This is a genomic window from [Pseudomonas] carboxydohydrogena, assembly GCF_029030725.1.
In the GTDB taxonomy this organism is placed as follows: domain Bacteria; phylum Pseudomonadota; class Alphaproteobacteria; order Rhizobiales; family Xanthobacteraceae; genus Afipia; species Afipia carboxydohydrogena.
The window spans coordinates 1081195-1194026 of the sequence record NZ_CP113162.1 but is presented as its reverse complement, the minus strand read 5'-3'; the positions used below and the strand labels follow the sequence as shown (position 1 = coordinate 1194026).

Sequence of the window (112832 nt, the reverse complement as noted above, 5' to 3'; positions counted from 1 at the left end):
GCGCCGCGTCGCCGCCGAATCCCGGGCCCGCGAGCTTGCCCATCAGGACACGCTCACCGGCCTGCCCAACCGCCGCCAGTTCCAGAAAGAGCTGAAAGAGGCCATCGCCGCTCCGCCCGGCGCGGACGGCACGCACGCCTTGCTGCTGCTCGATCTCAACGACTTCAAGCGCATCAACGACATCTACGGCCACGCCACCGGCGACGAGGTGCTCATCAACGTCGCCGCACGATTGCAGAGCGCGGTCCGGCGCGGAGACCTCGTCGTGCGCTTCGGCGGTGACGAATTCGCCGTGCTCGCCCGGCAACTCAGCGGGCCGGAGGAAGCCACCAACATATCGCTGCGGATCATCAGGGAAATCGAAAAGCCGATTCCACTCGATGCGGTCCAGCACCGGATCGGCGTCGGCATCGGCATCGCGCTGTTTCCGCACGATACCCGTGACGCAACCGAAATTACCCGGCGCGCCGACGTCGCGCTGTACCGCGCCAAGGCCGAACACAAATCCGCGCAGCGTTTCCATGATTCCGAAATGGACGCCCGCCTGCTGGAACGCGACATGATCGAGCGCGAATTGCGCGCCGCCGTCGCCAACGGCGACATTCAGCCGTTCTATCAGCCATTGATCGACCTGCGCACCCAGCGCGTCGCCGGATTCGAGGCGCTGGCGCGCTGGATACATCCCACGCTCGGCGATGTCGCGCCGGAGCGGTTCATTCCGGTTGCCGAAAACTGCGGCCTGATCGAGGACCTGTCCTATCATCTGCTGCGACAGGCCACCCGCGCGGCGACATCCTGGCCCGATGACGTCGTTCTCGCCTTCAACATCTCGCTGTTGCAGTTGAGCGACAAAACGCTCGGCCTGCGTATTCTGCATATTCTCGGCGAATCCGGCCTTCCGACCCAACGCCTCGAAGTCGAACTGACCGAGAGCGCACTGGTGCGCGATCCGGAAGCCGCCCAGATCACCCTCGGCGCATTGCGGGACGCCGGAGTGCGCATCGCGCTCGACGATTTCGGCACCGGCTATTCGAGCATCTATCATTTGCGCAATTTCAAGATCGACAAGATCAAGATCGACCGCAGCTTCCTGCGCCGCGTCGGCGAGGACAGCGATGCATCGACCTTTCTGGGAGCGCTGCTGGGTCTCGGCCACGGTCTGGGGCTGACGGTCACGGCCGAGGGCGTCGAGGACGCCGCGCAGGCCGCCGCCCTCGCTGAACAGGGATGCGAACAGGCGCAGGGCTTTCTCTACAGCGATCCGATGCCTGTGGACGCGACGCTGGCCTTCATTGCCCGGCAGAGCGGAGCGGAGAAGGCGCGCAAGGCTTCAAAGCTCTGACGGGAAAAGCGCCGCGTAAGGTCCGCCAGCAGCCCCTACTCCCGCCGCGCTTTCTCGATGGCGGCGACGTCGATCTTCCTCATCGTCATCAGACGCCAATGGTGTTCTTCGCGATCGTCTCCGCTCAGTGCCAGCGCCCTTATTGATATTTCTCGTCCCGCTCCAGGATCTCGATCGAGATGCCGTCCGGTCCTTCCAGAAACGCGATGCGGATGCCGGGACGCGGGGTATGCGGCTCCGCGGAAAAGCGAACGCCCTTCGCCTTCAGGCGGTCCGCGACCTCGTCGATATCCTTCACGCTCAATCCGAAATGATCGAGCCCGCGATGCGGATGCGCTGGCGACGGCTTGTCGGTGCCGGGCGCTTGCAGCAGGAAGATTTTCTGGCCGCCGAGAACGACATCGACACGGCCGGGCGCGCGCAGGATGTCTCCGCCCAGCATGGTCTCGAACCACGCGGCGACGGCCTCCGGATCGCCGACACGGAGGTGGACGTGATCCCAGACCGCGGCGAACGGCGTTTTCTGATCGTGCATAACAGCCTCACTACCCGACAAAGAACAAGGCCGGGCTCATCACCCGGCCTTGTCGCAAATTATCCGTTTCCGCTCAGGATGCCACGCAGCTTCGCACGAACAGGCGGCGCTGGCTCGGATGCACGTGCCGGTCGATCGCCTGTTTCAGGCATTCGACGCGCGCTTCCGCCACGCACAGTTGCATCTTGTCGCGAGCCTCGCGGTGCTTGAGATGCCTGGCTGCGATTTTCTGGCGGCAGGCGTCGCGCTTGCTGACGCGAACCGCGGGCTTGGCGGACTTCTGCGCGCCGTCGGTCGGCGCGGCGTAAGCGAGCTTGGTGGGGGCCTGCACCTCCGGAGCCGGAGGCGTGTACTGGATCGGTGAAGTCTGGGCCAGCGCGGCGTAGATCGAGACCGCGAGCAGTCCGGCATAGACCACAGGGGTGATGATGCGCATGGTGTCTCCGTCCTGAGAGCCGCGTGCTCGGCACACGCATTGCGGTTATCGGGCGAATCCGTTCATCCCACATTCACAATGAGTCATCATTGGGGCGCTTGGCAAGGGTTCCATGGGGCCACCCCGGTTCACGATCGGTTTATGCGGTGCGCCCCGCATATTCCTCGTCGGTGACCTTTTCGAGCCATTCGGCGGCGGACCCGTCTTGCAGTTCCTGCATCGCCAGATGAACCATGCCGTTCGCGGGCGAAGCGCCATGCCAGTGCTTCTCGCCGGGCGGAATCCAGATCACGTCGCCCGGCCTGATGGTCTGGATGCTCTCGCCATCGCGCTGGATCAGCCCGCAGCCGGACAACACATACAGCGTCTGCCCGAGCGGATGGGTGTGCCACGCCGTGCGCGCGCCGGGCTCGAAACTCACCTTCGCCACCTGCAACCGCGCCGGAGCGGGAGCCTGAATCATCGGGTCCATCCAGACCGTGCCGGTGAAATACTCCTCCGGCGGCCGCTTCGTGGGCACGTCTCCGGGATGCGTGATCTTCATGCGATTCTCCTGCTGCTCAAGTCAGCCTAGCACCCCGATCGAGCGGTTCGCGACCGGTTATCGGTCGAGGGCGGGATAGTGACGGAAAATACCGTCGGTGTTGAAGGGAATGCGCCGGTTGCTTTTCAGGTAGGCGGCGATGTTGGGCCGCGCGCCGACACGGTCATGCAACGCAGCAAGGCGCGGAATTCTGCGCTCGAAGCGCTTCATCCGCTTCGGAAACGCATAGCGCAGCCCGTCCACGATCTGGAACAGGGACAAATCGACATAACTCACCCGGCGTCCGTCAAGATACGGGCCGCCACCATGCGCGGCGATATCCTCGAAATAGCCGAGAAATTTCGGCGCCCGCGATTTCCAGAATTCGTCCGTACGCTTCGCCGCCTCCCGCCGCTGGTCTTCGTAATAAAGCGTCGGCCCGAGCGGATGATGGGTGTCGTGAATCTCGACCACGAAATCGGTGAGCGTGAGCTGCAACTGATGCAGGCGCAGCCGCCCGGCCTCGGATTTCGGCGCAAGGCCATGGCGGCCGCCGAGATAAAGCAGGATGTTGGCGACCTGCGCGATGACGAGTTTGTTCGCTTTCAGAAACGGCGGCGCGAACGGCGGCGGATCACACCGCCGGCTGTTCATCATCGCCATCATCCGCTGTTCGCCGCCCGCACGGCGGGCGGCATCGACATAATCCGCGCCAGCCTCCTCCAGCGCGAGCCGGACGAATTCGCCGCGTCCCTGAATGCCCGACCAGTAAAACAGTTCGTACCGCATGCGCGTGGCTCCGTTCCGCTGCCAGTCAACGATACGGAACCGGGATGGTTTCGCCAAAATTGAACTTATCCGCCAACCCGCATGACGAGGAGAAGCAGAATCATCAGCTAGTCAACGTGTTCAAATCATTTCACGAAAGATCGGCCTGAAGCTGTCGCATGGCCGCCCTCAGTTCACCCGCGACTTTGGCCAAGTCGTTGAGATTTTTCTTTGCCTTATCAAAACGGGGTTCAGTAAAATCGCCGACCTTCACGGTAACTCCAGATATTCTTTCTCTGAGAAGACCAACATTGTATAAAGAAGCACGCAGATAATTCCATTTTCGGGCAGTGGCCGCATCAAAGATATCTAAATTCGACCAAGCCTCATCTAAATCCGTCTGCGTCGTGAATACGAGACGGCTTGGAGCAAAAGTCCTTTTCCCAACGTTCTCATCTGGTTCATCTATCAACTCGATCAACTGATTTGCCTCGTGCGCAAGAACCTTCGTAGCGTGGTCAAGTCGCAAGCAAATCCCCAAATTTTTTCGGTTTTTTGCTTCTGTAGCTAAATTCAGATCGGCATCAAGTTTTGCCATCGCAGCTTTGTAAGCAAGCTTTGCCCCTTGATAGGCAATCACAGCAACGACGATTGCTAAGAATGCAGCCATCAGCGTTTGCCACTTCTGCGCATAGTTCAGAAGACGAACACCGGTCACCTCTCCTTTAATTCCCCATTTAACAGGCCCTGAAATACCAAGCCAAACCGTCAATATTGCCGTGAACATGAACAGGCTTATTGCCAACGTCTCGTATTTTCGCATTATTTCGGTCCCCAGCACATCCCCAGAACGAGAATAGCAGTGAACCCGCTTGGCGAAAGTCCTCGGTATGGCCTTACAAAACCCGCATCAAAAAATGCGACCGATCCTTTGTGAGCGACAAGCCAATAAAAAAGACGCCGCGCGAACGCGGCGTCTTTCGGTTTCTTCGGGCTGCGATCCTTAGCTGGTCTGCTGGATCGCCGACAATTCCCACTCGGTGCCGGGGCGGCGAACGAAGGTCCAGATCTCGGTGACCTCCTCCGGCGTGTCGCCGCCCTCCACGACGCGGCCGCTGGCCCGCTCGATGGCCTTGTCGACCAGCGAGAAGCGCATCGCCACCGTGGCGTAGTCGGACGGGCCTTCGCGCCAGGCTTCCGCGAGGTCGCCCTGCAACAGCTTGACGTCCGAGACCTTGTTGACGACGCCGCGCGAGGCGTTCTCCGCGAGGTCCTGCGAGAAGTACGACACCATCTCGGGCGTCGCGAGCCTGTGCAGGCGGTTGGTGTCCTCGTTCGACCACGCTTCCTGAATTTCGCTCAGGCGGCGCTCGAACGCCTCGTAGTCCGCGGGCGTGATCTCGAGCGGCGCGCTGCTGCCGCCGCCGAGACCGAAGCCGGTGCGGGCATAGGTCTGCTGCTGGTCCGCGTTCGCCTGCGGCGGCGCGGTGTTGGCATAGGCCGGCGCGTTGCGGCGCGCCCACCACGACATCGCGAGCCGCGCCAGGAAGAAGATCAGCACGAGCTGAACGACGAAGCCGAGGATCGAGGCGAGACCGCCAAGACCGCCGAACAGGCCGTTGCCGAACAGCATGCCGAGCAGGCCCGCGCCGAGGAAGCCCGCGGCGAGGCCGCCAAGCAGGCCCGGACGGTTGAACAGGCCACCCTTGTTGGCGGCGTTAACCGGCGCGGTGGTCTGCGGCGTGATGGTCCGCTGCATCGGCTGGGCCGCGTTCGGCGCGGTCCGCGTGACCGGCGGTGGCGCAAACGTACGGCTGCCGCGCGAGCCCGAACTGAAGCCGCGACCGCCGCGAGCGTCGGCGCTCGATACAGAAGCCATCAACGGCATACCCACCGCCAAGGCGATTGCGAGAACCTTGAACAGAGCGCGGATGCGCTGCGAAACGATCATGAACACTCCTCCATCCCCGCCATGGGGACGTGACACCAAAATGGTGAATTCGGGACAAAAGGGAAGATGGGAACGGATACATTCCCTGCGTCGGTCGGTCGCGGCAGGCACTCTTGCAGCGTCAAATTCGTCAGGCGTCCATCGTCTCTTTCACCGCGCCGACAAGCTGGCTGAGCGTGAAAGGCTTGGGCAGGAAGGCGAATTGCTCGCCGTCCGGCAGGCTTTTCTCGAAAGCATCCTCGGCATAGCCGGACACGAAGATGATCTTCACCGCCGGGTTCTTCCGGCGCATCTCCGCCAGCATGGTCGGGCCGTCCATTTCCGGCATCACCACGTCGGAGACGACGAGATCGACCACGCCGCCTTCCGCCTCAAGGGCTTCCAGCGCATCAAGGCCGTTCTCGGCCTCGATCACGGTGTAGCCGCGCGAGCGCAGGCCGCGCGCATTCAGCGAGCGCAGACCGTCCTCGTCCTCGACCAGAAGGATGGTGCCCTGCCCGGTCAAGTCGGCGGGCTTGGCCTTCGCGGCCGTCTCAACGACAGGCGCGGGCGCTTCCGCGTCCTTCTCGACGATGTGGCGCGGCAGATAGATCGAGAACATCGTGCCCTGGCCGGGCGTCGAGTCGACATAGATGAAGCCGCCGGTCTGCTTGACGATGCCGTAGACGGTGGAAAGCCCGAGGCCAGTGCCCTTGCCGACTTCCTTGGTCGAGAAGAACGGCTCGAAGATCTTGTCCACGATCTCCGCCGTCATGCCGGTGCCGGTGTCGCCGACCTCGATGCGGACGTAGTCCGCCGCGGGCATGCCCTTCACGTTCAGCCGCGCGACATCCTGCGCGGACACGTTGCTGGTCTTGACCGTGAGCTTGCCGCCCTCCGGCATCGCGTCGCGCGCATTCACCGCGAGGTTGACGACGACCTGCTCGAATTGCGAGACGTCCACCTTCACCGGCCACAGATCGCGGCCGTGGACGACATCGAGCTTCACCTTCTCGCCGATCAGGCGCTTGAGCAGCATGGTGAGGTCGGACAAGGCGTCGCCGAGGTCGAGCACCTGCGGACGCAGCGTCTGGCGGCGCGAGAATGCCAGCAACTGCCGCACCAGCGTCGCGGCGCGCGTGGCGTTCTGCTTGATCTGCATGATGTCCTGGAACGACGGGTCGGTCGGCTTGTGCGCGTTCAGCAGGAAATCGTTCGCCATCATGATGGCGGACAGCACGTTGTTGAAGTCGTGGGCGATGCCGCCGGCGAGCTGCCCCACCGCCTGCATCTTCTGCGACTGCGCGAACTGGTTTTCCAGTTGCCGCTTCTCGGTAGTCTCCAGCAGGTAGACGATGGCGACTTCCGCGTCGCGCTCGTCGTGCTCGACCGAGGTAACGAAAAACTGGCCCCAGCGGTCCTTGTCGCCGTCGAGCATCGCCTCGACGGGGGAAATGTCGCCCTGCCCTTCGGCGGCGCGGCCGAGAATGGCCGTCACTTCGCCCCGGTCGCGTTCGTGCACCACCGCGAAGATCGACTTGTTGGCGCTCGCCTGCGCCGACAGGCCCTGCGTGAGTTTGGCGAACCGCGCATTGGCGCGGACGATCTGGCCGTCGCGATCCACCGTGGCGATCGCCATCGGCGTATGGTCGAAGAAGCGCATGAAGCGCACTTCGGCGGCGCGCTGCGGATCGGCATTCTCGTCGCGGGCGCGGTTGATGACCAGCGTGCGCGAGGCGCCCGGCACGCCATCCGCGCCGAAGGCGAGCTTGTGATAGAGCCGCGCGGGCATGGTCTTGCCGCTGCGCATCCGCAGATCGACGTCGAACACTTCCGTTTTGACTTCGCCGGGCTCGGGCGTGATCGAGGTCAGGAGTGCCGCGCCGTCGCCGGACAAAATGTCGGTGAGCTTCAGGCCGCCGGAGCCGATTTCCGCCAGATCGTAATCGAGCCAGTTCGACAGCGTTGCGTTGACATAAGCAAGGTCGCCGTTCGGCGTCACCGAGAAGAACCCGCACGGAGCATGGTCGAGATATTCGATGGCGTGCTGGAGTTCCTGGAATACGTCCTCCTGCCGCTCGCGGTCGCGGGTGATGTCGGCGACCGACCACACCGCGTAACGCGATTCACGGCGGCTGTGGCCGAGCGGCTGCACCCGCATCCGCAGCCAGCGCGCGCCGCGCTCGGCATCGGTGACGCGAACCTCCTCTTGCTGGCGCTTGCCTTCCTTTGCCGCCTTCAAAAGCCGGAACACCGCCTCCGAGACATCGGGATTGCCGATGAACACCCGCTCGACCGGGCGCACGTCCTGCGCGCTCGCTGCCCCCGTCAGGGCCAGATAGGCATTGTTGTAATAGACGATCTGGCCGCGCGCGTCGGTCACCGCGAGGCCGTCGAAGGCGTTGTCCGCCATCGGCTTCATCAGCGGGTTTTCCGCGACCTGGTCGGCGAACCGCACGATCCCGGCGGCGAAGGCGAACAGCGTGAACAGGCCGACCATCGCCAGCAGGGAAATCAGCCCGAGGATGAACGGCTGCGCCTGGCTGCGCCCGAGCACCATGAAGGCCACCGCCGCCGCGATCACCGCGACCGCGATGATGAGGACGAGCACGATGCTGCCGCCCCGCCTTGCGGGCTCGGCGGCGCGCGCGAAATGATCCGGCCTGCCGGGGGTCAGGTCTGTCTTCATCGGGTGCCGCCAAAGCGGGTTGAAGCGGGTTGCGACACGATATGCCCTGGTCTTCGATCCAAAGTCAGTGCCTGAATCGGGGTCTGCAATGCAAGCGCCACGTCGGTCCGGTCCTCAGTTTCGCCGCAGGCTGCGCTTCAGCTTCATGACATAGCCGATGACTTCGGCGACCGCATGGTAATGTTCCACCGGGATTTCGTCGTCGATCTCGACGGACGCGTGCAGCGCGCGCGCCAGCGGCACGTTCTCCACCACCGGAATATCGTGGGCCGCCGCGACCTCGCGGATCTTGAACGCGATCAGGTCGACGCCCTTGGCGACGCAGACCGGCGCGGGCATGCCGCGCTCGTATTTCAGCGCCACCGCATAGTGGGTCGGGTTGGTGATGACGACGGACGCGGTCGGCACCGCCGCCATCATGCGCTTGCGCATCCGCGCCACGCGCAGCGCGCGGATGCGGCCCTTGATGTGGGGGTCGCCTTCGGACTGCTTGTATTCGTCCTTCACTTCCTGAAGCGACATCTTCTGCCGCTCGAACCAGCTCCGGTACTGGAACAGATAATCCAGCGTGGCGACGATCGCGAGCAGCGCCACCACCGTGCCCATCAGTTTCAGCGCCATCGAACGCGTCAGGTCGAGCATCAGGCTGGGGTCGATCCGCACCATCACATCGGCGCGCTCGTGTTCGGGCCACATCACCATCGCCATCACGACGCCGAGGACGATGACCTTGAACAGCCCCTTGGCGAAATTCGCCGCCGCCTGCTTGCCGAACAGCCGCTTCGCGCCCGCCATCGGCGACAGCTTGCTGAATTTCGGAGTGATCGGATCGGCCGACCAGACCGGTCGGTGCTGGATGAGATGACTGCTGACCGCCGCGACCATCAGCAGCGCGAACGGGATGCCGAGCGCCGCCAGCATCATGAATTCGAGCCGCCCCACCAGAAGCAGCAGGCTCGCGCCGTCGGTCTTCATCTGACCCGCATGTTCCAGCAGGTTTTTCAGCGGCACCGTGAGGTTGTTGGCGATCGAGCCGGAGAACGACGACATGATGAAGGTCGCGCCAGCGATCATGAACCAGGTGTTGACCTCGATGCTCTTGGCGACGTCGCCGCGTTTGTGAGCTTCTTCCAGCCGTTTGGCCGTGGGGTCCTGTGTTTTGTCCTCGTCGCCTTCCTCCGCCACGGCCTACCCTCCGCCGCTCACCGGCGCGAGCTGGTGCATCACGCCGCTGAAATAAGTGAGGAAGGTGCCCATCACGGCGACGAGAACGACGCCGAGCAGCATGAAGCCCGCGAGGATCGAGAGCGGGACGCCGACGAAATAGACCTGCATCTGCGGCATCATCCGCGCCAGCATGCCAAGGCCGAGGTTGAAGACGAGGCCGAAGATGATGAACGGCGCCGACAGCTGCACGCCGATCTTGAACGCCACGGTGAACGCCTTGGTCGCCAGTGCCGCGACATCGCCGCTCGGCATCAGTTCGCCGGGCGAGAACAGCGTGTAGCTGTCGCTCAGCGCCGCCAGAACGAGATAGTGCGTATCGGTGGCGAAGATCAGCGCGATGCCGAGGATGGTGAGAAAATTCGCCACGATCACCGATTGCTGGTCCTGCGTCGGATCGACCGCCGTGACGAATCCGAGCCCCACCTGCTGGGCGATGATGGAGCCCGCGACCGAGAGTGCGGCGAGCGTGAAGCGCGCGGTCGCGCCCAGCACCACGCCGACGATGATCTCATGCACCATCAGCACCATCACGGCGGTCATGGACGACAGATCGACGTGATAGGCCGCGCGGTGCAGCGGCAGCATGATCAGCGTGAGCATCAGCGCGATGCCGAGACGCAGGCGCACCGGGACGTTGGCTTCGCCAAATCCCGGCAACAGCATCATCATCGCGCCGACGCGGGCGAAGACCAGCATGAAGGTCGCCGCCAGGGCCGGCAGGAATGAGATGTCGATGCGCATGGCTGCCGCATAATCTGTCTTATCCGCCGATGATTCGCGACGAAATCCGCATCATGTGGCTGTGCATCGCATCCGCCATGAAGGGCAGCGCGATCAGGAGCGTGATGAACACCGCCAGAATCTTCGGCACGAACACCAGCGTCTGTTCCTGGATCTGCGTCAGCGCCTGCACCAGCGAGATCGCGACGCCGACCACGAGGCCGACCAGCAGGACCGGCGCGGAGACCAGCACGATGGTCCAGATCGAATCGCGCGCCACTTCGAGAACTTCAGGGCCGGTCATGTCTGTCTTCCTTAGGCAAGAGCGAAACGACCGATCAGATCGGCATCTTCATGATGTCTTCGTAGGACTGGATGACCTTGTCGCGCACCGAGACCAGCGTGGACACCGCGACATCGGTTTCGGCGACCGCCGTGACCACATCCATCACGTTGGCCTTGCCGGACGCCATCGCCACCGTCTGCGCGTCGGATTTGCGCCCGGCGTCGAGCACGCCGTTCATCGCTTCCTTCACCAGCGAACTGAATGAGGGACCACCGCTGGTACCGGCGATCTTCCCTGCCCCGCCGGAGCCCGTGGCGGAGTCCATGATGCGTGACAGGCTTGCATAGGCGTTGGCTGCGACTGAAGGCGTTGCCATGATTGAATCCCTTCCGATCAGGCCTTGAGGATATCGAGCGTGCGCTGGATCATCCGGCGCGTCGCACTGATGATGTTGAGGTTGGCCTCGTAGGACCGCTGCGCCTCGCGCATGTCGGTCATTTCGACCAGCGAATTGACGTTCGGATATTTGACGTTGCCGTTGGCGTCCGCCGCCGGATTGCCCGGCTCGTGCTTGATGCGGAAGCTCGACGTGGTGTCGGTCTTGATCCGGCCGAGCGACACCACCTGCGCGTCGAGCGTGCGGTCGAGCGTCGAGGAGAAGGTCGGCACCTTGCGCCGGTACGGATCGCCTCCGGCGGTGCTCGCGGTCGAATCGGCGTTGGCGATGTTTTCGGAGATCACCCGCATCCGCCCCGCCTGCGCGCGCAGGCCGGAGGTGGCGATGCTCATCGATTTGAGGAAGTCCATGCTTTCAGCCATGACGCCGCTCCTTAACGCTTGCCGATGGCGGTTTTGATGAGGTCGAGGCTCTTGGTGTAGAGCGAGGCGGCGGCGGCATAGTCCATCTGGTTGGACGCCACCTTCAGCATCTCGTCCTCGATATTGACGGCGTTGCCCGCGGGGCGCGTCTCGTAGCCGCCGGTGTTGGAGCCGAAGGTCTCGCTGACGCCCGCCGCCTGGATGTGATTGGCGCTGGTGCGCACCATCGAGATTTCATGCATGCCGTTGACGCCGGTCTTGTCGAAGGTCGGATCGACCAGATCGCGCGGACGGAAATTCGGGGTGTCGGAATTGGAGACGTTTTCGGCCAGCACGCGCTGGCGTTCCTGATGCCATTGCATCTTGGTCCGCAGCATCGACAACATCGGAAGATCGGTGATCGCCATGACGGCCTCCGCCGGATGCGCTTCGGCCTCACGCCGCAGCTAGGCAGAATTTGCCGCCTGTATGGTTAACGGAGAGTTAAAATGGCCCCCGCCGTTAACCTGTGGTGGCGCGGCGGCTGTGGCCCAGCCCGTTCATTTTCAACAGGATTGCGTGATAAGGCCCGCTAAGTGCCTGATATCGCGGCCTTGAGGGTTGGGTTTGGCCGATTCCTGGTTTATGAAGAGAGCCAGTCTCCGGTGGTTGCCGGCAGGAACAGATTAACGGATGGCGCGAAACTCCTCCCCGATCGGGTGGTTGTTTTGATGCCGGTCCCAAAACCCGAAGCCATCGGATTCCAACGAGGACACACCGGATGTCGCAGATAGTATGGATTTTCTTCGCCATCCTGATCGTGCTGGCGCTGATCGGCGCGCTCGCCTACCTCATTCGCCGCTTCGCCGGACGCGGATTGGGATCGAGCAACAGCCGGGGCCGGATGCCCCGTCTCGCCGTGATCGACGCCGCCGCCGTCGATGGCCGCCGCCGCCTCGTGCTGGTACGCCGGGACAATGTCGAGCACCTGCTGATGATCGGCGGCCCGAGCGATATCGTCGTCGAGCCGAACATCGTGCGCAGTTCGGCGGGGCGCGATGCCGCCTCCCCGCGCACCCCCGCAGGCACCGAACTGCCGCCGCGCGTTCCTCTGCCCGATACCAACTGGCCGGAGCATGCAAGCGGCCACGCCGAATCCTTCGATTTTCCCGAGCCGACCATGGCGCCGCCCGCACCTCGCCCGGCGCGGCCGTCGCTGAGCGACGATCTGCGCCGCGCGCCTTCGCTCGCACCCGAGCGCACCCGCGACGATCCGCTCGCCGGAGCCATACCGGAGCCGGTCGTCCGTCCCGAACCGGCGCTGCGCCCCGAACGCCCGGCGCCACGTCCGTTGCCGCGCAGCGAACGGCTTGAGCCTTCCTTGTCGCGCACGCCGCGCCTCGACACCGCGGCACCCGCGCGGCCCGCGCCGCGCGCGCCCGAGCCGGTTTCGGCCGCCGACCAGAACCTCGCCGAAATGGCGCAGCGGCTGGAAGCTGCCCTGCGCCGTCCCGGCACGCGCGTCGAAGCGACCGAAACCCGCACCGTCAGCGTGAATTCATCGGAACGGATCGGCGCGCCCCCGGTCGCGCCGGAAGCACCCGCGCCCCGCGCGGCTTCGCTCGACGCCGCCGATGAAGCCGGACCGGCCCGCCCCGCCTTCGAAAACCTCGAAGACGAGATGGCAAGCCTGCTCGGCCGCCCAAAGAACCCGACGTGAGGTCGGCGAAACTTCCGCGTAGAGTTCTTTTCCTTTCCGTCCTGATCGCCGCAACGCTGGCCACGCCCGCGTTCGCGCAGGATATCAGCATCAATTTCGGACAGGGCGCGGGCGGCGGCGTCACCGAGCGCGCGATCCAGTTGATCGCGCTTTTGACGGTGTTGTCGATCGCGCCGTCGATCCTGGTGATGATGACCTCTTTCACCCGGATCGTGGTGGTGCTGTCCTTACTGCGCACCGCGATGGGCACCGCGACCGCGCCGCCGAATTCGGTGATGATCGCGCTGGCGCTGTTCCTCACCGGCTTCGTGATGGGGCCGGTGCTGCAAAAATCCTACGATGACGGCGTCAAGCCGGTGATCGCCAATCAGCTCACGGTCGAACAGGGCCTCCCGCTCGCGATCGCGCCGTTGCGCGGCTTCATGCAGAAGAACGTCCGCGAAAAGGACCTCAAGCTGTTCATGGATCTGTCGCGCGAACCGCCGCCCGCAACCCCCGACGAGATGTCGCTGCGGATTCTCGTTCCCGCCTTCATGATCTCCGAACTCAAGCGCGCCTTCGAGATCGGCTTCCTCTTGTTCCTGCCGTTCCTCATCATCGACCTCGTGGTGTCGTCGGTGCTGATGTCGATGGGCATGATGATGCTGCCGCCGGTGGTGGTGTCGCTGCCGTTCAAGCTGATCTTCTTCGTGCTGGTGGACGGCTGGGCGCTGGTCGCGGGCAGCCTGGTGCAAAGCTACGGCGGCGGCTGACGCACAGCTTCACTTCGCGGACGAGACTTTTCCGACGATCTGCGGCAACGCGCCCGTGGTTTCCGCATCGGTCGGTATCTGCGGAATCTTCGCGCGCGCCACGGCATCGGGGAAGCGCTTGCGCATCTCGCGCAGGAATCCGTCCAGCGTATCGACCGTCGCCGCCATTTTCGCGACGCGTTCCAGCGCCGCCGGATCGGCCGAGCCCGGCTTCGAGGCGATGTCGAAGGCATGACGGTCGGCATCGCTCGTCATCTTCGGCCCGTACTTCTCACGCCAGCGCGACAGGCCGAGCGTGTCGTTGGCGAGCGCATAGCCGATCGCGGCGCGAATGACATCGCTCTTTTCGGTATCGGTCAGCGGCTGGAAATCCCGCCAGCGCTGGCCGTACAGCACCTCGATCTGCTCGGCGGATTCGCGCCACCGCCGCGCGGCCCAATAGATATCCGAACGCAACCGGATCGCCTCGCGGCCCTGCACGTTCGCGATCAGCTCCAGAGCGAGATCGTAACGCCCGACATCGCTCTGCGCGCGGCTTTCGAGCAACAGGCGCTGCTGGCGCACTTCGCCCGAAAGATCGCCGATGCGCGTGGAGCGCAACGCGGCGATGGCGCGGGCCGGCTTGCGGTTCATCAGATAGATCATCGAAAGGCGTGCCGCGACCTGCGCGCGCGCCGCACCCTCGAGACGATGATCGATCTGGTATTGCAGAAGCTCGCCCGCCTGATCGAGAAGATCGACCGCCACGAGGCGGTCCGCGAGCCTGCGGATCATTTCATCGCCACGGCGGCCGATCGGCGTGAGGTCGCGATACTGATAGAACAGGCCAAGCGCCTTGATCGGCGGCAGGCTGTCGCCCTTGTCGGTCAGGAACAATTGCGCGAACAGCGCCGATGCCTCGTCCTGCATCTGGCGCGAGGCTTCCGAATTGGGCCGCAGCCGTGTCGCGGTCATCGCAGCCGCGAGCGCATCGGCATAGCGATCCTTTTCGGCATAGAGATGCACGAGCATCTGTAGATTCTTCACCTCGGTCTCATCGCCCCGCCACAGCACGGACTGCGTTTCGAGATCGTCCAGCGCCGCATCCGGCGTGATCTTGTTGTTTCGCTGCAAGAGCGCGATTTCGTCCAGCGTCGCCGCCGCCGCCGAAGGCCGGTCGGAGGACGCGCGAACCGCGCGATAATCGGCCAGCGCCTCGCGGTCGCGCCCCAGCGCCTCGGCGAGACGGCCGCGCAACAGCCGCAGGCGCATCGCCTGTTCCGGCATCGGGCCGATCGTCTGGAGATCGTTGCCGCGCGCGGCGGCGCCATCATAGTCGCGCACCTCCAGCGAAGCCTGCATCGCCTCGATCAGGATCATGCGTTGCAGATCCAGCGGCAGCGAGATGATCGCTGACCCGACGTTCTTGAACTTCTCCCGCGCGCCGGCCCATTTCTCCTGACGCGCCGCCGCCAGCCCCTTCCACAATTCCGAATCGAAGGAGCCCGCGATCATCGGATTGTTGAGGTCCTTCATGGCGGGCTCGATGCGGCCCACCAGAATCTCCGCCACCGCGCGCGCCATCAGCGCGGGCTGCATGCTGTCCTGCGCCTGCGGCTTCAGCAGCGCGAGATCGAACGCGCCCTTGGCTTCCTGATAGAAGCCGCGCGCCAGATAGAATTTTCCAAGAGCGAGGTTGGCCGCAAGGCGCTTGTCGTCCGGCGCATTGGCGGCCGCGTCGATCAGCTCGTCGAGGCGCGGCAGGAAGCTCGCCTTCTGGTTCTTGCTCCACTCGGCCGGATCGAACACCGCGCCGCCCGGCGCGCCCGTGCGGTCGGGAGATGCGCTCGCCGCGGACAGCGTCAGCCCGCCGGGCTTGCTGATGACGATCTTGTCCGGCCGGGCTTCGACGCTGACATCGTCCGTATTCGTCGAGACGGCGACGCCCTGCACCGATTCCAGCAACGAGAATTCCACGAAATTCTGCGGACGCAGGAAGCCGCGCACCGGCAGCGGCATGGTCACCACCGACAGCGTGTCGCCGACTTCCGGATCGTGGAAACGAAGCAACGGGCCGGGCTGCGCAATCGCGATGCTGATATTGGCGCGGGTCGGGTCGCCGACATTGCGCTCCGCGACCAGCGGCTGCGAAGCCGCGACGTCCTGATCAGCGAGCGTGAGCACGAGTCCCTGCTGGTCGCCCGAAAGCGACGCCAGTTGCGGCCGGTTGAGCTTGATGCGGACCGCCTGCCCGCCCTGCACCGGCACGCTCTCCGCCGCCGCGATCAACGCACCGCCTTCGGTCTTGATCGGCTGCACATCGAGCGGGCCGTTATCCGCCACGATCATCCAGATCGAGTCCGCGCGCTTGAACAAGGCCGTCGGCACGCTGCTTCCAAACGGAAACGTCACCTTGAAATTGGCGCTGGTCCGCTTGGCGGTAATGCCCTGCGGGGAACGGTCCGCCGCTGCATCTCTGGGCGCGGGGGCCTGCGGCGCAGGTGCCTGCGGCGCGGCCTTGGCCGCCGCCGCGTCGGAGATCTTGGGAAGGTCCGCAGGCTTCGCCGCCTCGGTCTCCCTGGCCTTGCGCGGCAGATCGGAGTGATCGGCGGCGGCCTTCGGCACGGCGGCGGGTGCCGGTGGCGGCGGTTCCGTCGCCACGGCGGCAGCTGCGGGCGCAGGCGCGGGGGCTGCGGATGCCGCCGGTGCCGTTGCGGCAGGTTTCGCGGGCGGCGCGGCGGCTTCCTGCTTCGCCGCCGGTTGCGTTGCCGCCGGGCGCGACAGCGCCGGATTCAGGGCCATGCCCGCCTTGCCGGTGTCGAAGCCGATATCGACAATGTAATTGCGCTCCTCGCGGAAGCCGTGAACATCGACCTCGCCGATCAGCGCGATCTCGACGGCGGAATTATCACCCGAGATCGACTGCTTGATGCTCTTGATGTTGGAGGGCGCCGCGACCTGGGCGTCGGCGAGATCGAACGTAAGCGGCGCCGAGAACGACAGCGTGTATTTGTCGGCGTTGAGCGACGACGAGACGCTGACGCCTTCCGGCAGTTCAAACACGAAACGCACGAAGGTCGGCTGCACCGCCGTGCGCACCCGCACCGGCGGACGCTTTTCGGCGGCCTCGACCTTCTTCTGCATCCGCAGAATGCGCTCGGCGGCGAGCGCGCGCTCGGACAATTCCTTCACCACCTCGGCGGGCAGCGGCGGCGGCAGGCCGACCCATTTCTCCGGCAGCAGATCGAGATAGACGCGCTCGCCCGCCATCATCTGGTTGACGCGGACCTTCTGGTTGAGCGCGAGACGGATCGCGGCGCCATCGGGATCGCGCCGCGCGGTGCCGACATAGGCAGGCACCGCATCGTTGAGCGCATCGACCGGCATATCGACCGGCTTGGCGAAGCGGATGACCATGATCGCGCCCGCCATCGTGACCTCGGTCGGCACTTCCTCCGTGAAGCGCAGCAGCAGGCGCGCGTAGCCGTTCTCCTGGGTGAGCGTCGCCTCGCCCTTCACCGGATCGGCGTACGCCCGGCCCGGCCACGCCAGCGCGGCAGCCAGCAGGACAACCGAGACAGCCGCGCGCAAGACAGCGCGCGCCCGGACCAACCGTCCGAACGCCCCCCGCTTGCCTGTGGATTCCAACGCCGCCTGCCCGGCCATGTGGTCCGTCTCTTTGGCTCTCCCGAACGCCGGGGTCCGGATAACCGGACCACCCTAGAATCGCGCGTTTAACGCCTCATTAATCATGGCGCTTCCGATTGCCTTTAATTGACCGGACGCCCCTCGATCTTCGGCAGGTCGGACAGCGACGCCGACCTCTCCCCGCCCGCCCGGCGCGCGATCTCGACCGTCAGCCGCTCGGCGTTTTCCGGCTGCATCTGGCCGACGATATCGGACAGCTTGCGCGGCGCGATCTGCGAGGCGATCTGGTAGAGGACGGCGATGTCGAGGCGGTCGAACACCTTGGCGGCATCCTTCGGCTTCATGTTCTCGTACATCGTCACGAGGTCTTTCAGCTTCGCCGCCTCGGCCTTGGCTTTCTGCCCCTCGGCCGCCGTGATGCGGGCTTCCGTCGCCTTCAATTCCTGCAACTTGCCCTCGAGCTTCTGCTCGGCGGTCTTGACGAGATTTTCGCGGATGTCGATCTCGCGGGCGCGCGTCTCGATCTCCTGCCGCCGCGCCTGCAACCGCTCCAGCACCGCGCGTTCCGAAGGCGACACCGCCGTCGCCGGATCGGGCTGCGCCGCGACGTCTTCCGGCCGCGTCGTCGAAACGGGGCTTGGTTCGGCGGGCTTCGACTCCGGAGCCTTATCGACCGAGCCGGTGATGTCGGACGTATCGAGCGTGTGGGTACGGCCGGTCGGGAAATTCAGGGCGCTCTCCGCCCAGGATTTCGGCCGCGGCGGGTCATCCCGGAAAATATATCCGCCATCCAGAAGCAGGCCCGAGATCTTGAGCACGGCCAGACAACTGGCCGCGATCAGGAGCAGCGGGACGACCCGGAATTCGCGGAGCAGACTCCTCATGCAGCAAGACCACGCCGACGCTCGGAGAACGCCTGCGCCGCGGCGACCACCGACTTCGCATCGGTCCGCGCGGGTGCGCCGCCCTCGGCCGGAGCACGGGCCGCCACCGCGATGTCGCAGAGCCGCTTGAGAATTTCGCTGCCGACCGCAATCTGCTTGCCGAGCGAGCCGGACAGATCGGAGGCCTCGGACAATTGCGAGCCGAGATTTTCGTCACATTCGCGCACGGTGACCTTGAGGCCGCCGATCGCGCGCTCGGCGATTTCGGTCGCGGTGATCAGTTCGGAGATCGTCGCCTTCAACGACTGTTCGTCCGCCTTCAAGATTTTGAGGCGCTTGTTGAGGATCCGGCAATAGGCGATCGTCCAGACCAGCAGGAGAGCGACGAGGCTCTCAATGGCCATTCCCATCATGTGGTTCATTGTGCCTCCATCAGTTTTGTTTGTTCGTCCTGCTTTTCGAACATCGCGTAGGTGGTGTGCGGCTTGTGCAGCGGCTTCGACACCCGGATGGCGACGCGGTCGCCGACCCGGCCCATCCTGCCCTCGCTCAATGTCACGTCGCCGCAACGCACCGACACCATCGCATCGGGGCGGATATCGAGCGGCAGCGTGTCGCCTACTTTCAGCGACATCAGTTGCTTCAGCGGCATGTCAGCTTCATAGAGCACCGCATCGACGTACATTTCCGCCTTCGCGATCTCGGTGGCGAGATGGCCTTCCCAGATCGGGTCGCGGCCGAATTTTTCACCCATGAACATCTGCAACAGCACGTTGCGGATCGGTTCGATGGTGGCGTAAGGCAGCAACAGTTCGACGTTGCCGCCGCGATCTTCCATGTCGACGCGCAGCCGCACCAGAATGGCGGCGTTGGCGGGACGGCTGATGGCGGCGAAGCGCGGATTGGTCTCAAGACGGTCGATGGTGAAGGTCACCGGCGACAGCGGCCGGAATGCCTGCTCGGCATCCGCCAGCACGACCTCGACGAGGCGCTTGACGAGATTGGTCTCGATGGTGGTGTAGGGACGGCCCTCGATGCGCAGCGAGGTCTGGCCGCGCCGGCCGCCCAGCAGCACGTCGATCATCGAATAGATCAGGCTGGAATCGACGGTGAACAGCCCGAAGTTTTCCCACTCCTCCGCCTTGAACACGGTGAGCACGCAAGGCAGCGGGATCGAGTTGAGATAGTCGGCGAAGCGCACCGAGGTGATGCGGTCGAGCGAAACCTCGACGTTGTCGGAGGTGAAATTGCGCAGGCTCGTCGTCATCAACCGCACGAGGCGGTCGAACACGATTTCGAGCATCGGCAGACGCTCGTAGGACACCATCGCCGAGTCGATGATGGCGCGAATGCCGGAATGATCCTCGAGGTGGACCTCGCCGTCGCTGAAGCCGAGGAGATTGTCGATCTCCTCCTGCGACAGCACCCGCTCGCCGCTGGACTTGCCGCCGCTGATGCCGCGGCTGCCGCCATCGACCATGGCGGCCCATTGTTCCGCCATCGACTCCGTGAGTTCATTGGCGGCGGCTTCGGCGGCCGCCTCCTCCGGATCCTCCGAGTCGAGCGCGCCCTCCCATTGGGCGGCTAGCGCGTCCTGATCGACGTCACCCGGCGTCATTGAATTACCACTTCCTTGAACAGCACGGCGTTGACATGCTCCGGCGCGATCGCGGCGTTGACGCGCTTGGTCAGTTCTTCCTTCATCCGGAACAGACCGACCGAGCCATTGAGATCGTTGGCGCGCAGTTCGCGCAGATAGGTCTGGAACAGGTCGGTGACGCGCGGCATCGCCGGCTTGACCTTCTCGACCAGCGGCGCCTCCTTCAGCTCCAGCACGGCCTTGACCTTGAGATACTGGATGCGCTCGCCCGGATTGCTGGCGAGGTTCACCAGCACATCGGGAACGTCGAGGAAGACCGGAGGCGCCGCGACCTTGGCTTCCTCCTTGCCATGCTGCCCGTCATGGCCGCCGCGCAGGAACACGTACCAACCCAGCGCGCTCACCACGAGGGTCAGCACCACCGCGCCCGCGATCATGAAGATCTTGCGCTTGCCGCTCGGCGCAGCCTCGGCCGCGACCTCCTCGGCGCCTTCCACGACCTGATCCTCGTCTGCCATCGCCCGTCCCGTCAGGATGAGCCCGATGTGCCGAACTGGCTTGAATACGCGAAACAAAGGCCGCCGGCGCATGAGCGCCTTGATCGCTCGACGCTATTTGCCAATGGTTAACGGTTTCTTTCTTTTGGTCCCGAACTGGGAAAATTTTGCCGGGCAAACATGGTCAACAAGACCTTATTGCCGCCCGCGCCGCGCCCGTCCTTTCATTTATCCATTTGAAATCACGGGATTTTCAAAACTGGCACGGCCCTCGCATTGTCAATCGCGAACCGCCCGCTTGGGAGAGCGCACGGTTTAACGAACCGCCATCGGCTTTGGGAGAGGCCAATCGCGGTTTTGCAAGGGGAGACTTGCGATGGAGAACACGACTCTCATCGCGCTATCGCGCCAGATGACGCTTGAGCGGCAGCTCGACGTGGTCGCCAACAACGTGGCGAACGTCGGCACCAATGGCTACAAGTCCGATTCCTCGCTGTTCGAGGAATATCTGCGCTCGGGCGCCCATGAGGACAATTTCACAGGCGGCGACCGGCGCGTCAGCTTCGTGCAGGACCGCGCCACGGTCCGCGACTTTTCGCAAGGCCCGCTCGAGAACACCAAGGCTCCGCTCGATGTCGCCATCAGCGGCAAGGGCTTCTTCACGGTGCAGACGCCGAACGGCGAGCGCTACACCCGCGACGGCCGCTTCCAGATCAATTCGCAGGGCCAGCTCGTCAACTCCAGCGGCTATCCGGTCCTCGGCACCAACGGCGTCATCACCTTCCAGCAGACCGACCATGACATCAAGATCACGGACGACGGCACCATCACGGTTCTGGAAGGCACCATCACCCAGACCGACTCCCTGCGCGGCAAGCTGAAGCTCACCTCCTTCGCCAACACGCAGCAATTGCAGAAGGAAGGCTCGAACCTGTTCGCGGCGCCCGCGAATGTCGCCGGTCAGGCCGACACGAAATCCACCGTCAAGGAAGGCTTCATCGAGCGCTCGAACGTCAACGCGATCGCCGAGATGAGCCGGATGCTGGAAATCACCCGTACCTACCAGAACATCTCGAATTTGCTGCAACAGCAGGCGGATCTGCGGAAGAACGCGATCCAGTCGCTCGCCGAAGTCCCGGCCTGAGGAGATTGAACGATGCGCGCACTCTACACCGCCGCGACGGGAATGGCCGCTCAGGAACTGAGCGTCCAGGTCATCTCCAACAACATCGCGAACCTTCGCACCACCGGCTACAAGAAGCAGATGGCGAGCTTTCAGGACCTGCTCTACGAGCACGTCCAGCGCGTCGGCGCGCAAGCCTCCGATCAGGGCACGGTGCTGCCGGTCGGCATCGACATCGGCGGCGGCGTCAAGACCGTCGGCACGCCGCGCCTGATGACGCAAGGCACGCTGTCTCCGGTCGGCGGCGATCTCAACATCGCGATCCGCGGCGAAGGCTATTTCAAGATCCAGTTGCCGGACAGCACCTACGCCTACACCCGTGACGGCTCGTTCACGACCGACGGCCAGGGCCGCATCGTCAACGCACAGGGCAATCTGTTGCAGCCGACCATCGCCATTCCGCAGAACGCCTCGCAGCTCACCATCAACGCGCAGGGTCAGGTCTCGGTGATGCTGCCGGGATCGACCACGCCTTCGGTGCTCGGCCAGATCAACCTCACCCGCTTCATCAACAAGGCCGGCCTGCAATCGGTCGGCGACAACCTCTTCACCGACACGCCGGCCTCCGGCCCGCCGCAGGACGGCCTCGCCAACGCCGACGGCTTCGGCGACATCCAGCAAGGCAACCTCGAACAGGCCAACGTCGAGGTGGTGTCCGAAATCTCCGACCTGATCGCGGCCCAGCGCGCCTACGAAATGAACGCCAAGGTCGTCAGCGCCGCCGACCAGATGATGCAATCCACCACCGGCATGCTGCGCTGAGCCATGAGCACGATCATGACAAACACCATCATGAAGACCGGCCTCGCCTTCGCCGCACTCCTGCTTGCCGCTTCGCCCGCGCTCGCGGACCCCACGCAGGACGTGATCCACGGTCCCTCGCTGCGCGCCAGCGTCGTGATCTCGAGCGACGTGGTTCGGATCGGCGATCTCGTCGACAACGCAGGCACCGCCGCGCAGATCGCGATCTATCGCGCGCCCGACCTCGGCACCACCGGCATGGTGCGCACCGCGCAATTGATCGAGACGCTGCGCGCCAATCAGGTGGTCGGCGTCGATACCCATAGCCTCAAGGAAGTCGCGATCACCCGCGCCTCGCGTCCGCTGCCCGCCAGGGATGTCGAGCAGCAGGTGGCGAAGGCGCTCGCGCATCGCGGCGGCCTCGGCGAGGCGGAGAACCTGTCGCTGACCTTCGACCGCGAACTGCGCGACGTGCAGCTCGATCCCGCGCTGACCGGCGAGATGATCCCGGTCGCGACCTATTACGATCCGCGCAGCGGCCGCTTCGACGTGCTGTTCGACATCGCCAGCGACACCTCGACCACGCCCGCGAAGCTGCGCTTCACCGGAACCGCGATCGAGACCGTGCAGGCCGCCGTGCTGATGCGTCCGATGGAACGCAACGACATCATCAAGGCGTCCGACGTCAGCATCGAGCGCCGTCCCAAGGCCGAAGTCGGCTCCGACGGAATTTCGCTCGACCGCGCGATCGGCATGCAGATGCGCCGCGCGATGCGCGCCGGACAGGCGCTGCGGACCCTCGATCTCGCCAAGGCCGATCTGGTGACGCGCGATCAGGGGATCACGCTGATCTACGAGGCGCCCGGCATCTACCTCACCGGCCGGGGCAAGGCGCTCGAGGCCGGCACCAAGGGCGACACCGTCAGCGTCATCAATCAGCAATCGAAACGCACCGTGCAGGGCATCGTGGTCGGGCCGGGCCAGGTCGCCATCATCGCCGCCCAGCCGCGCGTCATGCGGCCCGCCACCCTCGCCGCCAACTCCGCCGCAACCGGAAAGATCGAGTAAATGTACAGGCATCGAAAGCGTCATCTTCTCTGCACCGTTGCAGCACTCACGATGATCGGATTTCTCGCCGGCGGCTGCTCCTCGCTCGAGCGCCTCGCCAATATCGGCGAGCAGCCCAAGCTCTCGACGATCGACAATCCGACGACAAAGGCGGGCTACAAGCCGGTCTCGATGCCGATGCCGACGCCGCAGCCCGCGTCCTACAATCCGAACTCGCTGTGGCGGAACGGTTCGCGCGCCTTCTTCAAGGATCAGCGCGCCCATCAGGTCGGCGACATTCTCACCATCACCGTCAACATCACCGACAAGGCCAACATCGCCAACGAAAGCCAGCGCAGCCGCACGAACACCGAGAATTCCGGCATCAGCAATTTCTTCGGCCTGAAGAAGGTGCCCGGCACCGACAGTTCGGGCAACATGCTGACGACCGGCTCGACCGCATCGAGCGACGGCAAGGGCTCGGTGGTGCGTCAGGAGGCGGTGCAGACCAACGTCGCCGCCGTGGTCACGCAATTGCTGCCGAACGGCAATCTCGTCGTCGAGGGCAAGCAGGAGATCCGCGTCAATTACGAAATGCGCGAACTGGTAGTCGCGGGCATCGTGCGGCCCGAGGACATCCAGAGCGACAACACCATCGACTCCAGCAAGATCGCGCAGGCCCGCATCGCCTATGGCGGGCGCGGCCAGATCTCCGATGTCCAGCAGCCACGTTACGGACAACAGGTGATGGACATCCTGCTCCCGTTCTGATCGCGAACTCTCCCCTCGCGATCTTCCAGGCTCCCACGCCGATCCGTGAACCTAGGCATGGAAAGGCGTCTACGACGCGGCCTTCGTCAGCTCCCCTGGCGAAGGCCGCGACCGTTTCGTGCCGGAGGCGTGAACATAACCGGCCACGGCGAATGGAACGTAATCATCGCTACCGCCTTGGTGAGCATGAACCGAAGAAGTGCGTGCGATGTCTGGCTATAATCAGGAAGACCAGGGCAAACGGCCCCTCAAGGATCATGAGCGCGGCTCTCAGGGCGCCGGGCAGAATCCTCCGCCAAAACCGGGGCAACAGGAAGAATTGCCGGACAAGGATATCCTGGACGGCAAGACGCAAGAGCAACTGCGGAAAGATAATGTGGCGAATGAGGAGAAAGGTCTCATCCGCCAGCTTCCCGGCGGCGAAAGCGGTTAGGCCTCAGCGCGGCATGAAACTGTCGGCAGCATCATCCGCCATTACGGAATCCGGATGCGTGCTCGCGCGGCATGACCAGCACCAAGGCCGCGACCGTTTAATCGCCGCTTTCGCCGAATTGTGAAAACCATTCGGCATAGGGCGTGTTGACCGCCATGTAACGATTGAAGTCGGGAGCGCCATCGCCCCACCAGACCGGGCCGCGCTCCCCGAGAGCCACCTTGGCCTCATGCACCGCGTGGCGATATGCGCGCTCCTGCGCGAGATCGCCGGAGCGGCGGGCGGTGGCAATCCCGCGCCGCGCCGCCATGAGCTCGGCCACCAATGATTGCCGTTTGTCTTCGGAAAGATCGGGGCGCGTCTTGCGCCACAGGCGGCCCGACACGACAAAGTAACGTCCGTCGGGCGTCTGGGGATAATGGCGCGGTCTATTCGTCGCGATAGACCTTCTCGCGCTTCTCATGCCGTTCCTGCGCCTCGACCGACAGCGTGGCGATCGGCCGCGCCTCGAGGCGCTTGAGCGAGATCGGCTCGCCGGTCTCCTCGCAATAGCCGTAGGTGTTGTCCTCGATGCGCTGGATCGCGGCGTCGATCTTGGAGATCAGCTTGCGCTGGCGATCGCGGGCGCGCAGTTCGATGGCACGGTCGGTTTCCGACGATGCACGATCGGCAAGATCGGGGTGATTGACGTTTTCTTCCTGCAACTGCTGAAGCGTGGTCTTCGCCTCGCGCAGGATCTCTTCTTTCCAGGCGAGAAGTTTGGCGCGGAAGTATTCGCGCTGCCGTTCGTTCATGAACGGCTCCTTCTCCGACGGTTTATAGGCCTTCACTTTTTCCAACACCGATTCTCATCCCCAGCCAGGGCGATCCGGGTCGCCGGGCGGTGCTTATATAGCGGCGATCCATGACAGACAATACAGGGAAGTGCGGCCTCCGGGGCTATGCCCCGTTAAGCGCGGAACCGGGAATAGAATCGGTAAAAATGCCCGCAGAACCGGTCTTTTTGCCCAAAAGAAGGAACTTCGCCGGGAAGCGCGGCGGCGCTCGAACCGGCCTTTTGCATTCCCTTCGGGCCGGTTTACCGCGCGGCTTTGGCGATCTCGACCTCGACCCGCAGTTCGATCTCGGAGAGCACCTGATCGAGTCCGGCGTCGCCCGAACTCATTTTCAGGTCGGTCGCCGCTCCGCGCAGCCGGTTGACCATGGACTGGTCCAGCGTTCCCGACAGCATCCCGATCTTGAGATCGTCGAGAAGATCGAGCGCGCTTCTGCCGCGCGCGACGGATTTCCTGCGGCGCTGGGTCGGGTCTTCCTCGATGCCCTGAAGCGCCAGCAGCGCATCGATGCCGGCGGCGGCGCGCGGCGCGGTCGCGGCGCGGGTCTCGGTCGCCGTCGTCATCTCGTCGAGCGTGAAGCCGCCCGCGCCTGTGCGCCGCGCGCTCGATGCGGGTGCGCCGAAAGTGGTGCCGTTGGGTCCGTTGATTCGCATGGTCGTCTCGCTCGGCCGGTGGCCTAGTTGCTGTGCAACTTCTCAGCCCGACGAAGGGACACACGAGCTATGGCGCCAGCCTTGCGCCCTCATGGTTAAGAATTCCTAAACGCCCCGGCAGAATTTGCCGGGCGGGCAAGTTCGGATCGGCCGCGCCCGGCCCGAGGCTTCTGTCCGACCCGAAAAGCCGAGCAATTTCAAAGCAACAGCTTCGCCGCAAACTGGCACGGCTCTCGCAAGACACTTCCCGGTTCTCCTGTGGGAGCGGGCGGGCCAGTGAGACAGAACCTCAGCGGGGAGCGAGGATGGTTCGGCTATTTCAGGCGCTGTGCGGAGCGGCCATCGCGGCATTGATCGCGATCGCGCCGGCTTGCGCGACATCGCGCATCAAGGATCTCGCCAATATCGAAGGCGTGCGCCAGAACCAGTTGATCGGTTACGGCCTCGTTGTCGGCCTCAACGGCACCGGCGACACCCTCAACAACATCCCCTTCACCAAGCAGTCGCTGCAAGCGATGCTGGAACGCATGGGCGTCAACATCCGCGGCGCCACGATCCGCACCGGCAACGTCGCCGCCGTGATGGTGACCGGCAACCTGCCCGCCTTCGCCACCCAGGGCACGCGGATGGACGTCACCGTCTCGGCGATGGGCGACGCCAAGAGCCTGCAAGGCGGCACCCTGCTCGTCACCCCCCTGCTCGGCGCCGACGGCAACGTCTACGCGGTCGCGCAAGGCTCGCTTGCGATCGGCGGTTTCCAGGCGGAAGGCCAGGCGGCCAGCGTCACCAAGGGCGTGCCGACCAACGGGCGCATCGCCAATGGCGCGCTGGTCGAACGCGAGATCGAATTCCAGCTCAACCGGCTGCCGAATGTGCGGCTCGCGCTGCGCAACGGCGACTTCACCACGGCCAAGCGCATCGCCGCCGCCGTCAACGACTATCTCGGCACCAAGGTCGCCGAGCCTGTCGATCCCTCGACCGTGCAGCTCAGCATTCCGGCGGAGTTCAAGGGCAACGTCGTCGCGCTGCTGACCGAGATCGAGCAGTTGCAGGTCGAGCCCGACATGGGCGCCAAGATCGTGATCGACGAACGCTCGGGCATCATCGTCATGGGCCGCGACGTGCGGGTCAACACCGTCGCCGTGGCGCAGGGCAACCTCACCGTGACGATTTCGGAAAGTCCGCAGGTCAGCCAGCCCAATGCATTCGCGAACGGGCGGACCGTGATCACGCCCAACACCAGTGTCGGCGTCCGGGAAGACGGCAAGAAGCTCGCGCTGGTGAAGGACGGCGTTTCGTTGCAGCAACTCGTCGACGGACTCAACGGATTGGGCATCGGCCCGCGCGACATGATCAGCATCCTGCAAGCGATCAAGGCCGCGGGCGCGATCCAGGCCGACATCGAGGTGATGTGATGAACGCATCGTCCTCCGTCACGCTCGTCAACGGCCGCCCCGATCCGGTGTTCGCCAAGGCGCTGGAGAAAGTCTCGCCGGAAAATCAGGCCAAGGCCAAAACCAAGGCGGAGGATTTCGAGGCGGTGTTCCTCAACTCGATGTTCTCGCAGATGATGTCCGGCGTGAAAGGCGACGGCCCGTTCGGCGACACCAAAAGCACCGGGGTCTGGCGCTCGATGATGGTCGATCAGTACGCCCGCTCTTTCGCCAAGGCCGGGGGCATCGGCATCGGCAATGAAGTCTACCGCATGTTGATCACGCAACAGGCCAACAAGGCGGCCTAACGCCGGGAGTTTCAAATGAACGCCGCTCCTTCCCAGAACCCCGCTCCCGCACCGATCGTCCCGGCATCGACGCCGGCCGACGCGCGGCGGCTCGCGGACGGGCTGATGAACATCATGGCGAGCCTGCTCGACATCGTTGAGCGGGAAACGGAGCTGGTGCGCGCGGGCAAGGTTCGCGAGGCGATGATGCTTGAGGCCAAGAAGGGCGAAGCCTCGCGCGACTACATGCGCGCCGTGTCCGAGATCAAGCACAGCGCCGCCTATCTCAAGCGTTCGACGCCGGACCTGCTGGCGGCGCTACATCGCCACCACGATACGTTCCGCGCCATGTTGCAGGTCAACCTCACCGTGCTCGCCACCGCGCACGCGGTTTCGGAAGGCATCATTCGCGGCGTCAACGGCGAAATCCAGCGCCGCCGCAACCCGCAAGGCTACACCGCCGCCGGCCAGCGCGCCGCGCCGAACCATCGCTACGCCGCGCCGCTCACGGTCAGCCGCTCGTTGTAAGATCTTCTCCGTCATTCCCGCGAAAGCGGGAATCCATTCTTGAAGGACTGGATCCCCACCTTCGCGGGGACGACCGGATAGAACGTCATCCCCACACGATACAATTCGATTTAAATTGCGATACCCGTCCTAGTGCAGCTTTCAGACTTCCCGGTCCAAAGTGCCCCGCAAAGGGAAGCATTTTGACTCACAGGAGGCCAGGAGGCTGCCATGAGCACGGATTTCAGCATCAGGCCGGTGGGGGCATCGGTCGTGACGCCTGCTGTCGTTCAGCAGGTGCCTGACGCTGCGAAGTCGGCTGTTCCGACACAACTCAATTCGGACAAGGCCGTGATCGCGTCGGCGAACGTCCAGACCGGCAGTTCGGACCCGCGCGCCAACGCCAATCTCGGCCATCAGATCATGATCGATCGGGCGGCCGCCGAAGTCGTTTATCAGGTGGTGGACAACCGCACCAACGTCGTCGTCAACCAGTATCCCGACGAGACGCGGCTGCGGGCGCGGGCTTATCTGCGCGCGCAGGACGAAGCCAGGGAAGAGAAAAAGACGCAACGCCACGCCGACCGCCAGGCGTAGCCATTCCAGGACGCAAGCGCAGCGGGCGAACCCGGAATCTCGCTCGTAACGCCGGGATTACGGATCAGTCCGCCTACGGCGTCCTGTCCGGAATGACGATAACCCTCTTCTCGCAGGAAAATCGGCGCAAAAATCCCGCCGCTCTTAGCTCATCGTGGCGTAGGCCGTCTCGAGCGTCTGCGCGCCGGTCGCGGCATTGGTCATCACGGTCTTGACCTGAGCCTTGCCCGTATCCGTCAGGGTGAACTTCGAATCCCCGAACTTGAACGAGTTGTTCTTGATCAGAACGTCCTGATATTTGAGCGTCGAGCCGCTCTGATAGCGAACCTTGGCGCGGAAGCCGCTCACATTGGAAATCTGGATCGTGAACTTGGTGTTGTCCGCGTAGGCTCCGGTCCATGAGCCCTGATACAGGCTCGCATCGACCGGAACGTAAGGCGTATTCGCATTCGCCAAAGAAGCGATATTGCTGCCGACCGTAACGTAGTTCGACGAGATGATGCTGTAGATGTCGGCCACGGGCGTCTCCGCTCGCTGCGATCAGGCGCGGCCGGACAGACCGGCGGCAAGGTTGCAGTTGATCTCGATCAGCGGCTTGAGCAATTCCGGCTTCGGCGCGATCTGCATTTCCGCCGTCTGCGACAGCACGAACGTGCCGATGTTGGCGATGTTCTGGCGAATCTCGATGCTCTGCGGGCTCTCGTCGCTGGTGACGGCACTGAGCAGGATCGACCAGAGCTTGCGGTTGAACAGCAACGCGCCGGAAACGTCCGTGCCCGCCTTGCCCCAGTTGCTCATTACGTCCTGAAGCTGGCGCGCCGCCTTGAGCAATGCCTGAGCCTCGATTTCGCGCGGAGAAGATGTGGTTTGAGCAACACGGGCGTAAGCGTTGGCGGCGTTCGACATCGAGGATCCCAGCCTTGGTTATCTCTGTTAAAATCTGTAAACTTAATGGCTTAAAATAAGATTACTGATGTCCTGACACTACGTTACAAAGCGCGGTCAGCGCCGCAACTTCTGCAAGGCCATGCGAACGTCATCGATTACGGCCGACCAGTCCCGTGCCGCGTCCTGCCGGAATAGCCGCGCGCTCGGATACCAGGGAGAGTCCTGCCGATCGAGCAGCCAGCGCCAGTCGGGCGTATAAGGCAACAACACCCATACCGGACGGCCGAGTGCACCGGCGAGATGCACGGCACTGGTATCGACACTGATCAGCACATCGAGACACGACAGCACCGCTGCCGTATCCGTGAAATTTTCGACTTCACTGCCGAGATCGAGCACCTGCGGATGCTTGGCCATCGCGAGGCGGTCTGCCGGGCGGATATCCTTTTGCAGGCTGACGAAAGTCATCGGCAGGCTGAACAGTGGCGCAAGCTGCGCGAATGCGATCGAACGGCGATGGTCGTTGATGTGGTTCGGATTACCCGACCAGACCAGCCCCACGCGCGGCGCGCGCAAGCCGGCGAGCCGCTCCTGCCAACGCTCATGATCGATCGCCGGATGAAGATAAGGCGCCTTTGCGGGAATGCTGTCCGCTGTCGTCCCGAACGCGAGCGGCAAACTCATGAGCGAGCATTGCAGATCGAACGGTGGCGGCTGAACGCCCTTTTCGACGCACATGGCGACGCCATCGACATTCCTGAGAAGATCGATCAGCAGCGGCTCGACTTGCAGGATCACCCGCGCCCCGCGCGCGGCGACCAGCGGCGCATAGCGCGCAAAAAAGATCGCATCGCCCATTCCCTGATCGCTGTAGAGGAGAATGGTCTTGCCTTCGATCGGCTCGCCCATCCACTGCGGCGCAGCGGCGTGGGGATTCCGCATCATCAGGCTCGGACTCTTCCAGCGCCACTCGGCCTTGGGCCACCCGCCCGCAAAGTCGCCCAGCAACAGGCGATGCAGGCAATCGTTCCAGTGGATATCCGCATAGGATGGATTGTTGCGCAAGGCAGCCGCGATATCGCGCGCGCCATCCTGAAAACGGTGCATCTCGTCGAGCGTCGCCGCGCGGTTCAGCAGCACTTCGGTACGCTCCGGCGCGAGCGACAACGCCCGGTCGAAATTGACCAGCGCTTCATCGAAACGGTCGATGCGATGCAGCGTGCTGCCGCAGACATTGAAGGCTTCGGCGTAAGACGGATCGATCCGTTTCGCCTGCTCGGCACTGGCGAGCGCTTCATCGAATCGCTTCATCGCAAGCAGAACGAGACCGCGGCGGCACAGCGCCTCCGCATTATCCGGCTTGATCGCGAGCGCCTCGTTGAACGCCGCGAGCGCCTCTTCGTGACGCCCCAGTCTCTGCAAGACTTTCGCACGCTGGTGATGCGCGTTGGTATAAAACGGATCGATCCCGATTGCGCGCGTGAAACAGACAAGCGCCTCTTCCAGCTTCCCCTGTTTCAACAGGACGTTGCCGTAGTCGTGAAAGGCGGTCGCAAAATCCGGTTTCAGTTCAAGCGCACGGCAAAACGCATCCGCGGCGCCATCGAGATCGCCAAGCCGGTTCAGGCCCGCACCGAAATTGGAGAAATATTCGGCATTGGTGTCGTTCAGCAGGATGGCGCGGCGGATCAATTCGACGCCCTGAGGCAGCCGGCCGGTCTGCATGAAGACCACGCCGATCAGATGCAGGGCATCGGGCTGCTGGCGCTCTCCGCCCAGTGCTTCGCGATAATAGGCTTCGGCTTCGGCCAGACGGCCGATCTGATGGCTCGCGATGCCGAGCTGCAATGCGGCCGCGGGTTGAAGGCCACCGGGTGCATGGGATTTGGCGGCGGCTCGGCGCTGCTGGCGGTTCATCGGCGCGGTTTCGCTCGCGATCCTCAAGGGCTGTCGGAAACCGAAACTGCGGCCTTTATGGTTAATGACGGGTTAAAAAAAGAAGGCGGGGTTTCCCCCGCCTTCGATTCTATCTGCCTGTTCGCTTCGCTTAGCGGAGCAGCTGCAACACGCTCTGCTGCGACTGGTTGGCGAGGGCGAGCGCGGAGACCGCGATCGACTGGCGGGTCGACAGCGCCTGGCTGTTCGCCGCTTCCTCGTTGGTGTCGGCCAGAGTGAGGTTCGACGAGCCGGTCTGCAAGACGTTGATCAGGTTCTTCGAGAAGTCCTGACGGATCTGCACGATCGAGAGGTTCGAACCCAAAGCCGAAGCTTCGGTGCGCAGCGTGGAGCTGGCCTTGTCGAGGCTCGAGATCACGGAGTTCGCCGACGAGTTGTCGAGGAAGTCCGTGCCCGCGGTCAGCGACGAGAGGCCGAGGCCGGCGGCATTGAAGGTCACGCCCTGGATCTTCAGGGTGGACTTGCCGGTCTCGTTGAAGGTCAGCTTGAGCTGATCGCCATTGAGCAGGTTGACGCCGTTGAACGACGAGTCCTGGGAGGTCGAGGTGATCTGGTCCAGGATGTTGTTGTACTGCGACACCAGGTTCGCACGAACCGCGAGGGCCGAAGCGTCCTGGATCGGAGCGCCACCCGTAGCAGCGGAAGCCCCGGTCGAAGCGTTCTCGAACGCCTTGCCAGCGCCGGCCGCGGTGCCGGTCACGGTGCCGATGGCGGAGGAAGCCGCATCGTTCGTGGTGGTGATCGTCAGCGTGCCGCTGGAGTCGATCGTGGCGAGCAGGTTGTCCGCCGACAGCTTGGCGTTCAGGTCGTTGAGCGACTTGACCGTGCCGCCGGTGCCATCACCGAAGTTGATGGTGGTCGCCGTGCCGGAGCCGACGGCGCCGAACGACAGCGACAGACCGGAGATACCACCGCTCGTACCGCGCGTTGCCGTGTTAGCGGCGGCGGCGGTCAGGCCCAGCTTGGCAAGCACGCCGGCGCTTCCCGTAACGGCCAGATCGGCATCGGTGCCGGTGTGGAGGGTGAACTGGCCGGAGGCGAAGGTCGAGGCAGCGCTACCGCCCTGCAACGTGTTGATCGCACCCAGCAAGTCGCCGACGGTCGTGCCGATACCCAGCGTGTAGGCATTGCCCGAGCCCGCGAGCGCGGCGGTACCGGTCTGGAAGGTGATGGTCTTGCCGTTGATGGTGAGCGTGTCACCGTTGGCGATACCGGTGCCCGTGGTGCCGCCGGTCGAGTCCGTCATCGACGACAGGACGGTCGCGGTGGTTGCCACTGCGGCGGACGCCGAATAGATAGCGGCGCCAGCGGTTGCCGTCGCGTCGGTGCGGGTGGAGGTGCCGCGCAGATCGTCGGCGGTCGCGCCGGCGATCGTCGCCGAAATGCTCGACTTGGTCGAGTAGCCGACGGTCGCTTGCAGCGCCTGGTTGGCGACGGACTTCGCGGAGTCGACCAGCTTTTGCAGCGAGGTGATGCCGGTGTTGGCGGCCTGAAGAACCTGCACGCCGTTGCCGATGCCATCGAGGAGGTTGCTGATGTCGCTCGCGCGGTTGTCGAGAGAAGCAGCGGTGAAATAGTTGGTCGGGTTGTCGAGAGCAGTGTTGACCTTCTTGCCGGTGGCGAGACGGTTCTGCGTGGTGGACAACAGGTCTGCGGTCGACTGGAGCGACAGCAGGTTCTGGCGGACTGACGCCGAGAGAACGATATCTGACATTGTACTAACCTTTCTGGTAAGAGCACGTCGTGTGTGAGCGTGACGTCACCCCTTCTAAGGGCGGCGTTCCCGACAGACTGAAACCAACAATCTAAAAAAACGTGAATGAAGCGCGGCCAATTGCGCGAAAAGATGTTGGTAAATGCCCGTTAAACATCGGGGTTTCCGTTGTTTTCGCCAGCAGAAAGCAGCCTCGCCACCTCCGCGAGGCCCGCACGACATGCGGTATCGTTTACGTCCCGTTAACCATGATCGGCAAAGGATTGGCGCGAGCGCGGCAGCCGCGGCATTCATCCCGTTACAGGGCTTCCCATCGCAAGCAGATCGAGTAGCCGGAGGATAGCATGGCTCTAAAGGTCGAATTGAAGCCGCACGAAAAGATCATCATCGGCTCCTGCGTCATCACCAACACCGACCAGCGCGCCAAGCTGCTGATCGAAGGCGAACGGGTTCCGATCTTGCGTGAAAAAGACATCCTGACTCCGGAAACCGCCGACACTCCGGCGAAGCTGCTCTATCTGGCCGTGCAATTGATGTATGTGGCGCGCGATCCGCAGGATCATCATCCGGTCTATTTCGACCTGATGCGCGATCTCCTCAGCGCGATGCCAAGCTCCGTCGAGATCATCCAGGAGATCAATAACCACATTTTAAGCGGCGACTATTACAAGGCGCTCAAGGAATCGCGAAAGCTGATCGCGCACGAGGCGGTGCTTCTCGCCAAGGCTCGCCGCAACGCCTCGGCTTCATCACTTCAAGGCGCCGCCTGACGACCTGCACACGGTCATGAAAAAAGGGCTTCCAGAAGGAAGCCCTTTTTCATTTGGAGAATTTTTCTCCGTCATTGCGAGCGCAGCGAAGCAATCCAGAAATTGCGCGCCGCCCGCATTAGCACCGCTGCTAGGCTCCTTTTAAATCTTCTAGAAGTCTGGATTGCTTCGTCGCTTACGCTCCTCGCAATGACGAAAGCGCATGACGAAAATTGCCGTCAGCCGACAGGCAGGTATTTCACCAGGCTGAGCTGATAGAGCGAAGCGGTGGTCTGGTACGAAGCCTGAAGGCTGGTCTGCAACGCCAGTATCTTCGCCGCCACCTCGTCGTCGTTGACGCCCTGGATCTGATCCAGCATCGTCTGCGCCATCGATGTCGTCTGCGTCTGCCGCGTGCTGGCCGATTTCGTCGCCGACTGCGCGCCCGCGAACTGCGCCTCGATGTCCTCGACCGAGGTCGTGCCGGGCTGCACCGCGAGGTTGGCGTTGACGCGCTCGTTCAGCGCCGAGATCTGCGCGTTGGCGAGGTTCTGGCCGTTCGGATCGTTTGGATCGACCGTTGTCGTCACCGCCGCATACACGGCCATGTTCTGCAACAGGTTGCGGAAGGCGCTCTCGTTCGCCGTCGCGCCGTATTTTACGGAGACAGAACCATCCACCTGCGCGACCGCGGTGCCGCGCGCATCGGTATCGGGATTGGTCAACTGCTCGCCGGTGTACCACTGCACGGTCGTGGCCGAACCATCGACCAGCGTGGTGGCGTTCGGCGAAACCGGCGAACCGCCGCCGACGCGCTGCGGCGGGTTGTCGAAGAAGTTCTGTCCGGCGGCCATCGCGGAGGCCGCCACCATCGGTCCCTTCACCAGCGTCTGGATCGAGGAATCGAGCGCGCTTTTCATGTTCGTCGCCGTGACCGTCGGGTCGGCGTCGATGGTGAAGCTACCGTCCGGCGCGGGCGATGCCGTGGTCGCGGTGAGCTGCACCGTTTCCGTGGTCTGGTCCGGCAACGTGAACGTGAAGGTGACGGTGTCGCCTTCCTTCGGTGTCGCGGCATTCAGATCGACCGTCTCGGATGACGTTGCCGGAGCCACAGCGGTCGACGGCTGCGTCACCACAGCGCCATTGATCGACGTCGAGATGCGGCTGAGCTTCAGTCCGAAAGGTGAGGGATTGGCGTCCTCGCCAACCGTCACCACGCCGGGCGTGGTGGTGGCATCGGTCGTGAGGCGGCCCATGTTGCCTGTGCCTTGATCCGCGATCAGCCGATCGGCGATCACCGTCTTCAGACCATCCTTGCCGTTGGCGCCATCGAGAATGTCATCGGCCGCCGCCGTGGAGGGCGTGTCGGTCGCGCGGCCGGAGAACAGATAACGGTCGCCGGACTGCGTGTTAAGAAGCGAGATCGCCTGCGTGAAGGACGCATAACCGATCTGCTGGCCCGACGTCTGGCCGTTGGCGTTGAGAACCTGGGAGGCGCCGGTGGCCGCCGACTGCACCTGCGTGCGCATATCGACGAGGCCCTGTAGCGACAGGTTGGCGACATTGATGCGCGTCGTCACGTTGGTCTGCGTGTTCTGGTAACCGGACAGCATCGAGATCTGCGAGCGCAGGCCGGTTGCGAACGCGCTGTCCAGACCGAGGCCGGAATAGGTCGTGGATTTCTTGCCGCTCGCCAATTGCTGCGTCAGCGTATCGAGCTGCGTCTTGATGTTGAGCAGCGAACTGCCGAGATAGGATGTCCGTCCGCTTACGCCGTCAATAGTCATGGCAGCCTCACACCGATTGCAACAGTGAATCGAACATGGATTTCACCGTGGACATCACACGGGCATTCGCCGAATAGGCATTCTGCAACGCGAGCAGATGCGCCATTTCATCGTCGATATTCACGCCCGAAGATGCGTTCAGCTTGTTCTGCAACGTCGAGAGCACGACGTTCTGGCCGTCGGCCATTTGCTGGGCGGAGGAAGCCGCCTGCCCCTGCATCGTGGTGAACTGTTGCAGGAAGCTCAGCATCGTGCCTTTGAAGGGCGTCGCATTCGAACCGATCCCGGTCTGCGGCGATACGTAATAGGAGCTGTTCGTCAACTGCGAGAGAATGAAATCGGATCGCGTGGTATCGCCCGACTGCGTCCCAGAGCCGTACACGATCATCCGCGACGGATCGGCGAGCAGAAGATTGTTGACGCTGATCCGCCCCGCAAGGCCGGTCTGCTGCGAGCCGGTCGCGGTGATCGCGCCGGTGTATGGCACGCCGTTGTCGACGAACAGCGGCAATTGCGGATTGCCGCTCGTCAGATTCGTCATGGTGATCGTCGAGGACGCGGAATTGACCACCGCCGTGCCGCCCGCATCGCCGCTGATTTGCAGCGTCTGCCCGCCCGAACTGGAGAATTGCAAGCCCCTGCCCCCGAGCAGCGCGGAGAGCTGCGTGAGCGCCGGTCCCATGCCTTGAGAGAAATCGACGCCGAAAACCTCGTCGTTGGGATTGTTGGTGGCGCTGTTCTTCAGCGGCAGCACCGAAGGATCATTGACCTGCACCAGCGTGATGGTGTGGCTCTTGTTCGCCGTATCCGTGTAGGTGAACTGGACGTTGTTGCCGTTCTGCAAACCGGTCAGATCGAGCGAGAACGTGTTGGGCGAGCCGCCATTGCCGGTTGAATCCGTCGTCACCTTATCGGACAGCGCGCTCGCCATCGAGGCTGCCAATTGGTCGACCTGCGCCTGCGCCTGCACCAGTGTCTGGTCGCGCAATTGAAGGTTCGCCGCGATCGAACCGGAGCGGATCGAATTGGTCGCGATCAGATCGATGTCGCCGCCGTGCGGAAAGGTCAGCGTCAGCGTGCCGAGCGTGCTTTTCGACGGATCGGAACTCCACGTCGTATTGGGCGTGACCGTGCCCTGCGCGTCGAAGGTGATCTTCGCCGCTTCGCTGCCGACAAGCTGCACGCCGGAATTGGTGAACACCGTGACCTGATTGCGGTCGTTTGTGAGAACGCGGATGTCCATCAACTGCGACAGTTGCGTGATGTACTGATCGCGCTGGTCGAGCAGCGAGGCGGCGGCCGCGTCGTCGCCGGTGGTCCCGAGCAACTGGTTGTTGATGGTCGCGATCTGCTGCATCGCATTGTTGGCGGCATCGACCGAACTCTTGATCGACGACTCGGCGTCGGCGCGCAGCGACTGAATGCCCGCCGAGGTCGAATTCAGCATCTGCGCGAGCGACTGCGCGGCGTTCACCGCCGTCGAGCGCGCCGCCGGGGAATCCGAACTGGTGGACAGCGCCTGCAACGCCGCCGTCAACTGATTGAACGCCGCCTCCAGCGTCGTGTCCGAACTGGGATCGCCGTAAATCCCCTGCAACCGCTGCAAGGCATTCGACAGCGTGGTGGCGTAGGATGCGCCCGAGGTTTCGGTGAGAACCTGCTTCTGGACATAGACGTCCAGCTCGCGGTTGACGCCGGTGACGGACACACCGGCGCTTCCCGTTCCCGTCGTGGTCTGGACCTGATTGACGGTCTTGCGGACATAGCCCGGCGTCTCGACGTTGGCGACATTCGAGGACACGAGCGAGAGCGCGGCCTGGTTCGCACGCAGACCGGACATCGCGGTAGCAAGAGCTTGTGTCAGACCCATAACTAACTGCCCATCTCAGCTACGAACGCGCGGAATATGCGCTAGCGCAGGACGTTCAGGAGATCCTGAACCATCTGGTTCGACGTGGTGATGACCTTGGTGTTCGCCGAGTAGGCCTGCTGCGTGACGATCAGCTTGGTGAACTCGTCGGCGATGTCGGTGTTGGAGCCTTCCAGCGAGGAGCCGACGATGGTGCCGCCCTTGCCGTACAACGCCTGACCGGATTCATCGGTGACCTCGAACGCGCCGCCATCGACGCGCTTGAGGAAGTTCGGGCCGTTGAAGGTCGCGAGCGTGATCGCGGCGAGGTCGATGTTGCGGCCGTTGGAGTAGTTGCCGACCACGCGGCCGTTGTTGGAGATCGACACCGTCTGCAACTGGCCCGCCGGGAAGCCGTCGTTCTGGATCTGGTTGACCTGCACGTTGCCGTTGGCGTCGGCGAATTGCGTAAGACCTGTCGCGCCGAAATTCATCGTCACGTCGCCGAGCGCAATGCCGCCGATGGTGGCATTGGTCAGCGTCACCGAGGGCACCGCCGGGTTCATCTGGCCGTTCGGGCCGAAGGTGAAGTTCACGCCGACGTTCTGCCACGCGACATCCGTGCCGGTCGCATTCGGATTGGTCTGATAGAACAGGTTCCAGACATCGCTATGTCCCGAGCCGAGGCTCGCGCTGTCGGTCTTCGCCCAGCGCAACTGGAGGCTGACCGGCGCGCCGGACACGTCGTAGGCGGTGGTGGCACCACCCGAAACCGACTCGTCGATGAAGTTCTGCGCGTCCGATCCGATCACCGTGCCGGTGCCCGCGGTGCCGCCGCCGGTGCGCGAGGCCGTCACTGTCGATGTCGAGAAGCCCAGCGAAGCGAACGCCGCCGCGTTGCTGCTCACAACCGTGAGATTGCTGGCAAGGCCGCTGTTCAGGGTGACGATGCCGCCGCTGACCGCTGACGGGTTGCTCACGTTTCCGTTGGCCGCATCGATCTTCGCAAGCAGATCGGCAATCGTCGCATCGACCGGGATATGCGTGGCGTCGTTGGCGCCACCCGAAGCCGTGAACGTGATCGTGGTGGTGCCGTTGATGGTGATGGTGTCGCCGGCGACGAAATCAGTCCCGATGGAATCGGTGTTGGTCGCGCCGGAAAGCGCCGTACCCGGCCCGATATGCGTGGTCGTGGTCAGCTTGCTGTTCTGCACCGAGCCCGTCTTGGCGCCGTTGACGTAAGGCTGCGCGGGCGTGCCGACGATCAACGGGTTGGCCGTGAAGTCGCCGACGTTGAGAAGCTCGGAGCCCGGCACCGAAGTGTCGTGCTTGGTGGTGAGCGGATAGCTCGCGAGGTTGGCGCGATAGGTCACCGTCGTGGTCGGCTGCGCGGGCAGGAAGTCGTTGCCGAATTTCAGCACCTGCGGCACGCTGCCGGTGACGTTGCCGGTGGTCGGGTCGATCGGAATGCCTTCGAGGTAGTAGCCCGCGCCGTTGACGAGGTAGCCGCTCTTGTCGAGCGTGAAGTCGCCGCGGCGGGTGTAGCGATCGACGCCGTCGAACACCGGATTATTGTCGGTGAAGCTGCCGGGTTTCTGCACGGCGAAGAAGCCGTCGCCATTGATCGCCATGTAGGTCGCGACCGAGGCGGCCTGCACGTCGCCCTGCACCGTGTTGGTTTCGCGCGAGCTTGCCGCAACGCTGCCCGAAAGCTGGGCGTTCGCGCCAGTATCGGGGATCAGGTCGAGGAAGCTCGTGTCGATACGCTTGAAGGCGGTGGTCTGCGAGTTCGCGATGTTGCCGGAGATGTTCTCCAGAGCGTACGACTGCGTGCGCAAGCCTGCGACGGAAGTGGTGAGAGCGCCGAAAATACCCATTACTATCGTCTCCAGCTTCGAAATCCGGGCGGCCAGCCAGGGTGCCGAAAAGGCCGCATTCGAAGAAGGAGTCGCAAGCCTCGTGCCAAAGAGAAAAACGAGGTGTCACAAAGAGTTACGAAAATGCCCCGGCCGAAAGACCGGGGCGCTCTTGCCTATCCCCGGCAAGAATTGCCGTAACAATCCCGCGCGGATTTGTCAGCGCGTCTCCCGCGACAATTCCATTCCGGCATCGTACCAGGACCGCGATGCCTTCACGATCCTGACCACCGACAACATCACCGGCACTTCAACCAACACGCCGACCACCGTTGCAAGGGCTGCCCCAGAACCTAGACCGAACAGGCTGATCGCGGCGGCGACCGCCAGTTCAAAAAAATTGCTCGCGCCGATAAGCGCGCTTGGCGCGGCCACGCACCATGCAACGCCCAGCTTCCGGCTCAGCAGATAAGCGATCCCGGCGTTGAGATAGACCTGGATCAGGATCGGCACGGCCAGCAGCGCGATGACAAGCGGCTGGGACAGGATCTGCCGGCCCTGAAACGCGAACAGCAGAACCAGGGTCGCGAGCAAGGCGATCAGCGAGACAGGCTGAAGCGTCCGCAGCGTTCGCTCCAGACGGCCCGCATGTCCGATGACGGACTGCCGCCAGACCTGAGCGATCACCACCGGGATGACGATGTAAAGGCCGACCGACAACAGGAGCGTGCTCCATGGCACGGTAATGGACGCAACGCCCAGCAGCAGGCCGACCAGCGGAGCGAACAGGAAGATCATGATCACATCGTTCAGCGCAACCTGGCTCAACGTGTAATGCGGCTCGCCATTGCAAAGATTCGACCAGACGAAGACCATCGCCGTGCAGGGCGCGGCCGCAAGCAGGATGAGCCCGGCGATATAGGAGGAGATTTGCGAGGCCGGCAGCAGCGGCGCGAACCAGTGGCCGATAAAGAGTGAAGCCAGCAGCGCCATCGAAAACGGCTTGACCGCCCAGTTCACGAGCAGCGTGACGCCTATGCCGCGCCAGTGCTGCCGCACCTCTCCCAAAGCCGCGAAATCTATGCGCAGCAGCATGGGAATGATCATCAGCCAGACCAGCACCGCGACGGGCAGATTGACATTGGCCATTTCCGCGCCGGCGATAATTTCAAACAGCCCGGGGAGGAAATGCCCCAAACCAACGCCAAGCACGATGCAGAGAGCAACCCACAGCGACAGATAACGCTCGAACACGCTCATGATTCAGGCCACATCGTTTTGGCGCGACGTGCCGCCCTCGATTTTTCCAATGTCGTTCAGCCTCGTCTTGAGCGACAATTTGTCGATGCTCGCAAGAGGCAGGCTGATAAACGCCTCGATCCGCTTCTTCATGAAGCCGAACGCCGCAACGAACGCCGCGCGTCTTGCGAACTCGGTCCCGGCTACCTTTGCGGGGTCTTCTATGCCCCAGTGCGCCGTTGCCGGCTGGCCCGGCCAAACGGGGCAAGCCTCACCGGCGGCGTTGTCGCAAACGGTGAAAATAAAATCCATCACCGGAGCGTCAGGCTGCGCGAACTCCAGCCACGTCTTCGAGCGAAGCCCCTCGGCAGGGTAGCCGAAATTCTCCAACGTCTGAATCGCAAGCGGATTGACGCGCCCGTTCGGGGTGCTCCCGGCCGAGAACGCCCGGAATCGTCCCTGCCCGTCCTTTCTCAAGATCGATTCGGCGAGGATGGAGCGGGCGCTGTTGCCGGTGCAGAGAAACAGGACGTTATAAATCCGATCGGTCATGGGAGCCTCACACACGTTCTTTTCGCCGGGTCTTTTTACTGACGGGCACGCAGCGCGCGCTGGCCTGCACGGGGTCGCAGATTTCGGGATGACCGCCGCAGCAATCCTTCATCAGAAAGGAGATCAGGCCGCGAAGCGTCTCGAAATTCGCGGAATAGATGATGGAGCGGGCTTCCCGCCGCGAACTCACAAGACCTGCGTGTTCGAGATCTTTCAGATGAAACGATACATTGGATGCGGCGGCACCTGCGCTTTCGGCAATCGAGCCTGCCGCCATGCCCAGCGGCCCGGCCTTAACGAGCATGCGGACGATCGCAAGACGCGTGTCTTGCGCGAGCGCACCGAACGCGGAGATCGCTTGATGCTGATCCATTGATGATCCTATATTTCAATAATTATTGAAATATATGAGTACAGCAGATACCCGGGCTTTGCAAGCCTGCTTCCGCAGCGCCCTTGCCAGAGCGATCAGTCGCCTAGGACGCCGAGGGCGTGGCCGGTTTGAAAGTCAGCGCGAGGCCGTCCATGCAATAGCGCAGGCCGGTCGGCTTGGGGCCATCATTGAAAACGTGACCGAGATGCCCGCCGCAGCGGCTGCAATGCACCGCCGTGCGCACCATGAAGTAGCTGCGGTCGGAGGTGGTGCCGATGGCGTTCGGCAGGTGGTCATAGAAACTCGGCCAGCCGGTGCCGCTCTCGAACTTGGTTTCAGAAGCATACAACGCCTGATCGCAACCGGCGCAGGCGAACGTGCCTTTGCGATGCTCATTGTTCAAAGGGCTGGAATAAGCCGGCTCCGTGCCCTGCTCGCGCAGGATATGGTATTGCGCGGGCGTGAGCTGGCGCTTCCATTCCTCCGGGGTCTTTTCGACCGCGAATTTTCCGGACGCCTTTTCCGCCCGGGCCTTGCCCGCAAATGAAAACCAGCCCGCCGCGAGCCCCGCTGCCGTGGACAAAAGAACACGCCGGTCGATCATGGCCATACCTCCGTAAGTGCGCCGTTTGTTCAAGGTACGAACCGGCGGACCCGGCGTTACCTCGCGCCTGCACATTATCTGCTCCGGCTAGTGCCGGTCCGACCCGAAGTCCTGCGACACCCGCTCGGTGCGCGCCAGCACCGCCGCGATCCGCGCGCTGCGGCGCTCCTCGCGCAGCCGTTCGCGCGCCACGGCCCGTTCCCGCCAGCGCGCCAGAAGGCCAGCGGCGGCGGAACGCCCGCGCGACAATCCATCGGCGAACTGGCCGACCACCCGGCCCGCATTGCCGCCCGCCCAGACCAGTTCGAACGGGGAAAACAGCCGCCAGCGGTCGTCACCCTCCGCCATGCCCGCCGCGACCAGGCGGCCCGCCATCGCGCTGGTGTTCAGCCCCTGACGGCCGAAGCCGCTCGCGACCCACAGGCCCGGCCGCATCTCCCCGATCTGCGGCATGCCGTGCACGGTCTGGCCGAACGCGCTCGAGAACACGCGCTCGATCCTCGCCTGCGCAAGCTGCGGAAACACCGTCGCGATGCGGCGGCGGATCAGGCGGCCGAACCGCTCCGGCTTGCCGCGCCACGTCGTCTCCGGGCTCGACCACAACAGGCGGTCGCCATCGACGACGCGGAAATGATCGATGCCGTCATCGTCGAGCACCGAACCGCGATAGGCGATCGCCTCGTTGAGAAGATCGCCGAGCGGTTCGGTCACCGCCGCGTAGCGCCACAGCGGCATCAGGGTGGATGCAAGCCGCAGCGCCGGCGTGCCGATGTGAATGTTGCCCGCCAGCACGACATGCCCGGCGCGCAGCCTGGCCGAAGGCGTGACGATGCGCTTGCGGATGCCCGCGGAATCGATGCTGACCACCGGCGTGTTCTCGAAGATGCGCACCCCCGCATCTTCCGCGAGCGCCGCAAGCGCGCGCAGATAGCGCGCGCCGTCGATCTGGAAGGCTTTCGGAAAATGCAGCGCGTGGAAATAGCGGCGCGTCCGCAGCTCCGTGCGCACGCGCTCGATCTGCCAGCCCTCGACCTCGGTGCCGAACTCCCCGCCGATGGTTTGCAGCCAGCCGATCAGCCGCTCGCCGACATCGGTCGTGGAGACCTCCAGCGCACCGGGCGTCATCGCGATGTCCGGCACGGAGGTGGCGATGGTGTCGCGGATGTAGCCGCCGCCCTCTTCCGCCAGTTTCCACAAGTCGCGGGCATGCCCGATGCCGACCCGTGCGATCAGATCCTCGATCGGCACGCCATAGCCCGGCAGCACCGAGCCGAGATTGTGGCCGGAGGCGGCCCAGCCGATCTGATGGCCTTCCAGCACCACGACGCTCATGCCGCGCCGCGCCGCTTCCCGCGCCGCCGTCAGCCCCGCGAAGCCGCCGCCGACGACGCAGACATCGGTATCGAGATCGAGCGACAATGCCGCGCGCGGCTCCGCCGCAGGCAAATCGCCCCAAAGGACGTGGACAGGTGTCTCGGAGGAAGGAATTGTCATTGGATTTATTTAGTGGCGGACGCCATGCTTGTCACGATGGGCCCTCACCAGACAACACCCATTATCTGCCCCCGGGAGACCAATGCGTCATTTAATCCTGCTGCGCCATGCCAAGACCGAACGAGATTCCGCGAGCGGCGAGGACTACGACCGCCGCCTCGACGAGCGCGGACAGATCGACAGCGCGCTGACCGGCGCATGGCTTTCCAGCCAACCGGTGACGCCGGAGCTTGCGCTGGTGTCTTCCGCCGTCCGCGCGCGCGAGACATGGGACATCGTCGCGCCGCACCTTCCCGGCTGCCGCGCCGAATTTCAGGATGCACTCTATCTTTCCAATCCGATGCAAATCTTCAAGGCGATCCGCCGCGCCCCGGATTCCGTCACCACGCTGCTCGTACTCGGCCACAACCCCGGCCTGCATGAACTCGCATGGAACCTGATCGGCGAAGCGCCCACCGCCGAACATACGGCCCTCGGCCAGAACCTGCCGACCTGCGGCGCCGTGGTGTTCGATTGCCCGATTTCCGCGTGGTCGAATCTCGCATTGCAGACCAACACGCTGCGGAAATTCATGACCCCCAAACAACTCAAGGCCGACAGCGACGCGCCCTAGGCGGAAAGCCGCGCGCGCTTGCCTGTCCGCGAGCGCCATCCTACAACCGCGCAAACGGAACGATCCACGTCATGCCCGGCACGCCCTATTTCTCTCCCCGCCTCATTCTCGGCGCCGCCGCGATGTTCGGCATGCTGCTGGCGCTCGGCATCCATATTCTCGGCCAGCGTTTCGGGCTCGATCTCGGCGATCTGTGGGGCACACCCAACGGCATCATTCCCGCAACCGCCGCCATCGCCTGGTGGCTGATCGCGGCGGTGGCCTTTGTCGGCGGATACGTCACGGCGTCGCTGCTGTTCAGCGCCGCATCCGGCCATCTGCCGCGCCGCCTGCAACATGCGTTGATCGCGGGCGGGTTGCTGCTTCTGATCGCGGCCGGACAGGCCGCTTCCGGGCCAAGCCCGGTGCCGACGCTACACGGCTTCTATAATGGCATCGTCGCGCTGATGCTCGGCGCCGCGATGGCGTTCGCCGGCGCGCATTTCGCGCTGGCCCGGCATTAAAAACGCCACGCGATGTCTCGCGTGGCGTTTTTTTTGAAAAGCCTCAGCTCGCGGCCTTCAGATTGATCCTGGACTCGGCGAGAGAGGTGAGCTTCCTGTCCACCGCATGCTCCTCGTCCAGCGTCTTTTGCAGAACCGACGCGCAATCGTCACGGCCAAGCTGCTTGGCCCATGCGACCAGCGTGCCGTAACGGGTCATCTCGTAATGCTCCGCCGCCTGTGCCGCATTGATGAGCGCGGCATCGAGCACTTCCTTGTCGGCCACCTCGCCCGACACCTCGTCGGCTTCCTTGATGATGCCGTCGATCGCCGGGCACTTGACGGCCTTCGCCTCGACGCCGTGCATCTTGAACACCTGCTCCAGCCGCGTCACATGGCCCTTGGTTTCTTCCAGATGCGACAGGAAGCCCTGCTTGAGCTGCGGATTGGTCGCCTTGTCGGCCAGCTTCGGAATCGCCTTCACGAGTTGTTTCTCGGCGTAATAAATATCCTCGAGCTGATGCACGAACAGATCGTTGAGTGTCTTGATGTCCTTGCTGAACAGTCCCATCGTCGGCTCCTTCGATTGAGGTCGGCGACGGTGCCTTGGCGCCGCCGCCGGGTGTGAACTGTTCGCTCAACGGTAGCCGCGGCAGCAGGTTTCTGACAGAACAGGCTTTTTTATGCGGCCACGACAGGTCGCGGTTTGGGCGTAATTGAGCCGTTTTTGTCACCGATATGTCGCAGACCACGATGATCCGCCGAAGTCCCCGCCCGCCTGTTGCGTCATGTTGTCCGTTAAGGCTTGCTATGCAAAGCCAAAATGGCCTGTTTTTCCGATTGATGATTTGCCATATGAGTATCCGGCTTAGCCGTTTGCGTTCGTGTCCCCCAATCGGCTCATGACGGTCGCCGGAGGATGAATGCAAGGTTTGCTTAGCGCGTCACGGGGCGTGTTCGACAAATGGATCGGATGGAAACGGCTCGGCATTCTCGCCAGCCTGACCATCGTCACCATTGCCGTCCTGCATCTCGTCAAGACGCTGAAAGGCATCGATACCTCGGCGGTTCTGGCGGCCCTGGAAGACAAATCCTTCCACCACATCGCCCTCGCCGCGCTGTGCGTGTTCGGCGCGTTCTGCACGCTGACCTTCTACGACCTGTTCGCGTTGCGCACGCTGGGCAAATTCCATGTGCCCTACCGCATCGCGGCGCTGTCGAGCTTCACCAGCTACACCATCGGCCACAACATCGGCGCCACCGTCTTTACCGGCGGCGCGATCCGCTTCCGCATTTATTCGGACTGGAATCTGACCGCCATCGACGTCGCCAAGATCTGCTTTATTTCCGGCCTGACGTTCTGGCTGGGCAACACCTTCGTGCTCGGAATCGGCCTGATCTGGCATCCCGCAGCCGCCGAATCCATCGTGCTGCTGCCGCAACTGGTCAATCAGTTGATCGGCGCCGGCCTGATCGTGGGCATCGCCGCCTATCTGTGCTGGCTCGCGGTTGGCCGCAACCGCCGCGAACTCGGCAGGGACGGCTGGAAAGTCGTACTGCCCTCGGCTCCGCTGACGCTGGTGCAGATCCTGATCGGCGTCATCGATCTCGGTTTCTGCGCGCTGGCGATGTACCTGCTGCTTCCGAACAATCCGCCGATCGACTTCATGTCGATGGCGGTGGTGTTCATTCTCGCCACCCTGCTCGGTTTCGCGAGCCACGCGCCGGGAAGTCTCGGCGTGTTCGATGCCGCGATGCTGGTCGGACTGAACCAGTTCGGCCATGAGCAGCTTCTGGCCTCGCTTCTGATTTTCCGCATGCTTTATTTCTTCATTCCGTTCGCGATCGCCATCACCATCATGGGAACGCGCGAATTATGGCTCAGCGTCATCCTGCCGTGGCAGCACAAGCGTAAAACGCCGCCGATGAGCCCGGCGCCGGCGGTGGCGCCGCCGCCGCAGAACCGAAACGGCTGATGCGCATTGTCCTCCGACAATCCGCTGTGAAACAATCTCATGATCCGCCAGACCGCCGCCTTTCTTGCCCTTCTCCTCGCCCTGACCTCGTGGGCCGGTGACGCACGCGCGCAAGGCCCCGCCGCGCCGCCGCCTCCGTCCGCCGCCACATCCGCGCCGTCCGACAGCGGCATCCAGATTTCATGGGAAGTGCGCAACCGCTTCCGGCTGTTTCGCGAGGAGCGCGATTTCGCCCTTCAGGTCGAAGCCATGTCGTCCGGACGCAGCGTGCTCGCCGCCGAGGACGCGCTTGAAATCCAGAGCGACGGCCGCGGCTGGGCGCGCAACACGGTCGGCAGGCTCTGCATCGATTCTGCCGGACACGTCAGCAATCCCTGCACGCGCGACGGCGTGAAGGAGGACTATCTCGCGCCGGTGGATCACGCGGTAACGATTCGCCTCACCGGCGCGGTGCCGGTCGGCGCGGTGTGCGCATGGTCGTTCAACGACAATGAAGGCCCGCCGATCCAGACCACGCTCGACTGCTCCGAGCCGATCAATTTCCGTGTTCGCTCCGGCAAGACCACGATCGCCAGCGTCGATGTCTCCAGCGGCGGCAGCGATACGCCCTTGCACGATTCCACCCAGATCGCGGTGCGCGACATCCTGATCGCCGGTCTTGGCGATTCCATCGCATCCGGCGAGGGCAACCCGGATCGGCCGGTGGCGCTGGCCGACGACGGATTCTGTTTCCGCTCGTACCTCGAAGGCGGCTCGGCCGGCCAGTACTACCGGCCAAGCCGCAAGGGCTATAAAGGCGCGCGCGCCTGCGAGAGCGCGGCGGGTTCGAACGAACTGTTCGCCTGGCAGAAATTCGGCGCGCAATGGTTCAACGCCGCCTGCCACCGCTCGCTCTACAGCTATCAGACCCGCGCAGCCCTCGCGCTTGCCGTGCAGTACACCCATATCGCGGTCACCTATCTGCCGCTCGCCTGCTCGGGCGCGACGATCGACGAAGGGCTGCTCGGCTCATTGCGCGCGCGCGAATGCCTCATCACGAAGACATCGATGAACTGCGCGGGCACCGTCGGCTCGCAGGTAGCCGAACTGAAGGAGGCTCTTGCCGCCGCGCAGCGCCGCGAGCCCGGGCGCCAGCTCGATTTGGTCTTCCTGTCGGTCGGCGCCAATGACATCAACTTCTCGGGCCTCGTCGCCGATGTGATCGTGGACAGCGCCACCGAGCGCACGCTGTTCCAGCGCAGCGGCATGATCGGCAGCGTCGAGGATTCACGCAGCACGCTCGCGCACACGCTGCCGCAAAACTTCCAGCGGCTGCGCACCGCCCTGAAGCCGCTCGTCGGCGGCGACCTGTCGCGCGTGGTGTTCGTATCCTATGCGAATCCGACGCTGATGGGCGGCGCGCCATGCCCCGGCGGCCTCGCCGGTTTCGACATCCATCCCGCCTTCAACGCCGCACCCGAGCGCCTCGCCAAGACGTCGCAGTTCGTCGACAGCGAATTCCTGCCGCAGCTGAAGAACATCGTGCTGTGCACCGGCGGCACCATCTGCAACGGGCCGCGCGATGCGATGACGTTCATCGACCAGCATCAGGTCGCGTTCCAGAATCACGGCTTCTGCGCCCGCGCCACCACCGATCCCGCGTTCGATCAGCAGTGCTTTTCCGCCGAGGGCAAGAGTTTCAACGCCGACATCGTGACGGCGGCCTCCAGCCCGCTGACCTGCGGCCAGGGCGCAAGTAAATTCCGCGCTTACCTGCCGCGCGCGCGCTGGATCAGGGACGCGGACGACAGCTACTTCACCGCGATGACCTATCCGCTCGCCACGCGGACATCGAGCCAACCCACCGACATTCACGACGCGACATGGGGCGTGCTGTCGGCGGTTTATGGCGGCGCGATCCATCCCACCGCCGAAGGCCATGCCGCGATGGCGGATGCGGCGTGGCCCGCCGCCGCCGCGATCCTCGGCCTGCCGCCGCTGGAAGCCGACGTCACGCGCGAGCCCATCGAGCCGATCGAGCCAAAACAATAAATGCATGGGCGCGCGCGGATGCGCGTCATTGCCAGGCGGAAACCGTGACAAAAAACACAAGGCGTCATGCGCGGACTTGATCCGCGCAGCCTCAATTCACGCCGAGCTTCTTCTGCAAGCTCGAGGACGACGTGGTGTACTGGAACACGACGCGCTTTTCCGGGAATACGTAACGGCTGGCCTTCTGCGCCATCAGCGCGCCTTCATGGAAGCCGGAGAGAATGAGCTTCAGCTTGCCGGGATAGGTGTTGATGTCGCCGATGGCGAAGATGCCGGGGACGTTGGTTTCGAACGTCTCGGTACCGACCGGGATCAGATTGTTCTCAAGCGTCACGCCCCACTCCGCGACCGGACCGATCTTCATGGTGAGACCGAAGAACGGCAGGATCGTATCGCAGGAGATGGCCGACATCGCATTGTCGGCGCCCTTGATCTGCGCGCCCTTGAGCACGCCGTTCTCGCCTTCGAGCGCGGTGACCTGACCGATCTTGAGATCCATCTTGCCGTCCGCCACGAGCTTGCGCATCTGCTCGACGCTGTGCGGTGCGGCGCGGAAGTCGTCGCGGCGATGCAGCAGCGTGATGCGCCTGGCGAGCGGGTGAAGATTGAGCGTCCAGTCGAGCGCGGAATCGCCGCCGCCGACGATCAGCAACTCCTTGTCGCGGAACTGCTCCATCTTGCGCACGGCATAGAACACCGAGGTGCCTTCATAGGCTTCGATGCCCGGCACCGGCGGACGCTTGGGCTGGAACGAACCACCGCCCGCGGCGATGACGACGACCTTGGTCTCGAACACCTTGCCCGCATCGGTGGTGACGCGAAACAGGGGATCGCCGATCTTCTCGACGCTCTGGATCATCTCGTTGAGATGGAAGGTCGGATTGAACGGCTTGATCTGCTCCATCAGCGCCTCTGTGAGGCCCTGTCCCGTCACCATCGGAATGCCGGGAATGTCGTAGATCGGCTTCTCGGGATAAAGCTCGGCGCACTGGCCGCCGATCTTGTCGAGGATATCGACGACATGAGTCTTCATGTCGAGAAGGCCGAGTTCGAAAACCGCAAACAGTCCGCAGGGGCCTGCGCCGATGATCAACACATCGGTCTTGATCGCTTCGCTCATGATGGTGTTTCGTCGCCGTAAAATGGAATGGAAGCGGCCCGGGCCAAAATGGCGGCCGCTGTCGGCGTCTGTCTAGCCAAGGATCGCCGCCGGGGAAAGGGCTAAAATACCACCCCCAGCTATGCGGCTAACAGACTGTAGGAATAGAGAAATTCTAATCAGTCGGCGGCCGCTCAGGCCTGCCGCTCGGGCGTTCGCAGCACGAGACCGTCCAGTTCGTCGGTGACCTTGATCTGGCAGGACAGGCGCGAATTGGGACGCACGTCGTAACCGAAATCGAGCATGTCTTCCTCCATCGGCGAAGGCGGCCCGACCTTCTCCTGCCAGGCTTCGTCGACATAGACGTGGCAGGTGGCGCAGGCGCACGCTCCGCCGCATTCGGCATCGATGCCGGGAACGGCGTTGCGGATGGCGGCTTCCATCGCCGTCGCGCCGGCATCGACGTCAACAGTGCGGGTGGTGCCGGCGTGATCGATGAAGTTGATTTTGACCATGGATCTCTTGGATGCGGCAGTGAGTTCGCAGCAGTCTATAGCCGCTCCAACAGCGTCATACCAGCGTCAAGCCGCGGATTATCTGGATTAATTGCCGCCCGCGAGATGCGCGTCGATCGCCTCGAAAGCCTCGTCGACGCTGCCCTGAAGCTGCTTGAACACGGCCGCGAAGTCGCCGCGCGCGTCAAGTCCGCTTTCGAGCGCATAAGCCGCCTCGCCGACCTCGAAGGCACCGATCGCGCGCGCGGAGCCTTTCAGCGTATGCGCAAGCTCGGCGGCATTTTCAGGTCGCGGCGCGAGTTGCGCGAGCAGGTCGCGGGTCTGCGCCTTGAACATCTCCAGCACTTCGCGCTCGAGCCGCGCGTCGCCGAGCGTCATGCTGCGCAGATAGGACAAGTCGAGAGGCATTGGCGTCGGGACCAGCGGCGGCGAAGGCATCCAGGGAACCTGTTCGATCGAAAACTGCATCGCACCCTGCCCGCAGGACGGCCGGACCGCCAGCGAACACGGATTCGGTTAACGCAATCTTTCCAAACCGGCTCTGTCCCCAGCAACACGATTTCGCCACAATTTCAGACGGCCGCTAAAACAGCGGCTTTGAAAGGGATGGCGCGGGTCGTGTTAACGATGATTAAAATGTTCTTAACGCGGGCCATTTCATTCGATCCAATCAGCCAATAGGATGTTGGCGGAAATGGGGGACAAGCCACTATCCGCGGCAGTCATGGCCTGCGCGATGTGGCAAGGACGGGCTGGCGTGGCGGCACATGGCCGCGGCTCCCTTCCTTAAGTGCGTGAATAAACAAGGGCGTACCAGTAAATGGCGAAAAATTCGAAGGTCAAAGACCCAACTGAAGTCGCCCTCTCCGCGATTCAGGAAGCGCTGAACATCTCCGATCCATCGCATGCGGCCGACAACCCCTCGTCCCTGTCCAACGAACCTCTTCGCGCACCCGAAAACGATTTCGGCGACGCCCGTTTCGGCCGTCAGGCCGCCAATGACGACCGCGAAGCCATCGGCACGGTCCTGCAATCGCTTCAGCGCGGCCGCCCCCGCCGCAGCGCCTATACCTTCGCCGCCATTTTCTCCGGACTATGGATCGCCGCCGCGGGCTTCCTGATCGTCTCCTTCCTGCCCGCGCTCGAAGCCATGATCGGTTCGAACGGCGGCGCGCTGGCGCTGGTCGGCCTCGCCCTGGTCTTCGTCACGCCGCTGCTGCTGTTCTATTTCCTCGCCAGCGTGTCATCGCGCAGCCAGGAACTGAGCATGATCGCTCAGTCGATGGCGCAGATGGCCGTGCGCTTCTCCGAACCCGAGCATGTCGCCAGCGATGCCATGGTCACCGTCGGTCAGGCGATCCGCCGCGAAGTCGCGGCGATGGGCGACGGCGTCGAGCGCGCCATCGCGCGCGCGGGCGAACTCGAAGCCCTCGTCACCAACGAGGTTTCCGCGCTGGAACGCGCCTACAGCGACAACGAAGTCCGCATCCGCGCTTTGCTTCAGGACATCTCCACCCAGCGCGACAACCTCGTCGGTCAGGCCGAGCAGGTTCGCAACGCGATCTCGGGCGTGCAGATCGACCTGCGCCAGGACATCGCCATCATCAGCGACGCCATCGCCGCGCGCGTTGACGAGGTGACGAACAACATCACCCACATGCTGGAAGAACGCAGCGATCACATCACCGGCGCGTTCGCCGCCGCCGGCGACAACATGATCATCGCGCTCGGCGAGCGCGGCGGCGACCTGCTCGACCGCCTCGAGGAAGCCAGCAACCAGACCGCCAACGCGGTCATGGAGGCGAGCGAACAGCTCACCGCCAACCTCAATTTCAAGACCAGCCATATCCACGACGAATTCGCCGAACTCGCCGACAACATCCATGAACTGCTCAACGACCGCGTCGAGCGCATCACCGGGGACTTCGAACAGCGCGCCAACGCCATCGTCGATGGCATCACGATGCGCACCGAGCAGGTTCACGACACCCTCAAGAATTCCGGCGACTCGCTGTTGAACGAGATGGACCTGCGCTCCATCGACCTCGCCGCGAAGGTGGACGAAGCCAGCACCCGCCTTGCGGACCACATTCTCACCAGCAGCGACAAGGTCAGCGAATCGCTCGACGTCACCATCAACACGCTGGTCGCCAAGGTCGCGAGCCAGACCGAAAGCTCGCACGAAGCCCTCTCCTCCCACATCGCCTCGTTCGAGACGCTGATGCGCGAACAGGGTGGCGAGCTGGCCGAGAAATTCGCCCGCGACAGCGGCACGCTCGGCGCGCTCATCACGCGTCACGTCGCGGAATTCGACCGCACCGTGAAGACCTATGGCGGCGAAATCGTCGAGCGCATGGGCAACCACACCCAGAACATCGCTGACAATCTGAAAAACTACGTCGACACCTTCGACACCCGCGTTACCTCGCACGGCGCGCAGATCCGCGACAACCTCGACGAGCGTCTCGGCGTCTTCCAGAACGCCCTCGATTCCCGCGTCACCACGCTGGAAGTGTCGCTCGACACCACGATCAAGTCGTTCGACAACACCATCGACCAGCGCCTCTCCGCGCTCGAAAACTCCTTCGACAGGCGCGCCGAAGCCGTCACCCAGACCATCGACGCGCAGAGCACGGCGCTCGCCGATACCCTCTCCACCCGCTTCGGCGAGATGCAGCAGGGCATCGAGAACCACGCTGGTTCGGTCGCCTCCGATATCGAGGCCCGCGTCGTCCGTTTCGAGAACCTGCTCGACATCCGTGTCGAATCCGCCGCCAGCCGCGTCGAGGCGAGCGGACAGAAGGCCAGCGAGGCCCTGATTTCGCGCACCGAGGAAATCACGCAGAGCATCAAGGCCCGCGTCGAGGATTCGGAGCGCTCGTTGGCCAACCTCGCCGTGGAAACCAGCGAGGCTATCCAGAGCGGTGCGCGCAACGCCCAGCAGTCGCTGCTCGCCTTGTCCGGCGAAGTCGGCTCGCAATTGCGCGCCACCACGACCGAGATGGAGCGCACCATCCAGACGAGTGCGCGCGAGAGCGAGAGCACCCTCTTTCTCGCTTCCAACAACGCCAGCGCCCAGATCAAGTCGGCTTCAGCCGAGATCGAGCGCACCATCGCCACCGGCACCGAAAACTTCGGCCAGTCCCTCAACAACAAGGTCGAGGAAATCACCGGCGGCGTCCGCGAGCAGACCGACCGCATCGCAGCCATCCTCGATGAAAAGCGCGCTCCGCTCGCCGATGTCATCGCCGCCAAGACCGAACAGCTCGCGGCCATCCTCGGCGACAAGAGCGGGCAGCTTGCGACGACCCTCGCCGACAGAAGCAGCCAGCTCAGCCTGATGATCGACGGCAAGAGCGCGCAGCTTGTCGAGGCGCTCGGCACCAAGACCCACGAGTTCGCCCATACGATCAGCGGCGCGACCACCAGCGCGCTCAAGGCGATCGAGACCCAGAGCGGCGACTTCACCGTGCAACTGATGAATCAGAGCTCGGACATCTCGCGCCAGATCACCGCCGCGAGCGAACTGGCCACCGGCTCCGTCAGCAAGGCGCTGAAGGATGTCGAGACCAGCACCCGCGCCGCGATCGACCAGTCGCGCCAGGTCGCGACCGCCGCCGTCACCGAAATGCAGGAGACCAGCAAGATCCTGCGCACCGATACCGTCGCGCTGTTCGAGCGGCTGCGTGAAGGCAATATCCTGTTGCAGGAAGTGCTCACCGGCGCTCACGAAAACCTCAACTCGCTTGAGCGCGCGCTCGTCACCCGCGTGGCCGATTTCGTCACCGCGCTCAACGATGTCACCAGCCGCAACAGCGCCTCGACCAGCGCGCTGGAAGAGCAGTTGCGCACCTTCAACGAATCCACCACGGGCGCGTTGCAGGGCCTCAGCAGCCTCTCGACCCAGTTCGAGAGCCATGGCCGCATGCTCTCCGAGGCCGTCCGCACGGTCGAGCAGAGCAACGAACGGACCACCCAGTCCGTCGCCGAGCGTCAGGGTCTCCTGGAGCAGCTCACCACCACCATCGACACCCGCACCCTCGACCTCGACGAGCGCCTCAGCCGCTTCGTCAGCCTGCTTGAGGAATCGCTCAACGCCGCCGAACTGCGCGCGCGCGACATCGCCCGCGTCGTCGCCGAAAGCGCCGGGGCAAGCTCCTCCGCGGTGGGCCGCCAGTTCGAGGCCGTGCGCATGGCCGTCGAGGACGAGCGCCGCCAGACGCTCGAAGCGATGGGCGAGATTTACGATCGCGGCACCCAGGATGCAGCCAGCATGTTCGCGGAAGCATCCGACAAGTTCGGCAACATCGTCCATTCGATGAAGCAGATGGCCGCCGAACTGCATCAGGAACTCGACGCCACCCGCGCCGATCTGCGCCGCGGCGTGCTGGAATTGCCGCAGGAGGCATCCGAGAGCACCGCGCAGATGCGCAAGGTCATTGTCGACCAGATCGAAGCCCTGGCCGAACTCAACCGCATCGTCGCCCGCCATGGCCGCGGCCTCGACGTTGCATCGACGACGCGCCAGCGCGAGGAAGAACCGGCGATGGCGGTGGCCAGCAGCCGCGCCGCCGCGCCCGCCTCGCGCGGCCGCGACTATGGCAATGGCAGCGCCTCCAGCCTGCCGCCGCCGGATCTCGGCGCGCCGAACGGCCGCCGCACCGAAGCGCCGTCCGTCAGCCCGGCAGGCTCCGATCAGGCGCGCGATGGCTGGCTCTCGGACCTCCTCAACCGTACCGACGCCACTGTCAGCGAACGCGGCCGCTCCTCTCAGCCGGCCCGCGCCCCGAGCGGCAATCCGCTGGACGCCCTGTCGCTCGACATCTCGCGTCTGGTGGATCGCGATCTCGCCGCCGAGATGTGGGACCGTTACCAGCGCGGCGAGCGCAAGGCCTTCAACAAGCGCCTTTATACGCCCGCGGGCCAGAAGGCGTTCGACGAGGTCGCCCGCAAGTATCGCGCCGACCGCGCCTTCAAGCAGACCGTGGACCGTTACATCAACGAGTTCGAGCGGCTGCTGGATGACGTATCGCGTGACGAACGCGGCCCGACCGTGCTGCGCGGCCATCTGACCTCGGAGACCGGGCTGGTCTACACCCTGCTCGCCCACGCCGCGGGCCGCCTCGGCTGACAGCCGCGCGAACGAATGAAATAAAAAAAGCGGAAGCCTCAGGCTTCCGCTTTTTTATTTTGTTTCAGGCATCCGTCTCGATCGGCACGTTCGCAAGCCCGAGCAGCGCCGGGGATTCTTCCAGGATCAAAGGCGTGGGAACGGTCCGCAGCCAGTCGCGGAAGCGGCCCTTGCTCTCGAACCGCGCACGGAAACCGGAGGCCGCGAAAGCCTCCTTGAAGCGCAGCAGGATGCCGCCCGCGATATAGATGCCGCCGGTCGCACCGAGCGTCAGCGCCAGATCGCCCGCGACGGTGCCGAGCATCTCGCAGAAATGCCCGAACGCCTTCATGCAAACCGGGTCGGTGCCGCGCATGGCGTGGTCGGTGACATCGGCGGGCGTCAGCGGCGCGGCCGCCACGCCGTCGATCTCGCACAGCGCCTGATAGAGATTGACGAGACCCGCGCCCGACAACACGCGCTCGGCGGATACATGGCCGAACCGCTTGCGGAGGATGACGAGAATGCGGTCTTCCATCGCATCTGACGGCGGCAGGCTGACATGCCCGCCCTCTCCCGGAATGAGCGTCCAGCGCTCGCCGTTCGGCACCAGCGCGCCGACGCCGAGGCCGGTGCCGGGACCGATCACGCCGACCGGCCCGTTCAGGCCCGGCAGATCGGGCCCGATGGCAAAGCAATCGGCCTTCGGCAAATGGGGAATGGACGAGGCCGCCGCCGCGAAATCGTTGAGCACGCGGAAGACTTTCAGGCCAAGCCGCTGCTTCATGTCGGTCGCCGAGAACGACCAGGCAAGATTGGTCATCCTGATCTCGTCGCCGCGCACCGGCCCCGCGACATCGATCACCGCCGTCGATGGCTTCAAACCCGGCGGCAGCGCCGCGAGATAATCCTGCATCGCCTCGAACAGCGAGTTGTATTTGCCGACATCGCTGCGCTGCTCATGGCTGTACGCGCCATGCTGCGCCAGCGCGAAGCGGGCATGGGTGCCGCCGATGTCTCCGATGACCCGCAGGTCATCCAGTCCCGCGCGCGCCGTGACGTTCATCGCGCCGGTGGACGATGCGGCCGGGCCGGCGATGGAGCCGGTTGCGCTTGCGCAGGCGCCGCGCGGTTGTCGGTGGTGCTGGCGCCGAACAGCACGCGGGTCGGATTGCGGTCGAAATTATTCACCGCGCGGCTGATGTCGCCGAGCGTACGGCGGCTGTCGGAAATCAGCGCCCGCCCGTCCGCCGTCAGCACCGCCGTCCGCTTGTCGAGGTTGTCCGCCAGTTCGCGGAACGAGCGCGCGGCCTTCTGCAACTCGCCGCCCTCGCCGTCCTTGCCGCCCATCAGCGAATCCACGCCGACCATGATGCTGTCGATGCGGCTGGAATTGTCGGCCAGCGCCTTGGAGAAGGTCTTCAGGTTCTCCATGCTGTCATGCAGCGCTGCCTGATTGTCGGTCACGAGTTTGTTGACGTTCTGCAACGTCGCCCGCACCGCCTCGCCGATATCCATGATCGCATTCGGATCGGCCGTCAGCGTCGGCACGCCGTCATCGGCCACCGGAATGCCACCCGCCTCCAGCGAACCCCCCTTCAGCGACACCGCCGACACGCCGGTGAGGCCCGCGAACTCCAGCCCGACCAGAGTGTCGGAACGGATCGGCGCGCTCTTGTCGACCGAGGCGATCACCACCACGCGCTTCGGATCGTCGAGCTTGATCGAGGTGACCTCGCCGATCTTGATGCCGTTGAAATTGACGTTGCCGCCGGTGCGCAGACCCGAGGCCGCGCCCTCGAAGATGATGCGGATGGGCGAGCGCTGCGCCACCGCGCCGAGGTTCTGAAACCAGAACACGAAGCCGAACGCCGCCGCGATCACGGCCAGCGTGAAGGCACCGATCAGAAGATAGTTCGCCCGCGTTTCCATTACCCAAACTCCGGTCTACGCAACAACGGCACGCGCACGCTTGCCATGAAAATATTCCCGCAACCACGGATGCTGCGACGCCAGCATGTCGTCCATGGTGCCGACGAGCAGCACTTTCCTGTCGCCGAGCACGGCGATCCGGTTGCATGCGGTTTTCAGGCTGTCGAGGTCATGCGTTACCATGAAAACGGTCAGCCCCAAAGCACGCTGCAAGGTCATGACGAGTTCGTCGAAATCGCCGGCGCTGATCGGATCGAGGCCCGAGGTCGGCTCGTCAAGGAACACGATCTCCGGATCGAGCGCGAGCGCACGCGCCAGCGCTACGCGCTTGATCATGCCGCCCGAAAGCTCCGACGGATAAAGGTCGGCGGTTTCCGGCCTCAATCCGACCATGGTGAGCTTCGCCACCACGATCTCGTCGAGCAGCCGGTCCGACACCTTCATGAATTCGCGGACCGGGAACTGGATGTTCTGGCGCACCGTCAGCGAGGAGAACAGCGCGCCCTGCTGGAACAGCACGCCCCAGCGGCGCTCGACGGCGCTGCGGGTCTTGTCGTCGGCCTCGTTCATGTTGACGCCGAACACCTCGATGGTGCCCGAGCGCTTCGGCATCAGGCCGAGAATGGTGCGCGTCAGCACCGACTTGCCGGCACCTGAGGGGCCGACGAAGCCGAGGATTTCGCCGCGCTTCACGTCGAGGCTGAGCCTGTCGAGGATCAGCCTTTCGCCGAACCCGACCGTGAGGTCGCGCACCCGGATGATCGCGTCGTTCGCCGCATTCGCCATCGCTCAGACTCCGATCGAGGCGAAGAAGATGGCGAACAGGCCATCGACGACGATGACAAAGAAAATCGACTTCACCACCGAGGCCGTGGTGTGCTTGCCGAGCGATTCCGCGCTGCCCTGCACCGCCGCGCCCTCGACGCAGGCGATGATGCCGATAATCAGCGCCATGAACGGCGCCTTCACGAGGCCGACGGTGAAATGGTTGATCGAGATCGCCTCGCGCAGCCGCGACAGGAAAGCGTCCGGCTGCACGCCGCCGTAAATCCACGCGGTGAGACCGCCGCCGTAAAGCGCCGCCATCGCGCCGAGGAACGCCAGGATCGGCATCGCGATCACCAGCGCGAGGATGCGCGGCAGGATCAGCACCTCGGTCGGATCGAACCCCATCGTGCGTAGCGCATCGACCTCCTCGCGCATCCGCATCGAGCCGAGTTCGGCGGTGTAGGCGCTGCCCGAACGGCCCGCCACCATGATCGCGACCAGCAGCACGCCGATCTCGCGCAGCACCAGCACGCCGAGCATGTCGACCACGAACACGTCCGCGCCGAACTTGCGGAACTGGAAAATGCCCTGCTGGGCGATGATGCAGCCGATCAGAAAGGTGATGAGCACCACGATCGGCACCGCGCGCCAGCACACCTGCTCAAGTTGATGGACAGTCGACGTCAGGCGAAAGTGGCTCGGATGCAGAATCACACGCCAGAACGCATGAAGGATCGAACCCGTCATGTTGAGAAGACCGAGCAGCGTCTCGGCGACTCCGGCCACGGTGCGGCCAACCGCCTCGACCGCACGGATCGGACCGAACGGCACTCTCGCCGGCTCCGGCACGGCCTTCACGCGCTTCACTTCTTCAACAAGACTCGCGTAATCCGGCGACAGGCCCGCGATCATCGGCGCGGTATCGCCGCGCGTGAGACCACGGCGCAACCGCTCGATCAGCCATGCGCCGAACGTATCCATCCGCGAAATCTGCGAGACGTCGATGACGAGGCCCGCGCGGCTGCCGTCACGGGAGCGCTCGGTATGCTCCACCAGTTTCTCGAGCGCGGGCGCATGGTGCACTGTCCATTCCCCGGCCGCGCGCAACGCCACACCGGCGCCAAGCGGCGTCTGCTCGAGGGTTGGATTCCCGTTCACGAAAGGCTCCCGCATTTTTACGCCACACAACGCGAGCGTTCGGTTCCCGATCCGGCTTGTACGGAGAACTTCCTAAGAGCCATAATTGTGGCACAACGGCAAGCCCGTCATCAACCAAGCGTCACATTTCAATGATCCCTGTTCCCTTCCAGCTACAAGTCTACGTCGAGCGCTGGCCGATCGCGGGCCGTTTCTCCATCAGCCGCGGCAGCAAGACCGAAGCCGTCGTCGTCGTCGTCGAGATCAGCCGCAACGGCGTGACCGGACGCGGCGAGTGCGTGCCCTATCCACGCTACAACGAGACGCCGGAAGCCGCCGCCGATGCGATACATTCGGTCGGCCAGTGGACGACACTCACGCGCGAGACGCTGCGCGAGCGGATGCCGCCGGGTGCCGCACGCAACGCGCTCGACTGCGCGCTGTGGGATCTGGAAGCGAAGGAGGCGAAGCGGCGCGTCTGGGAGCTTGCGGGCCTTCCCGCGCCGCGCCCTCTCACCACCGCCTACACCATCTCGCTCGGCACGCCGGAGGAGATGGCGCAGGCCACATCGGCCGCCGCGCATCGTCCGCTCCTGAAGATCAAGCTCGGCGGCGAAGGCGACGAGGCGCGGATCGCTGCCGTGCGCCGCGCGGCACCTGACGCAGCCTTGATCGTGGATGCCAACGAGGCGTGGTCCGACGCCAACCTGCAACGCAACCTCGATGCCTGCGCCGAAGCGGGCGTCGCTTTGGTCGAGCAGCCGCTGCCTGCGGGGCAGGATGCCGCCCTTGAACGGATCTCACGGCCGATCCCGGTCTGCGCGGACGAGAGCGCGCACGCCACCGCTTCACTCATGGGACTGGCGGGCCGCTACGACGCGGTCAACATCAAGCTCGACAAGACCGGCGGCCTCACCGAGGCGCTGGCGATGCGCCGCGAGGCCGAACGGCTTGGGCTTAAAGTCATGGTCGGCTGCATGGTCGCGACCTCGCTGGCGATGGCCCCGGCCCTGATCGCGGCGCAGCAAGCTTTCATCGTCGATCTCGACGGCCCGCTGCTGCTGGCCAGGGACCGCGAGCCTGCCCTGCACTATGAAGGCTCGACCGTCCACCCGCCGGAAGCGGCCCTGTGGGGGTAGTGCGAAAATAAGTCGGTCGATAACTCAGTCTGGCCAATTGCCCGCCTCATTCAAATCAGATTCGATGCACCTGTCCGATCTGGAACCGTTTCCCCGCGAGCTGGTGTCATCGCTTGGATTTATCACTTGCGCGGGCGAGTGTGAGTAACGTCCATGGCTGAAGAAGCCTTTGCATTGTCGCCCATCTCGGCGAGCGCTGCGGTCCCCACCGAAGCCGATTATCACGCTATCCGCGAAGCCTTCATGGAAACCGCGCGCGGACGCTGGTTCCTGACCGAATACGCCAAGCGCAACCGCAACGCCGATACCGCCATGGTGCTGGAAGCCGTGGCGCGGATCGAGCAAAGCATTGGTGCGGCGCATCACGAGGCCGCAACTTCGGCCCCTTCAGAAGCCCTGCTGGAAACAACGCTCGAGAAGGCAAGGACGGCGATCCGCGAGCAGTTCACCGAAACCGGATTCGACCATACGCTGCTGCCGTGGCGCAAAAGCGCCCGGATCATTCGCGAGATCATCTGGGGCTTGCGGGAATCCGGGGCGGACCCGCGTATCTGCAACATCCTCGACGGACAGGTTCGCGCCATCGAGGCGGCCTGCGACGACTTCCCTCTGGAGGCCATCCGCGACCGGATGCTGGCGGCCCTCGACACCGCAGTTTCGCAGGACCGTGACGCAGCCCCGGCGACAGCCGAGAGCGCAGGCAGCCCTCACGCATCCGAAATCATGGCTGAGTCAGCGCCTGCCCCTGCTCAAGTTCTCCAGCCTGAACCGCAGCCTGAGGTCGCCGTTACAGAGCCTGTTATTGCAAAACCTGCCGCTGTGGAGCCTCCCCTTGTGGAAACGGCCGTTGCGGAAGCCGTGACCGCGAAGATCGAGGCCGCGATGGAAGCCATCGCGCCCGAGGCCCCTGCACCTGAAATCCCCGCGCCCGAAGTCGCCTCTCTTGAAGACGTTGCTTCGATCCCCGAGGCCCTTCTGGAGGCCGCCGTCGAAGCTGCGCCTGCCGCACCGTTTGCAGAACTGCCGCAACCCGAGCCGGCTCCGGCGCAAGACGAGCCTGCTCCCGTGGCCGCCGCGCCGCGCTCGATCATGACGGCTTCGGCTTCGCAACCGGCCCCTCAGCCAATGGCCGAGCCCGTGCCTGCCGAAGTCCCGGCCGTGGCGACGGCGGCGAGCCTGCCGCATGTCGCTTCAGCCACCGAACCCGCGCCCGAAAGCACGGTGGCGGCCGAAGCGGAAGGCGGCGGCTCCGAAGATCTCTGGGCCGACATCGAAGCCGAGATCGCTCCGCTGCCGCCCTTCGACCCGGTGCATGAGGCATCCCTTGGTGCCAGCCTGATCGCACAGGGTGTCGTGACGCGGCCGTCCAACGGCCGGGCGGACCTGCTTGCGCCAATCCGTCGCATGAGCCACGCCGAGCGGATCGCGTTTTTCAGCTAACCCGCGTTCTCGCGAATGGCATCGGCATAAAGCCCGGCGTCGACATTGCCGCCGGACAGGACGATCACAACGGTCTTGCCCCGCGCGTCCATCCGCCCCGCCAGCAGCGCCGCCAGCGCCACGCTGCCGCCCGGCTCGGCCACGAGCTTCAGTTCGCGAAACGCAAACGCCATCGCCTGCGTGACCTCGGCATCCGTCGCCGTGACGCCGCCAGCGCCAAGCCGATGGTTGATCGCGAATGTCAGTACGCCCGGCTCGGGCGCCATCAGGGCGTCGCAGAAGGTGCGGTTCTGCGCGTGATGCCGCTGGCGCTGCCCGCCCGCGAACGAGCGCGCATGATCGTCGTATCCCTCCGGCTCGGCCGTGAGGAATTTCGCCTGCGGAAAGTGATGATGGATCGCCAGTGCAACGCCCGCCATCAGCCCGCCGCCGGACGCCGGTGCGGACACGATGTCGGGGGCAACACCGAGCGCCCGCAGATCCTCGGCGATCTCGAGGCCCGCCGTGCCCTGCCCCGCGATGACGCGCGGATCGTCGAACGGCGGCACCAGCGTCGCTCCGCTTTCGGAGGCGATCTGCTGCGCGATCTCCTCGCGGCTCTCGCGGTCGCGGTCGTACAGCACCACGCGCGCGCCGTAGCTTCTGGTCTTCTCGCGCTTGAACGCGGGCGCGTCCGCCGGCATCACGATGGTCGCGGGCAAGCCCAGCAACTGTGCCGCCGCCGCGACGCCCTGCGCATGATTGCCGGACGAGAACGCCACCACGCCCTTCCCGCGATCCGCCTGCGGAATCAGCGACAACCGGTTATAGGCGCCGCGAAACTTGAACGAGCCGGTCCGTTGCAGCACTTCCGGCTTGATGAAGACGCGCGCGCCGGTCTGCGCATCGAGCGCGGGCGAATTGAACAGGCGGGTTCTGACGGCGACCGGCGCAAGCGTCCGTGCGGCGGCCTCGATGTCGGCATAAACGGGCAAGGAAGGATCGGTCATGCTCCCGTCTTATCGCGGCGGGCCATGGCCGATCAAGGCGCGCGGCTTCACGCTGCCGTGCGCGTGGAATGCTGGCTGTCGCGGCGCGCGTGGACAATATTGTCGATGAAAGCGCGCGCGCAGCTCTCCCAGGTGTGGTTCAGCGCAAACGCCCGGCATTGCTCGGGAGAGATGGCCAGAGCCGCGCGGCAGGCAGCACCCAGGTCTTCGCTGAGAACTCCGACCGGCGCATCGCCGATCACATCCTTCGGGCCGGAGACGGGAAACGCCGCTACCGGCACGCCGCTCGCCAGCGCTTCCAGCAGCACCAGCCCGAACGTATCGGTGCGGCTGGGAAAAACGAACACATCCGCCGTGGCATAGATTTGCGCGAGCTGCTCGCCCTGCAAGGCGCCCAGGAAAATCGCATCCGGATATTTACGCGCGAGTTCGTGACGCGCAGGGCCATCGCCCACGACAAGTTTGGTGCCGGGAAGATCGAGCGAGAGAAACGCTTCCAGATTTTTCTCGACCGCCACGCGCCCGACCGACAGGAAAATCGGACGCGGCAGCCCGAGATCGAATTGCCGCGGCGAAAACAGGTCGGTGTCCACCCCGCGCGGCCACAGCACCACACGGGAAAAACCGCGCTCCCGCAATTCTTCCGCCAGCGCGGGCGTTGCCGCCATCACCGCCTGGCTTGCCGCATGAAACCGCCGCAGGCCCCTCCACACCCATGATTCAGGGATCGGCGAGCGCGCCGACACATATTCCGGAAAGCGGGTGTGGAAACTCGTGGTGAACGGCAGCCCCCGCTTCAGGCAATAGCGGCGCACCAGCAAGCCGATCGGGCCTTCGGTCGCGATATGGATATTGTCGGGGCGCGCATCCGCGATCAGTCTGGCGATCCGCGCCGGGCCGGGAATGGCGACGCGCAGATCGGGATAGCTCGGCAGCGCGACGGTGGCGAAGGATTGCGGCGTGAGAAACGAGACATCGACGCCGAGATCGCGGGCCGCATCCGCCATCATCGTCAGGGTGCGGACAACGCCGTTGACCTGCGGGTGCCAGGCGTCGGTCGCGATCAGAATGCGCATCAGGCGGCCTGTGCCTTGATCGCGGGTGCAGAAGCGGTCTGCCGCAGCGGCACGGTCCAGGTCAGGATTTCAAACTGGCCGTCGTGATGCTCGACCAAAGCGGTGCAGCTTTCCACCCAGTCGCCGCAATTCATGTAACGGATACCGTCGTAATCGCGGATCGTGGCATAATGGATATGGCCGCAGATCACGCCATCCGCCTCATACCTGCGCGCTTCCGCCGCCAGTGTCTGCTCGAACGCGCCGATGTAGTTCACCGCGTTCTTCACTTTCTGCTTGGCCCATTGCGACAGCGACCAGTAAGGCGAGCCGAACATGCGGCGGAACACATTCACAAGACGGTTGGCCTGAATCGCGAGATCGTAAGCCTTGTCGCCGAGATGCGCGAGCCAGCGCGCGTTCTGCACCACCAGATCGAACAGATCGCCGTGAATGACGAGGTACTTCTTGCCGTCGAGTCCTTCGTGGATGATCTGCTCGACCACCTCGATGCCGCCGAAATGCGTGCCGTAATAGGAGCGCAGGAACTCGTCGTGATTGCCGGGAATGTAGAACACCTTCGCGCCCTTGCGGACGCGGCGGAGCATTTTCTGCACGAAGTCGTTATGCGATTGCGGCCAGTGCCAGTTCGATTTCAGCGCCCAGCCATCGATGATGTCGCCGACCAGATAGATCGTCTCGGCGTCGTGCACGCGGAGGAAATCGAGAAGCCGCTCGGCCTGCGATCCCCTTGCCCCCAGATGCACATCCGAAATGAACAGAGTTCGGAAGGTTCGTTCCGGAGCGCCATCGGAGATGAGGGCTTTTTCCATGGGCGTGCAGCTAGCAGATTTGTGTGACGGACCAATGACGAAACAGGCTCGGCCTCAGGCCGCGACCGGCCCCGTCCGCTCAAAGGAAACCAGCGTGTAGAAAGCCGCGACCTTCCTCCGCTCGATGAGGGTCGCATTGTCGTTCTGCGCCCACGCGGCGAGCCGCGAGAACGGGAATTCCGGCCGCAAGCCCAGCGCGCGGGTGCGCTTCGCCGCCCAGCGCTCAACCGCCGCCGCGACACCCTTTTCCGAATACAGGTGATTGACGAGGATGATCCGGCCGCCCGGCTTCACCACCCGATGGCATTCGGACAGGACCTGCTCGGGATTGGCGACCAGCGTGATGACGAACTGCGCCACGACGCAATCGAACGTTCCATCGGGAAACGACATTTTGTGCGCGTCCATCTGCAACACGTCTTTGACGTGCGGATAACGGCCGCTCGCCATTTTCGCCCGCGCCTTGGCGAGCATCGGCGCGCTCATGTCGATGCCGGTGATTTCCGTCGCGGCGTTGTAATCGTCGAACGACAGCCCGGTGCCGACACCAACCTCGAGGATCTTGCCGCCGATGGCGCAGGCCGCGGCCGCCGCCGCGCGGCGCCCCTTGACCATCACAGGTCCGCACACCGCGTCATAGATCGGCGCCCAGCGGGCATAAGCGGTTTCAACGGTCGATCGATCGAGGTCCGTGTTCATCGTGGCGATCCAGACAGGCTCCGGGAATCGGAGAGTTACGATGGATCGGGGGTAACAGCGCCATGCGACAGTTCGACGACAAGCGCGGTATCGCGCTCAGTAGAAGGTGTGAAAATGATGGATCGGGCCGTGATCGTTGCTGAGCTGCAACCGGTCCGCATTGGCGATGGCGGCGCTGACGTAATCCTTCGCCTGCCTCACCGCCGCCTCAAGCCCCTCGCCCTTGGCCAGCCCCGCCGCGATCGCGGACGACAGCGTGCAGCCGGTGCCGTGTACGTTCCTCGTATTGATGCGAGGTGCAACGAAAGACACCACGCCATTCGCGGTGACGAGATAATCGATGCTCGAAGGCCCCGCACCGTGACCGCCCTTGATGAGAACCGCAGGCGCGCCGAGCTTCAGGATGCGGCGGCCCTGATCGGCGATCTCGTCTTCCGTCTGGGCCATCTGCTCGTCGAGCAGCGCGGCGGCTTCCGGCAGGTTCGGCGTCACCAGCGTGGCGCGCGGCATCAGCACGGTGCGCATCGCCTCGATCGCCCCATCCGCCAGCAGGCGGTCGCCCGAGGTCGCGATCATCACCGGGTCGAGCACAACATTTTTCGCCTGCCAGTGCGCCAGCCGCTCCGCGATCACCTCGATGATCGGCTGCGAGGCGGTCATGCCGATCTTGACCGCGCCGACCGGCAGATCGCTCATCACCGCATCGATCTGGCTTTTGACGAAATCAGCCGGCGCTTCGTTGATCGCGGAAACCCCCCTGGTGTTCTGCGCCGTCAGCGCCGTGATGACGGTGGTGCCGTAGACGCCGAGCGCGGAAAACGTCTTCAGATCGGCCTGAATGCCCGCACCGGCAATCGTGTCCGAGCCCGCAATCGTCAACGCCACCGGAAAAGCCATCGTCCAAAAGTCCCTGCTGATCGGCCAATATTAGTCCTCCGATCAAACTTCCGCCAGCAGCGAACCAAATCGTACCGACCGGGGTTATCGGATCGATCGTTTCATTCCCTTGCCAAGGAGAATCCCATGTACGGCAAAACCATTGGAGCCGCAGCCGTGATGCTCGCAGCGATTGCGCTGGCCTCTCCGGCCAGCGCCGAAAAGATGACCATGAAGCTCAATCTCACCGGCGCGAACGAAGTGCCGCCCAACGACAGCAAGGCCACCGGCACCGCCGATGTCACCTACGACACCGCCTCCAAAATGCTGAACTGGAAAGTGACCTATTCCGGGCTGACCGGCCCCGCCACCATGGCCCATTTCCACGGCCCGGCCGAGCCCGGCAAGAACGCGGGCATCATGGTTCCGTTCAAGGACATCGCGAGCGGCGCAGAGGGCAGCGCCACGCTGACGGATGCACAGGCTGCCGCCCTCAAGGACGGCAAGATGTACGTCAACATCCACACCAAGGCGCATCCGGGCGGTGAAATCCGCGCGCAGGTGAAGTAAGTCTCGCCGTCATTGCGAGGAGCGCATGCGACGAAGCAATCCAGTTCTTCAAAAGCTGGATTGCTTCGCGGAGCCTGTCATCGGGCCGCGCTTTGCGCGGACCCGTTGGCTCGCAATGACGGAAACGTCTACCCTACGGCCGCACCAGTGCCTTCAGCCAGCGCATGCCGAACAGCGCGCCGATGAGCGCTGCATAAACAACGGCCCCGACAACAACCAGCAGCAGCAGCGCGATCTCGTCGCGCGCGGCGGGGAATGTCGCGATCCAGTGCGCCGAAGCGCGCGATGCCCCCCACAAGGCAGCGGCGAGCACAATTCCCGCGACGGCGAATTTCGCGAGCGATTGCACGAAGGCGCGGTCCATGTCGAGAAAGCCCCGCCTGATCGCGAAGCCCACCACCAGCAACAGATTGACCCACTGCCCGACCGCCGTCGCCAGCGCGAGGCCGATCTGCGCCAGTGATCCGACCAGCGCGAGTTTCAGCGCGAGATTGACGGCGATCCCCGTCAGCGCCGACTTCACCGGGGTCGCGGTATCCTTGCGCGCGTAGAAGGTCGCGACCGCGCTGCGGATCAGCACGAACGGAATAAGCCCGACCGCATAGGCCGCGAGCGTCGCGCCTGCGGCGGCGGCATCGGCCTTGGTGAAGGCCCCGCGCGCGAACATCGCGCGCATGATGACATCGGGCACCGTGAGGAACGCCGCGACGAACGGCACCGAGAACAGCAGCGTGAAATCGAAGGCGCGCCGCTGCGCCGCCATCGCACCCGCATGATCGTTGGCGCTGATCCGCCGCGCCATGTCCGGCAGCAGCACGGTTCCGATGGCGATGCCGATCACCCCGATCGGCAACTGGTTCAGACGATCGGCATAATAAAGCGCGGACAGCGCGCCGGAGGCGAGGAAGGTCGCGATGATGGTGTCGGCGAACAGCGCGATCTGCGTGCCCATCGAGCCGACCGTCGCTGGCCCGAGCGTGCGGAAAAACCCGGTGACATCCTCGTCGAACTTGATCCTGGCGAAGCGCGGCAGCACGCCGGTCCGCGCCGCGTCTCCCGCCAGCAGGAAATATTGCAGGAAGCCGGAAATCAGCACGCCCCACGCCGCCGCGTGGCCGGCGGTCGGGAAGAACGCCGCGAGCGCCAGCGTCATCATCATCGACAGGTTCAGGAAGATCGACGCTGCCGCCGCGCTGGCGAAGCGATGCATGACGTTGAGAATGCCGCCATAGAGCGTGACCAGCGTGATCAGCAGCAGATACGGAAAGGTGATCCGGGTCAGTTCGATCGCAAGCTCGCGCTGGCCGGGATCGTCCGAGAAGCCCGGCGCGAGCAGCGAGATCGCCTGCGGCATGAACAGCCACGCCACCACCAGCAGCACGAGCTGGCTCGAAAACAGCAACGTGAAGATGCGGTCGGCGAACAGCCGCGCCGCGTCCGCTCCGCCCTTGCCCTGCACATGGGTGTAGGCCGGGATGAAAGCCGCGTTAAACGCGCCCTCGGCGAAAATCGCCCGGAAATGATTCGGTAGCCGAAGCGCCACGAAGAAGGCGTCCGCCAGCGGGCCCGCGCCGAGAATCGCGGCCAGCATGATGTCGCGCGCGAACCCGGTCAGGCGCGACAGCAGCGTATAACCGCCAACGGTGAATATCCGGCCGAGCATCCGCCGCTTCTAGCGCATCGGCCGCCGCCGCAAAATGGCTATGTCAGCCGGCAACCGCGTCGCGCACAGCCGAAATGATGCGGTCCTGCGTCGCCGTGTCCAGATAGGGGTGCATCGGCAGGCTGATGCACTCCCGCGACAGCATCTCGCAGACCGGCAGGCCGCCGTCCGCGACCGGGAAATGCCGGTAGGCCGTCTGCTGGTGCATCGACTTCGGATAGTAGATCGCGGTCGGCACGCCCCTGGCTTTCAAGGATTCGGCGAACGCCTCGCGGGTGCCGTCCTTGACGCGGATGGTGTACTGCGCCCAGACCGAGATGTTGCCCTCCGGCACCTTCGGCACGTTCACCACGCCATCGAGGCCCCTGGCGTAATAGCTGGCGACGCGGTTGCGTGCCTCGATCTCGTCGGGGAAGATTTTCAGCTTCTCGATCAGGACCGCCGCCTGCATGGTGTCGAGGCGTCCCGTGAGACCAAGCCGCACATTGTCGTATTTCTCGCTGCCCTGCCCGTGCACGCGCACGCTGCGCAGTTTCTCCGCGAGCGATGCGTCGTCGGTGAAGATCGCGCCGCCGTCGCCGAAACAGCCGAGCGGCTTGGCCGGGAAAAAACTCGTCGCGGTCGCGAGACCAAAGGTGCCGAGCCGCTTGCCCTTGTAGGTCGCGCCAAATCCCTGCGCGGCGTCGTCCAGCACGAACAGGCCCTCTTCGGCGGCGACCTTCGCCACCGCATCGTGATCGGCGCTCTGCCCGAACAGATCGACGGGAATGATCGCCTTCGGCTTCAATCCCGCCTTGCGGGCGGTCGCGATGCCGCGCCTCAATGAGGCAACATCGATGTTGAAAGTCGCCTCATCGACATCGACGAACACCGGCGTCGCGCCGGTGAGCGCCACAACTTCGCCGGTGGCGCAGAAGGTGAACGACGGCACCAGCACGGCGTCGCCGGGGCCGATCTCCTTGGCCATCAGAACCATCAGCAGCGCATCGGTGCCGCTGGCGCAGGCGATCACATGCTTCGCGCCGCAGAACGCCGCGAGATCGGCTTCGAGTTTCGCGACTTCAGGACCGCTGACGAACTGACAATGCGTCAGCACGCGGCCGACGGCTTCATCGATCGCGGAGCCGAGCCGGCGGCGCTGCGCGCCAAGATCGATAAACGCGACAGGATCGGGGCGTGGATTCATGGAATGTCACCAATCGAAAAAGGAAAATGGAGAAGCGATTAGTTGGAAGCCGCGTGCGGCTGAGGCGCCGCCACGGGCTTGGGCCGTGTCTCGAGGCACTTGATCGCGATCTCGAGGCTGGCGACGCCTGCCTCACCGGTGATCGCGGGCGCGCTCCCGGTCTTGATCGCCTTGATGAACGCCATCAGCTCGGCGCGCAGCGGCTCGTCATGACCGACCGGCAGATGCCGCATCGAATAGCTGCCATCGCGCTGGAAGCCGAAGCACTCCGTCACCTGCCGCGTCAGCAGATCGCCCTGGATGTATTTGTTGCGGGTCGCGATGGTTGCCGTGCGCGCCTTGAACGGCGTCAGCCAGTTGGTGTTGATGTGCGCGAGCACGCCGGAGGCGGTGCGGAATTGCAAGAGCGCGATGTCCTCGCGCTCCGCCACCGCGCTGGTGAGCTGCGGCTGCACCTCGACGATGTCGGACCCCGTGAACCAGCGGATGAGATCGATGTCGTGCACGGCAAGGTCGATCACCACACCGACATTCGACATGCGCGGCGGGAACGGGCCGACGCGCGTGATGGCGACGGACAGAATCTCCTCGCCCCGGATCGCTTCCTTGATCGTGGCGACGGCGGGATTGAAGCGTTCGACATGACCGACCATCAGCGTCACGCCCTTCTTGCGGGCGGCATCGATGATCTCGCGTCCCTCCGCGCCGGTGGTCGCGATCGGCTTCTCGACGAGAACATGGGCGCCGTGGGCGATGCAGGCGAGCGACACGTCGCGATGCAGGTGGGTCGGCGCCGCGATGGTCACCGCATCGACACCGGCCGCGAGCAGTTCATCGACGGTCGCGAAAGTCGGGCAATCGACGAAGCCGGTGATGCGCGAACGGCTCTCGGCCAGAGGATCGACAACGCCCGCGAGTTTCACACCGGGCAGTTGCGCCAAAACGCGCGCATGGTTGCTGCCCATCACGCCCGCGCCGATAACACCCACGCGCAAATCCCCGTTGCCGCGCGTCGAATTCCTGGAAGTCATTGATCTTTTTACCCCTGAATCGCGGAACCCCGCGCCGTTTTCCTAGCACGGCGAAATCGCCCCGCCGACCCTTTGGATGGGGTGTCAGAACACGTTTTGATTCAAAAGATGTCAGCGCCAGATCGCGTTTGGGGCTGGAATGCCTCCAAAATCCGTTAACGGCGATAATCGTCCTCGATGCGGATGATGTCATCCTCGCCGAGATAGCTGCCGGTCTGGACCTCGATCAATTCAAGTGGAGTTTGGCCGGGATTCTCCAGCCGATGCAGCGCCCCGATCGGAATGTAGACCGATTCATTCTCGTGGACGATTGTCTCAAGGGCATCGATCGTCACCCTGGCCGCACCCCGCACCACGATCCAGTGTTCGGAGCGGTGGTGATGTTTCTGTAGCGACAGGCGTTCGCCCGCCTTGACGACGATCTGCTTCACCTGATGCCGCTCACCGGTATCGAGCGACCGATACGATCCCCACGGGCGATGCACCTTGAGGTGATCCTCCGTCACCTGCGGACGCACCTTCTTCAGCTTGGCGACAAGCCGCTTGAGCGCGCCGGGATCTTTCTGCCGGGACACCAGCACCGCATCCTGCGTCGCCACCACCACGACATCCTCGACGCCTTCCAGCGCCACCAATGTCTTGTCGGAGGAGACGTTGCAGTTCTTCGCGCCTTCGAACACCGCCGCGCCCTGTGCCGCGTTGCCATCCTCATCCTTCGGCGACAACTCCCACACCGCATGCCACGAGCCGATATCCGACCATCCGCACGACACCGGGATAACCGCCGCGCGCGAGGTCTTCTCCATCACCGCATAGTCGATGGACATCGGCACAGCGCGCGCGAAGGCGTCTTCCTGCAACGTCACGAAGCCGAGATCGCTGCCCGCCTGCGTCACCGCCTCGCACGCAGCCGCGACACTGGCGGCGTCGGTCTGTCCATACTCATCGAGCAGCGCCCGTGCGCCGAACATGAAGTTGCCGCTGTTCCAGAGAAAGCCGTCCCGCACGTAAGCCGCTGCCGCCGCCTCGTCCGGCTTCTCGATGAATTTCGCGACCGACGACACGTCGCCCGAGATTTTGCCGCCGGCCTGGATATAGCCGTATTCCGTCGCCGCGCGCTCGGGCTTGATGCCGAATGTCACGATCTTTCCGGAGGCCGCGACCTCGACCGCCCGGCGGCAGGCCGCGACAAAGGCCGCCTCATCACCCACCACATGATCGGCGGCAAGCGCCAGCACCACGGCCTGCGGATCGCGGCCCGCGGCGAATGCCGCGCCCGCAACAATCGCGGGGCCGGAATCCCGACGGCAAGGCTCAAGCAGAATGTCCGCATCGCGCCCGATCTCGGCGAGTTGCTCGCGCACCGTGAAGCGATAGGCTGCGTTGGTGATGACGATCGGGCGATCGAACAGCGCGCCGTCGCCGACCCGCGCAAGCGTATCCTGAAACGTCGAGCGGCCACCGAACAGCGACAGAAACTGCTTCGGCCGGTTCTCGCGCGACGCGGGCCAGAGCCGCGCTCCGGCACCGCCGCACATGATCAACGGGACGATACGCTGCGCCATCGAAAACCGCTTTTCTGAAATTCTGTGCGATCAGACCCGGTGATACTCGCGATACCATGCCACGAAGCGAGCGACGCCGTCAGCGAGTTTCGTGGAGGGATGGAAATCCACCTCCCGCTGCAAATCATCGATATCGGCGTAGGTGGCATAGACGTCGCCCGCCTGCATCGGCAGCAATTCCTTGCGCGCGGTGCGGCCAAATTCTTTCTCGAGCGCGCCGACGAGATCCATCAGCTTCTCGGGCTTGTTGTTGCCGATGTTATAAATTCGCCACGGCGCGCGGCTCGACGCGGGATCGGGGTGCTGTGCATCCCATGATTCATTGGGCGTCGCCGGACGTTGCGCCAGACGCACGACTGCTTCCGTCACATCGTCGATGTAGGTGAAGTCCCGCATCATGTCGCCGTTGTTGAACAGGCGGATCGGCTTGTCCGCCATGATCGCGTTCGCGAACAGGAACATCGCCATGTCCGGGCGGCCCCATGGGCCGTACACCGTGAAGAAGCGCAATCCCGTCGCCGGCAGCCCGTAAAGATGGCTGTAGGAATGCGCCATCAACTCGTTGGCCTTCTTGCTCGCGGCATAGAGGCTGATCGGATGATCGACATTGTCGTGCACCGAAAACGGCAGCTTGGTGTTCGCGCCATAGACCGAGGACGAGGACGCGAACAGCAGATGCTCGCAGCCATTATGCCGGCAGCCTTCCAGCACGTTGGCGAACCCTTGGAGGTTGGCATCGATATAGACGGCCGGATGATCGATGGAGTAGCGCACCCCCGCCTGCGCGGCGAGGTGGATCACGACCGGGAAGCGGTGGCGCTCGAATATGTTTCGGGTGGCGGCACGGTCCGCCAGATCGATCTTCTCGAAGGAGAAGTTCGGGTCGTTGCGCAGGATGGCGAGCCGGGCCTCTTTCAGGCTCGGGTCGTAATAATCGTTGATGCTGTCGAGCCCGACGACCCGATGGCCCCGCTGCAACAGACGCTGGGAGACATGAAAGCCGATGAACCCGGCCGCGCCGGTGACAAGGATCGTTTGCCTGGACATTGATTTCGGACGGTTGAGGGAAAAGACAGCAGCTTGTCGGCTTTCCTATTGCCAGTTGCGGTGTAAAACCATACCACGCAGCGAAAATATATCCGTACCGCAGCTAAATTCACGATACGTTTTCCTCACACCCGGCAGACCGGCCCCGATGCGCCCCACCGCTTTCCTTCTCATCCGCATCCTGATGTCGGCCGGGCTATTGTATCTGTCGCTTCGCAATATTGCCTTCGACGCCGTGCGGGCACGCCTCAGCGACTTCGGCTTCGGCTGGTTTGCGCTCGCCATTCTGGTCACCCTCTTTCAGATCGTCCTCAGCGCCGTCCGCTGGCGCGAAGTGACCAGGCGCTGCGACGCGCCGCTGGATGACGCCCGTGCGATCAAGTTCAACATGATCGGCACGTTCTTCAACCAGACCCTGCCCTCCTCGATCGGCGGGGACGCCATGCGGCTCTGGCTGCTCGGCCGCATCGCGGGCTGGCGGGAGGCAACCTATTCGGTGCTGGTTGACCGCGCCATGGGCCTGATCGCGCTCGCGACCATCATCGTCTGTAGCCTGCCGTGGAGCTATCCGCTGATAACAAACCGGGATGGGCAAGTGGCGCTGGTCGTCATCGGCTCGGTGGCGCTTGCGGCCAGCCTCGGCTTTCTCCTCGTCGGAGCCCTGTCCTGGCCATGGCTGAAAGGCTGGTGGCCGCTGCGGCACGTCCATGCCTGCGGCGAAATCGCCAACAAGGTCCTGTTCAGTGCCAAATCAGGCCCGATGGTGGCGGTGCTGTCGCTGGCGATCCATGTGCTCGCCGTCGTCATCGCCTGGTGCTGCGCGATGGCCATTCATGCGTCCGTGTCGTTCTGGCAAGTGTTCCTGTTGATCCCGCCGATCATGCTCATCACCATGCTGCCGATCTCGATCGCGGGATGGGGCGTGCGCGAGGCATCGATGACGGTGGCTTTCGGCTATGCGGGCCTGATGACCAGCGAAGGCACCGTGGTGTCGATCCTGTTCGGAATGGTTTATTTCATCGTCGGCGCAATGGGCGGACTGGTCTGGGTGTCGAGCCCGGAGAAGCACGACAAAGCGGCGGCAGTCGTGCCCCGGCTCGATTAACTCGGCCGTTACGGCTGATTGCTTCGCGCCCGGTTCACCAGCGACGTGGTGCTGTGGCCGGGAAGGATGTCGATCAACACGACCTCGCCGCCATGCGCGGTGACGAACTCGTGCCCGACCACCTGCTCGCGGGTGTAGTCCCCGCCCTTCACCAGCACGCTTGGCTTGACCTGACGGATCAATTCGAGCGGCGTGTCTTCCCCGAAGATCACGACAAGATCGACCGCCTCCAGCGCCGCCAGCACTTCGGCGCGCGCCAGTTCCGACTGCACCGGGCGGCTCTCGCCCTTCAGCCGCCGGACCGAGTCATCGCTGTTGAGGCCGACCACGAGTCGATCACAGGTTGCGCGGGCCTGCGTCAGCACCCGGACATGACCGGGGTGCAGAATGTCGAAGCAGCCATTGGTGAATCCGATCCGTAAACCTTCGCGGCGCCAGTCATCGAGGCGCGCATCGATGTCCTTCCAGTCCGGCACGATCTTCTCTTCCATCGTGAGGACCGCATGCGGCAGGATCTTCTTGCGCAATTCGGCCTGCGTCACGCTCGCGGTGCCGCGCTTGCCGACCGCGACCGCCGCCGCAGCCGAAGCCGCGCGCACCGCATCTTCTTCGGCCACACCGCTCGCCAGCGCCAGTGCCAGCGCCGCAGCCACCGTGTCGCCCGCGCCGGAGACGTCGCGCACCTTCACCGGATAGGCCGGCACATGCAGCACGTCGCCATTCTTCGCCACCAGCGTCATGCCGTTCTCGCTTTGCGTGACCAGCATCGCCTCGCACCCGGCCGTCGCGATGGCGTCGCGCGCGGCAACACCGATTTCCTCCGGCGTGCGGGCGCGGCTGCGGGTCGCCTCGGTGAACTCCTTGCGGTTCGGCGTCAGGATCGAAGCGCCGTGATAGACCGCGAAATTCAGGTTCTTCGGATCGACGATGACGCGCTTGCCCATCTGGCGCGCCGCGTCGATGGTCTCGCGGATCACGCGATGGGTCAGCACGCCCTTGGCGTAATCGGACAGCAGCACGATATCCGCGCGCGGCAGCGCTTCCTTGATTGCCGCGATCAGCGTCGTCTCGGTCTGGGGAGAAGCGGCCTGCGCCACCTCCCAGTCCGCGCGCAGCATGTGCGTGGCGTAGTGCTCTGAAACAAAACGTACCTTGCGCGTGGTCGGCCGCGACGCGTCAACAACCAGATGCGCCTCGATGGCGGCGTCCTTCGCCAGTTCGCTTTTCAGCGTCGCACCCGCAGCGTCCTCGCCGATCAGGCCGACGAAGATGCAGCGGCCGCCAAGTGCCGCGATATTGCGCGCGACGTTGCCCGCGCCGCCGATATTGAATTCGCTGCGTTGTGCCGCGATCACCGGCGCGGGCGCCTCGGGAGACACGCGCGAAACCTCGCCATAGACGAACTCGTCCAGCATCAGGTCGCCGATGCACAAAACGGTCTGGCGCGACATCCGCTCCGACAGCGTATCGAAATCAATCATGTGTCACTCAACGATAACGATCCGGACGATCGAGATAAGTCTTCACGTAAGAGGCAACCGAATCCTCGAGCGACGTGAAGCCGCCATTATATCCGGCGCGGCGCAGATGCTCGCCATCGGCCTGCGTGAAATACTGGTAGCTGCCGCGAATCTGCTCGGGCATGTCGACATATTCGATGTTCTCTTTGGCGCCGAGCGCCGCATAGGCCGACACGATCAGGTCGCGGAAGCTGCGCGCATGGCTGGTGCCGACATTGAAGATGCCGCTGACGCTGGGAGTTTGCACCAGCCACATCACGACGCGCAGCACATCGTCGATGTAGATGAAGTCGCGCCGCTGGTCGCCATCCGCGATGCCGTCGCGATGCGACTTGAACAGACGGATGGTCTTTCCCGCCTTGATGTCGTCGAAGGTCTTGGTCAGCACGCTCATCATCGCGCCCTTGTGGTATTCGTTCGGGCCGAACACGTTGAAGAACTTCAAGCCCGCCCATTGCGGCGGCAGCTTCTCGCCTTTCGCCACCCGCGTCGCCACCGCGACGTCGAACAGGTACTTGCTCCAGCCGTAGAGGTTCATCGGCCGCAGCGCTTTCAGCGCATCGAGGCTGTTGTCGTCGCGGAAGCCCTGCTCGCCGTCGCCATAGGTCGCGGCCGAGGAGGCATAGATGAAGGGCGTGGGGTTGAGCGTGCACCAGTCGAGCAGCCGCACCGACAAGCGGTAATTGGTCTCGAACACATGGTCGCCGTCGGTCGCGGTGGTCGCGGAAATCGCGCCCATGTGGATGACGCCGGTGAGCCTGCGCCCGCGCAGCCACGCCATCAGTTCATCCGGTGGTACGATGTCGGCGATCTGCCGCTTGGCGAGGTTGCGCCACTTGCCCTCGTCGCCGAGAAAATCCGAGACCACGACATCCGCGTGGCCAGCCTCGTTCAGGGCCGCGACGATGTTGGAGCCGATAAACCCTGCGCCCCCGGTCACCAGAAACATCGAAACATCCTATATTGGGCTGTGGCCGCCCTCTGCGGAGGAACCGGGCTTCGCCACGCGCCCGGCGAACCAGCCCCAGCCTTGTGCGGCCATTCAGAAAACGCTTCTAGACGGCCTTTCGGGAAAGCGATACCCCGGAATGGCCGTCTTTGGCAGGCTTCTCACCCGAAGAATGAATCAAAATTCAACCATAAGCGATATCCGGCCCGACCCGACCCAGACCGGCCCGATCCTGATCGTGCCGTATATGTGGATCGGCGATTTCGTCCGGGGGCACACCGCCGTCCGGCTGCTGAAGGCGCGCTGGCCGAACCGGCCGGTCGATCTTCTCAGCACGACATTGTGCGCGCCGCTCGCGGACTACATGCCGGGAGTCCGGCAGGCGATCGTCTATGACCTGCCGCGCGGCCGCATCGCGCTCGACAAGCAGAAGGAACTGGCCGCCCGCCTGCGCCAGCAAAATTACCAGACCGCGCTGATGATGCCGCGCACATGGAAGTCGGCGCTCGCCCCCACCCTTGCCGGTATCCCGGAGCGCATCGGCTTTTTCGGCGAGGCGCGGTTCGGCGTCATCAACGATCTGCGCCGGGGCGAGCGCGCCCTGCCGCGCATGGTGGACAAGATGGCGGCGCTGACCTTTCCGCCCAACGCCGTGCGCGAGGCCCGCGACTGGCCGATGCCGCAGCTTGAGGTGCCGCAAGCCGAGATCACGGCATGGCGTGCAAAAAATAATCTTGGCGACGGTCCCGCCATCGCGCTCGCGCCCGGCGCGGTCGGCCCTTCCAAGCGCTGGACCTATTACGCGGAAGCGGCGCGCGAACTGGCCCAGCGCGGGTTTGAGGTCTGGATCGTCGGCGGCCCCGGCGAGAAGGAACAGGCCACCGATATCGTCGCCGCAGGAGGGCCGCGCGTACGCGACCTCACCGGCACCGATCTGCGCAACGGCATTCTGGCGCTGGCGGCGGCGGCGGAGGTGATCTCCAACGATTCCGGCCTGCTGCATGTCGCGGGTGCGATCGGCACGCCGTCGATCGGGATTTTCGGGCCGACCAGTCCCTATCACTGGGCGCCGCTGAACGGACTCGCAGCCACCATGAAGCGCGCGGTCAACCTGCCCTGCCAGCCCTGCCACAAGCCGGTCTGCACCGCGAACGACCATGCCTGCATGCGTGACATCACCACGAGCGAGGTAGTGGAGACGGCGCTGAAAGTGATCGCGGAGAAAACCCAGAACCGGCCGGTGCCGGTATCAACCTGAGCGCTTTTTGCGATATACGTTCGCCAGCCTCTATCGACCAAGGTGACATGTGAGCCAGAATCCGATTGCAGATCACTTCCAGAACTCGCTCGCCGGGCTGACGCGCGCCGCGCAGAGCGACGAGTTGCAGGCGACCGTCAAAACCATCGCCGACGCCATCGCGCGGGCCCTGCGCAACGGCAACAAGCTCCTCTTGATCGGCAATGGCGGCAGCGCCGCCGACGCGCAGCACATCGCCGCCGAGATCGTCGGCCGCTACAAGCTGGAGCGTCCGGCCTGGGCCGCCATCGCGCTCACCACCGACACCTCGGCGCTCACCGCCATCGGCAACGATTACGGCATCGAGCAGATTTTCGCCCGTCAGGTGCAGGGGCTGGCGCAGCCGGGCGACGTGCTGATCGCACTCACCACCTCGGGCCGCTCGCCGAACATTCTGGCGGCGCTGCATGTCGCGCGCGGCATCGGCGCGACCACCGTTGGCTTCACCGGCACCAGGGGCGAGAGCCTGCGCCCGATCTGCGATCATCTCCTTGTCGCGCCGAGCGACGACACGCCGGTAATCCAGCAGATTCACATGGTCGCGGCGCATGCGATCTGCGACGACGTCGAGCGTGCGCTGATAAACGCATCCGGCAAGGCATGAAGGAGGAAACGGCCGCGCGCCGCCCGGCGGCATTTCTCGACCGCGACGGCGTTCTCAACCACGACGACGGCTATATCGGCACGCGCGAGCGCGTGCGCTGGATGCCGAACGTGGCCGCCGCGATCCGTCGCCTCAATGAGGCGGACTATCTCGTCTTCATCGTCAGCAACCAGTCCGGCGTCGCGCGCGGCATGTTCACCGAGGAGGATGTCCGCGCGCTGCATCAATGGATGATCGAGGAATTGTCGCGCGAGGGCGCGCGCATCGACGACATTCGCTACTGCCCCTATCATGTTGAAGGCAGCGTTCCCGAATTCTGCGGCGACCATCCCTGGCGCAAACCCAAGCCCGGCATGATCCTCGATCTGATGGTGCACTGGCCGGTCGATGCCGAGCGCAGTTTCGTGATCGGCGACAAGAACAGCGACATGGAGGCTGCGGAAGCGGCAAGCATCGCGGGCCATCTGTTCAAGGGCGGCGATCTCGATGCATTCGTCGCGGATATTCTGGCGAAGCGCGCCTAGGCGCGCACGGACAACAGCCCCTTCTCCTCCACCGCCCTGATCGCCTCGCCGAACGCGGGCTGCGCGCCCTTGCCGCCGAGAATGACGATCGGTCCGCTACCGACCGGCCCGGTCAGACCCGGATCGGTCGCGAGAAACACCGCGAGCAGCGGCACGCCATAGGCCGCGGCGAGATGGAGAAGTCCCGTATCGACGCCGACGACCAGCGCGGCATTGGCGATCACCTTCGCGGTTTCATCCAGCGGTTGCCGCTCCAGAATCTGGCTGCCCGGAATGCCGCCCGCCAGACGCTGGCAGCGCAGCCGCTCGCGCTCCGAGCCCCATGGCAGCACCACGTCGAGCCCCTGCCCGCGCAGCCATTTGCCGAGACCGATCCATTCGCTCTCGCGCCATTCCTTGGTCGCCTTAGAGGTGCCGTGAAGCAGCACCGCGTAACGCTTGCCCTTGTCCGCAGGCGGCCGCACCAGACCGTAATCTGGCGCGTCATCCACCGCGTAGCCGAGACTGAGGGCGGTGAGAGCGCGGTTGCGCACAACCGCGTGTTGCGCACGGGAGACGCTGTGCTTCACGTCGTAAAACAGCGACGCGAGCGGCTCGCGGATGCTGGACCGGTCGTAGCCATGGCGCCGGCCGGGGGTCATGCGCGCGATCAGCGCCGAGCGGATCAGCCCTTGCGTGTCGATCACCATCTCCGGCGAGGCGTCGCGCAACCGCATCCTGAAATCGCCGATCTCCTCCCACGTCCCGGACGAGAACAGTTGCGAGCGCCAGCGCCGCGTCGCGACGGCGATGACGTCGGCGACGCCGCGATGCAGCCGCGCCAGCGGCGCGAAGGATTCCTCCACGACCCACAGCAGTCTCACATCGGGACGGTGCCGCCGCGCGTCCGTCATCGCCGGCATCTGGTGCACGACATCGCCGAGCGAGGAGGTTTTCACGACAAGAACGGTTGTCATCGAACGAGCGCCGTTTCGGGAATTAGTCTTACGGTTTGGAAACCATAAAGCAGTTTCCCGGAGGAAAAGCCACGAAAACGGCCATGAAACCCGCAGCTTTAAGACTTCCATACCTCGCATGCGCGACACCATGGTGTCAGACAAAGGCCGCCGTCACGAGCGGCCAACGAACGATGGAAACGATCATGACCGTTCTCGTCACCGGCGGCGCCGGTTACATCGGCAGCCATACCGTTCTCGCTCTGGTCGAATCCGGCGCAAGCGTGGTGGTGATCGACAACCTCTCCACCGGCTTCTCGACCGCGCTGCCGGAAGGCGTGCCGCTGTTCATCGGCGATGCCGCCGACGAGAACCTCGTGGAAGGCGTGATCGCCGCGCACGGGGTCACTTCGATCATCCATTTCGCGGGCTCGGTGGTGGTGCCGGATTCGATGCGCGATCCGCTCGCCTACTACCGCAACAACACCATGACCACGCGCAACCTGCTCAATGCCGCGATCAAGGGTCAGGTGAAGAATTTCATCTTCTCCTCCACCGCCGCCGTCTACGGCAATCCCGAGCAGATGCCGGTGCCGGAGATCGCGCCGACGCGGCCGCTGTCGCCCTACGGTTCGTCGAAGCTGATGACAGAAATCATGCTGCACGATGTCGCGACCGCGCATGAGCTGAATTATGTCGTGCTGCGCTACTTCAACGTCGCGGGCGCCGACCCGCAGGCCCGCATCGGATTGCAGACCGCCGGAGCGACGCACCTGCTCAAGATCGCGGTCGAGGCCGCCACCGGCCAGCGCGCCAAGATCGACGTGTTCGGCACCGATTATCCGACGCCGGACGGAAGCTGCATCCGCGACTTCATCCACGTCAGCGATCTCGCGCAGGCACATCTCGCCGCGCTGTCCTATCTCAATCAGGGCGGCACGTCGGTGACACTGAATTGCGGATACGGCCGTGGCTACTCGGTGCTTGAAACCATCGAAGCCGTCCGCCGCGTCTCGGGCCGCAACTTCGCGGTCCAGATGAGCCCGCGACGCTCCGGCGACATCATGACCATGATCGCCGACACCACCCGGATCGGTGCGACGCTCGACTGGACCCCGCGCTACGACGACCTCGACACCATCGCCGCCCACGCCCTCGCCTGGGAGGAAAAGCTGCTTCAGGACCGCCTCGCCAACCGGCAGGACGCGGTTCCGGCTTAAGTTTCAAGCCTTGTTTTGGCTTGAAAACCCCCGCCATTGCGGGCAATGAGACGCATGTTTCATTGCAGCGCGGCATGGGAATGAGCAAGGTTCCCCGCAAAATCACCGATGACCCCTATGGCGCAGCCGACCTGATCAAGCGGCTGGTGGCCGAACAGGGCCTCGCCTACTGGCGGCGCTATGCGGTCGCCTTCGGCATGATGGGATTGTCCGCGGCCGCGACCGCCGGCTCGGCCTATCTGCTCGGGCAGGTCATCAACCAGGCCTACGTCAACCGCAGCATCTCGGGCATCGTCACCCTGTCCGCGATCATCATCGCGCTGTTCACGATCAAGGGTGCCGCGACCTACGGGCAGGCCGTGATCATGTCGCGGATCAGCAACGCCATTCTCGCCAACAACCAGCGCAGATTATTCGCCAAGCTGATGCGCGAGAACCTGACATTCTATTCGGAGCGTCACTCCTCCGAATTTCTCGCCCGCCTCTCGACCGGCGCATCCGCCGTCACGCAGGTGCTGGCACTCCTCGTCACATCGCTCGGGCGCGACTTCCTGTCGTTGATCGGCCTTCTGGTGGTGATGGTCGTGCAGGACCCGATCATGTCGCTGCTGAGCTTCGTGGTGGCGCCACCGGCGTTCCTGTTCATCCGCAAGCTCGTCAAGCGCATCCGTGGCCTTGCGCACGACCAGTTCACCGGCACCACGGACATCATGGAGACGGTGCAGGAGTCGCTACAGGGCATCCGCACCGTGAAGGCCTTCACGCTCGAGGACGCGATGCAGGCCCGCATCAACAAGAGCATCGCCGACGTCGAAAACTATTCCAACAAGATGGCGCGGGTCTCCAATCGCTCCGGTCCGCTGATGGAAATGCTGGGCGGCATCGCCATCGCCGGAGCGCTGATGTATGGCGGCTATCGCGTGATCGCGACCAACGCCGCCCCCGGCCAGTTCGTCTCCTTCATCACCGCCTTCCTGCTCGCCTATGAGCCCGCCAAGCGGCTCGCACGCCTCAACATCGACCTCAACGGTCTCCTGATCGGCGCGCGCAAACTGCTGGAAATCATCGACAGCCCCGCCTCCGAGCCCAGCGACGACGACAAGCCGCCGCTGCAACTCACGCAAGGCCGCGTCGAACTGCGCGACGTGACTTTCTCCTATCGCGACGACGAGCCGGTGCTGAAGCGAATGAGCTTCGTCGCGGAGCCCGGCCAGACCACGGCGCTGGTCGGCCCCTCGGGCGGCGGCAAGTCCACGGTACTGGCGCTGCTGCTGCGGCTTTATGAAGTGGATCGCGGCGCCATCGTCATCGACAACCAGATCATCTCCGACTGCTCGCGCGCCTCATTGCGCCAGCAGACCGCCTATGTCGGGCAGGACGTCTATTTGTTTCGTGGCACCGTGCGCGAAAACATCGCCTTCGGCCACGTCGGCGCGACCGAGGACGAGATCGTCGCCGCCGCCAAGGCCGCGTTCGCGCACGATTTCATCATGGGCTTCCCGCAGGGCTACGACACCCCGGTCGGCGAGCACGGCACGCAACTGTCGGGCGGCCAGCGCCAGCGCATCGCCATCGCCCGCGCGCTCATCAAGAACGCGCCGATCATCCTGCTGGACGAAGCCACCGCCGCGCTGGATTCGGAATCGGAGAAATACGTGCAGGAGGCGATCGGCCACCTCTGCCGGGGCCGCACCACCATCGTCATCGCGCATCGCCTGCACACCATCATGCATGCCGACAACATTCTGGTGATCGAAAGCGGCGAGATCGTCGAGACCGGCCAGCATGACGCCCTGCTGCGCGCGAACGGGCGCTACGCCTCGTTCTTCCGCCTGCAACAGCGCGAGGAAGACAACGTCACGCCACTCGCCGCCAACGCCTAGATTTTTCCGAGAGACATCCCATGAGCCTGCCCGAGACCGTGATCCCCGCGCTTAACTATCCGATGCTGCCGGTCGCCGGCACAACGAAGAGATTTCCGGTGCGGCGGATCTGGTGCGTCGGACGCAATTTCCTCGAGCATATCCGCGAACTCGGCAACGACGAGCGAAACCCGCCCTTCTTCTTCGCCAAGCACGCCGACATGATCGTGCAAAGCGGCGCGACCATTCCCTTTCCCGGCCTGACCAAAGACTGCCAGCACGAAGTCGAGATGATCGTCGCGCTGAAGTCCGGCGGCGCCAATATCTCGCCCGAGACCGCGCTTGATCACGTCTATGGCTATGGCGTCTCCATCGACCTCACCCGCCGCGACTTGCAGATGGCCTCGCGCAAGAAAGAGCAGCCATGGGAGATCGGCAAATCGTTCGACAACTCCGCGCCCTGCGGCGCGCTGCGGGCGGCCTCCGAGATCGGCCATCCCGCGAAGGGGAAAATCTGGCTCAACGTCAACGGCAAGGAACGCCAGACCGGCGACCTCAACCAGATGATCTGGAACGTGCCGGAGATCATCGCCCGGCTGTCATTGCAGGTGACGCTGGGCGCTGGCGACATCATCATGACCGGCACGCCGAAGGGCGTGGCCGCGATCGCGCCGGGCGACCGCATCGAATGCGGCGTCGAGGGGCTGGAGCCGTTGTCGGTCAATATCGCCTGAAGCGAAGCGCGCCGCCGTTCACCAGTGAACGTGCTGGCTCGGCACGATGAAGGACGTTTGCGTCGGGGCGATCTCGGGGCGGGTGAAATAGTAATAGCCCGCCAGCATCACGGCGAGCAGCACGACGATACTGCCGATATCGATGAGGCGTCTGGCACGCCAGCCCTGATCGCTTTCGCGAGGGTCCCGGAATGGTTCGATCCGCATCGCTCAGCACTCCCAAAGGGGCTGTCAATCAATGCGATGCTACACCCGCGGTTCCATGTGCGTCCGCAGCAAAATGCAGGGCTGACAGGGGTTTTTCGACTGCCCGGGCTTAATGGGCGTCGCGCAGCACGGTGTTGGCGTTGCCCTTTTCCACCATGTCGATCACGAGCAGCTTCACCACGTCCTTGCCGGTGTTGGTACCGAAGTGCCACTGGCCGACCGCCTCGACGATGAAATCGCCGGGCTTGAAATCCTCGCTCTTGCCGGTGTCGTTGTTAGTGACGCGCAGGTTACCCGCCTGCACATAGGCGTAACGCGGAAACGGATGCTTGTGCACCGGCAGCACCGCGCCGGGCGCGATCTCGTAAGTGGAGACGATGACCTGCGCATCCTTCTGCGGCAGCACGATGGGCTGGCCGCTGGACGTCTCTGTAGCCGACATCACCGGGCGGACCATAACGGGCTTGGCCGCCACCTCGACGCGCGGGCTTTCGGCACGGCATGGCACGGCGGCAAACGCCACGGCGGCGGCAACGGCAATCGATGCAATGTGCTTCATCGGCAATCTCCGGTTTGCGCCAGTCTAGGTGAAAGCCGTTAACGGACCGCCCTTACTCCCGCGCCTTTCCGACATCGTGGCGCACACAGCAAAAAGCCCCGTCATTTCTGACGAGGCCCCTGAACGTCTTCGTTTCAGTACATCCGTGAAACGAGGCGTGAAACTCTAAAAGCGTGTCCCGGTACATCCGCGGTGACGGCGCTTTTGAATCCCTGCATGGCGCCCGCGTCATTCTTCAAGAATGACGGCAGCCGCCGATAATTGGCTTAGAGAAGCTGGAGGTTTTCCGCGCTGGTCTTGCCGCGCATCTTGTCCGTCTTGGCTTCGAACTCAACCTTCTGCCCTTCGGCGAGATTGCTGAGGCCCGCACGCTCGACTGCGCTGATGTGAACGAACACATCGTTGCCGCCGTCGGTCGGGGCGATGAAACCAAAACCCTTCTGGCTGTTAAACCACTTCACTGTACCTTGAGCCATGTGTCTCTATCTTTCCTAAAGGCGCGCTAGGGCGCATTTCGCGCACCATTGCGCGAAGCATCCAATTTTCAGCATCGTCTTTGGGAAAGGAGCCTGGCGGCGCGTTAACAAAAGAAGGGGCCAGCAATCGAATATGGCGCGTCCATAGCACGGCCCACGCCGAAGCCAAAGGGCTCAATTATGGTCATTGGAAGGCGATATACCGCCTCCGGCTGACTTAACGGCCCGGAATAAAACAAAAGCCCCGGATTGCTCCGGGACTTTTGTGTTTCTCACTGTGTCATTCCGGGGCGCGAGCAACGCGAGCGAACCCGGAATCCAGAAGTTCGAGATTCCGGGCCTGCGCGTGAAGAACGCGCATCCCGGAATGATGTGCCGGTATCAATACCGGTAATGGCTCGCCTTGTACGGGCCTTCCTGCTTCACGCCGATATAGTCGGCCTGATCCTTGCGCAGTTCGGTGAGCTTCACGCCGATCTTGGCGAGATGCAGACGCGCAACCTTTTCGTCGAGCGACTTCGGCAGCACGTAGACTTCCTTCTTGTACTTGCCGTCTTTATTGTTGGCGAACAGCTCGATCTGCGCCAGCGTCTGGTTGGTGAACGAGGCCGACATCACGAATGAAGGGTGTCCCATCGCGTTGCCGAGATTCACGAGGCGGCCTTCGGACAACAGGATCATGCGCTTGCCGTCCGGGAAGGTGATCTCGTCCACCTGCGGCTTGATATTGGTCCACTTCAGGTTCTTCAGGCTGGCGACCTGAATCTCGTTGTCGAAGTGGCCGATGTTGCAGACGATGGCGCGATCCTTCATCGCGCGCATGTGGTCGAGCGTGAGAATATCCTTATTGCCGGTGGCGGTGACGAAGATGTCGGCGAGCGGCGCGGCCTCTTCCATGGTCACGACCTGATAGCCTTCCATCGCCGCCTGCAACGCGCAGATCGGATCGATCTCGGACACCATTACGCGGCAGCCGGCCTGACGCAGCGACGCCGCCGAACCCTTGCCGACATCGCCGAAGCCCGCGACCATCGCGACCTTGCCCGACATCATCACGTCGGTGCCGCGGCGGATGCCGTCGACCAGCGATTCACGGCAACCATAAAGGTTGTCGAACTTCGACTTGGTGACCGAGTCGTTGACGTTGATGGCGGGCCACAGCAGCGTGCCGGCCTTCTGCATCTCGTAGAGGCGATGCACGCCCGTGGTGGTTTCTTCCGAAACACCCTTGATGCTGTCGGCGATCGCCTTGAAGTAACCCTTCGGCTTTTCCTTGAGCTGCTTCTTCAGCAGCGCGAAGAACACTTCCTCTTCCTCGGAGCCAGGCTTGTCCAAAAATGCTACGTCGCCGTTCTCGGCGCGCAGGCCGAGGTGGACGTACATCGTGGCGTCGCCGCCGTCATCGAGGATCATGTTCGGGTGGCCGCCACCGTGCCAGTCGAACAGCTTCGCGGTGTAATCCCAGTAGTCCTTCAGCGATTCGCCCTTCACGGCGAACACCGGAATGCCCGCGGCGGCGATCGCGGCGGCGGCATGGTCCTGCGTCGAATAGATGTTGCACGACACCCAGCGGATGTCGGCGCCGAGCACCTTCAGCGTCTCGATGAGAACGCCGGTCTGGATCGTCATGTGCAGCGAGCCCGCGATGCGCGCGCCCTTCAACGGCTGCTTCGGGCCATATTCCTCGCGCGTCGCCATCAGGCCCGGCATTTCGGTCTCGGCGAGCGACAATTCCTTGCGGCCGAAATCGGCCAAGCCGATGTCCGCGACGATGTAATCCTTGGCGGTGGTCATGTTGAGTGTTCCTGTCTCTGTCATGTCATTCCGGGGCGTGAGCGCAGCGAGCGAACCCGGAATCTGGAAGTTCGGGATTCCGGGTCTGCGCGCGAAGAGCGCGCATCCCAGAATGACGTCGTGAAAATCAAACCGCCTTCTTCAGCGCTTCGGCGAGGTCGGTCTTCTCCCAGGAGAAGCCGCCGTCCTTGTCCGGCGCGCGGCCGAAATGGCCGTAGGCCGCCGTGCGCGCATAGATCGGCTTGTTGAGATCGAGATGCTTGCGGATGCCGCGCGGCGTCAGATCCATCGACTGCGCCACCGCCTGCTCCAGCTTGTCTTCGGAGACCTTACCGGTGCCGTGGGTGTCGATGTAGATCGACAGCGGACGCGCGACGCCGATGGCGTAAGCGAGCTGCAACGTGCACTTGTCGGCGAGGCCCGCCGCGACGACGTTCTTGGCAAGATAGCGCGCGGCGTAGGCGGCCGAGCGATCCACCTTGGTGGAGTCCTTGCCGGAGAACGCGCCGCCGCCATGCGGGGCCGCGCCGCCGTAGGTATCGACGATGATCTTGCGGCCGGTCAGGCCGGTGTCGCCATCGGGACCGCCGATGAAGAACTTGCCGGTCGGGTTGATGTGCCAGATCGTCTTGTCGTTGATCCAGCCTTCCGGCAGCGCCTTGCGCACATACGGCTCGACGCGCTCGCGCACCTGGCTGGAGGTCATGTCCTCGATCAGGTGCTGATGCGAGACGACGATCTCGCGCACCGCGACCGGCTTGCCGTTCTCGTATTGCACGGTGACCTGGCTCTTGGAGTCGGGGCCAAGCACCTTCTCGGTGCCATTGTGTCGCGCTTCGGCGATCAGGCGCAAAATCTTGTGCGCGTAGTGCAGCGGCGCGGGCATCAGCTCCGGCGTCTCGTTGGTGGCGTAGCCGAACATGATGCCCTGATCGCCCGCACCCTCTTCGCGGTTGGTCGGCTGCTGGGCGTCGACGCCCTGCGCGATGTCGGCGGACTGCTCGTGCAGCAAGATGTCGATGTCGGCGGTCTTCCAGTGGAAACCATCCTGCTCGTAGCCGATGTCCTTGATCGCATCGCGGATGACCTGCTCAAGCTGCTCGGCCGGAACCTTGGGGCCGCGCGTCTCGCCCGCGATCACCACCTTATTGGTGGTGGCGAGCGTCTCGCAGGCGGCGCGGATCTGCCACGGATCGAGACCCTGCTTGGGCCCTTCGCGGAAGAACAGATCGACGATCTCGTCCGAGATGCGGTCGCAGACCTTGTCCGGATGGCCTTCGGAAACAGATTCAGAGGTGAACAGATAGGACGAACGCATCTTGTCTTCCTTCGATATTGGCTGGCGGTTGTTTGGGAAATTCCATGGGAGGCGTCAATCGCGGCGTCGCGAAATGACGTAAGATTCATCGTAAAACCACAGTCCGTTATGCCGCCGCAGCACCTCGCGCGTGGCTTCGAGATAGCGGCCGCTTTCGGTGATGCCGGCCAGCCGCTCATCCTCGATCTGGGCGACATAGACCGCCGCGTTCCAGGCCGCGAAAGCGGTCGAGGAACCGATCGCGCCGGTGACCTCGTTGGGCAGGGCTTCCATATCATACCGGAAAATCGAGCGGTTATCGGCGTAGGCGTTAAAGTTAAGATCGCGCCCTGCCGAGCCCAATTCGTATTTCACCGCCCGCAACACCTCATGACGGTTGAGAGAGAACGGATTTTCGTCCGGCCAGACCGACTGGATGACCTCCATCCCCGGGTCCTGCCCGTGGGAATGGATGCCGATCAGCCGTCCGCCGGGCCGCAATGAGCGCGCCAGCGGGCCGATGATGCGCTTGGCGCGGAAGTTCAGCGAGGACTTGGCGCGGTAAGGCTGCGAGGCGATGACAAGATCGAAATTGGCCTCTACCTTGCCCGCGCGCGGGATCACCGAATCCAGCATGAAGCGGTGATCGTTGCGATAGATCACGATGGCGACCGGCCGCTCATAGACCGGCATGCCCGAGCGCGGCGAGACGTTGGCGCGCCAGTTCTCCTCGAGGAACGGCTCAAGCTCGGCGATCTGGGCCTCGAACTCGCCCGAGGATGAGCCGGTCAGCACCACTTCTTTCCAGATCATCCCGGCAGCGGCGGCGGCCGATTTCGGCGTCAGCCACGGGGCCTCGGCGTAGTTCATGTTGGTCAGCACGAACACGGTCGCCGGATGCTCGAACAGCCGGTCCGGCACCTTGTCGAGCGTCAGCTTGACGTCCTCGAAGCTGATTTCCTTGCCCGCGACATAGAACGGCATGTGCGGAAAACGGACGTGCATCGAGCGCATCACCCGCGACAGCACGGTACCGTCGCCCACCCCGGCGTCGAACACCCGCAAGGCCGGTGGGCTGGGGTGGATGCTCCCAAGCTCCAGCGCCACCCGTTGGGCAATGACGCGCTTCTCGCTGCACGTATGGACGAACAACAGGTATTTCTGCCGGTTCTCGAAGAACCGGAAGTTGCCCGCCGGGTCGCGCTTCTCGATGGGCGGCTCCGGGAGACGCCGCGCCGGCGTTCCGTCGGCCATGAAGGCGCGAATACGTTCCAGCGTATCGACGGTAATGCGCTTGTTCTCGCGCAGCCTAGTCACGAGCTTGCCGTCGTTCACCGCGCGGCGGCCGAACGTCGATTCCGCCAGGCCTGCCTGGCGGCAATAGTCTGAAATCTCAGCCAAAAGGGCTTCGTTCTTCATGAGGCTCGCGCGGGAAGATAGGGTGGGCAGAATGATCTTGATCCAGCTTCCTACCATCATCTGCCCATAGGCGAAACCCAGCCGGCCCAGATTCTTCGGCAGATCACGGAAATTTTGAACGGGTTTCCGGGGATTTTGGCAGCCACCCCGATTTTTTCGGGGGCATGTCACTTCCCGGGCCTCCTGCCTCGTCTTGAGAGCGAACGGGCACAACGGCCCCTCCCCTCGCGGACGGCCATCCCTGCCCACCCCCGCTTCGGCGGCAACACACAGGAGGCACCATTGAAGATCGTCGTCATCGGAGGCTCCGGCCTCATCGGCTCCCGGGTCGTGGCCCGGCTGCGCCAGCGCGGCCATGAGGTCCTTGCGGCCTCGCCGTCCACCGGCATCGACACCGTCACCGGCGAAGGGCTCGCCGAGGCTTTTGCCGGGGCGCAGGTCGTGATCGACGTCGCCAACTCTCCGTCCTTTGAGCACAAGGCCGCGATGGCCTTCTTCGAGGCTTCGGGCCGCAACGTGCTGACGGCGGAAAAGGCCGCGGGCGTGAAGCACCACGTCGCGCTGTCGGTGGTCGGTACCGAACGCCTGCTCGAATTCGGATACTTCCACGCCAAGCTCGCGCAGGAACTGCTGATCGAAGCGTCACGCCAGCCTTACACGATTGTCCGCGCCACCCAGTTCTTCGAATTCGTCGGCGGCATCGCGCAAGAAGCGACGCGGGACGATGGCGTCCATGTCTCGCCCGCGAAGATCCAGCCGATGGCGGCCGACGATGTCGCCGCCGCCGTCGCGGATGCGGCCCTTGCGGAGCCCGTGAACGGGATGATCGAGATCGGCGGGCCGGAATCCTTCCAACTCGACCAACTCGTCCGCAAATATTTGAGCGCGAAAAAGGACGGTACAACAGTCATCACCGATCCCGACGCACGCTATTTCGGCATCAGGCTCGACGACCGCTCGCTGACGCCGGATGCCGGCGCCCGTCTCGGCACCATCACGTTCAAGGAATGGTTGCAGCGCGGGCAGAACGCCGCCGCCGTGTAATCCGCACTTCACCCGACAGGAGTATGACAATGATCAAGACGTTTATTTGTGCTGCCGCCATCAGCTTCCTGCTTGCAGGGGCCGCAACCGCTCACGACATGACCGACGACAAATCGAAGGTCACGGTGGTGTTCGACCACATATTGCCGAATGTGAAGGGCAAGAGCATGAAGGGTGTGCTGGTCGAGTATCAGTCCGGCGGCTCGTCGCCCGCGCACACGCATCCGAAATCGGCCTTCATCTATGCCACCATCCTGAAAGGAGCGATCCGGAGCAGCGTGAACGGCGGACCGGAAAAAACCTACCACGCAGGAGAGAGTTTCTATGAAATGCCGGGTGATCGCCATAGCGTCAGCGAGAACGCAAGCGACACCGAACCGGCGAGCCTGCTCGCGGTATTCGTTGTCAACACCGATGAAAAGGTCCTGACAACACCGATCACGAAATGAAACCGATTACGGGCTGACTGACACGACCGTTACCCAAAAGGAGACCGTGATGAGCATGACACCTCGCATTGAAGCCCCCTACAAACCGGCGCCTGACGCCATCAAGGCCATGATGGCGCTTGAAGCCGCCATCAAGGCCAGCACTCTCGAGCCTGCCCTAATCGAACTCGTGAAGATGCGCGCGTCGCAGATCAACGGCTGCGCCTTCTGCCTGCACATGCACTCGACCGACGCCCGCAAGGGCGGCGAGACCGAGATGCGGCTTTATCTGCTCAGCGCCTGGCATGAATCCTCCCTCTACACGCCGCGCGAGCGCGCCGCATTGGCCTGGACCGATGCACTGACCCTGATTTCGGAAACCGGTGCGCCGGATGAAGACTGGGACGAGGTGAAGGCGCATTTCAGCGAAGCCGAACAGGTCAACCTCACGCTGCTGATCGGCGCGATCAACGCGTGGAACAGGTTTGCGATCGGGCTGCGCATGCAGCACCCGAAGGGATGAACGTGCGGCAGCCTGACGGCATAACCGGCCTGTTCGAGACGCAGCGGCCCCGGCTGGTGCGTCTCGCTTATCGCATGCTCGGCTCGCTCGCCGAAGCCGAGGATGTGGTGCAGGACGCATGGTTGCGCTGGCAGGATGTCGACCATGCCAAGGTCGAATCCGCTCCCGCGTTTCTCTCGCGCATCGTCACGCGGCTTTGCCTCGACGTGATGAAATCCGCGCGCGTGCGCCGCGAATCCTATGTCGGCTCGTGGCTGCCCGAGCCGGTGATCGAGGAGGATGACGGCCCGGATGAAGACAATCTCACGCTCACGCTGATGCTCGCGCTGGAACGGCTCTCGCCGCTCGAACGCGCGGCCTTCCTGCTTCACGACGTGTTCGGCGTCGCGCTGGACGAAGTCGCGACCACCATCGAACGCGAACCCGCCGCCGTCCGGCAACTGGCGACACGGGCGCGCCAGCACGTTCAGGACGCACGCCCCCGTTACACGGTTGCGCAGGACGAGGGCAACCGCATCGCCGAGGCTTTCTTTACGGCGTCGCGCAGCGGCGACACCGACGGACTGCGCGCGCTCCTCGCGCAGAATGTCGTGGTGCGCTCCGACGGCGGCGGCAAGGTTCACGCTTTCCTCAATCCGATTGTCGGCTTGAGCGCCGTGCTGCGGATGTATGAAGGCCTGACGCGGAAGCTCGGCGTCAGGGACGGCGGCTTCTACAAGCCGGTGCGGATCGACGGCTTGCCGGGCTATGTCAGCTATGAGCGCGACAACGTCTTCCAGACCACGGCTTTCGAGATCGAGGACGGCAAGATCGTGACCGTCTACATCACCCGCAATCCCGACAAGCTGCGGCATGTCGCGAAGGCGTTCGCCATCACGGCACCGGAGTCGCAATTGCGGAACTAGGCAGCGGGCTGCCGCGCGGATCAGCGCTCGCGGCCGGAATTGTTCGGGTCTCTGACATTCTCGAAGGTTGCGAACTCGACGTTCTGCTTTTCACCGCCTACGTCCTCGACCTTGCGCATATAGATGTTCTGCACCACCTCGCGGCTGTGCGGATCGATCGCAAACGGGCCACGCGGGCTTTTCCACTCCGCTCCCTTCATGGCCTTGAGAAGGCCCTCACCGTTCGTCTCGCCCTTCGTGGCCCGCAGCGCCTCGCAGATCAGGCGGGTGCCGTCATAACCGCTCACCGCCATCGCGCCCGGCGTCTCGCCATAGGCCGTGCGATACGCTTCGACGAATTGCTTGTTCGCGCGCGACGGGTGCGCGGCGGAATAGAAATGCGCGGTCACGATTCCGAGCGCGGAGGGGCCGAGGGTCTTCAGCATGGAATCGTCGGTGAGATCGCCTGTCGCGATCAGTCTGATGCCGTCTTTCGCAAGTCCTTGCGCGGCGATGGCCTCCAGCACCTCGCGGGCCTGCCATGGCGCCACGAACACGAACAGCGCGTCGGGCTTCGTGCCCTTGATCTGCATCAGCGGTGGGCGAAGGTCGGCCTCGGTCAGCGGAATCCTGTATTCGTCGTTCACGATACGCTCGTCACCGACAAACGCTTTCGAGAACTCCCTCAGCGCGTCGTTGCCCGGCGCGTAATCGGAGATCAGCGCGGCGGCGTTGCGGATGCCGTTCTTCGCCGCCCATTTGCCGAGCGTCGCGGCGGACTGCGCGAGCGTCGCGCCGCTGCGCACGATGAAGGGCGAGCGCGTGGCGACGAGCGATGTCTGCGCGCCCATGACCACCATCGGAATCTTCGCGTTGGTCGCGAATGGCGCGGCAACGGCGGCGGCGGGCGATGTGCCGAAGCCCGCCAGCACATCGACCTTGTCTTCCTCGATAAGGCCCTTGACCTCATCGCGGGTACGATCGGGATTGCCCTCGTCGTCGCGGACGATCACCTCGATCCGCGTGCCCTCGATGGTGTCGCCGTTCTGTTCAAGATAAAGCCGCAGCGCGTTGTCGATCTGCGTGCCCGTCCCTGCGAGCGGGCCCGACAGCGGCAACACGAGGCCGACCTTCAGCGTCGGCTCGGCGGCGGCGGCCGGTTGTGCGGCCAGCGTCAACGCCGCCAACGCAACGCAGAAGATGGTCCGCAGCGACAACGCCATCGCGCTCAATCCTTGAACACCACCGTCTTGCGGCCGTTGAGAATGACGCGATCCTCCAGATGATAGCGCAGGCCGCGCGCCAGCACCTGCCGCTCGATGTCCGCGCCCTTACGCACCAGAATCTCGGGCGGATCGCGGTGGCTGATGCGTTCGACATCCTGCTCGATGATCGGGCCTTCGTCGAGATCGCCAGTGACGTAATGCGCGGTCGCACCGATCAGTTTCACGCCGCGCGTGTGCGCCTGATGGTAGGGCTTGGCGCCCTTGAACCCCGGCAGGAACGAGTGATGGATGTTGATGCAGCGGCCCGACAGCTTGGACGCGAGGTCGTCGGAGAGAACCTGCATGTAGCGCGCCAGCACGACGAGATCGGTCTTCGTCTCCTGCACGAGTTTCCAGATCTGCGCTTCCTGCTCCGCCTTGGTGTCGCGGGCCACCGGCAGGTAATGGAACGGGATGTCGCCGAACTCGATGCCCTCATAAGTCTCGCGCGGATGGTTGGAGACGATCGCGGTCGGCACCATCGGCAAGTCGGTATAGCGCCATCGGTACAGCAGATCGGCCAGACAGTGCGTCGATTTCGACACCATCAGCATGACGCGCTGATGCTCGCTGCGGTCGCGCAATTGCCAGGTCATGTTGAACGGCACCGCGATGGCGCCGAAGCCGCCGCGCAGCGTCGCGAGGTCGGACGAGCCGTCCACCGTGTTGAACGTCACCCGCATGAAGAAACGGCCGGTCTCGGTGTCGTCGAACTGCTGGGCGTCGAGAATGTTCTGCCCGCTGGCGAACAGGAAGGTGGACACGGCGGAGACGATTCCGGGGCGGTTGGCGCAGGACAGGGTGAGGACGAATTGCTGGGCGGGCATAGGGCTGATCTTTGACAGAGGGGACGAAAACAACCTTGCTCTAGCACCCGCCTCCCCTTGCGCCAATCCTGTCCGCACCGACATGATGAAGGAAAGATACCCAAGTCATTTCCTTGAGGCACAATGGCCGGCAGACTAAGCGGATACCGCATCCTCATTCTGGAAACCCGCGAGGAGGCGCAGTTTTCCCGCCTGCTGCGGGATCAGGGCGCGGACGTGCTTCAGTGCCCGATGTTCACCATCGAGGACACGCCCGATCAAAACGCGGTCGGCGCATGGATCAGGAGCGCGATCGATCAGCCGTTCGACGATCTGGTGCTGATGACCGGCGAAGGCGTGCGACGGCTGGTGGCAGCGGCGAAGCGGCTGGGGCTGGAAAACGAATTCATTGCCGCGCTCGCCCGCCCCCGCAAATTCGCGCGCGGCCCCAAGCCCGTGAATGCGCTGCGCCCGCTTGGGCTCCTTGCAGACACAGTGGTGGAGCCGCCGACCACCGAAGGCATCATCGCCACGCTCGCCCGCGCCGATCTCAAGGGTCACCGCGTCGGCTTGCAGCTTTATCCGGAGAAGGATCACGGTCCCCTGCTCGCGGCGGTGCGCGACGCTGGCGCGATGCCCGTTCCGGTCGCGCCTTACGTCTACGACACGAAGGCGGCGCAACCGAACATCGCCGCCGCCATCGGCGAGATCGCGGCGGGCCGTGTCGATGCCGTCGCGCTGACGAGTTCCGGTCAGGTCCGGCGGCTGGTGGAAGCCGCGTGCACGGAAGGAGCCGAGGAGGAGTTGCGGCGGGGACTGGCGCTGACGCCGGTCGCCTCCATCGGGCCGGTCGTCTCGAACGAATTGCAAGCCTATGGCCTGCAAACCGATATCTCCCCCGCAGGCGATGCGTTCTTCATGAAGCCGTTGATCCAGGCCATGATCGCGCGGCTGACGCAGACGCCGCCGCGCTGAGATTCACGATTCTGTAAAGAAGTCTGCGGCCACACGCCTGTGGACGACGGCGCGAATCCACAATTCCCGGCGGACAAGGGCAGAACGATTTGGCAACCTGCGCGTTGAGGTGAACGCAGCCGACCAAACACATACGGAGCCGCATCATGACCTCCGCCCAGACCGTCACCAAACCTGTTGCGACAGGCGTGTCATTCGAGGAACAGATTCGACAGGCCCGCGCGCTGGTCGGCGAAGGACGCAGGCTCCTGCACATGGCGAACCGCGATCTGCGCACCGGCAATATTCTGGTGCGCCGCGGCCATCAGCGCCTCACCGACACCGAGGCCTATTTCCGCCGGACGATGGGGCGGTGAGGTTTAGCCGCTATTGCGCAATCCCGCCGAGATGCCGTTGATCGTGATCTGGATGCCGCGCAACACCTGCGGGTCCTCGTTCTTGGAACGATAGGCCTTGAGAAACTCGACCTGCACATGGTTGAGCGGATCGAGATAGGGAAAGCGGTGACGGATCGAGCGTTCCAGCAGCGGATTGTGCCCGAGCAGCCGGTCCTGCTCCATGATCTTCAGCAGCCAGCCGATCGAATTCTGCCACTCGGTGCGGATGCGCAGGAAGATGGTGTCGCGCAGCGTCTTGTCCGGCACCAGTTCGGCATAGCGCGAGGCGACCGCGATGCTGCTCTTGGACAGCACCATGTCCATGTTCGACAACAGCATGCCGAAGAACGGCCACTCGCGATAGAGTTCGCGCAAGAAAGGCAAGCCCTTGTCCGGGTTCTTGCCGATCCACTCGCTGACCGCGCTGCCGAAGCCGTACCAGCCCGGCAGCATCAGGCGGCACTGCGCCCATGAGAACACCCACGGGATCGCGCGTAGGTTCTCGATCCGCCGCGTCTTGCTGCGTGACGCCGGACGGCTGCCGATATTGAGCGACGCGATCTCGTTGATGACGGTTGAGGCCCAGAAATATTCCTCGAAGCCCTCCGTCTCGTAGACGAGTCCCCGATAGGAGGCGAAGGCGAGCGCGGACAATTCCTCCATCGCGGCGAGATATTCCTGGCGCGGCGCGGAGTGCTGCGGCTGCAACAGGCTTGCTTCCAGCGTCGCGGCGGCGAGGATTTCCAGATTCTGCCGGCCGACTTCCGGGTTGGTGTATTTCGACGAGATGATCTCGCCCTGCTCCGTGATGCGGATCTGTCCCTGCACCGCGCCGCCCGGCTGCGCCAGAACCGCCTCGTAGCTCGGGCCGCCGCCGCGACCCACCGAGCCGCCACGGCCGTGAAACAGCCGGAGCCGCACGTTATGCTTCGCGAACACCTCAACGAGGCTGATTTCGGCCTTGTACAATTCCCAGCCCGAGGTGACGAAACCGCCATCCTTGTTGCTGTCGGAATAGCCCAGCATCACTTCCTGAATGCCGCCGCGGCTATCGACCAGACCGCGATATTCCGGCAGCGACAGCGCGCGGTCCATGATGCCGGCGCAATTGCGCAAATCCTCGATGGTCTCGAACAACGGCACCAGATTGATGTGGCTCGCGCCATTGGTGTCGATCAGGCCGACTTCCTTGAGTAGAACCGCGATTTCGAGAAGATCGGAAACGCCCTCCGACATCGACACGATGCTCTGCGGAATGCATTGACGCCCGAACCGCGCATGGGCCTCGGCGGCGGCCCGCAGCACCGCGAGTTCGCCGCTCGTCTCCTCGCCATAGTTGACGAAGGGCGAGACCAGCGGACGCGCGGTGTGAAGTTCGCGCACCAGCAACGCACAACGCTGATCTTCCGACAGGTTCAGATAGTTCGTGCCCGGCGCGACCACCTCGAACAATTCCGCGATGGTGCGCTCGTGCACCGCCGAATTCTGCCGCAGGTCGAGGCTCGCGAGATGGAAGCCGAAGCAATCCACCGCACGACGTATCCGCCGCAAGCGGCCCCGCGCGATCACGCCTGAGCCGTTTTCGATCAGCGAACGGTTGATGATGTCGAGATCGGCGCGGAGGACCTCGACGCTTTCGTATGGCTGTACCCCGTCCGGGACGGGGCGGCCGGTGACACGCACGCCGAATTCGCGCGCCGTCGCCTTCAGCCGCGCGAAAACGCCGTTCACGGCGCGGCGATAAGGCTCGCGATCGCGATGCGCGGAAACAGCAGGCGAGCGCTCGTTCAGCGCCAGCAATTCCGGCGTCACCTTCACGAGATCCACCGCGAGAGACAATTCGCCGTAGAGCTTGCGCAGTTCGTCCACGTAGAAATTCAGCACCCGCTCGCATTGCAGTTGCAACGTGCCGCGCAAGACGTCGGCGGTGACGAACGGATTGCCGTCGCGGTCGCCGCCGATCCAGCTTCCCATTTTCAGGAACGAGGCCAGTTCTTTTCCGTCCTCGCCGGCGCCGAGGCGGTCTTCCAGCAGGCTCAACAGGCGCGGCAACTGCTTGAGGAAGGTGTAATCGTAGAACGACAGGCCGTTCTGCACTTCGTCCAGCACGGTGAGCTTGGTCCGGCGCAGAAGGTTGGTCTGCCACAGCGTCAGCACGCAGCGACGCAGTTGCTCGTCATTGTCGGCAAGCTCCTCCGCCGTCATCTGGGTGCGGTCGCGCTCTTCCAAAAGCGCCGCGATGTCCATTTCGCGGTCGATGGTGCTCTTGCGGCGCACCTCGGTCGGATGCGCGGTCAGAACCGGGCTCACCAGCGCATTGTCGAAGAAGTCGCGCAACTGCTTCGTCGAGAAGCCCGCCTCGCGGGCGCGCTCCACCGTTCCGGCCAGCGTCGTCGCCGCCGTGGCCAGCCCCGCCCCGCTCTGGATGCGGGTCTGGCGGATGTGGTTCTGGTCCTCGGCGATGTTGGCGAGGTGGGAGAAATAGCTGAAGGCGCGCACGATCCGCACCGTCTCGGCGATGGAACGGCCGTCCAGCATCGCCTCCAGTTCATGGCGGGCGCCGATGTCCTCGTCGCGATGGAAGCGGATCGATGCCTGGCGGATGCTTTCCACCAGATCGAAGACATCATCGCCTTCCTGATCGCGAACCGTGTCGCCCAGAATGCGCCCCAGCAGCCGGATTTCCGCGCGCAATTGAGCGTCGGCCTCGGACAAGGAAGCGTCTTCCCGGCCGGGAAGATCGCTGGGGCGTGAAACAGGCTTTCGCTCGAAAGCCGAGACGTCGGACGACATTGGGGGATGCGCTCTCAAAAACTGCTTTCGACTTTCGTCGCAATTTTTGCAGGGCAGCGCAAGATAGTTTCATCTTTTGAAAAGATGCCCCTTCGTCAGCTTCCCGGACACGATTACCCCTTAGCCCGGCTTCTTCGGCGCTCCGGCTTTTTTCGTCGGCTGCGTGACGCTCACCGGATCGGATGCCGGAAACGTATCCCGCAGCCCCTTGTCGAGCTCCTTTTTCGCACGGCGATCTTCCGCCGCAGCCTTGTGCGGATTGTCGGCGTGCTTGTCGTGCGGGGCCGGATCGAATTTGTCGTCCATCGCGCTCTCCTTGAATGCCTGCAATTCAGTTGGTGCGGTTTCATTGGCAATGTCCTGCGGCAAGGGATGTTCCGGCGGGACAGCCGGAACCTGCGGGGCATCAGGCCGTTGGCGTGGTCGAACAAGGAGCACGTCATGGACGAAAAGCGTTTGGAAGGCGCGGCCAATTCGGTCGCGGGCAAGGCCGAAGCAGCATATGGGCGGCTGACGGGCGATGCGGCGGCGCAGGCGAAGGGCGGTGCGCGCGAGGCCGCCGGCGCCGTGCAGCGGATTTATGGACAGGCCAGGGATGCCGTCGCGGATGCCGCGGACAATCTTGGCGATACCGCGTCCGATCTCGCCTCGCAGGCGGCCGAAACAGCCGGGCAATATTACCGGCAGGGCAATCGCGCCATCGCCTCAACCATCAGGCATCAGCCGCTGGGCGCGCTTCTTGCCGCCGGCGCGGCCGGCTTCGCGCTCGCTCTGCTGATCAACCGTCCGCCGGCATGGCGGCGCCAGCGCTGGAGCGGCCTGCGCGATTGGCGATAGCCCCGGCCGTCGCGCATTCCAAACCGGCACCGACCCGCATCGCCGGACAGACTGCGCGTTTATTCCTGTTTCCGAAATGACCACCGCCAGCGGTCACTTCAATTTCGCAATTCAATCCCAGTCCATTCCCATGCCGTTTTCGTTGCTGTAGAGAACGCAAAACCCCGGCACGGCGCCGGGGCGCATGCGTTGAATCATGACGGCACCTGCCTCGAAATTGTATCTGGAAGCGCCGCGCCGTTTGCGGGCACTGGTCCGCGCGCGGGAATCGAGCCTGATCGTTCTTGCGGCGATCGTCGGCATCCTGGGCGGCCTCTTCGTGGCGTTGATGAGCCGTTCCGTCGGCCTGCTGCACGAGGTCCTTTTCAACATTCCCCATGGCGAACGGCTGTCGTCCCAGTCGGTCCTGGAGCCGATGCGCGCCGTACTCATGCCGACATTGGGTGGCCTCCTGTTCGGCCTGTCGTTGCTGGCCTTGCATCGCTGGCGGCCCGGCCGGGAGATCGACCCCATCGAAGCCAATGCGCTGCATGGCGGCAAGATGTCGTTCCGCGGCAGCATCGTCGTCGCCCTGCAAACCATCTGGTCGAGCGGCGTCGGCGCCTCGGTCGGCACCGAGGCAGGCTATACCCAGATATCGAGCGGCACCGCCTCCATGCTCGGACAGGCGTTTCACCTGCGCCGCTCCGACCAGCGCATCCTTGTGGGATGCGGCTCCGCCGCCGCCATCGCGGGCGCGTTCGGCGCGCCATTGGCGGGAGCCTTCTACGCCTTTGAACTGATCGTCAGCGGCTATACGCCCGCGAGCCTCGCCCCGATCGGCGTCGCCTCGGTCATCGGCTATGCCGTGGCCCATCAGCTCGCGCCGACCGTCCCCGGCATCATTCTCAGCCAGGTCGGAACGGTTACCAGTCAGGACATTGCCATCGCCCTGGCGCTCGGCTTTCTCTGCGCGCTGGCCGGCATCGCCGTGATGCGCGCGGTCGCGATATGGGACATGGTCATGTCACGCTCGCGGCTGTGGTTGCCGTTGCGTCCGACCCTCGGCGGCCTCGTCATGGGGCTGTTCGCACTACAGGCCCCTCAGGTGATGTCCTCGGGCCATGGCGCGCTGCATACCACCAATGTGGTCACGCTGCCGGTCTTGATGGTCGCGTTCCTGTTCGCGCTCAAAATTCTCGCTTCGGTGATCTCTCTCGGCTCGGGCTTTCGCGGCGGCCTGTTCTTCTCCTCGCTCCTGACCGGCGCGCTCGGCGGCCACCTGTTCGCGGCGGCCATGAATACACTGGTGCCGTCGCTGCACCTCGACATCAGCGTCTATGCCGTCATCGGCATGAGCGCGCTATCGGCCTCCGTGGTCGGCGGGCCACTGACCATGACCTTCATCGCGCTGGAGACCACCGGCAATCTCTGGCTGACGACGGCCGTGCTGATCGCGGTCATCGTCTCGACACAGGTCACGCGCGAACTGTTCGGCTACTCCTTCGCGACATGGCGCTTCCATCTGCGCGGCGAAACCATCCGCAGCGCCGCCGACATCGGATGGATTCGCGATCTCACTGTCGGCCGCATGATGCGCGGCGACATCACCACCGTGCCGGTAGCGATGCCGATCGAGACCTTCCGCAACAGCTACCCGCTCGGCTCGAAAACACAGGTGATCGCGGTGGATTCCGGGCAGAAATATGCGGGCATCGTCTTCGTCGCCGACGCCTATGCCTCACTCGACACGCCGGCCGACATCGTCGGCGACATCATCCGCTATCAGGGCGCCTGCCTGTTGCCCGAGATGAACGCGCAGGATGCGGTAGCGGCGTTCGACCGCGCCGAGGCGGAATCGCTCGCGGTGATCGACAAGGCCGATACGCGCCGCGTCATCGGTATCCTGACGGAGGCGCATGCGTTGCGCCGCTATGCCGAGGAAACCGATCGTCACCGCCGCCACTCAATCGGCGAGGCATAAAAAAATCCGCGCGAACGCATTGCGCCCGCGCGGATCGTCGTCGTTGAGCAGAACTTAATGAATGGCCGGCGTTGCCGACGCGGAATGCTGATGCGCCCCGGCAGCAACCTTCGGCGCGCGATGACCGCCGCGAAGCGCCGCCAGAATCTGGCCCATCGTCTTCGCTTCCAGACGTGGCGACTTGTCCATGTTGAAATGATTGATGTTCGGGTCCTGGCTCAGATTGACGTTGGTGATCGCCGCGCGCGAACCCGGACCGCGCACCGCGATGCCGCCCACGACGCCGTAATAGTTCACCACGCGGGCGACATTGGCCGGAATCACCTGGTTGCCGGGCGGGCCGTAATTGACGATCAACGCCACCTTGGCGCCTTGCTGCTGCATGATCTCGGCCATCTGGGTCGAGGCCGCGCCGCCGAGCGAGTGGCCGACGATGACGATGGGACCCTTGCCCGCCTTGTAGAGCCGCGCCGCCTCGATCGCGAGGCCAGCAGCCTCGCTGTGATTGGCGACCGTCACCGGAATGTGGCGGCGATTAAGCTCGGCCGCGTAATTATCGAGGCCGGTCGAAAACACGTTCGCAAGGCCCTTGAGCAAATACACATGGCCCGGCGCCGCCTGGGCGCTCACCGGAGCAAAAATCAATCCGACTGCAAAAACAATCGCCAACCAGAACGTGCGCATCTTCCACCGTCATGAAAAGGGGTTGTCCCAACGGGCGTCACTTAAAATAGCCGACGGCGTGAAATCAAGCCGCCCGCCGCCGTTCCGCCGCATGTCCGTCTTTATCGCCATGCGTGTTGCATAATTCGCTCACCCGGGAACCGAATCGGTCGGACTTTGCGACATTCCGGTAACGCCCTGCGGGTGGCTTTCAGCGCCGGAGTATGGGATAGAGCCCCGTTTCATTTGGTACCTTTTTGGGCAGAACAGGACGACCGTGCTTCTTCTGGCGAGCAAGATTATCTGGGCCATCGGCGTGGTGGGATGGTTCATCATCCGCCTGCCGCATGATCGCCGCTCGAAGCGCACGCCGAAAGCCCGCAACGCCTCGGGACTGCGCGAAAAACTATTGCTCGGCACCTCGACCACCGGGCTCGGCATCCTGCCCGCGCTCTATGTGTTCGGCCACGCCTTCCGCTTCGCCGATTACCCGCTGCATCCGCTTCAGGTCGTGATCGGCGGCCTCATTTTCGCGGCCGCGCTGTGGATGTTCTATCGCACCCACAAGGATCTCGGCCGCAACTGGTCGGTCACGCTCGAAGTCCGCGAGCAACACCGGCTCGTCACCGAAGGCGTCTACAACCGCGTTCGCCACCCGATGTACGCCGCTTTCTGGCTGTGGGCGCTGGCGCAGGCGTTCCTGCTGCCGAACTGGATCGCTGGCCCGGCGGGCCTGATCGGTTTCGGAACCCTGTTCTTCATGCGCGTCGGGCGCGAAGAGCAGATGATGCTCGACACTTTCGGCGACGAATATCGCGCCTACATGCAACGGACCGCGCGCGTGGTGCCGGGCATCTACTGATCTGCTGGCGTGACCGCAAGCCGCTCGGGATTTTGCAGCGTTTCGCGCATGGCGGCGAGAAAGCGCCCGATCTGATAGGCGTCCGCGAGCCGGTGGTCGGCGCGCATGAACAGCGGCATCACGCGAATTTCGACCGGCGCGCTGTCGCGCATCACCAGTTTCTTTTCCACCGGCCCCAGCGTCAGGTTGAGCGAGTCGCTGCCATCGGCGAAACGGCTCGGCTTGTAGCTGCGCATCGGCGGCGAGCCCGCGTGCGAAAGATCGTTCACCATGGCGCTGCCGCCGCGCAGTTCGTCGAGACGGCTGACCGCCGGCAGATGGAAGTGGCGGTCGAGCAAGCCGTAGAAACGCATCATCTGGCGAAACCAGAACGCCGGCACCTTGCGCATCCGCGCCAGATCGCGGTCGCGGCCGCCGTTGCCGCGCGCGGCCTCCAGCAAGCGCCGCCAGACTTCGGCGGCGATCTCCTCGACGCTTTTCTTGTCCGGCGACGTCACCAGCAGCAGATCGATTTCGCCCGCCTTGCGATGGAAGAACGCCATGCGAATGCCGATATCGCGAAAGCGGTAGACGCGGCGTCCGACGACGCGGGTGTTCATCTCGGGGAATTGCGCGAGTGCAAGGCCGGTGGCGCGGATCAGCGCATGCGCGGTGGTCAGGATGGTGCCGCCCTTGCGATTCTTCTCCTGAAGAAACGCAAGCAGCGCATCGGCCTCGAATTCGGTGCCCATCACGATCACCGGATCGACATGGCTCGCCTTCGGCGCGTGCAGGTAATAGCGGTTGTAGAGCGGGATGTCCGCGTTCGGCAGCGGGCGGCTGACGAGAGGCCATTTCATCGGTGCGCGGCCCTTATGCCCGCGCCGACGCGACCTGGCTCATCACCAGATCGACGATCGCTGCGGGCGAACGGAAATGCGCAGGCCCAACATGCTCGCCGCCGAGCTTGATGCCGTAGCGCTCCTCGATCTGAAAAATCACATCGATCAGCAGCAGCGAATCCAGAAGCCCCTCCTCCAGCAGATCGGTGTCGAGCGCGAGGCCGGGATAATTCGGGCAACGCGACGCCACGAACTTCAGAATATCGGCCTCGACCTGTGTCCGCTCCGGCGTCATCTCACGCGATCTCCACTCAATCCCCGCGCGGCTGCGCGAGGCCTCTCATAGCCCAATTTCAAGGAAAAGTACCGCTTCAGCCGGCCGGCAGCCGCCGGGTCAGCGCCGCCCGGTCCACCTTGTAGCCGGATGTCAGCGGCAGCTCTTCCAGAATCTCGGCATGCACGGGAATTTTATAGGACGGCAGTTCGCGCTGGCAGACCGCGCGCAGGGCCGCGAGATCGACCGCCACCCCGCCCTGCGGTGCCACGAACAGCGCGAAGCGGGTTTCCCCGGCATGCTGCATCGGCACCGCCACGGCGCGGACGCCCGGAAACGCCGCCTCCACCACGCTCTCGATTTCGGCGGGATGGACGCGATAGCCCTGCACCTTGACGAGCAGGTTGGCGCGGCCCGCGATGTAGAAATAGCCGTCCGCATCGGCACGAGCGAGATCGCCGGTGCGCAGCCAACCGTCGCTCAGCGCCTCCGCGCTCGCGGCATCATCCTGCCAGTAGCCGAGCATGACATTGGGGCCGCGTGCACACAGCATCCCGGCTTCGCCCTGCGGCAAGGCCCGGCCGGATTCATCCAGCACCGCCAGTTCGACGCCGGATAGCGCCCTGCCGATCGAGCCTTCGCGCACTTTCAACTGATCCGGCGGCAGCACCGCGAGCCGCGCGGCGGCTTCCGACTGGCCATACATCACATAGAACGCAGCGGGCGCGATCAGATCAGCCATCTGCACTGAAAGATCGTGGCGCAATCCGCCGCCCGCGACCGACATGTAGCGCAGAGACGGCATCACCTGCTCACCGAGGCGGCCGTACTTCATCAGCATGCCGTAGACTTCCGGCACCGCTGAAAAACTCGTGGCATCGAATTTGGCGATGGCCTGCGGGATCGTCGCCGGAAACATCAGCGCGCCCGCGAACACCATGGTCGCGCCCGCGAGCATATGTGTCTGTAAAATGGAATTGCCGAACGCGTGGCAGAACGGCAGCAGCACTAGCGCGCGCTCATCCACCGTGATCGGGAGATCGTGCAGGATCGATTGCGCATTGGACAGAAGATTGCCATGGCTCAGCATCACGCCCTTCGGCAGACCTGTGGAGCCGGAGGTGAACAGCAGCATCGCCAGATCGTCGCGCCCGCGCTGCGGCGATGGGCGCGCGATGTCCGCGGCGGAGTCCGCGATCAGCGTCACCGTGTCAGCCGCCTCAATCGCGAGATTTTTCGGCACGATCAGGATATCGGGATTGCACGCATCCTCGATCTGCCTCAGCCGCATCGGCTCAAGCGTCACCGGCAACGGCACCACCACGCCATCGGCCAGCAGCGTGCCGTAATAGGCCGCGACGTACTCCGGCGAATTCGCGAGTTTCAGCGCGACGCGCGCGCCTGGCGCATGATCGGGCCGGCTGCACAGATAGCGGCGCACGCTCTCGGCGGCGCGCAGCAGCCAGCCATAAGTAAAAGTGCCCTTCTCCGTCACGATCGCCGGATGATCGCCGCGCGCGCGGGCGACGTCGAAGAACGCCAGCCCGAGGTTCGCGGCACCTTCGAGCGGCGGCACGGTGAATTCGCCCGCAGCCACGCGCGCGGGCGTCGTATCATCGCCGAATTGAAGAAGAACGGTGTCCATCACGCCTCACGCCGGGAACGGCGCAATCCTTGCCACATCACAGCGCCGCACGATAGATACCGAGCGCGTCAGTGTGCGTCATCTCGCGCGGATTGTTGATCAGGAGCCGCGTCTGCTTCATCGCGTCTTCCGCCAGCGCATCGAGATCGGATTCCTTAATACCGACATCCCGCAGCCGCGTCGGCAGACCGAGTTCGACCGGCAGTTCCGCAAGCCATGCGACCAGTGAAGCCGCGCCATTGCTCCTGCCCGGCACGAGAATGTCGGCGATCCGCGCATAATGCGCCTCGGCGGCCGGTGCATTGAATTGCAGCACCTGCGGCAGCACCAGCGAATTGGACAGGCCGTGCGCGACATGGAAGCGCGCGCCGACCGGATAGGCCAGCGCATGAACGGCAGCGACCGGCGCATTGGCAAACGCCATGCCCGCGAGCATCGAGCCGAACAGCATGTTGTGCCGCGCCTCGATGTTCGCGCCGTCACGGCAGACGGTTCGGATGTTGCCGCCGAGCAGCCGCAGCGCCTCGCGCGCCAGCGCGTCCGACATCGGGTTCTTCAGCCGCTTGCTGGTGTAGGCCTCGATGGCATGAACCATCGCGTCGATGCCAGTCGCGGCGGTGACATGCGCGGGCAGACCAAGCGTCAGTTCGGCGTCGAGCACCGCCCAGTCCGGCAGCAGCACCGGGGAAACCACGCCCTTCTTCTCATTCTCGCCGGTCGTCACGATGGAGATCGGCGTGACTTCCGATCCGGTGCCCGCCGTGGTCGGCGCAAGAATGAGCGGCAGGCGTTTGCCCTTCACCATGCCGACGCCGTAGATATCCGCGAGCTTCTCGTCGCCATGCGCCAGCAGCGCCACGAGCTTCGCCACATCCATCGAACTGCCGCCGCCGATGGCGACGACGCCATCCGCCCTGGCCGCGCGTGCCATTGCGACTGCGCGCTCGATCACATGCACCGGCGGGTCGGCTTCCACCTCGGAAAAGATCGTAACGGCGACGCCTGCCTGCTCCAGTCCTTTCAAACCGGCTTGCAGCAGCCCCGCTTTCATCACGCCGGGATCGGTGACGAGCAGCACAGAATTGCAGCCGAGCGTCTTGGCCAGTTCACCGATGCGCGCGGAAGCGCCTGGCTCCATCAAGAGCGATTTGGTCGATTGAAACGTAAAGCCCGGCATCGCGGCACCTCGATCCATCCGGCAGCGATTGTTCAGGCGTCGCAGCAGGCGGTCAAGACGACTTCATTCCAATCGTTCGACCTTGCGCAAGGCCGGAAACAGCCGCATCCATGTCAGCGCGATCAGGATCGTGGCGATGCCGCCGAGCAGCGCCGCCGGAACCGCGCCGAGCCAGGCCGCCACCACGCCGCTCTCGAATTCGCCGAGCTGGTTCGAGGCGTTGACGAACAGATAGTTCACCGCGCCGACCCGGCCGCGCATGTCGTCGGGCGTGGACAACTGCACCAGCGAGAAGCGGATCACCACGCTGACGGTATCGACCGCGCCCATCGCCGCCAGCGCCAGCAGCGACAGCCAGAGGTTTGTCGATAGCGCGAAGATGATGGTCGCCACACCGAACGCTATCACCGCCTGAAACATCCGCAGGCCCACGCGGCGGTTGATCGACAGATGCGCGAGCACGACCGTCATCGCCAGCGCGCCCACCGCAGGCCCTGCCCGCAGCAGGCCGAGCCCCCATGGCCCGGTTTGCAGAATGTCGCGCGCATAGATCGGCAGCAGCGCCGTGGCGCCGCCGAACAGCACCGCGAACAGATCGAGCGAGATCACGCCGAGGATGGTCGGGTTGTCGCGCACGAACCGCACCCCGCCGAACAGCGCACCGAGCGTCGGCATCTCCTTCGGCACCGCCGGCCGCTCGAAGTGAATGGCCCGAGTCATGACCGAGGCGAGAAACCACAGCACAGTCATCAGCGCATAGGGCACGCCAGGCGAGATGGCGTAGACGAAACCGCCCAGCGCCGGGCCGACGATGGTCGCCATCTGGTTGCCTGCGGTCGAGAGCGCCGTCGCCTGCTGCAAGCGGCCGGGCGGCGCCACGGCAGGCAGGATCGCGGCCGTCGCCGGGCTCTCGAACGCCGTCGCGGTGCCGAGAACCGCGAGCGCCGCGAAGATCCACGGCACGGTGAGAATGCCGAGGAAGTTGCCGAGCGCCAGCGCCACCGCCGTCAGCCCTTCCACGCTCTGGCAGGCTTGCAGGACCCGGCGGCGGTCGTAACGGTCCGCGACATGGCCCGCCACGAACACCAGAATTGCTGTCGGCAGGAATTGCGTGAGTCCGGCAAGGCCGAGATAAAGCGCGCTGCCGGTCAGATCGTAGATCTGCCAGCCGATCGCGACCGTCGAAATCTGGGCTGCGAAGCGGGAAAAGCTCCGCGTCACGAAGAAGAACTGAAATGGACGATGGCGCAGGATGTCGCGCGGAGAATCGAATTCCATTCAGCCGTGATACCTTCGGAAAGGCGAGCCGCGAGCGCGGGCCCGTGCAATATATCGCATCAGTGCATGGCGTGGATCGGTCAGCCTTGGCAAGACCCCGCACCGCATGCGAGGTCTGCAACGCGCCAGAACGGATCACAAAAGGGAGAGATCGGCCGTCTTTACGTGTCGAGGTGGGCAACCACGACGAGCTTCTTCACTTGCTGCTTCTTGTAGGCCTGAAGGAAGGCGTTGTAGTTCCTGAACGAGACGCAGCCGTTGGAATCGCCGTTCGGGCCCAGCATGTAGGTATGTGCGAGAAGTCCGGTGCGGCCGTAAACGTTACTATCCACCGGGGTCAGACGGATCGCCTCGACGCCGTGGAACAGGGATTCGCGCAGCTTCAGTTCATAGGTCGCGGGCGGCGTCGCGCCCCGCATCCGCTCGTTGACGAAGCGCGGATCGTCGAGCCGGCTGCCGAGACCGGAATGCGCCTCGAGCTTGGTGCCGTCCGGCATGTAAACGGTGCGCGCCGAAATGTCGTAGACGGCGGTATGGGGGTCGTAGCGGCCGCCGATGCGGCTCGTGCCGTTGCTGAAGATGCCGCCATCCGGGGAGGCATAGGCCAGCGTGGTGTTGGCCGGGCGCAGCTTGCCGAACAGGCGCTCGAAGATCGACGGCTGCTTGGCGGGCTCGGCGAGCGCGACCTCCCTGTTTTCCTGCGCCGCATCCTGGCGCGAGGGGCCGTTCTTCGCGATCTCGACGGACGGACGCGGCAGCGGCAGCGGCACGGCCGCGGCCACGTCCTGCGCGATATCATCCGGCGGCGTCACAGTCGCGGTCGTGGCCACATCGACCCTGGCCTGCTTGGGAGCGGGCTCAGGCGCAACCGCCGCCCAGCGATCCTCGAACGCGATCCCGGACCAGCGTTCCTCGAACGCGATCGGACGGCTGAAGGACGTCGCCGGGCCAAGCGGCGAGGTGGCATCCAGCAGGGCGGCGTATTGTTTTGGAAAAGCGGTCGGGGCGGGAACGGTGGTCGCGAGATCGAACGGAGGAATCGATTGGGCCGGAAGGGCCGCCTTGCCGAGACTCGCGTTCAGAATCCAGAGGCAGGACAGCCCGCCACCGGCCAGCAGGATGCCGCCAACGAAGGTCTGCCGGATCGCCTTGCGGGTACGCACCTCGCGCTCAGGCGCGCGCGGAGGTACAGGCCTGCGTGGGCGTGACTTCATCTGCCTCGTGGTATGCACTACGTCCCCCGGGCCCCCTTCGTGCATGTGGTGCACACATGCCGATAGGCCATTCAATTGCGGATTTGTCATGACGGCAACCCCGTATTTACCGGGATTCCCCTGTGACGTGCCGATGGCCCATTAAATGAGGGTTTTAGTTAAATGCGAATTAAATGCCGTGAGGATTCCGAATGCGCTCCTGCCACCTGCATCCGCGCGCGCCCGGCATCAGGCAAAAGCCCTGCTCCGGCCAGCCAGAATCATCACAACGCATTGAAATCAATTATGATTTGGTGGGCGATGTAGGGCTCGAACCTACGACCCGGTGATTAAGAGGCATTTGAAGTTTGGCGCTTTCCAATGCCCGTTCCGACAAGATGTCTGTTCGACCTGCCTTGAAGCCGCTGTAGAATTCCGGGCTGTCGGAATGGACCGGTCGCGGGCCGAAATGATGCAAATCCCCAGAAAACCTCACTGGCCGATGTCCGGCGGTGACCGGAAAGCCCTCGCGAAGGCGATCCGTGAGGCCGACGGCGCCTACTCCGTTAATAAAGAGAAGGCCGTCCGGGCGAGGTCAGAAGCCGCCCGCTTCGAGTGCGAAGCATGGCATGCGCAGATTTTCCAAGGCGGCCCGATGTACCCGTCACCGACCATGGCCGACGCGATCTTGGCCGGTTTCACCGGTGCCGAACTTCAGTGCAAACGGTGCAACACGACCAAGACGATCGATCTGGCGGCCATTAAGCGTCCGCCGAATATGCCGATCGCAGCCCTAGACGATACCGGGATTACCTGCAAAGTCTGCGGGCCGCAGCGCTGGAAGCTGCGGGCGCGCCTGTTGGGCCTTCGGATGCCTTACACCGCCGGGCCTTCGCCGACAGAGGACGAGTAGAGTTGCCGCCAGCAGACGTTTTAAACCGGGCACTGGCCGCGCTTCAGAATGGCCGATTGGATGACGCCGAGCGCGGGTTTTCCGAATTTCTGCGCAGCGAGCCGAAGCACTTCGGCGCACTCAATCTCCATTCGGTTACGCTCCTTCAGCTCGGAGAATTCGCCGAAGCTGAAAAGCAGCTACGACAAGCGATCGCCGTCGACGACCGGTCAGATCAGACGTTCTATAACCACGGTATCGCTCTGAAGAGCCTGAAGAGGCCCATCGAGGCCGTCGAAGCCTTCACACGGGCTATCGAACTAAACCCTGCGGTAGCCGAGACGTGGAATAACCGCGGAACAGCCTTCAACGATCTGAAGCAATATCGGGCGGCGGTCGCGGACTTTGACCGCGCGATCGCCCTATCGCCAGGCTACGCCGGCGCCTTCTTCAACAAGGGCAATTCGTTGAGGCTGGCTGGCGATCAGCATGCAGCGCTTGCTGCATTTCACCGTGCTGTTCAAATCCAACCGGGCTTCGGTGAGGCGTGGCAGGAAATCGCCTTTCTACTCGGCAGCAATGGCGATCACACCGGGGCGCTCGCGGCATGCGAACGAGCCATCGCGGCAAATCCTGAATTGAGGTTCGCGAGGGCGCTGCGCTTTCTTTCAAGCGCCAACCTTTGCGATTGGACAAGATACGTGGCCGACACCGAAGACGTTCTCGCCAATCTCGAGACAGACAAGCCAGATGTCAGGATGCCGTCGGTCTATCTCACGCTCCCTGCTTCCGCCGAGCAGCAGCAGCGGGCCGCTACTAGCTTTTTCGAAGGCTTCATCGACAGCGGTTCATGAGCGTTTTCTTCTGACGCTTGCCATCGATGCCGCCGAGAACTTTCGGCAACAGCGACTTCGACTGCCTGAAGAGCTCAACCAGTCTTGGCTCGAACTGGTCGGTCACAAACTCCTTCGACGGGCCGACGTACAGCATCGGCGCCGGGCGGTTGTCCAATCGCTCCCCGATGATGTCGAGGAAGCTTTCTGTCTTTCCGCTCTGCGCCGCGGTCACAAACACAACCAGGCGATATTTCGGATCGGTCCCGAACTGGTCCGCGAACGGGACCGCGTACGGGGTCAGCGATGGATTGCGCTGTCCGGGGACACCAGTCCCCGGCCCATAAACCCGGTTATGCCTACCCCAATGGCTAGGCGTCTGCCTCTTCGGCGTCCAAGCTGACTTCGCGGCCACTTCGAAGAGCGTCGCTCGCCTTCTCGAAGCGTTCGCGGCATCTATCAACTGCGCCATTCAGGTGCTTTTCGATTTCCGATCGAACCTGCAGGTCGCGGGTGGACGCCGCCGGCAGGCCCGAGAGCTCGGAGCGGAAGGTTCCGAGGATGTCGGCAAACACCGCCTCGACCTCTTCCATTTCAACGAGCCGGTTTTCCTCGCGGGCAATCCGCAATTCCTCGCCGCGCGCCCTTGCGGCCTCAAGCCGCTTCCGTTCTTCCGTTTGCGAGGATCTTCGATCATCGCTCTCGCGGAATTTCAGCGCCGCTTGCGCAACGTCCTGCGGCTTGTACTTCCCGCGGCCGACACGATGCAGGAAGCCTTCCTTCACTAGCGTCAGCACGTGAGTTTCGCTTTTGCCGATTAGCGCAGCGGCGTCTGAAAGCCCCAAACGCAGGTGTTGAAGCGGCGATCCTGCCTTTTCCGGCTTCGATTTTGCCTCTTTCGATTTTTCGCGGGTCGACAAAACCAAACCTCACTTCGAAAAATCGGAAATATGCTCAAAGCTCGGGCCGCTGCGTGGCGCACCGCTCAGCGAGAAATGTACGGTCCCTATCCTTTTCACTGGATGGTGCCCCTGCCTCGATACGGAGGGCCACAGCGCGTTGTCCTGAAAAGAACGACGCGCGGTAGCGCGTCTGTAATCGCTCACCACGTCAGGCTCGCCTCATTGCTCGATCCTGACCCGCTGCCACCGACTTGGA

At 64.0% G+C, this 112832-nt stretch carries 114 protein-coding genes (2 of these 114 only partly in view); 41 read left to right on the top strand and 73 right to left on the bottom strand.

All coding sequences use genetic code 11. From position 1 onward, the window contains the following. Positions 1-1342 carry the 3' portion of a putative bifunctional diguanylate cyclase/phosphodiesterase gene (locus tag AFIC_RS05760; RefSeq protein WP_275248191.1) on the top strand. Its footprint begins 263 nt before the window's first position, so 1342 of the gene's 1605 nt are visible here — the last part of the coding sequence; the start codon falls outside the window, past its left edge; its stop codon occupies positions 1340-1342. A gap of 139 nt (positions 1343-1481) precedes the next feature. Here the strand turns inward: AFIC_RS05760 and AFIC_RS05755 are convergent, their stop codons facing one another. The 13 genes from AFIC_RS05755 to flgB all read right to left on the bottom strand — a co-directional run bounded on the left by AFIC_RS05755 (position 1482) and on the right by flgB (position 11682). After that, positions 1482-1877 carry a VOC family protein gene (locus AFIC_RS05755; protein WP_275248190.1) on the bottom strand — a complete coding sequence of 132 codons (396 nt, stop codon included), beginning with the start codon at positions 1875-1877 and terminating at the stop codon, positions 1482-1484. A gap of 73 nt (positions 1878-1950) precedes the next feature. After that, the gene (locus AFIC_RS05750) at positions 1951-2313 is read right to left on the bottom strand and encodes a hypothetical protein (RefSeq protein ID WP_275248189.1); all 363 of its coding nucleotides are present in this window, start codon (positions 2311-2313) and stop codon (positions 1951-1953) included. Between the two features lie 139 nt (positions 2314-2452). Then, positions 2453-2857: a (R)-mandelonitrile lyase gene (locus tag AFIC_RS05745; RefSeq protein WP_275248188.1), complete on the bottom strand. Its 405-nt coding sequence runs from the start codon at positions 2855-2857 to the stop codon at positions 2453-2455. 57 nt (positions 2858-2914) lie between these two features. After that, a complete protein-coding gene (locus tag AFIC_RS05740) occupies positions 2915-3625 on the bottom strand; it encodes a glutathione S-transferase (RefSeq protein ID WP_275248187.1) in 711 nt (236 codons plus the stop codon). A 130-nt stretch (positions 3626-3755) separates the two neighbouring features. After that, a complete protein-coding gene (locus tag AFIC_RS05735; RefSeq protein WP_275248186.1) occupies positions 3756-4427 on the bottom strand; it encodes a hypothetical protein in 672 nt (223 codons plus the stop codon). Between the two features lie 180 nt (positions 4428-4607). Further along, positions 4608-5555, bottom strand: coding sequence for a Tim44 domain-containing protein (locus tag AFIC_RS05730; RefSeq protein WP_275248185.1), 948 nt, complete (start codon positions 5553-5555; stop codon positions 4608-4610). Between the two features lie 130 nt (positions 5556-5685). Then, positions 5686-8223, bottom strand: a complete 2538-nt coding sequence (gene cckA / locus AFIC_RS05725) for a cell cycle histidine kinase CckA (protein ID WP_275248184.1) — start codon at positions 8221-8223, stop codon at positions 5686-5688. A 114-nt stretch (positions 8224-8337) separates the two neighbouring features. Then, complete coding sequence (gene flhB, locus AFIC_RS05720) at positions 8338-9408, bottom strand: flagellar biosynthesis protein FlhB (protein WP_275248183.1); 1071 nt, start codon at positions 9406-9408, stop codon at positions 8338-8340. Positions 9409-9411: 3 nt separating this feature from the next. Beyond that, complete coding sequence (fliR, locus tag AFIC_RS05715; protein WP_275248182.1) at positions 9412-10191, bottom strand: flagellar biosynthetic protein FliR; 780 nt, start codon at positions 10189-10191, stop codon at positions 9412-9414. A gap of 19 nt (positions 10192-10210) precedes the next feature. Further along, positions 10211-10474 carry a flagellar biosynthesis protein FliQ gene (gene fliQ / locus AFIC_RS05710; RefSeq protein WP_275248181.1) on the bottom strand — a complete coding sequence of 88 codons (264 nt, stop codon included), beginning with the start codon at positions 10472-10474 and terminating at the stop codon, positions 10211-10213. 34 nt (positions 10475-10508) lie between these two features. Further along, positions 10509-10832, bottom strand: a complete 324-nt coding sequence (fliE, locus tag AFIC_RS05705) for a flagellar hook-basal body complex protein FliE (protein ID WP_275248180.1) — start codon at positions 10830-10832, stop codon at positions 10509-10511. 17 nt (positions 10833-10849) lie between these two features. Then, the gene (flgC, locus tag AFIC_RS05700) at positions 10850-11275 is read right to left on the bottom strand and encodes a flagellar basal body rod protein FlgC (RefSeq protein ID WP_275248179.1); all 426 of its coding nucleotides are present in this window, start codon (positions 11273-11275) and stop codon (positions 10850-10852) included. Positions 11276-11286: 11 nt separating this feature from the next. Continuing rightward, positions 11287-11682, bottom strand: a complete 396-nt coding sequence (gene flgB / locus AFIC_RS05695) for a flagellar basal body rod protein FlgB (RefSeq protein ID WP_275248178.1) — start codon at positions 11680-11682, stop codon at positions 11287-11289. Between the two features lie 353 nt (positions 11683-12035). Between flgB and AFIC_RS05690 the strand changes: the two genes are divergently transcribed. Both AFIC_RS05690 and fliP read left to right on the top strand, forming a co-directional pair. Further along, entirely contained in the window at positions 12036-12974 is a 939-nt protein-coding gene (locus AFIC_RS05690; RefSeq protein ID WP_275248177.1) for a flagellar biosynthetic protein FliO, read from the top strand. Then, a complete protein-coding gene (fliP, locus tag AFIC_RS05685; RefSeq protein ID WP_275248176.1) occupies positions 12971-13726 on the top strand; it encodes a flagellar type III secretion system pore protein FliP in 756 nt (251 codons plus the stop codon). The genes AFIC_RS05690 and fliP overlap by 4 nt, the downstream gene beginning before the upstream one ends. Positions 13727-13735: 9 nt before the next feature. Here fliP and AFIC_RS05680 read toward each other — a convergent pair whose 3' ends face one another. The 5 genes from AFIC_RS05680 to fliL form a co-directional block, all read right to left on the bottom strand. Beyond that, positions 13736-17371 carry a tetratricopeptide repeat protein gene (locus AFIC_RS05680; RefSeq protein WP_275248175.1) on the bottom strand — a complete coding sequence of 1212 codons (3636 nt, stop codon included), beginning with the start codon at positions 17369-17371 and terminating at the stop codon, positions 13736-13738. A 104-nt stretch (positions 17372-17475) separates the two neighbouring features. Next, a complete protein-coding gene (locus tag AFIC_RS05675; protein ID WP_275248174.1) occupies positions 17476-18237 on the bottom strand; it encodes a MotE family protein in 762 nt (253 codons plus the stop codon). Next, a complete protein-coding gene (locus AFIC_RS05670; RefSeq protein WP_275248173.1) occupies positions 18234-18659 on the bottom strand; it encodes a DUF6468 domain-containing protein in 426 nt (141 codons plus the stop codon). Before AFIC_RS05670 ends, AFIC_RS05675 begins: the two co-directional genes overlap by 4 nt. Then, positions 18656-19855, bottom strand: a complete 1200-nt coding sequence (gene fliM / locus AFIC_RS05665; protein ID WP_009336964.1) for a flagellar motor switch protein FliM — start codon at positions 19853-19855, stop codon at positions 18656-18658. The genes AFIC_RS05670 and fliM overlap by 4 nt, the downstream gene beginning before the upstream one ends. After that, positions 19852-20355: a flagellar basal body-associated protein FliL gene (fliL, locus tag AFIC_RS05660; RefSeq protein ID WP_275248172.1), complete on the bottom strand. Its 504-nt coding sequence runs from the start codon at positions 20353-20355 to the stop codon at positions 19852-19854. The genes fliM and fliL overlap by 4 nt, the downstream gene beginning before the upstream one ends. Positions 20356-20710: 355 nt before the next feature. On the opposite strand from fliL, the gene flgF reads away from it, so the two are divergent. The 5 genes from flgF (at position 20711) to AFIC_RS05635 (ending at position 24509) form a co-directional block, all read left to right on the top strand. Next, positions 20711-21478 carry a flagellar basal-body rod protein FlgF gene (gene flgF, locus AFIC_RS05655; protein WP_275248171.1) on the top strand — a complete coding sequence of 256 codons (768 nt, stop codon included), beginning with the start codon at positions 20711-20713 and terminating at the stop codon, positions 21476-21478. Positions 21479-21490: 12 nt separating this feature from the next. After that, entirely contained in the window at positions 21491-22279 is a 789-nt protein-coding gene (gene flgG / locus AFIC_RS05650; protein ID WP_275248170.1) for a flagellar basal-body rod protein FlgG, read from the top strand. Between the two features lie 15 nt (positions 22280-22294). Next, positions 22295-23326: a flagellar basal body P-ring formation chaperone FlgA gene (gene flgA / locus AFIC_RS05645; protein WP_275248169.1), complete on the top strand. Its 1032-nt coding sequence runs from the start codon at positions 22295-22297 to the stop codon at positions 23324-23326. Next, positions 23327-24076, top strand: coding sequence for a flagellar basal body L-ring protein FlgH (flgH, locus tag AFIC_RS05640; protein WP_275248168.1), 750 nt, complete (start codon positions 23327-23329; stop codon positions 24074-24076). 208 nt (positions 24077-24284) lie between these two features. Then, positions 24285-24509: a hypothetical protein gene (locus AFIC_RS05635; protein WP_275248167.1), complete on the top strand. Its 225-nt coding sequence runs from the start codon at positions 24285-24287 to the stop codon at positions 24507-24509. A 97-nt stretch (positions 24510-24606) separates the two neighbouring features. Here AFIC_RS05635 and AFIC_RS15805 read toward each other — a convergent pair whose 3' ends face one another. From AFIC_RS15805 to AFIC_RS05620, 3 genes are all read right to left on the bottom strand, one after another. Further along, positions 24607-24831, bottom strand: a complete 225-nt coding sequence (locus tag AFIC_RS15805) for a hypothetical protein (RefSeq protein WP_338063151.1) — start codon at positions 24829-24831, stop codon at positions 24607-24609. Between the two features lie 106 nt (positions 24832-24937). Then, positions 24938-25303: an RNA polymerase-binding protein DksA gene (gene dksA / locus AFIC_RS05625; RefSeq protein WP_002715155.1), complete on the bottom strand. Its 366-nt coding sequence runs from the start codon at positions 25301-25303 to the stop codon at positions 24938-24940. Between the two features lie 284 nt (positions 25304-25587). Next, entirely contained in the window at positions 25588-25998 is a 411-nt protein-coding gene (locus AFIC_RS05620; protein ID WP_275248165.1) for a flagellar assembly protein FliX, read from the bottom strand. A gap of 305 nt (positions 25999-26303) precedes the next feature. Here AFIC_RS05620 and AFIC_RS05615 point away from each other — a divergent pair, with 305 nt between their 5' ends. From AFIC_RS05615 to AFIC_RS05600, 4 genes are all read left to right on the top strand, one after another. Further along, a complete protein-coding gene (locus tag AFIC_RS05615; RefSeq protein WP_275248164.1) occupies positions 26304-27413 on the top strand; it encodes a flagellar basal body P-ring protein FlgI in 1110 nt (369 codons plus the stop codon). Then, complete coding sequence (flgJ, locus tag AFIC_RS05610; protein WP_275248163.1) at positions 27413-27739, top strand: flagellar assembly peptidoglycan hydrolase FlgJ; 327 nt, start codon at positions 27413-27415, stop codon at positions 27737-27739. The genes AFIC_RS05615 and flgJ overlap by 1 nt, the downstream gene beginning before the upstream one ends. 15 nt (positions 27740-27754) lie before the next feature. After that, the gene (locus AFIC_RS05605; RefSeq protein ID WP_275248162.1) at positions 27755-28246 is read left to right on the top strand and encodes a hypothetical protein; all 492 of its coding nucleotides are present in this window, start codon (positions 27755-27757) and stop codon (positions 28244-28246) included. A 210-nt stretch (positions 28247-28456) separates the two neighbouring features. Next, entirely contained in the window at positions 28457-28822 is a 366-nt protein-coding gene (locus tag AFIC_RS05600; RefSeq protein ID WP_275248161.1) for a hypothetical protein, read from the top strand. Between the two features lie 144 nt (positions 28823-28966). On the opposite strand, the gene AFIC_RS05595 is transcribed toward AFIC_RS05600, so the two are convergent. The 4 genes from AFIC_RS05595 to AFIC_RS05580 form a co-directional block, all read right to left on the bottom strand. Continuing rightward, positions 28967-29341, bottom strand: a complete 375-nt coding sequence (locus tag AFIC_RS05595; RefSeq protein ID WP_275248160.1) for a hypothetical protein — start codon at positions 29339-29341, stop codon at positions 28967-28969. Positions 29342-29362: 21 nt separating this feature from the next. Beyond that, positions 29363-29728, bottom strand: a complete 366-nt coding sequence (gene flaF, locus AFIC_RS05590; protein WP_009336980.1) for a flagellar biosynthesis regulator FlaF — start codon at positions 29726-29728, stop codon at positions 29363-29365. Between the two features lie 96 nt (positions 29729-29824). Further along, complete coding sequence (locus tag AFIC_RS05585) at positions 29825-31654, bottom strand: tetratricopeptide repeat-containing glycosyltransferase family protein (RefSeq protein WP_275248159.1); 1830 nt, start codon at positions 31652-31654, stop codon at positions 29825-29827. A 103-nt stretch (positions 31655-31757) separates the two neighbouring features. Beyond that, the gene (locus AFIC_RS05580) at positions 31758-33380 is read right to left on the bottom strand and encodes a flagellin N-terminal helical domain-containing protein (RefSeq protein ID WP_275248158.1); all 1623 of its coding nucleotides are present in this window, start codon (positions 33378-33380) and stop codon (positions 31758-31760) included. A 344-nt stretch (positions 33381-33724) separates the two neighbouring features. Here AFIC_RS05580 and flbT point away from each other — a divergent pair, with 344 nt between their 5' ends. Then, complete coding sequence (flbT, locus tag AFIC_RS05575; protein ID WP_275248157.1) at positions 33725-34150, top strand: flagellar biosynthesis repressor FlbT; 426 nt, start codon at positions 33725-33727, stop codon at positions 34148-34150. Between the two features lie 218 nt (positions 34151-34368). Here flbT and AFIC_RS05570 read toward each other — a convergent pair whose 3' ends face one another. From AFIC_RS05570 to AFIC_RS05535, 8 genes are all read right to left on the bottom strand, one after another. After that, positions 34369-35916, bottom strand: a complete 1548-nt coding sequence (locus tag AFIC_RS05570; RefSeq protein WP_275248156.1) for a flagellar biosynthesis protein FlgL — start codon at positions 35914-35916, stop codon at positions 34369-34371. A 7-nt stretch (positions 35917-35923) separates the two neighbouring features. Continuing rightward, positions 35924-37786 carry a flagellar hook-associated protein FlgK gene (flgK, locus tag AFIC_RS05565; protein ID WP_275248155.1) on the bottom strand — a complete coding sequence of 621 codons (1863 nt, stop codon included), beginning with the start codon at positions 37784-37786 and terminating at the stop codon, positions 35924-35926. A gap of 41 nt (positions 37787-37827) precedes the next feature. Beyond that, a complete protein-coding gene (locus AFIC_RS05560) occupies positions 37828-39642 on the bottom strand; it encodes a flagellar hook protein FlgE (protein ID WP_275248154.1) in 1815 nt (604 codons plus the stop codon). 198 nt (positions 39643-39840) lie between these two features. Further along, the gene (arsB, locus tag AFIC_RS05555) at positions 39841-40881 is read right to left on the bottom strand and encodes an ACR3 family arsenite efflux transporter (RefSeq protein ID WP_275248153.1); all 1041 of its coding nucleotides are present in this window, start codon (positions 40879-40881) and stop codon (positions 39841-39843) included. 3 nt (positions 40882-40884) lie between these two features. Next, positions 40885-41412 (bottom strand): arsenate reductase ArsC, encoded by a 528-nt coding sequence (locus AFIC_RS05550; protein ID WP_275248152.1) that lies wholly within the window; start codon positions 41410-41412, stop codon positions 40885-40887. Positions 41413-41419: 7 nt separating this feature from the next. Continuing rightward, positions 41420-41785 (bottom strand): ArsR/SmtB family transcription factor, encoded by a 366-nt coding sequence (locus tag AFIC_RS05545; RefSeq protein ID WP_275248151.1) that lies wholly within the window; start codon positions 41783-41785, stop codon positions 41420-41422. Positions 41786-41888: 103 nt separating this feature from the next. After that, positions 41889-42389, bottom strand: a complete 501-nt coding sequence (gene msrB / locus AFIC_RS05540) for a peptide-methionine (R)-S-oxide reductase MsrB (RefSeq protein WP_275248150.1) — start codon at positions 42387-42389, stop codon at positions 41889-41891. A gap of 87 nt (positions 42390-42476) precedes the next feature. Next, positions 42477-43883 (bottom strand): NAD(P)/FAD-dependent oxidoreductase, encoded by a 1407-nt coding sequence (locus AFIC_RS05535; protein ID WP_275248149.1) that lies wholly within the window; start codon positions 43881-43883, stop codon positions 42477-42479. An 82-nt stretch (positions 43884-43965) separates the two neighbouring features. On the opposite strand from AFIC_RS05535, the gene AFIC_RS05530 reads away from it, so the two are divergent. Continuing rightward, the gene (locus tag AFIC_RS05530; protein WP_275248148.1) at positions 43966-44496 is read left to right on the top strand and encodes a SixA phosphatase family protein; all 531 of its coding nucleotides are present in this window, start codon (positions 43966-43968) and stop codon (positions 44494-44496) included. 71 nt (positions 44497-44567) lie between these two features. Further along, entirely contained in the window at positions 44568-44999 is a 432-nt protein-coding gene (locus AFIC_RS05525) for a hypothetical protein (protein WP_275248147.1), read from the top strand. 43 nt (positions 45000-45042) lie between these two features. Here the strand turns inward: AFIC_RS05525 and AFIC_RS05520 are convergent, their stop codons facing one another. Continuing rightward, positions 45043-45549: a YciE/YciF ferroxidase family protein gene (locus AFIC_RS05520; RefSeq protein ID WP_275248146.1), complete on the bottom strand. Its 507-nt coding sequence runs from the start codon at positions 45547-45549 to the stop codon at positions 45043-45045. 352 nt (positions 45550-45901) lie between these two features. Between AFIC_RS05520 and AFIC_RS05515 the strand changes: the two genes are divergently transcribed. Together AFIC_RS05515 and AFIC_RS05510 are read left to right on the top strand one after the other, a co-directional pair. Next, positions 45902-46954, top strand: a complete 1053-nt coding sequence (locus AFIC_RS05515) for a lysylphosphatidylglycerol synthase transmembrane domain-containing protein (RefSeq protein WP_275248145.1) — start codon at positions 45902-45904, stop codon at positions 46952-46954. 39 nt (positions 46955-46993) lie between these two features. Beyond that, the gene (locus tag AFIC_RS05510; RefSeq protein WP_275248144.1) at positions 46994-48985 is read left to right on the top strand and encodes an SGNH/GDSL hydrolase family protein; all 1992 of its coding nucleotides are present in this window, start codon (positions 46994-46996) and stop codon (positions 48983-48985) included. A 91-nt stretch (positions 48986-49076) separates the two neighbouring features. Here the strand turns inward: AFIC_RS05510 and AFIC_RS05505 are convergent, their stop codons facing one another. The 3 genes from AFIC_RS05505 to AFIC_RS05495 all read right to left on the bottom strand — a co-directional run bounded on the left by AFIC_RS05505 (position 49077) and on the right by AFIC_RS05495 (position 51067). Further along, positions 49077-50105, bottom strand: a complete 1029-nt coding sequence (locus AFIC_RS05505; RefSeq protein WP_275248143.1) for an NAD(P)/FAD-dependent oxidoreductase — start codon at positions 50103-50105, stop codon at positions 49077-49079. Positions 50106-50278: 173 nt separating this feature from the next. Further along, a complete protein-coding gene (locus tag AFIC_RS05500) occupies positions 50279-50599 on the bottom strand; it encodes a 2Fe-2S iron-sulfur cluster-binding protein (protein ID WP_009337011.1) in 321 nt (106 codons plus the stop codon). Positions 50600-50686: 87 nt separating this feature from the next. Continuing rightward, positions 50687-51067: an Hpt domain-containing protein gene (locus AFIC_RS05495; protein ID WP_275248142.1), complete on the bottom strand. Its 381-nt coding sequence runs from the start codon at positions 51065-51067 to the stop codon at positions 50687-50689. Between the two features lie 352 nt (positions 51068-51419). Between AFIC_RS05495 and AFIC_RS05490 the strand changes: the two genes are divergently transcribed. Then, on the top strand, positions 51420-55730 hold the full coding sequence (locus AFIC_RS05490) for an apolipoprotein A-IV repeat region-like domain-containing protein (RefSeq protein ID WP_275248141.1): 4311 nt from the start codon (positions 51420-51422) through the stop codon (positions 55728-55730). 64 nt (positions 55731-55794) lie between these two features. Here the strand turns inward: AFIC_RS05490 and glk are convergent, their stop codons facing one another. The 4 genes from glk to AFIC_RS05470 are packed head-to-tail and all read right to left on the bottom strand — an operon-like array spanning position 55795 to position 59567. After that, positions 55795-56775, bottom strand: coding sequence for a glucokinase (gene glk / locus AFIC_RS05485; protein ID WP_275248140.1), 981 nt, complete (start codon positions 56773-56775; stop codon positions 55795-55797). Continuing rightward, the gene (locus AFIC_RS05480) at positions 56772-57641 is read right to left on the bottom strand and encodes an MlaD family protein (RefSeq protein WP_275248139.1); all 870 of its coding nucleotides are present in this window, start codon (positions 57639-57641) and stop codon (positions 56772-56774) included. The genes glk and AFIC_RS05480 overlap by 4 nt, the downstream gene beginning before the upstream one ends. A 15-nt stretch (positions 57642-57656) precedes the next feature. Then, positions 57657-58427: an ABC transporter ATP-binding protein gene (locus AFIC_RS05475; RefSeq protein ID WP_275248138.1), complete on the bottom strand. Its 771-nt coding sequence runs from the start codon at positions 58425-58427 to the stop codon at positions 57657-57659. A 3-nt stretch (positions 58428-58430) separates the two neighbouring features. After that, entirely contained in the window at positions 58431-59567 is a 1137-nt protein-coding gene (locus tag AFIC_RS05470; RefSeq protein WP_275248137.1) for an ABC transporter permease, read from the bottom strand. 131 nt (positions 59568-59698) lie between these two features. On the opposite strand from AFIC_RS05470, the gene dgcA reads away from it, so the two are divergent. Continuing rightward, the gene (gene dgcA, locus AFIC_RS05465) at positions 59699-60685 is read left to right on the top strand and encodes an N-acetyl-D-Glu racemase DgcA (RefSeq protein ID WP_275248136.1); all 987 of its coding nucleotides are present in this window, start codon (positions 59699-59701) and stop codon (positions 60683-60685) included. A 153-nt stretch (positions 60686-60838) separates the two neighbouring features. Then, positions 60839-62125 (top strand): hypothetical protein, encoded by a 1287-nt coding sequence (locus tag AFIC_RS05460; protein ID WP_275248135.1) that lies wholly within the window; start codon positions 60839-60841, stop codon positions 62123-62125. Here AFIC_RS05460 and AFIC_RS05455 read toward each other — a convergent pair. From AFIC_RS05455 to thiD, 5 genes are all read right to left on the bottom strand, one after another. Then, complete coding sequence (locus tag AFIC_RS05455; RefSeq protein ID WP_275248134.1) at positions 62122-63114, bottom strand: threonine ammonia-lyase; 993 nt, start codon at positions 63112-63114, stop codon at positions 62122-62124. The genes AFIC_RS05460 and AFIC_RS05455 overlap by 4 nt on opposite strands. A gap of 47 nt (positions 63115-63161) precedes the next feature. Beyond that, positions 63162-64190, bottom strand: a complete 1029-nt coding sequence (locus AFIC_RS05450; protein ID WP_275248133.1) for a glycosyltransferase family 4 protein — start codon at positions 64188-64190, stop codon at positions 63162-63164. Then, a complete protein-coding gene (locus tag AFIC_RS05445; RefSeq protein WP_275248132.1) occupies positions 64190-65002 on the bottom strand; it encodes a UDP-2,3-diacylglucosamine diphosphatase in 813 nt (270 codons plus the stop codon). Before AFIC_RS05445 ends, AFIC_RS05450 begins: the two co-directional genes overlap by 1 nt. A gap of 54 nt (positions 65003-65056) precedes the next feature. Further along, complete coding sequence (locus AFIC_RS05440; RefSeq protein ID WP_275248131.1) at positions 65057-65701, bottom strand: class I SAM-dependent methyltransferase; 645 nt, start codon at positions 65699-65701, stop codon at positions 65057-65059. A gap of 96 nt (positions 65702-65797) precedes the next feature. Beyond that, entirely contained in the window at positions 65798-66598 is an 801-nt protein-coding gene (gene thiD / locus AFIC_RS05435; protein ID WP_275248130.1) for a bifunctional hydroxymethylpyrimidine kinase/phosphomethylpyrimidine kinase, read from the bottom strand. Positions 66599-66724: 126 nt separating this feature from the next. Between thiD and AFIC_RS05430 the strand changes: the two genes are divergently transcribed. Further along, on the top strand, positions 66725-67147 hold the full coding sequence (locus AFIC_RS05430; protein ID WP_275248129.1) for a CHRD domain-containing protein: 423 nt from the start codon (positions 66725-66727) through the stop codon (positions 67145-67147). Between the two features lie 133 nt (positions 67148-67280). Here the strand turns inward: AFIC_RS05430 and murJ are convergent, their stop codons facing one another. The 5 genes from murJ to AFIC_RS05405 form a co-directional block, all read right to left on the bottom strand. Next, on the bottom strand, positions 67281-68810 hold the full coding sequence (gene murJ / locus AFIC_RS05425; RefSeq protein WP_275248128.1) for a murein biosynthesis integral membrane protein MurJ: 1530 nt from the start codon (positions 68808-68810) through the stop codon (positions 67281-67283). Between the two features lie 43 nt (positions 68811-68853). Continuing rightward, positions 68854-69996, bottom strand: a complete 1143-nt coding sequence (locus AFIC_RS05420) for a DegT/DnrJ/EryC1/StrS family aminotransferase (RefSeq protein ID WP_275248127.1) — start codon at positions 69994-69996, stop codon at positions 68854-68856. 38 nt (positions 69997-70034) lie between these two features. Next, a complete protein-coding gene (locus AFIC_RS05415) occupies positions 70035-71027 on the bottom strand; it encodes a Gfo/Idh/MocA family protein (RefSeq protein ID WP_275248126.1) in 993 nt (330 codons plus the stop codon). A 155-nt stretch (positions 71028-71182) separates the two neighbouring features. Continuing rightward, positions 71183-72592: a mannose-1-phosphate guanylyltransferase/mannose-6-phosphate isomerase gene (locus AFIC_RS05410; protein WP_275248125.1), complete on the bottom strand. Its 1410-nt coding sequence runs from the start codon at positions 72590-72592 to the stop codon at positions 71183-71185. Positions 72593-72622: 30 nt separating this feature from the next. Further along, positions 72623-73639 (bottom strand): NAD-dependent epimerase, encoded by a 1017-nt coding sequence (locus tag AFIC_RS05405; RefSeq protein WP_275248124.1) that lies wholly within the window; start codon positions 73637-73639, stop codon positions 72623-72625. Between the two features lie 148 nt (positions 73640-73787). Here AFIC_RS05405 and AFIC_RS05400 point away from each other — a divergent pair, with 148 nt between their 5' ends. Continuing rightward, positions 73788-74744: a lysylphosphatidylglycerol synthase transmembrane domain-containing protein gene (locus AFIC_RS05400; protein WP_275248123.1), complete on the top strand. Its 957-nt coding sequence runs from the start codon at positions 73788-73790 to the stop codon at positions 74742-74744. A gap of 8 nt (positions 74745-74752) precedes the next feature. Here AFIC_RS05400 and rfaE1 read toward each other — a convergent pair whose 3' ends face one another. Both rfaE1 and rfaD read right to left on the bottom strand, forming a co-directional pair. Then, a complete protein-coding gene (gene rfaE1, locus AFIC_RS05395; RefSeq protein WP_275248122.1) occupies positions 74753-76225 on the bottom strand; it encodes a D-glycero-beta-D-manno-heptose-7-phosphate kinase in 1473 nt (490 codons plus the stop codon). 7 nt (positions 76226-76232) lie between these two features. Then, positions 76233-77213 carry an ADP-glyceromanno-heptose 6-epimerase gene (rfaD, locus tag AFIC_RS05390; RefSeq protein ID WP_275248121.1) on the bottom strand — a complete coding sequence of 327 codons (981 nt, stop codon included), beginning with the start codon at positions 77211-77213 and terminating at the stop codon, positions 76233-76235. A 172-nt stretch (positions 77214-77385) separates the two neighbouring features. Here rfaD and waaF point away from each other — a divergent pair, with 172 nt between their 5' ends. The 3 genes from waaF to AFIC_RS05375 are packed head-to-tail and all read left to right on the top strand — an operon-like array spanning position 77386 to position 79638. Then, positions 77386-78471, top strand: a complete 1086-nt coding sequence (waaF, locus tag AFIC_RS05385; protein WP_275248120.1) for a lipopolysaccharide heptosyltransferase II — start codon at positions 77386-77388, stop codon at positions 78469-78471. Positions 78472-78520: 49 nt separating this feature from the next. Next, positions 78521-79114 carry a D-sedoheptulose 7-phosphate isomerase gene (locus AFIC_RS05380; protein WP_275248119.1) on the top strand — a complete coding sequence of 198 codons (594 nt, stop codon included), beginning with the start codon at positions 78521-78523 and terminating at the stop codon, positions 79112-79114. Beyond that, complete coding sequence (locus tag AFIC_RS05375; protein WP_275248118.1) at positions 79111-79638, top strand: D-glycero-alpha-D-manno-heptose-1,7-bisphosphate 7-phosphatase; 528 nt, start codon at positions 79111-79113, stop codon at positions 79636-79638. Before AFIC_RS05380 ends, AFIC_RS05375 begins: the two co-directional genes overlap by 4 nt. On the opposite strand, the gene waaC is transcribed toward AFIC_RS05375, so the two are convergent. Continuing rightward, positions 79635-80594, bottom strand: a complete 960-nt coding sequence (waaC, locus tag AFIC_RS05370; protein ID WP_275248117.1) for a lipopolysaccharide heptosyltransferase I — start codon at positions 80592-80594, stop codon at positions 79635-79637. The genes AFIC_RS05375 and waaC overlap by 4 nt on opposite strands. A 185-nt stretch (positions 80595-80779) precedes the next feature. Between waaC and galE the strand changes: the two genes are divergently transcribed. The 3 genes from galE to AFIC_RS05355 all read left to right on the top strand — a co-directional run bounded on the left by galE (position 80780) and on the right by AFIC_RS05355 (position 84389). Beyond that, positions 80780-81793, top strand: coding sequence for a UDP-glucose 4-epimerase GalE (gene galE, locus AFIC_RS05365; protein ID WP_275248116.1), 1014 nt, complete (start codon positions 80780-80782; stop codon positions 81791-81793). An 80-nt stretch (positions 81794-81873) separates the two neighbouring features. Continuing rightward, entirely contained in the window at positions 81874-83676 is a 1803-nt protein-coding gene (locus tag AFIC_RS05360; protein WP_275248115.1) for an ABC transporter ATP-binding protein, read from the top strand. A gap of 20 nt (positions 83677-83696) precedes the next feature. Beyond that, complete coding sequence (locus AFIC_RS05355) at positions 83697-84389, top strand: fumarylacetoacetate hydrolase family protein (protein ID WP_275248114.1); 693 nt, start codon at positions 83697-83699, stop codon at positions 84387-84389. A gap of 18 nt (positions 84390-84407) precedes the next feature. On the opposite strand, the gene AFIC_RS05350 is transcribed toward AFIC_RS05355, so the two are convergent. The 6 genes from AFIC_RS05350 to AFIC_RS05325 all read right to left on the bottom strand — a co-directional run bounded on the left by AFIC_RS05350 (position 84408) and on the right by AFIC_RS05325 (position 90141). Beyond that, positions 84408-84596 carry a hypothetical protein gene (locus AFIC_RS05350; RefSeq protein WP_275248113.1) on the bottom strand — a complete coding sequence of 63 codons (189 nt, stop codon included), beginning with the start codon at positions 84594-84596 and terminating at the stop codon, positions 84408-84410. A 109-nt stretch (positions 84597-84705) separates the two neighbouring features. Further along, positions 84706-85155, bottom strand: a complete 450-nt coding sequence (locus tag AFIC_RS05345) for a cupin domain-containing protein (protein ID WP_275248112.1) — start codon at positions 85153-85155, stop codon at positions 84706-84708. A 266-nt stretch (positions 85156-85421) separates the two neighbouring features. Further along, entirely contained in the window at positions 85422-85631 is a 210-nt protein-coding gene (locus AFIC_RS05340; RefSeq protein WP_275248111.1) for a cold-shock protein, read from the bottom strand. A 381-nt stretch (positions 85632-86012) separates the two neighbouring features. Continuing rightward, entirely contained in the window at positions 86013-87425 is a 1413-nt protein-coding gene (gene ahcY, locus AFIC_RS05335; protein WP_275248652.1) for an adenosylhomocysteinase, read from the bottom strand. Positions 87426-87552: 127 nt separating this feature from the next. After that, the gene (metK, locus tag AFIC_RS05330) at positions 87553-88743 is read right to left on the bottom strand and encodes a methionine adenosyltransferase (RefSeq protein WP_275248110.1); all 1191 of its coding nucleotides are present in this window, start codon (positions 88741-88743) and stop codon (positions 87553-87555) included. Positions 88744-88797: 54 nt separating this feature from the next. After that, a complete protein-coding gene (locus tag AFIC_RS05325; protein ID WP_275248109.1) occupies positions 88798-90141 on the bottom strand; it encodes a hypothetical protein in 1344 nt (447 codons plus the stop codon). Positions 90142-90423: 282 nt separating this feature from the next. On the opposite strand from AFIC_RS05325, the gene AFIC_RS05320 reads away from it, so the two are divergent. From AFIC_RS05320 to AFIC_RS05305, 4 genes are read left to right on the top strand one after another with little or no spacing between them, the layout of a single operon-like run. Continuing rightward, positions 90424-91185: an SDR family oxidoreductase gene (locus AFIC_RS05320; protein ID WP_275248108.1), complete on the top strand. Its 762-nt coding sequence runs from the start codon at positions 90424-90426 to the stop codon at positions 91183-91185. A 29-nt stretch (positions 91186-91214) separates the two neighbouring features. Further along, positions 91215-91634, top strand: coding sequence for a cupin domain-containing protein (locus tag AFIC_RS05315; RefSeq protein ID WP_275248107.1), 420 nt, complete (start codon positions 91215-91217; stop codon positions 91632-91634). Positions 91635-91689: 55 nt separating this feature from the next. Next, positions 91690-92136: a carboxymuconolactone decarboxylase family protein gene (locus tag AFIC_RS05310; protein ID WP_275248651.1), complete on the top strand. Its 447-nt coding sequence runs from the start codon at positions 91690-91692 to the stop codon at positions 92134-92136. Beyond that, entirely contained in the window at positions 92133-93041 is a 909-nt protein-coding gene (locus AFIC_RS05305) for a sigma-70 family RNA polymerase sigma factor (RefSeq protein WP_420833368.1), read from the top strand. Before AFIC_RS05310 ends, AFIC_RS05305 begins: the two co-directional genes overlap by 4 nt. A 20-nt stretch (positions 93042-93061) precedes the next feature. Here the strand turns inward: AFIC_RS05305 and AFIC_RS05300 are convergent, their stop codons facing one another. Both AFIC_RS05300 and purU read right to left on the bottom strand, forming a co-directional pair. Then, positions 93062-94243, bottom strand: coding sequence for an ABC transporter substrate-binding protein (locus AFIC_RS05300; RefSeq protein ID WP_275248105.1), 1182 nt, complete (start codon positions 94241-94243; stop codon positions 93062-93064). A gap of 5 nt (positions 94244-94248) precedes the next feature. Further along, the gene (gene purU / locus AFIC_RS05295; protein ID WP_275248104.1) at positions 94249-95112 is read right to left on the bottom strand and encodes a formyltetrahydrofolate deformylase; all 864 of its coding nucleotides are present in this window, start codon (positions 95110-95112) and stop codon (positions 94249-94251) included. A gap of 123 nt (positions 95113-95235) precedes the next feature. Between purU and AFIC_RS05290 the strand changes: the two genes are divergently transcribed. Next, on the top strand, positions 95236-96066 hold the full coding sequence (locus AFIC_RS05290) for a uroporphyrinogen-III synthase (protein ID WP_275248103.1): 831 nt from the start codon (positions 95236-95238) through the stop codon (positions 96064-96066). Between the two features lie 146 nt (positions 96067-96212). Then, entirely contained in the window at positions 96213-96422 is a 210-nt protein-coding gene (locus AFIC_RS05285; protein WP_275248102.1) for a hypothetical protein, read from the top strand. Positions 96423-96425: 3 nt separating this feature from the next. Here the strand turns inward: AFIC_RS05285 and ppc are convergent, their stop codons facing one another. Together ppc and AFIC_RS05275 are read right to left on the bottom strand one after the other, a co-directional pair. Continuing rightward, entirely contained in the window at positions 96426-99236 is a 2811-nt protein-coding gene (ppc, locus tag AFIC_RS05280; RefSeq protein WP_275248101.1) for a phosphoenolpyruvate carboxylase, read from the bottom strand. Positions 99237-99356: 120 nt separating this feature from the next. After that, positions 99357-99542 (bottom strand): hypothetical protein, encoded by a 186-nt coding sequence (locus AFIC_RS05275; RefSeq protein WP_338063155.1) that lies wholly within the window; start codon positions 99540-99542, stop codon positions 99357-99359. Between the two features lie 135 nt (positions 99543-99677). Here AFIC_RS05275 and AFIC_RS05270 point away from each other — a divergent pair, with 135 nt between their 5' ends. Continuing rightward, positions 99678-100073: a CsbD family protein gene (locus tag AFIC_RS05270; RefSeq protein ID WP_275248099.1), complete on the top strand. Its 396-nt coding sequence runs from the start codon at positions 99678-99680 to the stop codon at positions 100071-100073. A 196-nt stretch (positions 100074-100269) separates the two neighbouring features. Beyond that, entirely contained in the window at positions 100270-102036 is a 1767-nt protein-coding gene (locus AFIC_RS05265; protein WP_275248098.1) for a chloride channel protein, read from the top strand. Between the two features lie 54 nt (positions 102037-102090). On the opposite strand, the gene AFIC_RS05260 is transcribed toward AFIC_RS05265, so the two are convergent. Then, the gene (locus AFIC_RS05260) at positions 102091-102639 is read right to left on the bottom strand and encodes a PGAP1-like alpha/beta domain-containing protein (protein WP_275248097.1); all 549 of its coding nucleotides are present in this window, start codon (positions 102637-102639) and stop codon (positions 102091-102093) included. On the opposite strand from AFIC_RS05260, the gene AFIC_RS05255 reads away from it, so the two are divergent. Both AFIC_RS05255 and AFIC_RS05250 read left to right on the top strand, forming a co-directional pair. Next, positions 102626-102844 carry a hypothetical protein gene (locus AFIC_RS05255; RefSeq protein ID WP_275248096.1) on the top strand — a complete coding sequence of 73 codons (219 nt, stop codon included), beginning with the start codon at positions 102626-102628 and terminating at the stop codon, positions 102842-102844. The two genes, AFIC_RS05260 and AFIC_RS05255, sit on opposite strands and share 14 nt — an antisense overlap. A 132-nt stretch (positions 102845-102976) precedes the next feature. Then, positions 102977-103561 carry a protein-S-isoprenylcysteine O-methyltransferase gene (locus tag AFIC_RS05250; RefSeq protein ID WP_275248095.1) on the top strand — a complete coding sequence of 195 codons (585 nt, stop codon included), beginning with the start codon at positions 102977-102979 and terminating at the stop codon, positions 103559-103561. On the opposite strand, the gene AFIC_RS05245 is transcribed toward AFIC_RS05250, so the two are convergent. The 6 genes from AFIC_RS05245 to AFIC_RS05220 all read right to left on the bottom strand — a co-directional run bounded on the left by AFIC_RS05245 (position 103555) and on the right by AFIC_RS05220 (position 109970). Beyond that, a complete protein-coding gene (locus tag AFIC_RS05245) occupies positions 103555-104400 on the bottom strand; it encodes a 2-oxo acid dehydrogenase subunit E2 (RefSeq protein ID WP_275248094.1) in 846 nt (281 codons plus the stop codon). The two genes, AFIC_RS05250 and AFIC_RS05245, sit on opposite strands and share 7 nt — an antisense overlap. Positions 104401-104413: 13 nt before the next feature. Then, positions 104414-104677: an acyl carrier protein gene (locus AFIC_RS05240; protein WP_275248093.1), complete on the bottom strand. Its 264-nt coding sequence runs from the start codon at positions 104675-104677 to the stop codon at positions 104414-104416. 76 nt (positions 104678-104753) lie between these two features. After that, complete coding sequence (locus AFIC_RS05235) at positions 104754-106301, bottom strand: class I adenylate-forming enzyme family protein (protein ID WP_275248092.1); 1548 nt, start codon at positions 106299-106301, stop codon at positions 104754-104756. Positions 106302-106338: 37 nt separating this feature from the next. Next, positions 106339-107478 carry an iron-containing alcohol dehydrogenase gene (locus tag AFIC_RS05230; RefSeq protein WP_275248650.1) on the bottom strand — a complete coding sequence of 380 codons (1140 nt, stop codon included), beginning with the start codon at positions 107476-107478 and terminating at the stop codon, positions 106339-106341. A gap of 63 nt (positions 107479-107541) precedes the next feature. Beyond that, positions 107542-108756: an MFS transporter gene (locus AFIC_RS05225; protein WP_275248091.1), complete on the bottom strand. Its 1215-nt coding sequence runs from the start codon at positions 108754-108756 to the stop codon at positions 107542-107544. Positions 108757-108917: 161 nt separating this feature from the next. Next, a complete protein-coding gene (locus AFIC_RS05220) occupies positions 108918-109970 on the bottom strand; it encodes a DUF2778 domain-containing protein (protein ID WP_275248090.1) in 1053 nt (350 codons plus the stop codon). A gap of 427 nt (positions 109971-110397) precedes the next feature. Between AFIC_RS05220 and AFIC_RS05215 the strand changes: the two genes are divergently transcribed. Both AFIC_RS05215 and AFIC_RS05210 read left to right on the top strand, forming a co-directional pair. Beyond that, positions 110398-110862: a hypothetical protein gene (locus AFIC_RS05215; protein WP_275248089.1), complete on the top strand. Its 465-nt coding sequence runs from the start codon at positions 110398-110400 to the stop codon at positions 110860-110862. A 56-nt stretch (positions 110863-110918) separates the two neighbouring features. Further along, positions 110919-111695: a tetratricopeptide repeat protein gene (locus AFIC_RS05210; protein ID WP_420833367.1), complete on the top strand. Its 777-nt coding sequence runs from the start codon at positions 110919-110921 to the stop codon at positions 111693-111695. On the opposite strand, the gene AFIC_RS05205 is transcribed toward AFIC_RS05210, so the two are convergent. Both AFIC_RS05205 and AFIC_RS05200 read right to left on the bottom strand, forming a co-directional pair. After that, complete coding sequence (locus AFIC_RS05205; RefSeq protein WP_275248087.1) at positions 111676-112146, bottom strand: phage terminase large subunit family protein; 471 nt, start codon at positions 112144-112146, stop codon at positions 111676-111678. The genes AFIC_RS05210 and AFIC_RS05205 overlap by 20 nt on opposite strands. After that, complete coding sequence (locus AFIC_RS05200; RefSeq protein ID WP_275248086.1) at positions 112046-112600, bottom strand: terminase small subunit; 555 nt, start codon at positions 112598-112600, stop codon at positions 112046-112048. The genes AFIC_RS05205 and AFIC_RS05200 overlap by 101 nt, the downstream gene beginning before the upstream one ends. A gap of 198 nt (positions 112601-112798) precedes the next feature. Here AFIC_RS05200 and AFIC_RS05195 point away from each other — a divergent pair, with 198 nt between their 5' ends. Then, on the top strand, positions 112799-112832 hold the beginning of the coding sequence (locus tag AFIC_RS05195) for a hypothetical protein (protein ID WP_275248085.1). It continues 377 nt past the right edge of the window; only the first 34 of its 411 coding nucleotides appear in the window; it begins with the start codon at positions 112799-112801; its stop codon lies off the right edge, out of view.

Coding starts and splice junctions, on each gene's coding strand:
- flbT (WP_275248157.1), top strand. CDS start 33,725: ATGGCTCTAAAGGTCGAATTGAAGCCGCACGAAAAGATCATCATCGGC.
- AFIC_RS05450 (WP_275248133.1), bottom strand. CDS start 64,190: ATGCGCATTCTGATCGCGACCGACGCCTGGCACCCGCAGGTCAACGGC.
- fliR (WP_275248182.1), bottom strand. CDS start 10,191: ATGCGCATCGACATCTCATTCCTGCCGGCCCTGGCGGCGACCTTCATG.
- AFIC_RS05360 (WP_275248115.1), top strand. CDS start 81,874: ATGAGCAAGGTTCCCCGCAAAATCACCGATGACCCCTATGGCGCAGCC.
- AFIC_RS05545 (WP_275248151.1), bottom strand. CDS start 41,785: ATGGATCAGCATCAAGCGATCTCCGCGTTCGGTGCGCTCGCGCAAGAC.
- arsB (WP_275248153.1), bottom strand. CDS start 40,881: ATGAGCGTGTTCGAGCGTTATCTGTCGCTGTGGGTTGCTCTCTGCATC.
- AFIC_RS05375 (WP_275248118.1), top strand. CDS start 79,111: ATGAAGGAGGAAACGGCCGCGCGCCGCCCGGCGGCATTTCTCGACCGC.
- AFIC_RS05325 (WP_275248109.1), bottom strand. CDS start 90,141: ATGAAGAACGAAGCCCTTTTGGCTGAGATTTCAGACTATTGCCGCCAG.
- AFIC_RS05430 (WP_275248129.1), top strand. CDS start 66,725: ATGTACGGCAAAACCATTGGAGCCGCAGCCGTGATGCTCGCAGCGATT.
- dgcA (WP_275248136.1), top strand. CDS start 59,699: ATGATCCCTGTTCCCTTCCAGCTACAAGTCTACGTCGAGCGCTGGCCG.
- AFIC_RS05530 (WP_275248148.1), top strand. CDS start 43,966: ATGCGTCATTTAATCCTGCTGCGCCATGCCAAGACCGAACGAGATTCC.
- AFIC_RS05620 (WP_275248165.1), bottom strand. CDS start 25,998: ATGCGAATCAACGGACCCAACGGCACCACTTTCGGCGCACCCGCATCG.
- murJ (WP_275248128.1), bottom strand. CDS start 68,810: ATGCTCGGCCGGATATTCACCGTTGGCGGTTATACGCTGCTGTCGCGC.
- waaC (WP_275248117.1), bottom strand. CDS start 80,594: ATGACAACCGTTCTTGTCGTGAAAACCTCCTCGCTCGGCGATGTCGTG.
- AFIC_RS05675 (WP_275248174.1), bottom strand. CDS start 18,237: ATGAGGAGTCTGCTCCGCGAATTCCGGGTCGTCCCGCTGCTCCTGATC.
- AFIC_RS05500 (WP_009337011.1), bottom strand. CDS start 50,599: ATGGTCAAAATCAACTTCATCGATCACGCCGGCACCACCCGCACTGTT.
- AFIC_RS05495 (WP_275248142.1), bottom strand. CDS start 51,067: ATGCAGTTTTCGATCGAACAGGTTCCCTGGATGCCTTCGCCGCCGCTG.
- AFIC_RS05225 (WP_275248091.1), bottom strand. CDS start 108,756: ATGGAATTCGATTCTCCGCGCGACATCCTGCGCCATCGTCCATTTCAG.
- flgB (WP_275248178.1), bottom strand. CDS start 11,682: ATGGCGATCACCGATCTTCCGATGTTGTCGATGCTGCGGACCAAGATG.
- AFIC_RS05730 (WP_275248185.1), bottom strand. CDS start 5,555: ATGATCGTTTCGCAGCGCATCCGCGCTCTGTTCAAGGTTCTCGCAATC.
- AFIC_RS05405 (WP_275248124.1), bottom strand. CDS start 73,639: ATGTCCAGGCAAACGATCCTTGTCACCGGCGCGGCCGGGTTCATCGGC.
- AFIC_RS05520 (WP_275248146.1), bottom strand. CDS start 45,549: ATGGGACTGTTCAGCAAGGACATCAAGACACTCAACGATCTGTTCGTG.
- flgG (WP_275248170.1), top strand. CDS start 21,491: ATGCGCGCACTCTACACCGCCGCGACGGGAATGGCCGCTCAGGAACTG.
- flaF (WP_009336980.1), bottom strand. CDS start 29,728: ATGTCGAACGCCGCCAACGCTTACGCCCGTGTTGCTCAAACCACATCT.
- AFIC_RS05440 (WP_275248131.1), bottom strand. CDS start 65,701: ATGAACACGGACCTCGATCGATCGACCGTTGAAACCGCTTATGCCCGC.
- AFIC_RS05480 (WP_275248139.1), bottom strand. CDS start 57,641: ATGGAAACGCGGGCGAACTATCTTCTGATCGGTGCCTTCACGCTGGCC.
- AFIC_RS05740 (WP_275248187.1), bottom strand. CDS start 3,625: ATGCGGTACGAACTGTTTTACTGGTCGGGCATTCAGGGACGCGGCGAA.
- AFIC_RS05215 (WP_275248089.1), top strand. CDS start 110,398: ATGGACCGGTCGCGGGCCGAAATGATGCAAATCCCCAGAAAACCTCAC.
- AFIC_RS05265 (WP_275248098.1), top strand. CDS start 100,270: ATGACGGCACCTGCCTCGAAATTGTATCTGGAAGCGCCGCGCCGTTTG.
- flgJ (WP_275248163.1), top strand. CDS start 27,413: ATGAACGCATCGTCCTCCGTCACGCTCGTCAACGGCCGCCCCGATCCG.
- waaF (WP_275248120.1), top strand. CDS start 77,386: ATGAATCAAAATTCAACCATAAGCGATATCCGGCCCGACCCGACCCAG.
- AFIC_RS05550 (WP_275248152.1), bottom strand. CDS start 41,412: ATGACCGATCGGATTTATAACGTCCTGTTTCTCTGCACCGGCAACAGC.
- AFIC_RS05535 (WP_275248149.1), bottom strand. CDS start 43,883: ATGACAATTCCTTCCTCCGAGACACCTGTCCACGTCCTTTGGGGCGAT.
- fliQ (WP_275248181.1), bottom strand. CDS start 10,474: ATGACCGGCCCTGAAGTTCTCGAAGTGGCGCGCGATTCGATCTGGACC.
- fliE (WP_275248180.1), bottom strand. CDS start 10,832: ATGGCAACGCCTTCAGTCGCAGCCAACGCCTATGCAAGCCTGTCACGC.
- flgC (WP_275248179.1), bottom strand. CDS start 11,275: ATGGCTGAAAGCATGGACTTCCTCAAATCGATGAGCATCGCCACCTCC.
- AFIC_RS05525 (WP_275248147.1), top strand. CDS start 44,568: ATGCCCGGCACGCCCTATTTCTCTCCCCGCCTCATTCTCGGCGCCGCC.
- AFIC_RS05290 (WP_275248103.1), top strand. CDS start 95,236: ATGGCCGGCAGACTAAGCGGATACCGCATCCTCATTCTGGAAACCCGC.
- AFIC_RS05615 (WP_275248164.1), top strand. CDS start 26,304: ATGGTTCGGCTATTTCAGGCGCTGTGCGGAGCGGCCATCGCGGCATTG.
- rfaE1 (WP_275248122.1), bottom strand. CDS start 76,225: ATGATTGATTTCGATACGCTGTCGGAGCGGATGTCGCGCCAGACCGTT.
- AFIC_RS05220 (WP_275248090.1), bottom strand. CDS start 109,970: ATGAAGTCACGCCCACGCAGGCCTGTACCTCCGCGCGCGCCTGAGCGC.
- AFIC_RS05600 (WP_275248161.1), top strand. CDS start 28,457: ATGAGCACGGATTTCAGCATCAGGCCGGTGGGGGCATCGGTCGTGACG.
- AFIC_RS05245 (WP_275248094.1), bottom strand. CDS start 104,400: ATGAAATGGCCTCTCGTCAGCCGCCCGCTGCCGAACGCGGACATCCCG.
- AFIC_RS05310 (WP_275248651.1), top strand. CDS start 91,690: ATGACACCTCGCATTGAAGCCCCCTACAAACCGGCGCCTGACGCCATC.
- AFIC_RS05750 (WP_275248189.1), bottom strand. CDS start 2,313: ATGCGCATCATCACCCCTGTGGTCTATGCCGGACTGCTCGCGGTCTCG.
- glk (WP_275248140.1), bottom strand. CDS start 56,775: ATGAACGTCACGGCGCGCGCGGGACTGGATGACCTGCGGGTCATCGGA.
- AFIC_RS05340 (WP_275248111.1), bottom strand. CDS start 85,631: ATGGCTCAAGGTACAGTGAAGTGGTTTAACAGCCAGAAGGGTTTTGGT.
- AFIC_RS05305 (WP_420833368.1), top strand. CDS start 92,133: ATGAACGTGCGGCAGCCTGACGGCATAACCGGCCTGTTCGAGACGCAG.
- AFIC_RS05670 (WP_275248173.1), bottom strand. CDS start 18,659: ATGAACCACATGATGGGAATGGCCATTGAGAGCCTCGTCGCTCTCCTG.
- fliL (WP_275248172.1), bottom strand. CDS start 20,355: ATGGCAGACGAGGATCAGGTCGTGGAAGGCGCCGAGGAGGTCGCGGCC.
- AFIC_RS05475 (WP_275248138.1), bottom strand. CDS start 58,427: ATGGCGAATGCGGCGAACGACGCGATCATCCGGGTGCGCGACCTCACG.
- cckA (WP_275248184.1), bottom strand. CDS start 8,223: ATGAAGACAGACCTGACCCCCGGCAGGCCGGATCATTTCGCGCGCGCC.
- AFIC_RS05240 (WP_275248093.1), bottom strand. CDS start 104,677: ATGACGCCGGAGCGGACACAGGTCGAGGCCGATATTCTGAAGTTCGTG.
- AFIC_RS05205 (WP_275248087.1), bottom strand. CDS start 112,146: ATGGCGCAGTTGATAGATGCCGCGAACGCTTCGAGAAGGCGAGCGACG.
- galE (WP_275248116.1), top strand. CDS start 80,780: ATGACCGTTCTCGTCACCGGCGGCGCCGGTTACATCGGCAGCCATACC.
- AFIC_RS05275 (WP_338063155.1), bottom strand. CDS start 99,542: ATGGACGACAAATTCGATCCGGCCCCGCACGACAAGCACGCCGACAAT.
- AFIC_RS05735 (WP_275248186.1), bottom strand. CDS start 4,427: ATGCGAAAATACGAGACGTTGGCAATAAGCCTGTTCATGTTCACGGCA.
- AFIC_RS05510 (WP_275248144.1), top strand. CDS start 46,994: ATGATCCGCCAGACCGCCGCCTTTCTTGCCCTTCTCCTCGCCCTGACC.
- AFIC_RS05690 (WP_275248177.1), top strand. CDS start 12,036: ATGTCGCAGATAGTATGGATTTTCTTCGCCATCCTGATCGTGCTGGCG.
- AFIC_RS05230 (WP_275248650.1), bottom strand. CDS start 107,478: ATGCCGGGCTTTACGTTTCAATCGACCAAATCGCTCTTGATGGAGCCA.
- AFIC_RS05490 (WP_275248141.1), top strand. CDS start 51,420: ATGGCGAAAAATTCGAAGGTCAAAGACCCAACTGAAGTCGCCCTCTCC.
- dksA (WP_002715155.1), bottom strand. CDS start 25,303: ATGAACGAACGGCAGCGCGAATACTTCCGCGCCAAACTTCTCGCCTGG.
- AFIC_RS05515 (WP_275248145.1), top strand. CDS start 45,902: ATGCAAGGTTTGCTTAGCGCGTCACGGGGCGTGTTCGACAAATGGATC.
- purU (WP_275248104.1), bottom strand. CDS start 95,112: ATGCCCGCCCAGCAATTCGTCCTCACCCTGTCCTGCGCCAACCGCCCC.
- AFIC_RS05680 (WP_275248175.1), bottom strand. CDS start 17,371: ATGGCCGGGCAGGCGGCGTTGGAATCCACAGGCAAGCGGGGGGCGTTC.
- flgH (WP_275248168.1), top strand. CDS start 23,327: ATGTACAGGCATCGAAAGCGTCATCTTCTCTGCACCGTTGCAGCACTC.
- AFIC_RS05605 (WP_275248162.1), top strand. CDS start 27,755: ATGAACGCCGCTCCTTCCCAGAACCCCGCTCCCGCACCGATCGTCCCG.
- AFIC_RS05460 (WP_275248135.1), top strand. CDS start 60,839: ATGGCTGAAGAAGCCTTTGCATTGTCGCCCATCTCGGCGAGCGCTGCG.
- AFIC_RS05570 (WP_275248156.1), bottom strand. CDS start 35,916: ATGACTATTGACGGCGTAAGCGGACGGACATCCTATCTCGGCAGTTCG.
- AFIC_RS05355 (WP_275248114.1), top strand. CDS start 83,697: ATGAGCCTGCCCGAGACCGTGATCCCCGCGCTTAACTATCCGATGCTG.
- AFIC_RS05400 (WP_275248123.1), top strand. CDS start 73,788: ATGCGCCCCACCGCTTTCCTTCTCATCCGCATCCTGATGTCGGCCGGG.
- flgK (WP_275248155.1), bottom strand. CDS start 37,786: ATGGGTCTGACACAAGCTCTTGCTACCGCGATGTCCGGTCTGCGTGCG.
- rfaD (WP_275248121.1), bottom strand. CDS start 77,213: ATGTTTCTGGTGACCGGGGGCGCAGGGTTTATCGGCTCCAACATCGTC.
- msrB (WP_275248150.1), bottom strand. CDS start 42,389: ATGATCGACCGGCGTGTTCTTTTGTCCACGGCAGCGGGGCTCGCGGCG.
- AFIC_RS05755 (WP_275248190.1), bottom strand. CDS start 1,877: ATGCACGATCAGAAAACGCCGTTCGCCGCGGTCTGGGATCACGTCCAC.
- AFIC_RS05560 (WP_275248154.1), bottom strand. CDS start 39,642: ATGGGTATTTTCGGCGCTCTCACCACTTCCGTCGCAGGCTTGCGCACG.
- AFIC_RS05350 (WP_275248113.1), bottom strand. CDS start 84,596: ATGCGGATCGAACCATTCCGGGACCCTCGCGAAAGCGATCAGGGCTGG.
- AFIC_RS05455 (WP_275248134.1), bottom strand. CDS start 63,114: ATGACCGATCCTTCCTTGCCCGTTTATGCCGACATCGAGGCCGCCGCA.
- AFIC_RS05415 (WP_275248126.1), bottom strand. CDS start 71,027: ATGACTTCCAGGAATTCGACGCGCGGCAACGGGGATTTGCGCGTGGGT.
- AFIC_RS05235 (WP_275248092.1), bottom strand. CDS start 106,301: ATGGACACCGTTCTTCTTCAATTCGGCGATGATACGACGCCCGCGCGC.
- thiD (WP_275248130.1), bottom strand. CDS start 66,598: ATGGCTTTTCCGGTGGCGTTGACGATTGCGGGCTCGGACACGATTGCC.
- AFIC_RS05315 (WP_275248107.1), top strand. CDS start 91,215: ATGATCAAGACGTTTATTTGTGCTGCCGCCATCAGCTTCCTGCTTGCA.
- AFIC_RS05285 (WP_275248102.1), top strand. CDS start 96,213: ATGACCTCCGCCCAGACCGTCACCAAACCTGTTGCGACAGGCGTGTCA.
- AFIC_RS05635 (WP_275248167.1), top strand. CDS start 24,285: ATGTCTGGCTATAATCAGGAAGACCAGGGCAAACGGCCCCTCAAGGAT.
- AFIC_RS05410 (WP_275248125.1), bottom strand. CDS start 72,592: ATGGCGCAGCGTATCGTCCCGTTGATCATGTGCGGCGGTGCCGGAGCG.
- flgF (WP_275248171.1), top strand. CDS start 20,711: ATGGAGAACACGACTCTCATCGCGCTATCGCGCCAGATGACGCTTGAG.
- AFIC_RS05345 (WP_275248112.1), bottom strand. CDS start 85,155: ATGAAGCACATTGCATCGATTGCCGTTGCCGCCGCCGTGGCGTTTGCC.
- AFIC_RS05420 (WP_275248127.1), bottom strand. CDS start 69,996: ATGAATCCACGCCCCGATCCTGTCGCGTTTATCGATCTTGGCGCGCAG.
- flgA (WP_275248169.1), top strand. CDS start 22,295: ATGACAAACACCATCATGAAGACCGGCCTCGCCTTCGCCGCACTCCTG.
- ahcY (WP_275248652.1), bottom strand. CDS start 87,425: ATGACCACCGCCAAGGATTACATCGTCGCGGACATCGGCTTGGCCGAT.
- AFIC_RS05300 (WP_275248105.1), bottom strand. CDS start 94,243: ATGGCGTTGTCGCTGCGGACCATCTTCTGCGTTGCGTTGGCGGCGTTG.
- AFIC_RS05445 (WP_275248132.1), bottom strand. CDS start 65,002: ATGGAAAAAGCCCTCATCTCCGATGGCGCTCCGGAACGAACCTTCCGA.
- metK (WP_275248110.1), bottom strand. CDS start 88,743: ATGCGTTCGTCCTATCTGTTCACCTCTGAATCTGTTTCCGAAGGCCAT.
- AFIC_RS05270 (WP_275248099.1), top strand. CDS start 99,678: ATGGACGAAAAGCGTTTGGAAGGCGCGGCCAATTCGGTCGCGGGCAAG.
- AFIC_RS05505 (WP_275248143.1), bottom strand. CDS start 50,105: ATGAGCGAAGCGATCAAGACCGATGTGTTGATCATCGGCGCAGGCCCC.
- AFIC_RS05580 (WP_275248158.1), bottom strand. CDS start 33,380: ATGTCAGATATCGTTCTCTCGGCGTCAGTCCGCCAGAACCTGCTGTCG.
- ppc (WP_275248101.1), bottom strand. CDS start 99,236: ATGTCGTCCGACGTCTCGGCTTTCGAGCGAAAGCCTGTTTCACGCCCC.
- fliM (WP_009336964.1), bottom strand. CDS start 19,855: ATGACGCCGGGTGACGTCGATCAGGACGCGCTAGCCGCCCAATGGGAG.
- AFIC_RS05745 (WP_275248188.1), bottom strand. CDS start 2,857: ATGAAGATCACGCATCCCGGAGACGTGCCCACGAAGCGGCCGCCGGAG.